This is a genomic window from Rhodococcus sp. WY5 (assembly GCF_018588185.1).
GTDB lineage: Bacteria > Actinomycetota > Actinomycetes > Mycobacteriales > Mycobacteriaceae > Rhodococcus_F > Rhodococcus_F qingshengii.
On the sequence record NZ_JAAMPR010000001.1, the window covers coordinates 2,105,928 to 2,219,666 of the forward strand.

The 113,739-nt window shown below is 61.8% G+C and carries 112 protein-coding genes (2 of these 112 running past the window's edge); 68 read left to right on the forward strand and 44 right to left on the reverse strand.

What is annotated here, in order from left to right; translation table 11 throughout:
* Positions 1-36 carry the 5' portion of a TIGR03619 family F420-dependent LLM class oxidoreductase gene (locus tag G4D79_RS09770; RefSeq protein ID WP_099698976.1) on the reverse strand. It extends 840 nt beyond the left edge of the window, so only the first 36 of its 876 coding nucleotides appear in the window; its start codon is at positions 34-36; its stop codon lies off the left edge, out of view.
* A 138-nt stretch (positions 37-174) separates the two neighbouring features.
* Between G4D79_RS09770 and G4D79_RS09775 the strand changes: the two genes are divergently transcribed.
* The 4 genes from G4D79_RS09775 to bphC all read left to right on the forward strand — a co-directional run bounded on the left by G4D79_RS09775 (position 175) and on the right by bphC (position 4,335).
* On the forward strand, positions 175-1,083 hold the full coding sequence (locus G4D79_RS09775) for an IclR family transcriptional regulator (RefSeq protein WP_003940451.1): 909 nt from the start codon (positions 175-177) through the stop codon (positions 1,081-1,083).
* Between the two features lie 76 nt (positions 1,084-1,159).
* On the forward strand, positions 1,160-2,029 hold the full coding sequence (locus tag G4D79_RS09780) for an alpha/beta fold hydrolase (protein WP_003940235.1): 870 nt from the start codon (positions 1,160-1,162) through the stop codon (positions 2,027-2,029).
* Positions 2,030-2,200: 171 nt separating this feature from the next.
* Positions 2,201-3,379, forward strand: a complete 1,179-nt coding sequence (locus tag G4D79_RS09785; RefSeq protein ID WP_003940250.1) for an acyl-CoA dehydrogenase family protein — start codon at positions 2,201-2,203, stop codon at positions 3,377-3,379.
* A gap of 35 nt (positions 3,380-3,414) precedes the next feature.
* The gene (gene bphC, locus G4D79_RS09790) at positions 3,415-4,335 is read left to right on the forward strand and encodes a biphenyl-2,3-diol 1,2-dioxygenase (RefSeq protein WP_007732786.1); all 921 of its coding nucleotides are present in this window, start codon (positions 3,415-3,417) and stop codon (positions 4,333-4,335) included.
* A 63-nt stretch (positions 4,336-4,398) separates the two neighbouring features.
* Here bphC and G4D79_RS09795 read toward each other — a convergent pair whose 3' ends face one another.
* The 3 genes from G4D79_RS09795 to G4D79_RS09805 form a co-directional block, all read right to left on the reverse strand.
* A complete protein-coding gene (locus G4D79_RS09795) occupies positions 4,399-5,712 on the reverse strand; it encodes a bifunctional o-acetylhomoserine/o-acetylserine sulfhydrylase (RefSeq protein ID WP_003939848.1) in 1,314 nt (437 codons plus the stop codon).
* Between the two features lie 37 nt (positions 5,713-5,749).
* Positions 5,750-6,265 (reverse strand): OsmC family protein, encoded by a 516-nt coding sequence (locus G4D79_RS09800; RefSeq protein WP_007732784.1) that lies wholly within the window; start codon positions 6,263-6,265, stop codon positions 5,750-5,752.
* A gap of 241 nt (positions 6,266-6,506) precedes the next feature.
* Entirely contained in the window at positions 6,507-7,268 is a 762-nt protein-coding gene (locus G4D79_RS09805; RefSeq protein WP_064074266.1) for an enoyl-CoA hydratase-related protein, read from the reverse strand.
* 117 nt (positions 7,269-7,385) lie between these two features.
* Here G4D79_RS09805 and G4D79_RS09810 point away from each other — a divergent pair, with 117 nt between their 5' ends.
* On the forward strand, positions 7,386-7,979 hold the full coding sequence (locus tag G4D79_RS09810; protein ID WP_003940428.1) for a TetR/AcrR family transcriptional regulator: 594 nt from the start codon (positions 7,386-7,388) through the stop codon (positions 7,977-7,979).
* Here G4D79_RS09810 and G4D79_RS09815 read toward each other — a convergent pair whose 3' ends face one another.
* Positions 7,980-8,582 carry a TetR/AcrR family transcriptional regulator gene (locus tag G4D79_RS09815; protein WP_180279587.1) on the reverse strand — a complete coding sequence of 201 codons (603 nt, stop codon included), beginning with the start codon at positions 8,580-8,582 and terminating at the stop codon, positions 7,980-7,982.
* A 343-nt stretch (positions 8,583-8,925) separates the two neighbouring features.
* Here G4D79_RS09815 and G4D79_RS09820 point away from each other — a divergent pair, with 343 nt between their 5' ends.
* The 14 genes from G4D79_RS09820 to G4D79_RS09880 all read left to right on the forward strand — a co-directional run bounded on the left by G4D79_RS09820 (position 8,926) and on the right by G4D79_RS09880 (position 22,300).
* Entirely contained in the window at positions 8,926-9,729 is an 804-nt protein-coding gene (locus tag G4D79_RS09820; RefSeq protein ID WP_007732778.1) for an SDR family NAD(P)-dependent oxidoreductase, read from the forward strand.
* A 55-nt stretch (positions 9,730-9,784) separates the two neighbouring features.
* Positions 9,785-10,906 carry a DUF5938 domain-containing protein gene (locus tag G4D79_RS09825; protein WP_003940189.1) on the forward strand — a complete coding sequence of 374 codons (1,122 nt, stop codon included), beginning with the start codon at positions 9,785-9,787 and terminating at the stop codon, positions 10,904-10,906.
* A 73-nt stretch (positions 10,907-10,979) separates the two neighbouring features.
* Entirely contained in the window at positions 10,980-12,500 is a 1,521-nt protein-coding gene (locus tag G4D79_RS09830; protein ID WP_099697508.1) for an AMP-binding protein, read from the forward strand.
* Between the two features lie 205 nt (positions 12,501-12,705).
* Positions 12,706-14,085 carry an MFS transporter gene (locus tag G4D79_RS09835; RefSeq protein ID WP_007732774.1) on the forward strand — a complete coding sequence of 460 codons (1,380 nt, stop codon included), beginning with the start codon at positions 12,706-12,708 and terminating at the stop codon, positions 14,083-14,085.
* A gap of 137 nt (positions 14,086-14,222) precedes the next feature.
* Positions 14,223-14,765, forward strand: coding sequence for a VOC family protein (locus tag G4D79_RS09840; protein ID WP_042448493.1), 543 nt, complete (start codon positions 14,223-14,225; stop codon positions 14,763-14,765).
* Positions 14,766-14,767: 2 nt separating this feature from the next.
* Positions 14,768-15,532, forward strand: a complete 765-nt coding sequence (locus G4D79_RS09845; protein WP_042448491.1) for an SDR family NAD(P)-dependent oxidoreductase — start codon at positions 14,768-14,770, stop codon at positions 15,530-15,532.
* Entirely contained in the window at positions 15,522-16,442 is a 921-nt protein-coding gene (locus G4D79_RS09850) for a 3-keto-5-aminohexanoate cleavage protein (protein WP_054187476.1), read from the forward strand. The genes G4D79_RS09845 and G4D79_RS09850 overlap by 11 nt, the downstream gene beginning before the upstream one ends.
* Positions 16,443-16,500: 58 nt before the next feature.
* A complete protein-coding gene (locus G4D79_RS09855) occupies positions 16,501-16,857 on the forward strand; it encodes a hypothetical protein (RefSeq protein ID WP_007732768.1) in 357 nt (118 codons plus the stop codon).
* Positions 16,857-17,291, forward strand: a complete 435-nt coding sequence (locus tag G4D79_RS09860) for a hypothetical protein (protein ID WP_007732767.1) — start codon at positions 16,857-16,859, stop codon at positions 17,289-17,291. Before G4D79_RS09855 ends, G4D79_RS09860 begins: the two co-directional genes overlap by 1 nt.
* A complete protein-coding gene (locus G4D79_RS34480; RefSeq protein ID WP_042448479.1) occupies positions 17,288-18,283 on the forward strand; it encodes a dihydroxyacetone kinase subunit DhaK in 996 nt (331 codons plus the stop codon). The genes G4D79_RS09860 and G4D79_RS34480 overlap by 4 nt, the downstream gene beginning before the upstream one ends.
* A 32-nt stretch (positions 18,284-18,315) precedes the next feature.
* The gene (gene dhaL / locus G4D79_RS34485) at positions 18,316-18,945 is read left to right on the forward strand and encodes a dihydroxyacetone kinase subunit DhaL (RefSeq protein WP_099697570.1); all 630 of its coding nucleotides are present in this window, start codon (positions 18,316-18,318) and stop codon (positions 18,943-18,945) included.
* Positions 18,942-19,835: a 3-keto-5-aminohexanoate cleavage protein gene (locus G4D79_RS09870; protein WP_007732764.1), complete on the forward strand. Its 894-nt coding sequence runs from the start codon at positions 18,942-18,944 to the stop codon at positions 19,833-19,835. Before dhaL ends, G4D79_RS09870 begins: the two co-directional genes overlap by 4 nt.
* Positions 19,828-21,558 carry an IlvD/Edd family dehydratase gene (locus tag G4D79_RS09875; protein ID WP_042448473.1) on the forward strand — a complete coding sequence of 577 codons (1,731 nt, stop codon included), beginning with the start codon at positions 19,828-19,830 and terminating at the stop codon, positions 21,556-21,558. The genes G4D79_RS09870 and G4D79_RS09875 overlap by 8 nt, the downstream gene beginning before the upstream one ends.
* Positions 21,545-22,300 carry an SDR family oxidoreductase gene (locus G4D79_RS09880; protein ID WP_007732761.1) on the forward strand — a complete coding sequence of 252 codons (756 nt, stop codon included), beginning with the start codon at positions 21,545-21,547 and terminating at the stop codon, positions 22,298-22,300. Before G4D79_RS09875 ends, G4D79_RS09880 begins: the two co-directional genes overlap by 14 nt.
* A gap of 103 nt (positions 22,301-22,403) precedes the next feature.
* On the opposite strand, the gene G4D79_RS09885 is transcribed toward G4D79_RS09880, so the two are convergent.
* The 3 genes from G4D79_RS09885 to G4D79_RS09895 all read right to left on the reverse strand — a co-directional run bounded on the left by G4D79_RS09885 (position 22,404) and on the right by G4D79_RS09895 (position 25,585).
* Positions 22,404-23,090, reverse strand: coding sequence for an IclR family transcriptional regulator (locus G4D79_RS09885; RefSeq protein ID WP_235867790.1), 687 nt, complete (start codon positions 23,088-23,090; stop codon positions 22,404-22,406).
* A gap of 92 nt (positions 23,091-23,182) precedes the next feature.
* Positions 23,183-24,739, reverse strand: a complete 1,557-nt coding sequence (locus G4D79_RS09890; RefSeq protein WP_099697571.1) for an alpha/beta fold hydrolase — start codon at positions 24,737-24,739, stop codon at positions 23,183-23,185.
* 78 nt (positions 24,740-24,817) lie between these two features.
* Positions 24,818-25,585 carry a MerR family transcriptional regulator gene (locus G4D79_RS09895; protein WP_042448467.1) on the reverse strand — a complete coding sequence of 256 codons (768 nt, stop codon included), beginning with the start codon at positions 25,583-25,585 and terminating at the stop codon, positions 24,818-24,820.
* 175 nt (positions 25,586-25,760) lie between these two features.
* On the opposite strand from G4D79_RS09895, the gene G4D79_RS09900 reads away from it, so the two are divergent.
* The 4 genes from G4D79_RS09900 to G4D79_RS09915 all read left to right on the forward strand — a co-directional run bounded on the left by G4D79_RS09900 (position 25,761) and on the right by G4D79_RS09915 (position 29,246).
* A complete protein-coding gene (locus G4D79_RS09900) occupies positions 25,761-26,711 on the forward strand; it encodes a TauD/TfdA family dioxygenase (protein ID WP_099697509.1) in 951 nt (316 codons plus the stop codon).
* 142 nt (positions 26,712-26,853) lie between these two features.
* Positions 26,854-27,984, forward strand: a complete 1,131-nt coding sequence (locus G4D79_RS09905; RefSeq protein WP_030536958.1) for an ABC transporter permease — start codon at positions 26,854-26,856, stop codon at positions 27,982-27,984.
* The gene (locus tag G4D79_RS09910) at positions 27,981-28,667 is read left to right on the forward strand and encodes an ABC transporter ATP-binding protein (protein WP_003939803.1); all 687 of its coding nucleotides are present in this window, start codon (positions 27,981-27,983) and stop codon (positions 28,665-28,667) included. The genes G4D79_RS09905 and G4D79_RS09910 overlap by 4 nt, the downstream gene beginning before the upstream one ends.
* A gap of 27 nt (positions 28,668-28,694) precedes the next feature.
* Positions 28,695-29,246, forward strand: coding sequence for a TetR/AcrR family transcriptional regulator (locus G4D79_RS09915; RefSeq protein ID WP_054781557.1), 552 nt, complete (start codon positions 28,695-28,697; stop codon positions 29,244-29,246).
* Positions 29,247-29,255: 9 nt separating this feature from the next.
* On the opposite strand, the gene G4D79_RS09920 is transcribed toward G4D79_RS09915, so the two are convergent.
* Positions 29,256-29,630, reverse strand: a complete 375-nt coding sequence (locus G4D79_RS09920) for a nitroreductase family deazaflavin-dependent oxidoreductase (RefSeq protein WP_058037648.1) — start codon at positions 29,628-29,630, stop codon at positions 29,256-29,258.
* Between the two features lie 110 nt (positions 29,631-29,740).
* Between G4D79_RS09920 and G4D79_RS09925 the strand changes: the two genes are divergently transcribed.
* The 6 genes from G4D79_RS09925 to G4D79_RS09950 all read left to right on the forward strand — a co-directional run bounded on the left by G4D79_RS09925 (position 29,741) and on the right by G4D79_RS09950 (position 35,603).
* The gene (locus tag G4D79_RS09925) at positions 29,741-30,415 is read left to right on the forward strand and encodes a TetR/AcrR family transcriptional regulator (protein WP_054187473.1); all 675 of its coding nucleotides are present in this window, start codon (positions 29,741-29,743) and stop codon (positions 30,413-30,415) included.
* 196 nt (positions 30,416-30,611) lie between these two features.
* Positions 30,612-32,084 carry an aromatic amino acid ammonia-lyase gene (locus G4D79_RS09930; RefSeq protein ID WP_003940419.1) on the forward strand — a complete coding sequence of 491 codons (1,473 nt, stop codon included), beginning with the start codon at positions 30,612-30,614 and terminating at the stop codon, positions 32,082-32,084.
* A 99-nt stretch (positions 32,085-32,183) separates the two neighbouring features.
* Positions 32,184-33,299 carry an ABC transporter ATP-binding protein gene (locus G4D79_RS09935; RefSeq protein ID WP_099697510.1) on the forward strand — a complete coding sequence of 372 codons (1,116 nt, stop codon included), beginning with the start codon at positions 32,184-32,186 and terminating at the stop codon, positions 33,297-33,299.
* Entirely contained in the window at positions 33,296-33,946 is a 651-nt protein-coding gene (locus G4D79_RS09940) for an ABC transporter permease (protein ID WP_003940005.1), read from the forward strand. The genes G4D79_RS09935 and G4D79_RS09940 overlap by 4 nt, the downstream gene beginning before the upstream one ends.
* Complete coding sequence (locus G4D79_RS09945; RefSeq protein ID WP_030536962.1) at positions 33,943-34,683, forward strand: ABC transporter permease; 741 nt, start codon at positions 33,943-33,945, stop codon at positions 34,681-34,683. Before G4D79_RS09940 ends, G4D79_RS09945 begins: the two co-directional genes overlap by 4 nt.
* Before the next feature lie 11 nt (positions 34,684-34,694).
* A complete protein-coding gene (locus G4D79_RS09950) occupies positions 34,695-35,603 on the forward strand; it encodes an ABC transporter substrate-binding protein (protein ID WP_030536963.1) in 909 nt (302 codons plus the stop codon).
* A gap of 522 nt (positions 35,604-36,125) precedes the next feature.
* Here G4D79_RS09950 and G4D79_RS09955 read toward each other — a convergent pair.
* The 12 genes from G4D79_RS09955 to G4D79_RS10010 form a co-directional block, all read right to left on the reverse strand.
* Positions 36,126-36,284, reverse strand: a complete 159-nt coding sequence (locus tag G4D79_RS09955) for a hypothetical protein (RefSeq protein WP_180279583.1) — start codon at positions 36,282-36,284, stop codon at positions 36,126-36,128.
* Positions 36,285-36,405: 121 nt separating this feature from the next.
* Positions 36,406-37,374, reverse strand: coding sequence for a formimidoylglutamase (gene hutG, locus G4D79_RS09960; RefSeq protein WP_099697511.1), 969 nt, complete (start codon positions 37,372-37,374; stop codon positions 36,406-36,408).
* A gap of 23 nt (positions 37,375-37,397) precedes the next feature.
* The gene (gene hutI, locus G4D79_RS09965) at positions 37,398-38,588 is read right to left on the reverse strand and encodes an imidazolonepropionase (protein ID WP_029256288.1); all 1,191 of its coding nucleotides are present in this window, start codon (positions 38,586-38,588) and stop codon (positions 37,398-37,400) included.
* Positions 38,589-38,625: 37 nt separating this feature from the next.
* Positions 38,626-40,299: a urocanate hydratase gene (hutU, locus tag G4D79_RS09970; RefSeq protein WP_099697512.1), complete on the reverse strand. Its 1,674-nt coding sequence runs from the start codon at positions 40,297-40,299 to the stop codon at positions 38,626-38,628.
* A 42-nt stretch (positions 40,300-40,341) separates the two neighbouring features.
* Positions 40,342-41,778: a cytosine permease gene (locus tag G4D79_RS09975; RefSeq protein ID WP_003940251.1), complete on the reverse strand. Its 1,437-nt coding sequence runs from the start codon at positions 41,776-41,778 to the stop codon at positions 40,342-40,344.
* Between the two features lie 203 nt (positions 41,779-41,981).
* Positions 41,982-43,346 (reverse strand): FAD-binding oxidoreductase, encoded by a 1,365-nt coding sequence (locus tag G4D79_RS09980; protein WP_054187470.1) that lies wholly within the window; start codon positions 43,344-43,346, stop codon positions 41,982-41,984.
* Positions 43,347-43,362: 16 nt separating this feature from the next.
* Positions 43,363-44,436 (reverse strand): histidinol-phosphate transaminase, encoded by a 1,074-nt coding sequence (locus tag G4D79_RS09985; protein ID WP_054187469.1) that lies wholly within the window; start codon positions 44,434-44,436, stop codon positions 43,363-43,365.
* On the reverse strand, positions 44,433-46,001 hold the full coding sequence (gene hutH / locus G4D79_RS09990; RefSeq protein WP_099697513.1) for a histidine ammonia-lyase: 1,569 nt from the start codon (positions 45,999-46,001) through the stop codon (positions 44,433-44,435). The genes G4D79_RS09985 and hutH overlap by 4 nt, the downstream gene beginning before the upstream one ends.
* Positions 46,002-46,110: 109 nt before the next feature.
* Entirely contained in the window at positions 46,111-46,902 is a 792-nt protein-coding gene (locus G4D79_RS09995; protein ID WP_007732728.1) for an IclR family transcriptional regulator, read from the reverse strand.
* A gap of 91 nt (positions 46,903-46,993) precedes the next feature.
* Complete coding sequence (locus G4D79_RS10000; protein ID WP_003939923.1) at positions 46,994-47,656, reverse strand: IclR family transcriptional regulator; 663 nt, start codon at positions 47,654-47,656, stop codon at positions 46,994-46,996.
* Between the two features lie 37 nt (positions 47,657-47,693).
* The gene (locus tag G4D79_RS10005; RefSeq protein WP_054187466.1) at positions 47,694-48,836 is read right to left on the reverse strand and encodes a CaiB/BaiF CoA-transferase family protein; all 1,143 of its coding nucleotides are present in this window, start codon (positions 48,834-48,836) and stop codon (positions 47,694-47,696) included.
* Positions 48,837-48,847: 11 nt separating this feature from the next.
* Positions 48,848-50,017 (reverse strand): acyl-CoA dehydrogenase family protein, encoded by a 1,170-nt coding sequence (locus tag G4D79_RS10010; protein WP_099697514.1) that lies wholly within the window; start codon positions 50,015-50,017, stop codon positions 48,848-48,850.
* Between the two features lie 234 nt (positions 50,018-50,251).
* On the opposite strand from G4D79_RS10010, the gene G4D79_RS10015 reads away from it, so the two are divergent.
* The 6 genes from G4D79_RS10015 (at position 50,252) to G4D79_RS10040 (ending at position 60,114) form a co-directional block, all read left to right on the forward strand.
* Positions 50,252-54,898 (forward strand): NAD-glutamate dehydrogenase domain-containing protein, encoded by a 4,647-nt coding sequence (locus G4D79_RS10015; protein WP_235867791.1) that lies wholly within the window; start codon positions 50,252-50,254, stop codon positions 54,896-54,898.
* A 109-nt stretch (positions 54,899-55,007) separates the two neighbouring features.
* On the forward strand, positions 55,008-55,763 hold the full coding sequence (gene hutC, locus G4D79_RS10020; protein WP_180279588.1) for a histidine utilization repressor: 756 nt from the start codon (positions 55,008-55,010) through the stop codon (positions 55,761-55,763).
* 217 nt (positions 55,764-55,980) lie between these two features.
* Positions 55,981-57,375, forward strand: coding sequence for a serine hydrolase (locus G4D79_RS10025; RefSeq protein WP_003940270.1), 1,395 nt, complete (start codon positions 55,981-55,983; stop codon positions 57,373-57,375).
* Between the two features lie 97 nt (positions 57,376-57,472).
* A complete protein-coding gene (locus tag G4D79_RS10030; protein WP_007732718.1) occupies positions 57,473-58,552 on the forward strand; it encodes a dipeptidase in 1,080 nt (359 codons plus the stop codon).
* Positions 58,553-58,584: 32 nt separating this feature from the next.
* Entirely contained in the window at positions 58,585-59,520 is a 936-nt protein-coding gene (locus tag G4D79_RS10035) for an alpha/beta fold hydrolase (RefSeq protein ID WP_214514237.1), read from the forward strand.
* 87 nt (positions 59,521-59,607) lie between these two features.
* Positions 59,608-60,114, forward strand: a complete 507-nt coding sequence (locus G4D79_RS10040) for a ClbS/DfsB family four-helix bundle protein (RefSeq protein WP_003939682.1) — start codon at positions 59,608-59,610, stop codon at positions 60,112-60,114.
* Here the strand turns inward: G4D79_RS10040 and G4D79_RS10045 are convergent.
* Positions 60,105-60,683: a GNAT family N-acetyltransferase gene (locus G4D79_RS10045; protein ID WP_003940097.1), complete on the reverse strand. Its 579-nt coding sequence runs from the start codon at positions 60,681-60,683 to the stop codon at positions 60,105-60,107. The two genes, G4D79_RS10040 and G4D79_RS10045, sit on opposite strands and share 10 nt — an antisense overlap.
* A gap of 214 nt (positions 60,684-60,897) precedes the next feature.
* On the opposite strand from G4D79_RS10045, the gene G4D79_RS10050 reads away from it, so the two are divergent.
* On the forward strand, positions 60,898-61,692 hold the full coding sequence (locus G4D79_RS10050; RefSeq protein ID WP_003940521.1) for an SDR family NAD(P)-dependent oxidoreductase: 795 nt from the start codon (positions 60,898-60,900) through the stop codon (positions 61,690-61,692).
* Between the two features lies 1 nt (position 61,693).
* Here G4D79_RS10050 and G4D79_RS10055 read toward each other — a convergent pair whose 3' ends face one another.
* The 4 genes from G4D79_RS10055 to G4D79_RS10070 are packed head-to-tail and all read right to left on the reverse strand — an operon-like array spanning position 61,694 to position 64,460.
* Positions 61,694-62,152, reverse strand: coding sequence for a nuclear transport factor 2 family protein (locus G4D79_RS10055; RefSeq protein ID WP_054187461.1), 459 nt, complete (start codon positions 62,150-62,152; stop codon positions 61,694-61,696).
* A gap of 51 nt (positions 62,153-62,203) precedes the next feature.
* Positions 62,204-62,992 carry an SDR family oxidoreductase gene (locus G4D79_RS10060; RefSeq protein ID WP_020909164.1) on the reverse strand — a complete coding sequence of 263 codons (789 nt, stop codon included), beginning with the start codon at positions 62,990-62,992 and terminating at the stop codon, positions 62,204-62,206.
* Between the two features lie 30 nt (positions 62,993-63,022).
* Entirely contained in the window at positions 63,023-63,319 is a 297-nt protein-coding gene (locus G4D79_RS10065; protein WP_003940353.1) for a hypothetical protein, read from the reverse strand.
* Positions 63,297-64,460: a Rieske 2Fe-2S domain-containing protein gene (locus tag G4D79_RS10070; protein WP_003940257.1), complete on the reverse strand. Its 1,164-nt coding sequence runs from the start codon at positions 64,458-64,460 to the stop codon at positions 63,297-63,299. The genes G4D79_RS10065 and G4D79_RS10070 overlap by 23 nt, the downstream gene beginning before the upstream one ends.
* Positions 64,461-64,697: 237 nt before the next feature.
* Here G4D79_RS10070 and hsaA point away from each other — a divergent pair, with 237 nt between their 5' ends.
* From hsaA to G4D79_RS10110, 8 genes are all read left to right on the forward strand, one after another.
* The gene (gene hsaA / locus G4D79_RS10075; protein ID WP_042448427.1) at positions 64,698-65,864 is read left to right on the forward strand and encodes a 3-hydroxy-9,10-secoandrosta-1,3,5(10)-triene-9,17-dione monooxygenase oxygenase subunit; all 1,167 of its coding nucleotides are present in this window, start codon (positions 64,698-64,700) and stop codon (positions 65,862-65,864) included.
* A 38-nt stretch (positions 65,865-65,902) separates the two neighbouring features.
* Entirely contained in the window at positions 65,903-67,195 is a 1,293-nt protein-coding gene (locus G4D79_RS10080) for a glutamine synthetase family protein (protein WP_099697518.1), read from the forward strand.
* 66 nt (positions 67,196-67,261) lie between these two features.
* Entirely contained in the window at positions 67,262-67,621 is a 360-nt protein-coding gene (locus tag G4D79_RS10085; protein WP_058037663.1) for a helix-turn-helix transcriptional regulator, read from the forward strand.
* Complete coding sequence (locus G4D79_RS10090) at positions 67,614-68,075, forward strand: SRPBCC domain-containing protein (protein WP_030536982.1); 462 nt, start codon at positions 67,614-67,616, stop codon at positions 68,073-68,075. Before G4D79_RS10085 ends, G4D79_RS10090 begins: the two co-directional genes overlap by 8 nt.
* 81 nt (positions 68,076-68,156) lie before the next feature.
* The gene (locus G4D79_RS10095; protein WP_099697519.1) at positions 68,157-69,038 is read left to right on the forward strand and encodes an SMP-30/gluconolactonase/LRE family protein; all 882 of its coding nucleotides are present in this window, start codon (positions 68,157-68,159) and stop codon (positions 69,036-69,038) included.
* A 1-nt stretch (position 69,039) separates the two neighbouring features.
* Positions 69,040-70,056: a TIGR03617 family F420-dependent LLM class oxidoreductase gene (locus tag G4D79_RS10100; protein WP_042924836.1), complete on the forward strand. Its 1,017-nt coding sequence runs from the start codon at positions 69,040-69,042 to the stop codon at positions 70,054-70,056.
* A 30-nt stretch (positions 70,057-70,086) separates the two neighbouring features.
* Positions 70,087-70,638 (forward strand): pyridoxamine 5'-phosphate oxidase family protein, encoded by a 552-nt coding sequence (locus G4D79_RS10105; protein ID WP_099697520.1) that lies wholly within the window; start codon positions 70,087-70,089, stop codon positions 70,636-70,638.
* Positions 70,639-70,801: 163 nt separating this feature from the next.
* Positions 70,802-72,712: an alkyl/aryl-sulfatase gene (locus G4D79_RS10110; RefSeq protein ID WP_099697521.1), complete on the forward strand. Its 1,911-nt coding sequence runs from the start codon at positions 70,802-70,804 to the stop codon at positions 72,710-72,712.
* 82 nt (positions 72,713-72,794) lie between these two features.
* Here the strand turns inward: G4D79_RS10110 and G4D79_RS10115 are convergent, their stop codons facing one another.
* Positions 72,795-74,327, reverse strand: coding sequence for an FAD-dependent oxidoreductase (locus G4D79_RS10115; protein WP_180279589.1), 1,533 nt, complete (start codon positions 74,325-74,327; stop codon positions 72,795-72,797).
* 153 nt (positions 74,328-74,480) lie between these two features.
* On the opposite strand from G4D79_RS10115, the gene G4D79_RS10120 reads away from it, so the two are divergent.
* The 7 genes from G4D79_RS10120 (at position 74,481) to G4D79_RS10150 (ending at position 82,274) form a co-directional block, all read left to right on the forward strand.
* Positions 74,481-75,107 (forward strand): TetR family transcriptional regulator, encoded by a 627-nt coding sequence (locus G4D79_RS10120; RefSeq protein WP_030536987.1) that lies wholly within the window; start codon positions 74,481-74,483, stop codon positions 75,105-75,107.
* Positions 75,108-75,299: 192 nt separating this feature from the next.
* Entirely contained in the window at positions 75,300-76,463 is a 1,164-nt protein-coding gene (locus G4D79_RS10125) for a steroid 3-ketoacyl-CoA thiolase (RefSeq protein WP_064688117.1), read from the forward strand.
* A gap of 34 nt (positions 76,464-76,497) precedes the next feature.
* Positions 76,498-78,678, forward strand: a complete 2,181-nt coding sequence (locus tag G4D79_RS10130) for an acyl-CoA dehydrogenase (RefSeq protein WP_007732680.1) — start codon at positions 76,498-76,500, stop codon at positions 78,676-78,678.
* 7 nt (positions 78,679-78,685) lie between these two features.
* Positions 78,686-79,888: a lipid-transfer protein gene (locus tag G4D79_RS10135; RefSeq protein ID WP_003940027.1), complete on the forward strand. Its 1,203-nt coding sequence runs from the start codon at positions 78,686-78,688 to the stop codon at positions 79,886-79,888.
* Positions 79,888-80,757, forward strand: coding sequence for a MaoC/PaaZ C-terminal domain-containing protein (locus G4D79_RS10140; protein ID WP_042448411.1), 870 nt, complete (start codon positions 79,888-79,890; stop codon positions 80,755-80,757). The genes G4D79_RS10135 and G4D79_RS10140 overlap by 1 nt, the downstream gene beginning before the upstream one ends.
* Positions 80,757-81,407 (forward strand): PaaI family thioesterase, encoded by a 651-nt coding sequence (locus G4D79_RS10145; protein ID WP_003940283.1) that lies wholly within the window; start codon positions 80,757-80,759, stop codon positions 81,405-81,407. Before G4D79_RS10140 ends, G4D79_RS10145 begins: the two co-directional genes overlap by 1 nt.
* Positions 81,408-81,485: 78 nt before the next feature.
* Entirely contained in the window at positions 81,486-82,274 is a 789-nt protein-coding gene (locus tag G4D79_RS10150; RefSeq protein ID WP_007732675.1) for an SDR family NAD(P)-dependent oxidoreductase, read from the forward strand.
* A 31-nt stretch (positions 82,275-82,305) separates the two neighbouring features.
* Here G4D79_RS10150 and G4D79_RS10155 read toward each other — a convergent pair whose 3' ends face one another.
* On the reverse strand, positions 82,306-83,130 hold the full coding sequence (locus G4D79_RS10155; protein ID WP_003940537.1) for a mycofactocin-coupled SDR family oxidoreductase: 825 nt from the start codon (positions 83,128-83,130) through the stop codon (positions 82,306-82,308).
* A 135-nt stretch (positions 83,131-83,265) separates the two neighbouring features.
* Between G4D79_RS10155 and G4D79_RS10160 the strand changes: the two genes are divergently transcribed.
* Complete coding sequence (locus G4D79_RS10160) at positions 83,266-83,421, forward strand: hypothetical protein (RefSeq protein WP_003940615.1); 156 nt, start codon at positions 83,266-83,268, stop codon at positions 83,419-83,421.
* Between the two features lie 40 nt (positions 83,422-83,461).
* Here the strand turns inward: G4D79_RS10160 and G4D79_RS10165 are convergent, their stop codons facing one another.
* Entirely contained in the window at positions 83,462-84,958 is a 1,497-nt protein-coding gene (locus G4D79_RS10165) for a DUF222 domain-containing protein (RefSeq protein ID WP_064074284.1), read from the reverse strand.
* A gap of 157 nt (positions 84,959-85,115) precedes the next feature.
* On the opposite strand from G4D79_RS10165, the gene G4D79_RS10170 reads away from it, so the two are divergent.
* Complete coding sequence (locus tag G4D79_RS10170) at positions 85,116-86,306, forward strand: hypothetical protein (protein ID WP_180279584.1); 1,191 nt, start codon at positions 85,116-85,118, stop codon at positions 86,304-86,306.
* Between the two features lie 8 nt (positions 86,307-86,314).
* Here the strand turns inward: G4D79_RS10170 and G4D79_RS10175 are convergent, their stop codons facing one another.
* The 4 genes from G4D79_RS10175 to G4D79_RS10190 are packed head-to-tail and all read right to left on the reverse strand — an operon-like array spanning position 86,315 to position 89,864.
* The gene (locus G4D79_RS10175) at positions 86,315-86,824 is read right to left on the reverse strand and encodes a nuclear transport factor 2 family protein (protein WP_042924821.1); all 510 of its coding nucleotides are present in this window, start codon (positions 86,822-86,824) and stop codon (positions 86,315-86,317) included.
* Between the two features lies 1 nt (position 86,825).
* The gene (locus G4D79_RS10180) at positions 86,826-87,722 is read right to left on the reverse strand and encodes a TIGR03619 family F420-dependent LLM class oxidoreductase (protein WP_042924820.1); all 897 of its coding nucleotides are present in this window, start codon (positions 87,720-87,722) and stop codon (positions 86,826-86,828) included.
* 13 nt (positions 87,723-87,735) lie between these two features.
* A complete protein-coding gene (locus tag G4D79_RS10185; protein ID WP_054827056.1) occupies positions 87,736-88,206 on the reverse strand; it encodes a nuclear transport factor 2 family protein in 471 nt (156 codons plus the stop codon).
* Positions 88,203-89,864: a class I adenylate-forming enzyme family protein gene (locus tag G4D79_RS10190; protein WP_007732670.1), complete on the reverse strand. Its 1,662-nt coding sequence runs from the start codon at positions 89,862-89,864 to the stop codon at positions 88,203-88,205. Before G4D79_RS10190 ends, G4D79_RS10185 begins: the two co-directional genes overlap by 4 nt.
* A 254-nt stretch (positions 89,865-90,118) precedes the next feature.
* Between G4D79_RS10190 and G4D79_RS10195 the strand changes: the two genes are divergently transcribed.
* From G4D79_RS10195 to G4D79_RS10205, 3 genes are read left to right on the forward strand one after another with little or no spacing between them, the layout of a single operon-like run.
* Positions 90,119-91,750, forward strand: a complete 1,632-nt coding sequence (locus tag G4D79_RS10195) for an AMP-binding protein (RefSeq protein WP_037128859.1) — start codon at positions 90,119-90,121, stop codon at positions 91,748-91,750.
* Positions 91,747-92,577 (forward strand): SDR family NAD(P)-dependent oxidoreductase, encoded by an 831-nt coding sequence (locus tag G4D79_RS10200; protein WP_099697524.1) that lies wholly within the window; start codon positions 91,747-91,749, stop codon positions 92,575-92,577. The genes G4D79_RS10195 and G4D79_RS10200 overlap by 4 nt, the downstream gene beginning before the upstream one ends.
* Positions 92,574-93,455: an LLM class F420-dependent oxidoreductase gene (locus G4D79_RS10205; RefSeq protein WP_099697525.1), complete on the forward strand. Its 882-nt coding sequence runs from the start codon at positions 92,574-92,576 to the stop codon at positions 93,453-93,455. The genes G4D79_RS10200 and G4D79_RS10205 overlap by 4 nt, the downstream gene beginning before the upstream one ends.
* Before the next feature lie 65 nt (positions 93,456-93,520).
* Here G4D79_RS10205 and G4D79_RS10210 read toward each other — a convergent pair whose 3' ends face one another.
* The 4 genes from G4D79_RS10210 to G4D79_RS10230 all read right to left on the reverse strand — a co-directional run bounded on the left by G4D79_RS10210 (position 93,521) and on the right by G4D79_RS10230 (position 96,728).
* The gene (locus G4D79_RS10210) at positions 93,521-94,009 is read right to left on the reverse strand and encodes a tyrosine-protein phosphatase (RefSeq protein ID WP_099697526.1); all 489 of its coding nucleotides are present in this window, start codon (positions 94,007-94,009) and stop codon (positions 93,521-93,523) included.
* A complete protein-coding gene (locus G4D79_RS10215; protein WP_099697527.1) occupies positions 93,969-94,643 on the reverse strand; it encodes a tyrosine-protein phosphatase in 675 nt (224 codons plus the stop codon). Before G4D79_RS10215 ends, G4D79_RS10210 begins: the two co-directional genes overlap by 41 nt.
* A gap of 250 nt (positions 94,644-94,893) precedes the next feature.
* Entirely contained in the window at positions 94,894-95,457 is a 564-nt protein-coding gene (locus G4D79_RS10225) for a GtrA family protein (RefSeq protein ID WP_003939753.1), read from the reverse strand.
* Between the two features lie 65 nt (positions 95,458-95,522).
* Positions 95,523-96,728, reverse strand: coding sequence for an enhanced intracellular survival protein Eis (locus tag G4D79_RS10230; RefSeq protein WP_042924862.1), 1,206 nt, complete (start codon positions 96,726-96,728; stop codon positions 95,523-95,525).
* 133 nt (positions 96,729-96,861) lie between these two features.
* Here G4D79_RS10230 and G4D79_RS10235 point away from each other — a divergent pair, with 133 nt between their 5' ends.
* Complete coding sequence (locus G4D79_RS10235; RefSeq protein WP_007732653.1) at positions 96,862-98,082, forward strand: fatty acid desaturase; 1,221 nt, start codon at positions 96,862-96,864, stop codon at positions 98,080-98,082.
* A gap of 4 nt (positions 98,083-98,086) precedes the next feature.
* On the opposite strand, the gene G4D79_RS10240 is transcribed toward G4D79_RS10235, so the two are convergent.
* The 4 genes from G4D79_RS10240 to G4D79_RS10255 all read right to left on the reverse strand — a co-directional run bounded on the left by G4D79_RS10240 (position 98,087) and on the right by G4D79_RS10255 (position 101,196).
* On the reverse strand, positions 98,087-98,755 hold the full coding sequence (locus G4D79_RS10240) for a methionine ABC transporter permease (protein ID WP_007732650.1): 669 nt from the start codon (positions 98,753-98,755) through the stop codon (positions 98,087-98,089).
* Positions 98,752-99,753, reverse strand: a complete 1,002-nt coding sequence (locus G4D79_RS10245; RefSeq protein ID WP_099697528.1) for a methionine ABC transporter ATP-binding protein — start codon at positions 99,751-99,753, stop codon at positions 98,752-98,754. Before G4D79_RS10245 ends, G4D79_RS10240 begins: the two co-directional genes overlap by 4 nt.
* Positions 99,754-99,765: 12 nt before the next feature.
* Positions 99,766-100,623, reverse strand: a complete 858-nt coding sequence (locus G4D79_RS10250) for a MetQ/NlpA family ABC transporter substrate-binding protein (protein WP_099697529.1) — start codon at positions 100,621-100,623, stop codon at positions 99,766-99,768.
* Positions 100,624-100,737: 114 nt separating this feature from the next.
* On the reverse strand, positions 100,738-101,196 hold the full coding sequence (locus G4D79_RS10255) for a nuclear transport factor 2 family protein (RefSeq protein ID WP_030537000.1): 459 nt from the start codon (positions 101,194-101,196) through the stop codon (positions 100,738-100,740).
* 130 nt (positions 101,197-101,326) lie between these two features.
* Here G4D79_RS10255 and G4D79_RS10260 point away from each other — a divergent pair, with 130 nt between their 5' ends.
* The 6 genes from G4D79_RS10260 to G4D79_RS10285 are packed head-to-tail and all read left to right on the forward strand — an operon-like array spanning position 101,327 to position 106,991.
* Positions 101,327-102,493 carry an acyl-CoA dehydrogenase family protein gene (locus G4D79_RS10260; RefSeq protein WP_003940442.1) on the forward strand — a complete coding sequence of 389 codons (1,167 nt, stop codon included), beginning with the start codon at positions 101,327-101,329 and terminating at the stop codon, positions 102,491-102,493.
* Positions 102,490-103,437, forward strand: a complete 948-nt coding sequence (locus G4D79_RS10265; protein WP_099697530.1) for a bifunctional MaoC family dehydratase N-terminal/OB-fold nucleic acid binding domain-containing protein — start codon at positions 102,490-102,492, stop codon at positions 103,435-103,437. The genes G4D79_RS10260 and G4D79_RS10265 overlap by 4 nt, the downstream gene beginning before the upstream one ends.
* Entirely contained in the window at positions 103,437-104,552 is a 1,116-nt protein-coding gene (locus G4D79_RS10270; protein ID WP_099697531.1) for an acyl-CoA dehydrogenase family protein, read from the forward strand. The genes G4D79_RS10265 and G4D79_RS10270 overlap by 1 nt, the downstream gene beginning before the upstream one ends.
* Positions 104,549-104,977 (forward strand): MaoC family dehydratase, encoded by a 429-nt coding sequence (locus tag G4D79_RS10275; RefSeq protein ID WP_003940399.1) that lies wholly within the window; start codon positions 104,549-104,551, stop codon positions 104,975-104,977. The genes G4D79_RS10270 and G4D79_RS10275 overlap by 4 nt, the downstream gene beginning before the upstream one ends.
* Entirely contained in the window at positions 104,977-106,155 is a 1,179-nt protein-coding gene (locus tag G4D79_RS10280; RefSeq protein WP_003940050.1) for a lipid-transfer protein, read from the forward strand. The genes G4D79_RS10275 and G4D79_RS10280 overlap by 1 nt, the downstream gene beginning before the upstream one ends.
* Before the next feature lie 14 nt (positions 106,156-106,169).
* The gene (locus tag G4D79_RS10285) at positions 106,170-106,991 is read left to right on the forward strand and encodes a MaoC/PaaZ C-terminal domain-containing protein (protein ID WP_075834402.1); all 822 of its coding nucleotides are present in this window, start codon (positions 106,170-106,172) and stop codon (positions 106,989-106,991) included.
* Positions 106,992-107,101: 110 nt separating this feature from the next.
* Here G4D79_RS10285 and G4D79_RS10290 read toward each other — a convergent pair whose 3' ends face one another.
* On the reverse strand, positions 107,102-107,878 hold the full coding sequence (locus G4D79_RS10290; RefSeq protein WP_003940546.1) for an SDR family oxidoreductase: 777 nt from the start codon (positions 107,876-107,878) through the stop codon (positions 107,102-107,104).
* Between the two features lie 198 nt (positions 107,879-108,076).
* Between G4D79_RS10290 and G4D79_RS10295 the strand changes: the two genes are divergently transcribed.
* Entirely contained in the window at positions 108,077-108,838 is a 762-nt protein-coding gene (locus G4D79_RS10295; protein WP_007732643.1) for an SDR family NAD(P)-dependent oxidoreductase, read from the forward strand.
* A gap of 15 nt (positions 108,839-108,853) precedes the next feature.
* On the opposite strand, the gene G4D79_RS10300 is transcribed toward G4D79_RS10295, so the two are convergent.
* Both G4D79_RS10300 and G4D79_RS10305 read right to left on the reverse strand, forming a co-directional pair.
* Positions 108,854-109,630 (reverse strand): SDR family NAD(P)-dependent oxidoreductase, encoded by a 777-nt coding sequence (locus tag G4D79_RS10300; protein ID WP_007732641.1) that lies wholly within the window; start codon positions 109,628-109,630, stop codon positions 108,854-108,856.
* Entirely contained in the window at positions 109,627-110,265 is a 639-nt protein-coding gene (locus tag G4D79_RS10305) for a hypothetical protein (RefSeq protein ID WP_007732640.1), read from the reverse strand. Before G4D79_RS10305 ends, G4D79_RS10300 begins: the two co-directional genes overlap by 4 nt.
* A gap of 188 nt (positions 110,266-110,453) precedes the next feature.
* Here G4D79_RS10305 and G4D79_RS10310 point away from each other — a divergent pair, with 188 nt between their 5' ends.
* The 4 genes from G4D79_RS10310 to G4D79_RS10325 form a co-directional block, all read left to right on the forward strand.
* The gene (locus G4D79_RS10310) at positions 110,454-111,353 is read left to right on the forward strand and encodes a LysR family transcriptional regulator (RefSeq protein ID WP_083056689.1); all 900 of its coding nucleotides are present in this window, start codon (positions 110,454-110,456) and stop codon (positions 111,351-111,353) included.
* 84 nt (positions 111,354-111,437) lie between these two features.
* Complete coding sequence (locus G4D79_RS10315; RefSeq protein ID WP_099697532.1) at positions 111,438-112,469, forward strand: hypothetical protein; 1,032 nt, start codon at positions 111,438-111,440, stop codon at positions 112,467-112,469.
* 5 nt (positions 112,470-112,474) lie between these two features.
* Positions 112,475-113,461: a hypothetical protein gene (locus G4D79_RS10320; RefSeq protein WP_030537005.1), complete on the forward strand. Its 987-nt coding sequence runs from the start codon at positions 112,475-112,477 to the stop codon at positions 113,459-113,461.
* A gap of 9 nt (positions 113,462-113,470) precedes the next feature.
* Positions 113,471-113,739, forward strand: partial view of an adenylosuccinate synthetase gene (locus G4D79_RS10325; protein WP_058037676.1) — the 5' end (the start) only. 1,021 nt of this gene lie beyond the right edge of the window; the window shows 269 of its 1,290 coding nt (coding positions 1-269); it begins with the start codon at positions 113,471-113,473; its stop codon lies off the right edge, out of view.

The window sequence follows — 113,739 nt, forward strand, 5'->3', positions numbered from 1 at the left end:
CTGAATCAGGACCGGTGTGACGATTCCCAGGTGCATCGGGCGTTTATAGCGTCCCCACTCGCCCGGTGGCAGGTGAATTACCGCTGATCGGGATCGAAAAGATCGATTCACTTTCCAGAAACTGTGACCTGGGTTATAGTCGGTAGAATCAATTCCAGTTTTCGGGAGGCGTCCATGACCATTGTTGACATGAACGACACACTGTCCACCGTCCAGACTGCCGGTGGGCAACCCAAGAAGGATCTGCCGCCGTCGATGGTCGAGCGGATGACACTGATTCTCGACGCCTTCGACGGCCGCGCCGCGCGGCTGACGCTGGAAGAGGTCGCGTGCCGTACTCAGTTGCCGCGCTCCACGGTCCACCGCATTCTCGATCAGCTGGTCAAGCTGGACTGGGTCGATCACGCATCGTTCGGCTACTGCCTCGGGCGTCGCGCGCTCGGCCTCGGTGGTGGCGACGGCGGCCACAGCCAGATCCGCGAAGCCGCTGCACCGCTTCTGCACGAACTGCACCTGCAGACCGGCATGGTCGTTCACCTGTCGGTGCTCGACGGACGCGAGAGCGTCTATCTCGACAAGGTCGGCGGACGATTCGCCGCGGCGCTCCCGTCCCGCGTCGGCGGCAGAGTGCTCGCTCATTCGACGGCTGGTGGCAAGGCGATGCTGGCGTGGATCGACCCCGAGCGCGTCGACGCTCTGTTCGGGTCTTCTCTTCCCCGCTGTACCGAGAACACGATCACCGACGTCGCTGTGCTCCACCAGGAACTGAACCGCATCCGTCAGCGTCGGGGACTGGCCTTCGAACGCGGGGAGTCGGCGCGTGGAGTCGCTTGTGTGGCTTCGGCAATTCGCGGACACGAGGGTCCCGTCGGCAGCATCGCGTTGTGTGGTGACATGCGGACCGCTCAGCTCGAGCGAGTTGCTCCGCTGGTCGTCGACGCGGCTCGCGAGGTCTCACGGACGCTGTACCCCGAACTGGGTGCTCCTCGCCGCGGCCGCAAAACGCCTCCCGTTCCGACCAATACGTTCTCGGCGGAGACGATGGATCGCCTGCTGGCAGCGTCGTCCGACCACTGGATCTGACGTATTTTGATCGACTTGTCTCGCTGATCGGGACGAGTCATAGCAGCTCAGCGGTACTGATGGCACCGTTCGGACCATGACGACTGAACTGAGCTACGAGGGAACTCTGAAGGAACTGCAGACCGATCTCGGTGTGCTCCGGTACCACGAAGCCGGCGACGGCCCGCCGCTCCTGCTGCTGCACGGATCGGGCCCCGGCGTCACCGGTTGGCGTAACTACCGCGGCGTTCTCGCGGACTTCGCGAAGCACTTCCACTGCTACGTTCTCGAGTTCCCCGGATTCGGCGTCAGCGATCCCGGCCCCGACCATCCGATGATGATGGCGCAGGCGTCGGTCGGGATGTTCCTCGACGGCCTCGGCCTCGGCCCGGTCCACATGATCGGTAACTCCATGGGCGGCATCGTCGCCACCAAGGTCGCGATCGACGAGCCGCACCGGGTGAGCAAGCTCGTCACCATCGGCGGCATGGGAAAGAACACCTTCTCGCCAGGCCCCGGTGAAGGCATCAAACTCCTCATGGAGTTCACCGACAACCCCACCCGCGAAGCTCTGGTCCGCTGGTTGCATTCGATGGTCTTCGACCGCGCCGTCGTCACCGAGCAGCTCATCGAAGAGCGTTGGGCCCTGGCCACCGAGCCGACGACGCTCGAGATCGCCCGTCGTATGTACAGCAGCAAGGCCATGGCCGCCATGGGCGCGGCTGCCGCTGCGTCGACCGCCGTGCCGTACTGGGCGCAGCTGAACAAGATCAAGGCGCCAACGCTGTTGACCTGGGGACGCGACGACCGCGTCAGCCCCGTGGACATGGCGATTCTGCCGATGCGCGACATCCCCAACGGCGAAGTTCACATCTTCCCCAACTGCGGACACTGGACGATGATCGAAGCTCGCGACGCCTGGGTCGCGTCCGTTCTGGCATTTCTGACGCGTCCAGAAGGCAAGTAAGGCCCGTGCGCCTTTTTGGTAGCCCCCACTACCAAAAAGGCGCACAGGGGTGCTCCCACTCACCGGGAAGCGTTTCTGCACTTCGGTGGGCTACCTGCCACCGTTTCACCAACAGATTTTCATTCTGCCCAGGCACTCGCCGGGTAGCGAAACCAGAAAGCCGGAAAAATCATGGGTCAGGTTCTGGACAACATCTCACAGTTCGCCGACGAGATCCGCGCCGACGGGGTCGAGGGCGACAAGCTGATGCGCTTGACGGACGGCAGCGCGAAGCGCTTGCGCGACTCCGGCGTCATCCGGATGTTCCAGCCGAAGGAGTTCGGAGGCCTCGAGGCGCATCCGCGTGAATTCGCCGAGACGGCAATGGCTATCGGCGCGATGGACGGTGCCACGGGCTGGGTCAGCGGCATCGTCGGTGTTCATCCGTGGGAGCTTGCGTTCTTCGACCGCAAGGCTCAGGAAGAGGTGTGGGGAACCGATCCCGATACGTGGATGGCGTCACCGTATGCGCCGATGGGCGTGGCGAGGCCGGTCGAGGGTGGGTACATCCTCAACGGTCGTTGGTCGTTCTCGTCCGGCACCGATCACTGTGACTGGATCATGATCGGCGCGATGGTCGGTGACGAGTCCGGCAAGCCGTTGATGCCGCCGAAGCACCTGCACGTACTGCTGCCGCGCTCCGATTACGACATCGACCAGGACAGCTGGAATGTCGTGGGCCTGCGCGGAACCGGGTCGAAGGACCTGATCGTCAAGGACGCATTCCTGCCGACGTACCGCACGATCGACGCCGGAAAGGTGTACGACGGGACGGCGTGGAAGGAAGCGGGCCGTACGGAGACGTTGTACAAGTTCCCGTTCTCGTGCATTTTCCCGTTGGGGATCACCTCGTCGTTGATCGGTATCGCCGAAGGTGCGTTGGCGTGCAACATGGCGGCGCAGCGTGAGCGTGTGACGGTCAGTGGTGTTCCGATCAAGGAAGATCCGTACGTGCTGTTCGCGATCGGTGAGGCGGCGGCCGAGATCGCTGCTTCTCGGGCTGCGATCTTGGAGACGGTGGATCGTTTCTGGGACATGACGGAGAAGGGGCAGGAAGTTTCGTTCGAGCTTCGTGCGATCGGTCGGCGTACGCAGACTGCTGCTGCGTGGCGGGCGGTGCGTGCGGTGGACGAGATCTTTGCTCGTTCCGGTGGTGGGGCTTTGCAGTTGAACACGCCGATGCAGCGGTTCTGGCGTGATGCTCATGCCGGTCTCGCGCACGCGATCCATGTGCCTGGCTCCATCTTCCATGCGTCGACGCTCTCGCAGCTCGGCGGCGAACCGCAGGGTATCCACCGCTCGATGATCTAGTCCCACAAATACTTTCGAAGCAAGGACGGTTAGGCATGACTGAAATTCGGGGCCTGGGGTATCTCAGGATCCAAACGCAGGACGTGGCTCGCTGGCGCGAGCTCGTGGTCGACGGACTCGGCCTCGCGGTCGGTAGTGGCCCGGAAGCCGACGGCCTCTACTTGCGTCTGGACGAGCGTCGTGCGCGACTGATCGTCCTGCCCGGTGAGACGGACAAGGCTCTCGCAGTGGGCTGGGAAGTGCGAGATCAGTTCGCGCTCCAGCGTGTTCGTGAAGCAGTGGAGAAGGCCGGAGTCGAGGTCGAGGTTCTTTCCGAGGTCGACGCCAGCTACCGCGATGCCGAGCAGGTCATCGCATTCGACGATCCCAACGGCAACCGAGTCGAGGTCTTCTTCGGACCGGTACTCGACCACAGCCCGTTGGTCACCCCGCACGGCGGCCGTTTCGTCACCGGCGATCAGGGCCTCGGCCATGTGGTGCTTCCGGTTACGCGTTTCGACGAGGCATACACCTTCTACACCGAGGTGCTCGGATTCCTCCCGCGCGGTTCCATCCGTCTCGGCGGTATCGATGCGCCGCCGCCGGCTCGCCGCGTTCGCTTCATGGGTGTCAACCAGCGCCACCACAGCCTGGCGTTGTGCCCGGCGCCGCCGGTTGACGAGCCCGGTCTCGTGCACCTGATGATGGAAGCCGAGACTCTCGACGCCGTCGGTCAGGCTCTCGATCGTGTTGCCAAGCTCGGCTTCTCGATCTCCTCGACGTTGGGTCGCCACACGAACGACAAGATGGTGTCGTTCTACGTGCGCGCACCGGGTGGATGGGATCTGGAGTTCGGTTGCGAAGGCATGCTTGTCGACGAAGCCTTCTACACCGCTGAGGAAATCACGGCGGACAGCTACTGGGGCCACGACTGGTCCGACAGTGAACCGCTGGCTGCGTTCACTCCCAAGAGCTAGCTCTTCGCAACGAAAAAGCTCGGTCCCAATGCATATCGGGGCCGAGCTTTTTCGTGTGTTCGATCAGGAAGCTGCTGCTGCCAAACCGGTTTCGAGGTCGGCGAGGATGTCGTCGATTCCTTCGATGCCGACCGCGAGGCGGACGAGCCCGGGCGTGACGCCCGAAGCGAGCTGCTCTTCGGGGGTGAGCTGCGAGTGCGTCGTCGACGCGGGGTGGATGACGAGTGAGCGAACGTCACCGATGTTGGCGACGTGGCTGTGCAGCGTCAGGGCGTTGACGAACTTCTTGCCTGCGTCGACTCCACCGGCGAGCTCGAACGCGACGATGGCGCCGGTTCCCTTGGGAGCCAGCTGCTTTCCGCGCTCGTGCCAGGGCGAGGATTCCAGTCCGGCGTACGCGACCGACGTGACCTCGGCGCGGCCCTCGAGGAATTCCGCGACCTTCTGGGCGTTGGACACGTGGCGCTCGATGCGCAGGCTCAGTGTCTCGATACCCTGCGAGATGAGGAAGGCGTTGAACGGTGCGATGGCCGAGCCGAGGTCGCGCAGAAGCTGAACGCGTGCCTTGAGGGCGTAGGCGGGTGCACCGAGATCGGCAAAGGTGACGCCGTGGTAGCTGGGGTCGGGGGTCGTGAAGTTGGTGTGGCGTCCCTGGGTCCAGTCGAAGGTGCCACCGTCGACGATGACGCCGGCGATCGCGGTGCCGTGTCCGCCAAGGTATTTGGTGGCGGAGTGGACGACGATGTCGGCGCCGTGCTTCAGCGGCTGAATGAGATACGGAGTTGCGACCGTGTTGTCCACGATCAGTGGGATGCCGTGCTCATGGGCGACTGCGCTGATGCCGGGGATGTCGAACACGTCGTTCTTGGGGTTGGAGATGGTTTCGCCGTAGAACGCCTTGGTGTTCGGACGGATTGCCTCACGCCAGTGATCGAGGTTGTCCGGGTCCTCGACGAAGTCGACGGTGATACCGAGCTTGGGCAGCGTGTAGTGGAAGAGGTTGTACGTGCCGCCGTACAGGCGAGGGCTTGAGACGATGTGGTCCCCGGCCTCGGCGAGGTTGAGGATCGCGAAGGATTCGGCGGCCTGACCGGACGCAACCAGCAGAGCCGCGACTCCGCCTTCGAGGGCGGCGATGCGCTGCTCGACGGCGTCCTGCGTCGGGTTCATGATGCGGGTGTAGATGTTGCCCGGCTCGGCGAGGCCGAAGAGCGCCGCCGCATGGTCGGTGTTGTCGAAGACGTAGCTGGTGGTCTGGTAGATCGGAAGCGCCCGAGCGTTGGTGGCGCTGTCCGGGCCCTGTCCGGCGTGGACCTGCTTGGTTTCGAACGACCAATCGGCGGTCGGATCGGTATCGACGGGGGTGTTCTCGCTCATGAATTCATACTCCGTGGTGAAGGTGGGTTGGTGCGGGTCAGGCGGTTTCGACGACTGTATGCACTGGGACGGGATTGCGGGTGAGATCGAGTACGGGGCAGTGTGCGTCGACCGTTTCCTGCAGTTCCAGGTAGCGCTCGCGGGTTTCGGGGCCGGTCAGGGTGACGACCACGCGGACCTCGGAGAATCCCGGACGGACGGCGTCGTCGAAGCCGAAGAATCCACGAACGTCGAGGTCACCTTCGGCTCTGGCCGAGATGTCGTCGAGAGCGATACCGAGTTTGTCCGCCCAGACGCGGTAGGTGACCACCTGGCAGGAGAGCAGGGAAGCAAGGTAGTACTCGACAGGATTGGCTGCGGTGTTCTCGCCGCCGAGGGCCGGTGGCTCGTCGACCTCGACGCTGTACTTACCGAGAGAAATGGTGCTGGCAACGGCGTCGTGCGCCTGGGCGGAAGCCTTGAATACGACGTGCGCTTTGCTGGCGTCTTTGTCGATGGCGTCGGCGTTGGCTGCTACGACGGAACTCAGGTGTGAGATGGAGGCGGTGGTCATGACAGAAATGTCCCCTGATCTGGGTGTACATACGAGTATCGACGTGAGCGGCGCTCACGTCGTAGGTCCGATCAGTAGATCGGACACCCGGATGTACAGACATGCGCAAAGTCGACATGGCGCCGCCGCGTCAGCAGCGTGCCCGTCTCGTATGCGCCGATTCCCGTCACAGGAGAGACTGTAACCGGTTCATACCCTTTCCGACCAGACGTATAGGAAATCTGTCTCGGATTGTGGTCTGTCATGCGGGCGGCAGTCCGCTCCATCGGGGTGTCCGACGAGTGGCGAAAGCGTCGAGTCCTTCGGCGATGTCCGGAGAGCGCAACACTGCGTCCTTGGCGTCGTCGGTGACCTTCCATCCGTCGGCGTCGGCGTCGGCGTAGAGAGCCTCGATGGCCTTCAGACTCAGACTCACGGAGGTGGGGGAGGACTCGCAGATCTCCGCTGCCATCACCAGTGCCTCGTCGAGTGCCTTACCAGGGGCAGTGACTGCATTGACGACGCCGAGGTCCTTTGCCCGTTCGGGATCGAGTGTGCGGCCGGTGATCAAGAGTTCGCGGGCGACGTTGATCGGAAGCGCGCGAGGCGCCCGAAAGAGTGCTCCGGACGTCGCAACCAGACCGCGTTTGGTTTCGGGAAGGCCGAATTGCGCTGTGGCGGAAGCGACGATCAGATCGCAGGCCAGTGCGATTTCGAAACCGCCACCAAGCGCGTAGCCCTCGACTGCAGCGATCAGGGGCTTGTTCCGCCGGCGCCGGATGACGCCGTACTCTCCGCCGCGAGGCATGCGGAGGTCGGCCCGCTCTCGGATATCGGTTCCGGCGCAAAAGATGTTGGGGGTTCCGGTGATGATGCCGACCCACAGATCAGGGTCGTCGTCGAGAATATTCAGCGCGGCTTCGATTCCCTCGGCAGTCTCACGGTTGATCGCGTTACGGCGTTCTTCGCGTTCGATCCTGACGATGAGAACGCGGTCATGGCGTTCGGTGGAAACAGTCGACATAATTGGACTGTAGTCCACCTATCGGAGGCGGAGGTGCGTCACCTGACGGGACGGACATTGGACACATTCCGGACTGTGGCGAAGACTGTGTTCTGAGGCGGAGAAGGGCAGGTCGACGTGATTTCCAAACGAGAACAGAACAAGCGCGATACCAACGACAGGTTGCTCTCGGCTGCTCGAATTCTGTTCTCGGCGCAGGGTTTCGCCAGCACGACCGTCGACGACATCGCCGAGCGAGCCGAGGTGTCGCGAGCCACCTTCTTCAATTACTTCCAGGGCAAGGACTCGGTTCTCGAGGCGCTGCACAGTGATCATCTCGATCAGCTTGCGGCACTGGTGGATCAGCTCATGGAATCGCCGATGCCGACTTCTGATCGGATCTCCCGGATTTTTCAGGACTTTGCGCAGCAAGCGATCATGCATCCGCGCTATCTGCGCATGGTGACTGCAGAACTCGAGCGCGACTTCGCCTCCTCCGGAGCGGGGGCGGCCCACGATCATCGGTTCCACGTGGAACTTCTCCGGATCGTCACTGCCGGTATCGAAGCCGGCGAAGTGAGATCGGACTACCCGCCGCTCTTTCTCGCACAGATGATCGGTGGTACGTACGGAGCGTTGGTCCGCTTCTGGCGGCAAGACGCCGATTACGACGTGGTCGGAGAATTCGATCGCGGAGCCAGGTACGTCGCGGAAGGCATCGCTGCTCGCTGATCAGGAAGTGGGCACTACCAGAGGCAGCATCTGCTGGACGCTCACCGAAAGATAGTTTGCGGCAGTCTGATCGCCGGACAGATGGCGCAGCAGGCTCTGCTGGAACAGGCCGTCGAAGATTGCGTACATCGCCGCCGAGGTGACCGATGCCTCTACGTCGAGAAGCTCGGCGTAGCGAGAAACAATGCGCCAGATCATGTTTTCGAGACTCTCGTCGATCGCGGCGACGTCGGCTCGGAACGACTCCTCGAACATCGACTGCGCGCGCAGGTCGTACCAGAGGCGGTGCATCGTGGGTTGTTCGATCATGGTCTCGGCGAGCAGTGCGCCGAAACCGGTTTTCAGTTCCTCCGGTGTCTTCGCGGTGGCGACGATGCCGTCGTAGCGGGTGACGCAGCGTGCCTTGTAGTGGCGCACGCAGTGGGTGATGAGATCGACCTTGTCGCTGAAGTAGTAGTGCAGGACGCCGTGGGAGAACTCCGAATTCTGGGCGATTTCGCGCAGGCTCGTGCGTGCGTAGCCCAATTCGGCCAGGGTTTGCAGTGCGGCCTCGGCGAGTTGATCACGTCGCTCGGAGAATTTGTCGACCTGGCGACGCGACACCTTGTCTGCGTTGGACCGCTTGGCGGAGTCGGACCGCTTCGCGGAGTCGGACTGCTGGTCCGGGGAGCTAGGTGCAGCCTTTTTCCCTGCCTCACTAGGCTTCTCGACTGTCGTGGTCACGATGGCACGTCCTGTTCCCTGCGGTTTCCACAGCGGCACGATCACCGCGTCCGAATCAGTGTAACCCCTGGTCTTTGACGAGCGTGTAACAAAATCTTGACAGTCGTCAAGATTTCTCTTGACACTCGTCCAAAGTTGAATACTCTGTGACTCACACCACTTGGCAGCGTCGCTGTGAACGGTGGCATCGCGAGAGTCGTTTCAGTCATGGAGGCAGTCGAAAATGAGCGTGTTTGATCTCGAGGGACGAAAAGCACTGGTCACAGGTGGTGCCAAGGGGCTCGGAGCCGGAATGGCTGAGGCGTTGGCGAAGGCGGGGGCGTCAGTGATGATCGGCGACGTTCTCGAAGACGAGGGTCGTGCCACCGCAGAGGCTGTTGGTTCGGGCGGAGTCAAAACCGGCTTCGTAAAGCTGGACGTCACCGACGACGCCAACTGGGAAGAGGCAGTCGCCGCCACCGCGGAGACCCTCGGCGGCTTCGACATCCTCGTCAACAACGCAGGCATCGAGATTTCCTCGCTGGTGGTCGACCTCGATCCGAACGACATCCGCCGTATGTGTGAGGTCAACATCCTCGGAACAGCGCTCGGAACCAAACACGGACTGCGCAGCATGCGTCCGGGTGGCGTAGCCGGAACCGGCGGTTCCGTCATCAACATCTCTTCAGTGGCCGCAACCATTCCGTTTCCCGGGATCAGTGGATACTCCGCGACCAAGTCCGCGGTCGATCGCTTCACCAGAGTTGCCGCAGCCGAGTCGGGCAAGCTCGGCTACGGAGTCCGCGTCAACTGCATCTACCCGGGTCTTGTCGCCACGGAGATGGGTCTCGGACTCGCGGCGGACATGGAGAAGCTCGGTCTCTGGCCCAGCGCCGAAGCAGCAGTCGGAGACGTCATCGGCCTCACCCCGCTCGGCCGCCTCGGTGAAGTGAACGACATGGCTGACGCCGTTGTGTTCTTGTCCTCCGACGCCGCGCGATTCATCACCGGAATCGGCCTACCGGTCGACGGTGGCATGGGCATGTAACTCGCCCTTCATTCGTACGTACACCCTTCTCACGTCTTCGAAAGGTTCCACGAACATGTCCGAAAAGAAGCCCGTCATCGTCTACGGCGTCTCCGGGTACACCGGCCGTCTGGTGTGTGAATACCTGCGCGAGTTCAACATCCCGTTCATCGCAGCCGGCCGCGACGCCGCTCGCATCCAAGAGGTCCTCGACAAGATCCCTGGTTTGGACACCGTCGATCACGAAGTCGTCGAGGTCGAGCACACGGTCGAGGCTCTCACCGAATTGTTCACCGGCGCACAGGTTGTCAGTAATATGGTCGGCCCGTTCATCAAGCTCGGCGGCACCGTCGTCGAGGCCGCGTTGAATGCCGGTTGCCACTACATGGATACCACCGGTGAGCAGGACTGGGTACTCGACGTCCAGGAGAAGTTCAGCGACAAGTATCAGGAGAAGGGCCTGCTTCTCTCGCCCGGTATCGCGCAGATGTACACCACCGGTGAGATCGCGGCCAATATCGCACTGGAAACGCCGGGGCTCGATACGCTCGACATCCTCGTGCTGTGGAAGGGATTTCCCACCTACGCGTCCACTCAGACGATCTTCACCATCCTCAAGGCAAACTGGTACTACCTCGAGCAGAACAAGTACGTGCAGTGGGCGCCCGGCCAGACTTTCGACGTCGTCGTTCCCGGCCAGCACGAAACTGCGCTTGCATTGCCGTGGGGCGGAACATGCCACCCGGTGTGGTTCAAGAACGATCCGCGAGTTTCCAACGTCAAGGCTGCGGGCGGAGTGTTCGACCGCACCGTGATGGAAGGCGTTGTCGCGACGCAGAAGATCGTGGAGGAGCAGATCAAGACCCTGCCCGCCGACGAGCAGGAAGCCGCCTTGGCCGAGATCGCCGGATCGGTTCAGGCCGGTATGCCCCCTCGTGAGAATCCGCGCATCAACACCTCACTCGACTCCGTCTACGCGTCGGGCCCGCTGGGTCGCTCGCACGTCGTGATCCACGGAAACTGTAACTACAAGCAGACGGGCCTCCTGCACGCCTATGCAGCGCATTCTCTGCTCCAGCAGGCGCCGAAGCGGACCGGGCTTGCCTCGGCTTGCCAGGCGTTCGGCCATCGCGAACTGCTCGGCGCGCTACGTAGTTTCGGGCTGGCTCTGGAGCCGGAAGTAACCATCAACGCCTAACTCGTCGCCCTCGTCATCATGTTCACGGCTCCCGGCGTGTAGCGCGCCGGGAGCCCCGCCCTGGAGGCTCCCCATGCGTTTGACCGACTATCTCGACAAGGGAGCCTCTCTTGGTTCCACCGCACCGTGTTTGACGATGGGGGAGCGCACTCTCTCCTACGGCGAGGTGCAACAGTTCAGCCGACGCTTCGCAGCTTCGCTCGCGGCTTCGGGCATCGCGCCGGGCGAAAAGGTCGCGATTCTGTCCGGCAATGATCCGATCTCGTTCTCGTGCGTATTCGGAATAAGCCGGGCCGGCGGCGTCTGGTGCCCGATCAACCCTCGCAACGAAGCTGCGGAAAACCGAGACCTGTTGGATTTGTTCGATTGTCGCGCTCTGTTCTTCCAGAAGTCCTATGCGCCGCTAGTCGACCAGATCAAGGATGCGCTTCCCCAGTTGGTGACGCTCGTCTGCATCGACGGCGAATGGGACTCGGCACAGTCCCTCGAAATCTGGCTCGGGGAAGAAGAACTCGACGCCGCGGCGCCCGACGACGTCACCATGCTGGTCGGCACCGGTGGTACAACTGGACGGCCAAAGGGAGTGATGTTGACCGGGCACAACATCGAGACGATGACCGCAATCACTTTGATGAGTTATCCGTTCGAGGGGCGCCCGGTGTATCTGGCGCTGGCACCGTTGACTCACGCCGCCGGTGTTCTGTGCTTCCCGATCATGGCCCTCGGCGGCGAAGTGGTGATCATGCCGAAGCCCGATCTCGGGTACTTCCTCGCGAACGTTCAGAAGCACAAGGTGACTCACACCTTCCTGCCGCCGACGCTCATCTACATGCTGCTCGAGCACGAGGCCCTGTCTGCCACGGATCTCAGCTCGCTGCAATGCTTCTGGTACGGAGCGGCGCCGATCTCCCCGACCAGACTCGCGGAGGCGATCGACAAGATCGGCCCGGTCATGGCTCAGCTGTTCGGGCAGAGTGAAGCCCCCATGATGATCTCGACGATGTCACCGAAGGAGCACTTCGGCTCGGACGGCACTGTCGCAACGTCACGACTTTCGTCGGCGGGTCGACCGTCGCCGCTGGTGACCGTCGGGATCATGGATGACAAAGGCGCGCTGCTCGGACGTGGCGAGCGTGGTGAGGTGGTGATTCGCAGTTCGTTGGTGATGGCGGGTTATTACAAGAACCCCGACGCAACCGCGGAAGCGTCAGCCCACGGCTGGCATCACACCGGCGATATCGGGTACCTGGACGACGACAATTTCCTGTTCATCGTCGACCGTGCGAAGGACATGATCATCACCGGCGGTTTCAACGTCTATTCGGTCGAGGTGGAGCAGGCACTCATGGCGTATCCGGGGATTCAGGACTGCGGAGTGATCGGGTTGCCGGATGACAAGTGGGGCGAACGCGTTGTGGCAGTGGTGCAACCGCACCTCGGCGCCGACATCGACGGCGCCGAGGTGATGGCTTTCGTGAAGGCTCGCATCGGAAGTGTGAAGACTCCGAAGCAAGTGATCGTCTGGGACGATCTACCTCGCTCCAAGGTCGGCAAAGTTCTCAAGAACGAGATCAAGAGCGAGCTGACTGGCTGAATACCCTCGGGACGCCTATGTTTCACCGCACGGAGTGCCTGTCGAAACCGACAGGCACTCCGCTTTCTTGTCACCCCGGCTGGTCGATTGCTCACGAATCGAGTACCGATCATCGGGAATCGTGTCTGTGAAGTTCGAATCGCGACCCGCATCGTCTCTGTGTCAGCCATCACAATGATGTGTTCGAATGAGTACGAGGTGAATCATGCGTCACGAAAGAACAGTCACCGAGCAACTTCCCCTTCCGGCCAGGACCGTCCGGAAGGTCATGCTCCGCTTCATGCCGGTCATCGGATTGGCATACATCGTCCTGTATCTCGACCGATTGAACATCGGCGTTGCAGCATTGACGATGAACAAAGAACTCGGAATATCGGCCTCGATGTTCGGGTTTGCGGCCGGAATCTATTTCTGGAGTTACACGATCTGCGAACCCCCGAGCAACTACATCCTCACAAAGGTCGGTGCGCGGCGCTGGATCACACGAATCATGATCACGTGGGGCGTGGTCACCATCGGAACCGCGTTCGTTCAGGGTGCCAGCGGATTGGTGGCAGCACGATTCCTGTTGGGTATTGCCGAAGCCGGCTTTTCGCCCGGCATGCTGTTCTTCGTCTCGAAGTGGTTCCCGAATCGGGATCGAGGCAAAGCAATGGCGTGGATCGTGACCTTCATCTGTATCTCCGGCCTGGGTACTCCGATCACCACACACCTGATGGCTATCGACGGCTTTCTCGGGCTTTCCGGATGGCGATGGGTTTTCATTCTCACCGGCGTCCCCGCTGTGGTCATGGCGTTTGTGATCTACAAGGTTCTGCGGGACAAGCCTTCGGAGGCGGAGTTCCTCTCCGAGGAAGAACGCGGTTGGCTCACCGATACGCTCGAGTCCGAGGCGCAAGAGCGCGAAGCGGTCGTCGGTAAGCACAGCTTCCTCCAGGGACTCGTGCACCCACGAGTACTGGTGTTGATCTCCGTGTTCATTTGTTTCACCTTCAGCCTCAACGGTTTCCAGATTTGGATGCCGCAGATTTACGCGCAATTCGGGATGAGCACCAATCAGATCGGATGGGTTGCCGCACTACCTGCACTGATTGCGATCGGACCGATGATCTGGTGGACGCGCCATTCGGACCGCGCCGGAGAGCGCCCCGTGCACTTCGCCATCGCCGCATCGGTCGCAGCACTCGGATTTGCTATTGCTGCGCTGTTCTTCACCACACCGGTTGTCGCTATCTTCGGATTCTGCATCGCCGGGATCGGTCTCTACAGTTCGATGAGCATCTTCATCACCATGCCTTCGAGCTTCCTTACCGGCGCTGCCTTGGCGGCAGGTTTCGGTGTCATCAACGGAATGGGTAACCTCGGAGGCTATTTCGGTCCACAGGTCACCGGCTGGATCAAGGACGCGACCAACAGTTTCACACCGGCAATCGGGGTGTACTCCGCGGTGCTGGCGACGGCAGCATTGATCGTGCTGCTGCTCAAGGTGATCACCAGAAAGGCCGACAAGGCCAACGACCAACTGACACTGGATTACCGGGCGGAGCGCGACGCCGGAACCTTGGTTGCACCTGAACAGGCTTGAGCCGAGTCTCGGCCCCGGAAGATTCCCGATCAACGGGAATTCTTCATTCTTCAGGCGAGCATGCGCAGGACATCATCACTTATCAGGATCACAGTCGTCGACCGTGGTTTCGTCGGCAACGAACAAACGAGGACTTCGTGAGTAGATACTTCGGGCCTTTGCGCCAATTGGGTTTTGTGGTCAACGACATCGACAGCGCGCTGAAGCATTGGATCGACGTTGTCGGCGTTGGCCCCTTCTTCTTCGTGGAGGACCAACCGTTGAACGACTTCGTCTTCCGTGGCAAGTCGAGTGCGCCTCGATTCAGTGTGGCGCTCGCGCACAGCGGAAGCGCGCAGATCGAGCTGATTCAACAACACAACGATGAGCCGTCGGCATTTCGCGAGTTCGCCGATCGAGGGCTCGAAGGACTTCAACATGTTGCCTACTGGACAACGGATTTCGATCGATATGTGGAGGAATCCAAGAACCGAGGGCTCGTCGAATTGCAGAGTGGTAGATCCGGTAGTGGCGCACCGGACGAGCGATTCGTGTACTACGAGGACGGCCCGTATCCGGGAACAGTCATCGAAGTCTCGGAGGTCAGCGGAAGGAAGGGCGATTTGTTTCGCGCAGTCGAGGCTGCATCGAAGGAGTGGGACGGGTCGAATCCCATTCGCGATATGAGGAAGGTGCTGTAGTCGTGAGTAGGAAGGTAGCGATCGTCACTGGTGGCGCATCCGGGATCGGCCTGGCAACGTGCAAACGATTCGCCGACTTGGGTTGGCATGTCATCTCTGCCGACCTGTCGCATACATCCGGAGACACTGCGCCAGAACCAGATACACGGACGGTCGGCGTTCGAGTGGATGTCACCGATGAGGGAGACATCCGACGGCTTCGCGACGTCGCCGAAGAGCTGTTCGGTCGTGTCGACACGGTTGTGACCTCGGCGGGAACCGCGGACAACGCGCCGATCCGGCACACCACACCCGATCGATTCAGGCGAACCCTCGAGCTGAACCTCGTTTCCACGTTTGCGGTGGTCAGGGAGTTCGTGGATCTGCTCGCCGCAGATGGCGGCGGATCCGTGGTGACAATTGCCTCGGTTTCCGGCCTACGCGGCAGCGTAGACCGTGCTGCGTATTCCGCATCGAAAGGTGGCGTGGTCGCGTTGACCACACAACTCGCGATCGAGCTCGCCGGCGAGGGGATCCGAGTCAATTGTGTTGCACCGGGTTCGACGCGGACACCGCTTGCAAGTCGGGCCCAGAGCCCTGAAATGCAGAGCGCCATCTTGCAATCGATCCCGTTGAGCCGTTACGCGGAGCCGGCTGAGATTGCCGAAGTCGTGACCTTTGTCGCTGGTCCCGGCGCCGGTTTCGTGACGGGTCAGACGTGGACAGTCGACGGAGGTCAGTCGATGACAGCCGGTTGGAATCTTCCGAAGGAGCGACATGACTCTTGAGGCAACGTCCAGTACAACGGAGAAACCGGTAATCATCGGAGTGCACGTCAACGAGAACACCATGCGCGCACCCAATCCCCACATTCCGTGGACGCCCAGCGAAATAGCCGACACTGCCCTCGCTTGTGAGGATGCGGGGGCGTCGTTGATGCATTTTCACGGTCGAGCCGTGGACGGCGGCGTGGATCACTCGGCGGCGACCTACGGAGAGATCGTCGAGCGGGTTCGGGCGGTATCGAATCTGCTGCTTGCGCCGTCGATGGCCAATGTTCCCGGCTACACGATAGACGAGCGGCTGTCGAATCTTGCCCCGAACCAAAGTGATCCGAAACGACGTTCGGACTTCTTGGTCGTCGACATGGGCTGTGCGGCGATGGACTTGATCGATGCGACGACAGGCTTGTTCGCAACCGATTCCAGGGTCTTCGTCAACGACACTCGAACACAGATCGAATTACTCTCGCGCGCTAGTGAATTGGGTCTGGTGCCGTATCAGACGTCATTCAACGTGAGTTGGACGCGCGCGATCTTCGCCCACGCAAGGGTGCGGAATCCGTCGTCACCATTGGTGATCGCTTTCATTCTCGGTGGTGACGAGTTTCCGGCTGCACATCCGGCGACAGCAGCAGGGCTACGTGCGCAACTGGACCTCCTGCCGGCTGATCTTCCAGTGGAGTGGATCGTCTCGGCCTACCGAGGCAATGTTCTTGCAGCAGCGGAGGAGTCGATCAAGCGCGGGGGCCATGTAGCAATCGGTGCCGGTGACTACCACTACGAAGAACTGGGATACCCCTCCACACCTGATCTGGTCGCCGAAGTTGTTTCGATCGCTCGGCGGTACGGGCGTGAACCCGCAACTCCTGATCAGGCACGTCGAATTCTAGGGGTGGATGTCCATGCGAGTAGTTGAAACCGAAGGTGCCGAACCTACTTTGGTTCATTCCTCTAACGGAACGAGAGTGTGGATCATGGATTCGATTGCGTTTGCTTCCTCGGCTCAGGCCGGTGATGTGATCGTGACCGGATCACACGGAGGGACGAGTGCTGGAGAGTACGCCGTCGGGTTCGGGGTTCGTGTTGTGGTGTGCAATGACGCCGGCATAGGGAAGAACAAGGCCGGAATCGCAGGTTTGGCTGCGATCGACGCCCAGAAGATCGTCGGCATTGCAGTCGGACACGAGAGTTCGCGTATTGGAGATGGCAACGACGTGTGGGAGTGCGGCATCGTGACGTATGCCAATCCGACTGCAGTCGCAGCGGGTGTGCGTGTGGGCAGCCGCGTTTCCGAAGAAGTGCTGGCACTGATAGAGAGGAGCGTCGACTGATGTTTCGGAACATTGTCGGTGTGGAGAACGGTAGACAGATTGTCGTCATGGACAGTATGTCGCAGATCGAACGGACGGACCGCGACCGCATCGTCGTTGCGGCATCCAACGGCGGTCAAGAGTCAGGGCGGATGGCGATTGCGACGGGCTGTGCGTTGGCGGTGCTGAACGATGCCGGAATCGGCAAGGACAACGCGGGGATCATCGGAATCGTCCGCATGGGAGATTCGGGACTTGCCGGCGTAGCGGTCAGTCACGACTCTGCCGAGATCAGCAATGGAATGGATATGTGGCACAACGGAACTGTTTCGTATGTCAACGAGCCTGCAGCGGAGGCTGGGATACGGGTCGGTGACAACGTTCGCACGTGTGTGAGTGCGTTTGCGGTTCGCTTCCCTGTCGGCCCAATGTCGGCGTCCGAGAGTTCGTCATGATCGGCCATGTGGTCAACCGGCCCGAGGATGTAGTCCGCGAAGCGCTCGAAGGACTTCAGATCCTGCACCCGGAAATGCTCTCCTACCACCGAGATCCGTTGTTTGTGACTCGCGCGGGTGTCGCCCGAGACAAAGTTGTGTTGGTCTCAGGTGGCGGGGCCGGGCATGAGCCGTTACACGCGGAGTTCGTCGGATCCGGCATGTTGGACGCCGCAGTTCCTGGGTCGGTCTTCGCCAGTCCCACAGCCTTTCAGATCCGCGCTGCGGTCAATGCTGTCGAGACCGGACGGGGTGCACTTCTCATCGTGAAGAACTACACCGGAGACAAACTGAATTTCTCGATCGCGGCCGAGTTACTCGGAACTGAGCGGCAAGTGGAGATCGTGATGGTCGACGACGACCTCGCGACGACGACTGCAGACGAGGGTGGACCTGGACGTCGTGGTACCGCTGCGGTAATTGCCGTGGAGAAGATTTGTGGGGCGGCCGCGGAACGGCACTGGGCGCTTTCCGAGATCGCTGACCTGGGGCGCCGGGTGGTGGCGGCGTCGGCGACGTTGGGTGCAGCTTTCCGCTCGTGCACGGCTCCCGGACAGGATCGTCCGTCCTTCGAACTGGCGCCGGGGGAGATGGAGTTCGGCATCGGAATCCATGGCGAGCGTGGACGTGAGACGCGTCCGACGGTTCCTGCCGCCGAACTCGTGGCGCAGTTGTCGGAGCCGATCCTCGATGCTGTCGGGGTTGAGCGCGGGGACGGTGTGATAGCGATAGTGAATGGGCTAGGGGCAACCCATGGACTCGAATTATCCATTGCCACTGCAGAATTAAAGTCTTTCCTCGAGGATGCCGGTATCGGTTTGGATCGTGTGATTGCAGGTTCTTTCGTCACTGCATTGGATATGCACGGGCTCTCTATCACCCTTCTCCGTTCGACCGAGGAGTTTCTGGATCTCTGGGATGCAACGGTACGCACTCCCGCACTCGCTTGGTAACTCGAATATGCACTACTGAAAAGAGTTTCATGATGACAATGTTGAGCGTCGGGGACACTCGGGCGTGGATCGATCGATTTGCCGATGCCGCCGAAGATCAATTCGATTCCCTCACAGATTTGGACCGGCTTGTCGGAGACGGCGATTTCGGAATGAATCTGCGGACGGGCCTGCGAAGTGCGGTGCAACGACTTCGTTCCGACCCGCCGACCAGTCCTGGTGAAGTGTTCGCCCGTACGTCGGATGCGTTTCTCGACATCGGTGGGACAAGCGGACCACTTCTCGGTCTGTGGTTCGGCCGGATCGGAGCAGTCTCTGGAGTTGAAGTGACCGCAACAGACTTGGCTTCTGCCTTGGGTACGGCGACAGCTGCGGTGCAGCGTCTCGGCAATGCCCAGGTGGGTCACAAGACCATGGTCGACGCCATGGTCCCCGCAACCAGCGCATTGACCGAGGCGGCAGTCAGCGGGGCAACCTTGTCCGCTGCCTTGAACTCTGCGGCCACGGCTGCGAGGCTCGGCGCCGAATCGACTCGCGCGATGCTCGCCCGCCGCGGACGCGCGACCTACGTGGGAGAACACGCCAGGGGCGCCGAGGACCCGGGGGCATCGGCGATTGCCATGTTCTTCGCCGCATCCAGCTACAGGAGCGTTCCGGCATGAGCGATCTGCGAGACAAGGTCATCGTCACAGTTGCCCCGACGGGTGGCTTCCTCACTGTTGCCGACAATCCGTTCATTCCGACTCAGCCTGAGCAGATTGCGGCGGATGTGGCACGCTGCCACAGCGCTGGAGCCAGCGTGGCAGCACTTCATGCTCGACGACCGGACGATCAAGCGACCTGTGATGCCGCAATCTATCGGCAGATGAATACGCTTGTCCGCCAAAGCTGCGACATCGTGATCAACAACTCGACCGGCGGCGGAGTCAACGGTGACATGGTGAGTGTTCGCAGTGACGGTGCGCGCATCGTGGACTGGGACGCGAGGCTCCAGGGCCTGCATGGCGGCGCAGACACATGCACGCTCGATGCCATCACGGCCTATGTGACCTCACCGGTCGGTGAGGTACTGATGGACACGCCGCCCAGTCGTGCCGCCGAACTGGCAGCGTCAATGCGCAAACTAGGAATCAAACCTGAGTGGGAGGCCTTCAGCCCGTCACATCTGCTCCAGGAGATACGTACGTTGACCGAAGGGCAGCCTGGCCCGCACCTCGTCAATCTTGTACTGGGACTTGATCGAACTTTTCAGAATGCGATGCCGTACTCCCCGCAGATCTTGCAGCAGATGGTGGAACACCTACCGGAGAAATCGGTCTTCTCCGTGAGCATCAGCGGGCCAGATCAACTGCGTGGTCTGACTCATGCACTCCTGCTCGGAGGGCACGTGCGTGTGGGAATCGAAGACTATCCGTTTCTCGCGAATGGAGAGCCGGCCGAGAACGTTCGTTTGGTGGAGAACATCATCGACATCGTCCAGCGACTCGGAATGCAGCCTGCAACACCTGGGGAGGCAAGGGCAATCCTTGGTTTGGAGGGTTCGGATGAGTAGAACACCGACGAGTAGAACACTTCGCTCGCAGGATTGGTTCGGAGGCAATGATCTCAATGCATTCATCCACCGCTCGTGGATGAAGAACCAGGGTATCCCTGATCGGATGTTCGACGGCCGACCGGTTATCGGTATCTGTAACACGTATTCCGAGCTCGCGCCGTGCAACGCTCATTTCAGAGATCTGGCCGAGCAGGTGCGACTGGGAGTCATCGAAGCAGGCGGATTTCCAGTTGAGTTTCCGGTGATGTCATTGGGTGAGACGATCATCCGCCCCACCACGATGCTCTATCGGAACCTCGTCAGCATGGATGTGGAGGAGTCGATTCGAGCCAATCCGATCGACGGCGTCGTACTGCTCTGCGGCTGCGACAAAACCACCCCGGCGCTGGTGATGGGCGCAGCCAGTTGTGACCTTCCCACCATTGTCGTATCCGGTGGGCCCATGTTGAACGGCCGCCATCAAGGTAAGACTGTCGGATCTGGAACCTCGGTGTTCGAGATGAGTGAAGCAGTGCGAGCCGGATGCATGAGTGAATGTGAGTTCAGAGCAGCGGAATCGGCTATGTCTCGATCGCCCGGTCACTGCAACACTATGGGCACCGCGTCGACGATGGCGTCGCTTGTCGAGACTTTGGGCCTCACGCTCCCCGGTAACGCTGCGATCCCGGCAGTGGATTCACGGCGACGTGTACTTGCACGCGACAGCGGCGTGAGAATCGTGGAGATGGTGGCCGAGAACCTGACGATGTCTTCGGTCGTCGACCGAAATTCATTCGAGAATGCGATCAAGGTGAACACGGCTATCGGTGGGTCGACCAACGCTGTGGTGCACTTGCTTGCCATCGCCGGAAGGCTGGAAATTCCCCTCGAGCTCAGCGATTTCGGGGAGCAGAGTCGTGACGTTCCCCTGCTGGTCAACCTCATGCCTTCGGGTACCTATTTGATGGAGGATTTCTTCTACGCAGGCGGACTGCCTGCGGTGATCGCCGAGCTCGGAGACATCCTCCATCTGGATGCCGCCACGGTTACCGGAAAGACTCTCGGTGAGAACAACTCCGGCGAAACAATTTGGGACGACGACGTAATTCGTAGCACGGCGGCACCGTTGCTGGAGCAAGCTGGCATAGCGGTATTGACCGGCAATCTCGCGCCGAACGGTGCAGTGATCAAGCCATCTGCGGCGTCGCCGGAGTTGCTCAGCCACGTGGGCCGTGCGGTCGTGTTTCACGGAATGGACGACTTCACGGCGCGCGTCGACTCGCCGGATCTCGACATCGAGGCCGACGACGTCATCGTCCTCACCGGCGCTGGACCGAAGGGGTTTCCGGGTATGCCAGAAGTAGGTAATCTGCCACTCCCTCGAAGGCTGCTCGAGCGGGGTGTACGAGACATGGTCAGGATCTCTGATGCGCGAATGAGCGGAACAGCCTTCGGCACAGTCGTTTTGCACGTTGCGCCCGAAGCGGATGCCGGTGGGCCTCTCGGCGCGGTCAGGGATGGTGATTTGATCGAGTTGGATGTTGCTCGTGGGGTCTTGCGTGTACTCGTCGACGACGACGAGCTGGCCAGGCGTCTCGAGGCGTTGCCGCCACGCGTACAAAAGAGTACGAGTGGGTATCAACGACTGTTCGTGGATCATGTGATGCAGGCCGACCGCGGAGTCGATTTCGATTTCCTGGTGGGCAGGCGTGGAACGGAGGTACACGGTGACAATCACTGAGCGTGTCGGCCGAGTCGTGGTCGTGACCGGTGCAGGGTCGGGACTCGGCCGCGCAATGGCCAGAGGTCTACTCGATGCAGGACACCACGTTGTATTGGCTGGTCGAAACAGCGTGAGCTTGGAAGCGACAGGTGGGGGTCACGAGCGCGCAGTGGTAATTCCCGCTGATGTGTCCTCGCCCGAATCGGTTCACCGGTTGTTCACATCCGTGACTGAGCGTTTCGGCAGACTCGATGTGCTTGTCAACAACGCAGGGACATTCGGGCCGTCGGGGAGTGTGGACGAGATCGATCCTGAAGCGTGGAACGCGACAGTCGCAGCCAATCTCACCGGCGTATTCCTTTGTGCGCGTGAAGCGATTCGTATCATGAAAACACAGGATCCGAGAGGAGGCCGGATCATCAACAACGGGTCGCTCTCCGCTCACACGCCCCGGCCCGACAGTGCCGCCTACACGGCGACCAAACACGGTGTGTCAGGTTTGACGAAGTCGATCTCTCTCGACGGCCGAGAGTTCGACATCTGTTGCAGTCAAATCGACATCGGCAATGCGGCAACTGACATGACAGCCGGAATCGGCCACTCGGCAAGACAAGCTGACGGCACCACCAGGCCCGAGCCGACATTCGATCCTCGTCATGTCGCGAACACCGTTGTGCAACTGATAGATCTACCACTCGACGTGAATGTCCCGACTCTGACGATCATGGCAAACCGGATGCCGTACGTCGGGCGCGGTTGACGGCATCAGCGTCGTTGTAGGACAGGGCGGACGACGGACTGGGCACTCGAGAGATCACGTGAGATGGCGATTGCCGTCGTCCGCACCGCCGCGTCGATACGGGTCAGATTATTCGGCCTGCCATACCGGAAATGGAGATTGCGCCGAGGACGCCTTCGTCCGGGCCGAATATTGGTGCTGCGGCGCCGACGATCCGGGGAAATGCTTCCTGGCGGTCGAAGGCGACACCACGCTTGCGAACACGATCCAGTTCTCGGTGGAAGAGTTCGGGATCGGTGATGGTGTTCTCGGTGTGTGCTTCGAGGACAGTGGGCATCGTGAAATCCCCAGAGTTGGTGAACGCCAATACTGCTTTGCCGGAACAACTTGCGTGTGCAGGCCACCGACCACCGATTTGCTGCGGAAGGCGTGGTCCGTCGTCGCCACGGAAGACATCAAGGTAAACCACGTCGAAACCGTCCAATACAGCGAGTCCCACGTTGTGTCCCGTTGCTTCACGCAAGGCCGAAAGGTGGCGCCGCGCTGCTTCGCGGAGGTTTCGCTGCCGTGGAACAGATTCGCCGATCTCGAACAGGAGGAGACCCAAGCGGTAGTTGGTTCCTTGCCGTTCGAGCAACCCGACTCGGACGAGATCGTCGACCATTCGATACACCGTTGTTTTGGCCATGCCTGTCCGTCGAACAAGCGCTGCTGCGCTGAGAACGCCTGAGCTGTCACGAAAAGTCTTCAGTATCTCGGTGGAACGACCAATTGCGGAAACCTCGCCATCGGCCCGATGAATGGGACTCACCGAACTATTCTGTCTGCCTGATGCGAGATTGTCGAGGGGCAATCGCGCATCAGATCACGCAGGTCTTCCGGTGATGGGATCGCCGGAAATCGTCACGACTCGCACACCACGTCTTCTGCCGGCAGTGAGCCGTCGAGCAGGTACGAGTTGACGGCGGCGTTCGCGCAAGTATTCGCGTAGCCGGGGAACACCGCATGAGTGCGGCCTGGAACTGTCACGAGCCGTGAGCCTTTCATCGTTTCATGCATGCCGAGGCCTTCGTCGTACGTCGTGCGGGTGTCACCGGTTGCCTGGATCTGCAATGCCGGAACGTTGTTGTCGATGTCGATCCGCGTAGGGGCCTCACTGCGCCAGAACGCGCACGGCATGATCGTGTTGTGTGTGCCGGCAAAGATCGGCTGATCATCACGGTGCTCCTCCAACTTGTTGCGGTACCACTGGGGATCGCTCGGCATCGATACGTCTCCGCAGACGATGGCGATTGTCCCGGCATAGTCAGGACCGGTTCCCAGTTCGGTCTGGAACCATGCCTGCATCAATCCCGTCAGCTGGGGATGGATGTTCTCGACGGTCTTGCCTGCGGCGAGATCGCGCAACTGAACCAATACCTGTGCGAATGCCTCACTTTCCTTCTCGGTGTCGCCGGTTCCGTTGACGTACATCAGGAATGGAAGGACGTGATCGTCGACGGCATGATCACCGATCTGTATCGGAGTGGTGGCCGCGTCCGAGATCAGCTTCTCGATGAGGGCGCGAACTTCGGCGGGCGTCGATCCGAGTGCATAGGTGGAGTTGTGTTCTGCTGCCCACTGCGAGAATCCGTCGATCGCTTTCTCGTTGGCCGGGCCCATGTCCTGGAACATCTCGTATCCGTATTTCTTCGGATCCGGTGCACTGTCGAGAACGACACGGTCGATCCTGTCCGGGAACATTTGAGCATAGGTTGCACCAAGGTATGTGCCGTACGACCACCCGAAGTACGACGCCTTCTCCTGGTCGAGGGCGCCACGAATCACGTCGAGGTCTCGGGCGATGTTTTGAGTATTGATGTGTGGCAGATAGTCCGGGTACTTGTCCCAGCACGTGTCAGCGGCCTCGCGTGCGAGCGCAACACTCTCGTTCCATCCCTCGTCCGTGGTGCCCGGCGACCGCATCCATGTCATCTGTTCGACGCCGCAGTCGATCGGTGTGCTCTTGCCGAGTCCTCGGGTATCCATGCCGATGACGTCGTATGCCGCTGCGACTTCCGGTGTCATTCCCGCATTCAGAATCTCGGGCAATCCCAGTCCTCGGCCACCCGGCCCACCAGGGTTGGTGAGCAGGATCCCGCGTCGCTGTGCGGGGTCGGTGGACGCGACCCGCGAGATCGCCACTTCGATCGTTTTGCCGTCAGGGACGGAATAGTCCAAAGGTACTGTGAACATGGCGCATTCACTTGCGGTCGACGTTCCGGTGTCTGTGGCGCATGGCCCCCACTCGAGATCCTGTTCGTAGAACGCGCTGAGATTCGATTGTGGATCTTCCTGCGGAGTAGCAGGATCCGAGCACGCCGCCAATGCAGGTACGGCGAGCGCGGCAGCGGCGATTGTGGTAGCCAGCCACCTTCGTGGTCGAGGCATGCGTGATCTGGGCATGGTGAATCCAGTCATTGTCGTGTCCTTGCGTTGAGCCCATTTTCGGGCAGTGTTGGTCACCCCACTTCGAATGTGGGGGTTGATCAGGGTTTTTCAGAGGCGGGATTGACGGGCGGCGAACTCCGCGGCCACAGCCTTCGCGAATCTTTCCTGGGTGACGGTTCGTCGATCCGCTTGGTGTTCGCGCAGTACCGCTACCAGCCGGGTGGGGGAAGCGTCCTCCGGTGCAGCCTGTTCGGGTAGCACGCTCTCGGTGAAGTCGCAGAACTGAATGGCAAGGGCCGCAATCGTGTCCGCGTCAGCCGGTGCGTCGGCGAGGGCATACATGCGAGTTATCAATTCGATGGCCTGCTCGCGGTTCGGCTCGGCCAATACCCGGCGATGGGCGGACAGGAGTGAATCGCAGACCTCGGGATCGCCCCCGGAGACCGTGAGTGCGAGGATCAGAAGTTCACGCTCGTTGTCGATCCACGCTGTCGGCGCACCGGCAACGACGTACTGTGCGAGCACTTCCGAAAACGCGTCGGGTAGTTCAGGATCGGCATTGCGGCGTAGCGACTCGATGTGCGCACGCTGAACAGCGATCTGTTCGGCCTTCGTCGCCAATTCCTTGTCGAGGGCATCGAGTGCAGACCGAGTGTCGTGAGCGTCGCCGTCGAGTAGTTCGGCGATCTTGGCAACAGGAATCCCCAGATCGCGCAGGCGGCGGATGCGACTCAGTCGTGCCAGGTCCACCGCCCGGTACGTGCGGTAGCCGTTGGGTTGGCGTTGTGGTTCTTCGAGAAGGCCGTTCGAGTGGTAGTAGCGCACGGACCTGACGGTGGTGCCGGCCAATTTGGCCAGCTCGCCGATGGTCATCATCGCCCTGCCCTCCCGTGATCGAATCGGATTCCGTCTGTGAAAACCATTCTCCAACCTTGACGCGGCGTCAGGGTCAAGATTCGCGCCGGAGAACGTGACCGTTGACACTTTAAGGAGGCGGACTTAATCTGACTTTTGTCCTTTACGACATCGTCGATTTCGAGGAAGTGCCCTGATGGCTACCCTTTTTCCTGCGGCAACAATCTTTCCGATCCCCACCGACCCGCTTGCTGCGTACGGTCCACTCGTTGCTCGCCGGAATCCCGAGTCGGTAGTTCCGGCACCGTACGAACACTTTGCGGTCAAGGCGGTCGCGCCGACGATCGGAGCGGAAATCTCCGGTATTCGACTCGGCGGGGGCCTGTCTGATGCCGTGATTGCGGAACTCCGCCGAGCTCTCCTCGAATGGAAAGTCCTCTTCTTCCACGATCAGGACCTCGACCGAGCGGAACATCGAGCTTTTGCCGAGCGTTGGGGCGATCTCGAACAGCATCCGTTCTTCAAGTACACGCAGCCCGGGCAGACGGACGTCGATGTCACGACACTGGCGAAGGATGCGATGGTCGGCGGAGTCGAGAACAACTGGCACAACGACGTTACGTGGCACGAGTTTCCTTCGTTCGCAGCAGTTCTTCGTGCGGTCGAGGTGCCAGAGGTGGGTGGTGACACTTTGTGGGCCGATACTGCAGCTGCCTACGATCTGCTTCCTGAAGACATCAAGAAGCGTATCGACCCGCTTGTTGCAGAACACGATTGGATCAACTCGTTCGGCAGGTCGATGCCGGTGGATGCGGTCGAGATGTTGCGTCCGAAGTTCCCCGCTGTGCAGCATCCGGTGGTTCGGATCATTCCGGAAAGTGGCAGGCGGGTGTTGTTCGTCAACATGACCTTCACGCAACGGATCTTGGGTGTGTCAGAAGAAGAATCGAACGAACTTCTCACGATGCTGTATCGCCACGTCAATCGTCCGGAATTTCAGGTCCGTTTGAAGTGGGAGCCGAATACTGTTGCCTTCTGGGACAATCGGACCTGCCAGCACTACGCGGCCAGTGACTACTTCCCGGCTCGTCGTGTGATGGATCGAATCTCGATTGTCGGGGATCGACCGGTGGGCGTCGGGGGCTGATACGACGCTCAGTCCCTCGAGTGTCTACTACGGGTAGTAGTAACGCACCTCACATAGTTTTTCGACGCCATGTCGATATGATTTCGACATGGCGTCGATAAAAGTCGGCGTGACTCGCACCGACGACTTTGGAGCTTCCCGAATGTTCCTCGCCCTGCGTGAACTGTGGTTTGCGCGAAATCGATTCCTCTTGATGGGTGCCGTGGTTGCCCTCATCTCGATCCTGATGGTGATTCTGTCCGGCCTCTCGTCCGGCCTGGTAAACGACGGTGTCTCCGCTTTGCAGCGGACGCCGATTCAGGCGTTTGCCTTCGCGCCGGACACCAAAGCCGACTCGGCGTTTTCGCGCTCGGTCGTCACCGAGGAGCAGGCGCAGGCATGGCGTATGCAACCCGATGTCCAAGACGCCGAGCTCTTCGGCAACATGATCGTCAATGCAAAAACTCGCAGTGGCACGCCTGTCGATCTCACGCTCTTCGGCATCGAACCTGGCTCCTTCCTCGAGCCCGTCTCCGCCGACGGGAGGGGGCTGCAAGCCGACACGGACATCATCGTCAGCTCTACCTTCCGTGACGACGGTGTTGCGATCGGTGACACCGTGATACTCGATCGACTCGGTACGGAGCTGACAGTTGTCGGATTCACCGAAGACAAGCGCACTTTCGGTCACGTCGACGTCGCCTACCTGCCCCTGCGTACTTGGCAGGAGGTTCACGCCGGTGCCAAGATCGGCGAAACCGCCAATGCCAGTGCCTATTCCGAAGCAAGTGTTGTTGCGATTCGGGGCATTGGTGGCGCGTTACCGGATCTCGTGTCGGGCGATGCGGCGGCGGGAACGTCCGCAAAGACGCTCGAGGAATCTTTCGACTCCTCACCAGGGTTCTCCGCGGAAATGATGACTATGTCGATGATCAAGGCGTTTCTGTACGCGATTTCGGCCCTGGTGGTCGGTGCATTCTTCAGTATCTGGACGGTTCAGCGCGGTCGTGAACTCGCAGTGTTGCGCGCGATGGGAGCCTCTACCGGCTTCCTGCTTCGTGACGGCATGGCGCAGGCACTGGTAGTGCTGCTTGGTTCCATCGGCCTCGGTGTGTTGCTGGGCTTGGGGCTCGGTTCGGGGCTCGAAGGCGGGGGGATGCCGTTCGCCCTCGAGTCCGGCCCAGTCGTCAACGGCGCAGTGCTCTTGGCGGTACTCGGGCTGGTCGGCGCAGCCGTTGCCATCGTCCGTGTTACCCGTGTCAACCCGCTCACCGCATTGGGAGAAAACCGATGACCACAGTCGAAAAGACCACAACCGGATTGGTATTGACCGCTGTCAGTCTTCGATTCGGTGACGGTGACTCCACCGTGCTCGCCCTCGACAACGTGAACCTGGAGGTCTCGTGCGGCGAACTTGTCGCGATCGTCGGACCGTCAGGCGCTGGAAAGTCGAGCTTGCTCGCTGTGGCAGGCGGACTCGGTCGGCCGTCGAGTGGAACGATTGTCATCGACGGCGTGGACGTGTCGGCGATGCCGGCCCGTGCTCTCGCCAAACTTCGACGAGACAAGGTCGGCTTCGTCTTTCAGTCCGGCAACCTGATTCCAGCGCTGACGGCGCGCGATCAGCTTCGGCTGATTCCCAAGCTCACGGGGCGGCCGGGTCGCGATCCCGAGGAGTTGCTCGACTCGGTCGGTATGAGTCACCGTGCAGATCGTCGACCCGGTCAACTCTCCGGCGGTGAACGCCAGCGCGTCGGTATCGCTCGGGCATTGATGAGCAATCCCTCGCTACTGCTCGTCGACGAGCCGACGGCTGCTCTCGACCGCAAACGCAGCCATGAGGTGGTCGAACTGCTCTCGCGCGAAACTCACGAGGCAGGCGTCGCTACGATCATGGTGACCCACGATCACGACGTGCTCGGGCACTGCGACCGCATCCTCGAAATGGTTGACGGTCGGTTGCGTCAGAGCGAGTAAGCCCGCGAGGGGACTGGAGGAGATTCGGTGCCGAGGATCGATGCGCCCACTGTGGTCGAGCATCGTGCTGCTCAGCGCCGTGCCCTCCTCGACGCTGCACACGCTCTTCTGTCCGAGGCCCCGGACCGGCCCCCGGGGCTCGGTGAGGTGGCAGCGAAGGCCGGGCTCGCCAGGTCGAGTGCCTACCACTACTTCCGGTCCCGGGAAGATCTCCTCAGTGCCGTCGTCGAAGACATGTTCCCGCGCTGGAACGACAAGATCGTCGAGGCGATGGCAGGCGCAGACGATCCGGTATGGGCGTACGTCGAGGCAAACCTCCAACTGGTTGCCGACGGGGAGCATGCGATAGTCGGAGCGCTGGCGACGCTGACCCCACAAACGTTTCGAGATTCGCGGATCATGGAAATGCACGACAGTCTTGTGCTTCCGCTGGTCGAGGCCCTCCGCCTCCGTGGCGTGTCGGACCCGAAGCTCACCGCCAAGTTGATCAACTCGCTGGTGCATACGGGTACCGAACTGATCGAATCCGGTTGCAGCATGGAGGAAGTCAGGTCCGCCGTGCGTGAGGTCCTCGCGTGACGGGCACCCTCAGGCCGTAATCAGATCCATCCGAAGGTACTCGGTGATGCGGAGCAGCCTCGGGGGTTGGGACACGTCTGAGGAAAGTGCTTGAAATGCTTCGTCTTTCGCGACGAGGCGTGGGGTGCCGAGGCTCACCTCCGTCTCGTCGACCGACAGTCGAGCGCTTCCCGCTCTCAAGACGTTCTGCACCCAGTCCGAGCCTGATCCGTACACCAGAATGAAGACGTAGCCACCCTCGACCGGATAGGCGTCGAGGGGCGTCCGGTAGGTCGTGCCGGATGTGCGTCCGACGTGAGTCAGTACCGGCCATTTACCGCTCGAAATTGCACGCGGGTTGAACACTCGTTTGTTGACATGTCCCCACCATCTCGGCATCGGCATTGTGATCTCCTCTCTCGATCGCCTTACGAGCGTAAGGCGGGCTTACACCTGTAAGGGTGACTTACGCATGTAAGGTTGTCAACGTATTCGTTCCTCGGAGGGGAGTCTGTGTGTCACGGCAACCGCGACAGTCGCTGAACAGAACTCGCGTGATCGAGGGTGCGATCCGCGTTGCCGACGCGGGTGGTGTCGAGGCCGTCACGATGCGACGGGTGGCCCAGGAGCTGGGCATCGAGGCGATGTCGCTCTACCACCACGTGCCCAACAAAGATGCGATTCTCGACGGCCTCGTCGATGCGGTCTTCGAGGCGATCGACCTGCCCGACAGTGAGTGTGCGGATTGGCGAGATGCAATCCGTGGACGCGCCTTTTCCGCTCGCGCAGTCCTGTCGCAGCACCGTTGGGCTCTCGGTCTGCTGGATTCGCGACGCAGCCCTGGCTCGGCGACCCTGCGTCATCTCGACGCTGTGCTCGGAGTGCTCCGGAAGGCCGGGTTCACACTCCCGATGGCCGCCCACGGAGCCTCGCTGATCGACAGCTACATCGGCGGATATGTTCTCCAGGAGGCGAATCTGCCGATCAGCGGGCCCGTCGACGTCGAAGAAGTTGCGAGTGACATCCTCGAGCGCCTTCCGGCTGAAGAGTTGCCCTTCCTTCACGAGATGATCGTCGATCACGGTCTGAGTCCGGCTTACGACCACACGAGTGAGTTCGCCTACGGTCTCGATCTCATCCTCGATGCGCTCGAGGCGCGTCGCGCATCGGCGGCACCGGTCCTCGAATAGCGACGATTCGTGTCCAGTTGCTCACCCTTACTGAGGTGACGCAAGGTTGTGTGCACGCGGGTGAGCTGCAGTGTCCCTATTGACAGGTGGCTGTATATACAGGACTATACATTCATCAAAAGTGACCCAAGGCACATTGCGTAGATGATGTGATGCACGCCCGCGGTGGCCGAGTCCTTCGATCGATGGAGTTCTGATGACTGAACGTCTTCCTGGAGAAGACCGGACGGAAGACGACAATGTCCTGCTCGACGGGAAAGGGTTGTCGGTTCACCGGGTGAACGAAATCGCGCGAGAGCCGGCCGTGATTCGACCTGCCGACGCGGCTCTCGAGCTCACACGGCGGTCATGGGAGACCGCGGTTCGGGTTTCCTCCCGTCAAGCGGTGTACGGGCGCACTACCGGGGTAGGCGGGAATCGCGAAACATCCGTCTCCGACGGTGTGCAGCAGGATCTGAGGCTTCTGAGAAGTCACGCAACGGGATCGGGCCCCAGGCTCCCTGACCGGTTGGTGCGCGCCGCGATCGTCATCCGCACCAACCAGATCCTCAACGGCGGCTCAGGTATGCATCCCGACATCATCGACGGTCTGGTTGCTGCTGTTGCTTCGCAGAACCTGCCGACAGTGCACGCACGCGGTGCGATCGGAACGGGTGACCTGAGTGCGTTCTCCGAAATCGCCATGGGGCTGATCGGTGAGAGCCCGCTTCGCGACGGACGCACCGGAATCGGTTGGACTCCGCACCACGGTGATGCACTTCCGTTCATCTCCACCAACGCGATGACGGTGGCGATCGCCGGCGACACCAGTATCGAAGTCGCGGGGTGGCTTCAGCACTGCTTGGTTGTCAGTGTTCTTTCCGTGCTTGCGTCGCGTAGTTCTGTCGAACCGTTTGCTGCACAAGTACAGTCGGCAAGAATGCACTTCGGTCAAGCGGAAGTCGCAGAGCGGGTTCGCGATCTGCTGGCACCACACGACATCACACCCGTGAGAGTTCAGGACTCGTTCGGGTTTCGCGCCCTACCGCAAATCTTGGGTGCCACCTGGCAAGCGGTGCATCGACTGCAGAACACGCTGAGTATCGAGATGAATTCGTCTTCGGAGAATCCGCTGGTGTCGGTCGAAGACGACATGGTGTTCCACAACGGAAATTTCCACGCAATGCCAATAGCCCTTGCAGTCGACGAGGCGAAGTTGGCGGTCGCCAGTGCTGCCCTGCTCTCGCAATGTCGGCTCGCCAACCTCTCCGACCCCGCAGTCACCGGCCTTCGTGCGTTCCTTGCAGACGGTCCCGACGGCAGCAGCGGAACCATGCTTCTCGAATACACGACTTCTGCTGCCATTGCCGAGATCCGCTCGTCGGCGGCACCGGGGTCGTTGGGCCACACGGTAATTTCGCGCGGCACCGAGGATCACGCAAGTTTCGCATCCCAAGCTGCAACTCAATTGGCGGACATTCTTGCCCAATCTCGATTGGTGCTGGCGTGTGAACTGATCTCGGCAGTTCGCGCACTCTCGCAACAACAGCGTGAGCTGGATCCGGCGACCGAGCTCGGCGCGTACCTCGCGCGTGCGCGTTTGGTGCTGGACACGAGGACCGAAGACCGGCCACTCAGTGCAGATCTGAGTGCCGCCGTGAACTTTCTTTCTCAACCGCTCGACCAGTAAGCAGGTGGACCGAATCACAAGTAGGTGTGTGCTCGAACGGAACTCGACCATTTCTCCTGGGTGCGTCTGGACTCAGGTCGACACGAAAGTAGTTCGTAGATGATCAAATTCGACAAGGTCACCAAGGCGTATCCAGACGGAACCATTGCCGTCGATGCTCTCGATCTGGAGTGCCCGACGGGAAAGATCACCGCGTTGGTGGGTCCTTCCGGCTGCGGCAAGACGACCTCACTCCGCATGATCAACAGGCTGATCGAACCGACGTCAGGCACGATTTCGCTCGACGGCGAGTCCACGGCGGGAATGGATCCGGCCCTTCTGCGTCGACGCATCGGGTACGTGATCCAGCACGCGGGTCTCTTTCCCCATCGCACCATCGTCGACAACATAGCGACCATGCCTCGATTGCTCGGTGCGAGTAAAAAGGAATCTCGCACTCGCGCTATGGAATTGCTCGAAACGGTTGGTCTGACGACCAACTTCGCCGACCGCTATCCGTGGCAGCTCTCCGGAGGGCAGCAGCAACGAGTCGGTGTTGCGCGAGCATTGGCTGCGGATCCGTCATTCATGCTGATGGACGAACCGTTCAGCGCCGTTGATCCGGTTGTTCGCGGCCAGCTGCAAGACGAGTTTCTCCGTCTGCAGAAGGAAATCGGAAAAACGATCATCATCGTCACCCACGACATCGACGAAGCGCTGAAACTCGGGGATCAAGTGGTGGTTCTGCGTACCGGCGGCATTCTTGCGCAGGCGGCGACGCCCCTCGAATTGCTGACTCAACCTGCCGACGAATTTGTTGCCGACTTCGTCGGACGTGACCGTGGGTACCGATCGTTGGGGTTCACGACATTGGACGGCGACCTACCGACGGTGTCAGAACCCGTTGCGCATCTAGCCGATTCCGCTGCGGCGGCCCGCGCACTCACCGGCGATACGTGGCTGTTGGTAGTGGATCCCGCGAACAAGCCGCTCGGGTGGGTGAGGCCGGACGCGCTCACGGATTGTATTCGCCCGGATGACTTGAATCTCAGTGGAACACTTGCTGATTCCACCGGGACGATGCGCGCTCTGCTGGATGCGGCGCTGTCAGCGCCGAGCAAGCGGGGCGTTGTCGTGGACGACGCCGGACGCCTGGTGGGAACCGTCACTGCGCATGCTGCAGTGGAAGCCATCGAGGCTGCCGATCTGGCTGACGCGGGGAGGGCACTCCGATGAACTTCGAATGGCTCGGACGTCAGTCCGACCGGATCATGGACTTGGTGGGATGGCATGTTCTGCTGTCGTTGATCCCCTTGGTGATCGGCTTGGTGGTCGCGTTGCCGATCGGCTGGGTCGCCTATCGCAGTCGTCGGTTGCATCCCTACGTGGTGGGGACGGCCGGATTGCTCTACACGATCCCTTCGCTCGCGCTCTTCGTGCTCCTGCCTCCAATTCTGGGTACCAAGATTCTGGATCCGATGAACATCATCGTGGCGCTCACCGTGTACACCGTTGCTCTGCTCGTGCGGGTAGTGGCCGACGCGCTCGATTCGGTTCCGCCGGAGACGGTTCTGGCAGCGACGGCGATGGGTTACCGGCCGTATCAGACGCTGTTGAAAGTGCAGTTGCCAGTAGGAGTTCCGGTGATCTGTGCAGGTTTGCGCGTCGCAGTCGTCTCGAACGTCAGTCTTGTCTCACTCGGCGCACTCCTGGGTATTCCGCAGATAGGTTCCTTGTTCACCCAGGGATTTCAGTTGCGTTTCTACACGCCCATCATCGCGGGTATCGCTCTGTGTCTGGTGCTGGCGTTGATCCTTGATCTCCTCATCATGTTGGCGAATCGGCTGTTGACGCCGTGGACCCCGAAAGTGACTACATCATGATCAGCTTCCTTCTCGACGGATCCCACTGGACCGGGCCGGACGGCATCCCCACCCTTCTCGTTCAGCATTTGATGTACACATTCGCCGCGCTGGCGGTGGCTGCGGTTATCGCGATCCCGCTCGGTCTCTACATCGGACATACGGGCCGTGGCTCCGTTGTTGTTGCTGGACTGGCCAACTCGCTACGAGCGCTGCCGACCATCGGTCTGCTGATCCTACTGGTTCTCATCATCGCGCCGTCATTCCCGAACAAACTCGCGTATCTGATCCCCAGCCTCATCGTCCTGGTGCTTCTCGCGATCCCTCCCATTCTCACCAACACGTACGCCGGAGTTCGAGCGGTCGATCAGGCTGCAGTCGACGCCGCGCGGGGGATGGGATTTCGGTCGATGCGGATCTTGACCGAGGTCGAGATTCCATGTGCCCTACCACTCATGTTGTCCGGCATCAGAAGTGCCGTGCTTCAGATCGTCTCCACTGCGACTGTCGCCGCTTACATTTCTTTGGGCGGACTCGGCCGGTTGTTGATCGACGGAAAAGCTCAGAGCGATTACGGCCAGATGGCGGCCGGAGCCGTACTGGTATCGCTGATTGCCCTGGTTTTCGATCTCGGAATCGGAGCACTGACTGCGCGGGTCGTTTCGCCTGGCCTGACCAGGCGCGATCGGAAGAAGAAGACCGAGAAAACCGCCGCCCCCTCACAGCGCACCGCTGTGCCTGAGCCCGCACCGATCTGAGGACGTTCGACATGAAGAAGGTATTGATCGCCGCGTTGGTCGGCGTGACAGCGGTTGCGTTGTCCAGCTGCGGAATCGGCAAGGACCCCTTGGCTACGGACGGCGGCGGTAGTGCTGAGGGCGCCATCGTGATCGGTTCCGCCGATTTTCCCGAGAGCCAACTGATTGCGACCATTTACGCCGAAGCGCTTCGTGCCAACGGTATCGACGTTACCGAGAAGTTGAACATCGGTAGCCGAGAACTCTATGTACCGGCACTGCGCGACGGTTCCATCGATCTGATCCCCGAGTATTCCGGCGCCTTGTTGCAATATCTGGACAGCAAGACAACGGCGACGGCTTCAGATGAAGTATCCGCTGAAATCGATGCGAAATTGCCCAAGGGTCTGGTGGCTCTCGAGCCCTCGCCCGCAGAGGACAAGGATGTACTTGCCGTCAAACAGGAGACGGCGGAAAAGTATTCGCTGGAGACCGTCGAGGATCTGGTGCAGCATGCCGACGAGTTGACTCTCGGCGGACCGCCGGAATGGAAGACGCGCGAAAACGGCGTCGCCGGCTTGAAGACCAAATACGGCCTGACATTCCGGGAGTTCCTGGCACTCGATGCAGGTGGACCCCTCACGCTCAATGCGCTTCTGAGCGGGCAGATACAGGTTGCCGATGTCTTCAGTACCGATCCTGCGATGCGCTCGGAGAACTTGGTTGCACTCGAGGATACGAAGCACCTGTTCCTCGCGGAGAACATCACGCCGATCATCAACGAGTTGAAGGCTCGCGATGACGTCCGATCCGTGCTCGCGGGGGTTTCGGCGGCGCTGACCACCGAAGATCTCATCGAGATGAACCAGCGCGTTGCCGATCTCGACGACATGAGTGACATCGCTCAGGACTGGTTGCAGGAGAACTCCCTGGTGCCATGATCGAAGGCCGGGGTGGCGTCCTTGTCGTCGGTCGAACAGACGATATCGATACGACCCCGCTCGGGGTAACGTCGCGAAGTCAGGCATGCCTCGACCTCGCGGCGAGCCGTTCCGACCAAGGATGCCGACATGCCGAGAAGCCGACCGCGCACACCCATTGGACGAGTTCGGAACGGCGCAGCCACTACAACCACGGTTGTAGTGGCCGGCCTGTGTCTGGCATCAGGCTGGAACGCCCATGCAGTTTCCGAGTTGCGCTGTAGTTCCGCTCACGACGCCTAGTGGCACCGGACGGGCAATTCTCACCAGCGAGGGCGTCACCGTCATCGAATCACCGCCGGGAACGCTGACCGACCGCGGCGTCGGTGACGGCTCCACCGTCGCTCAGATCGAATCGGTTTACGGCAACGATCATTCGACACGGACGATTCAGACTGAGTCAGGCCAATCGATCTTCGTCACCACCGGTGATCCGGGGCAAGTCGGTAATGGCGACCCCGGAGGGTTGATCGGCTTTTCGATTCACGGCGGCACGGTCGGGCCTCCTGTGATCGGTGGTGTCCCCGGCTTCGAGTACTGCTCGGGCAATTCGTCGACTTCGACTTCACGATTGCCGACGGCATCCACATCCGAGGGGTGCGGAACGATCACGTACCCCGAGACAGGCGTTGTCGCCTCCATCGACAATCTGCAAGGCGGCATCACTTGTGAGGTGGCAAAGGACATAGTTTCGAGTGCTCGGACAGAACTCGTGGAATCAGTTTTCAGGCAGTCCCGTAGATCTGCTGGAGGCGCGCCGAGGCTAGCGCTGAACCGGCACGTGCTTCGTGACTATCCGGTGGATCAGACGAGCAGCCGTTCGGGCGGTGCGATTGTCGACGTCGAGGCTCGGGTTCAGTTCGGCGACATCGAGAACCGCGAGTTTTCCGCTGGACGTGACTCGGTCACATACGTATTGGATGGTTTCGAGGCTGACTCCGTAGGCCGCAGGTGCGCTGACGCCCGGCGCCACAGCTGCAGGCAGGACGTCGAGGTCGATGGTCAGGTAGACCAGATCGACGTCGTCGAGGAAGTCTGCGAGGAACTGATCCACGACGCCTCGGCCGATCGCTCCGCATTCTTCGTCGAGCAGATAGCGAACACCGAGGCGGTGAGCCGTGTCGAACAGCGCCGTGGTGTTGCTCGGTTGGCTGATTCCGATCACGCTGTACTGATGCGAGGTGCCTGCCGCGGCTTCGTCCTCGGCGATCTGACGAAAGGGTGTGCCGGAGCTGGGTATCGGATCGCCCCGCAGGTCGAAATGCGCATCCAAGTTGAGGATTCCGAGTTTGGCTCCGGCGGTTCGCAACTCGGAGCCCGCGACGCCGAGGTATGTACCGTAGGCGATTTCGTGTCCTCCCCCGAGAACCACGGGGAAGTGTCCCGAATCAAGCGCAGCGCTGACGGCGTTCCCGAGTGCGGCTTGACCGGCCTCGAGTTCTTCACCCGACACGGCAACGGTTCCGGCGTCCTGAATCAGCAGTGGTTCGGCCAGTGCCATGGAAGCCAACCCGGCTCGCAAAGCGTCGGGGCCATCCGCGGCGCCGCGGCGGCCCTTGTTGCGGCGGACTCCTTCGTCGCTGGAGAATCCGATCAGAACACAGTCGCCGGGAGCTGTTTCGGCTGAATACGGTTGCACGGCATGATGCCACCGCAGATGCTCGGCAGTGGTGCCGTCGGAGCGCCCGGTCCACGGCTTGGGTTCGATGTCGACTGCGATCTGATGAGCCACGACGGCCTCCCGGTGAGTGTATTTCAGTAGCTTGTGGCGAGTGCGCCGTTTTTCCAGACCTCGCGCACCAGAGGGACGCCCGGGCGGTAGGCGAGGTGGAGGTACGACGGTGCATCGAGCGCGATGGCGTCGGCACGTGTTCCGAGAGAAAGGGTTCCGACGTCGGTGCGCTGCAGCGCCCGGGCGCCTCCTGCAGTGGCTGCCCAGACTGCCTCGGCGGGTGTCATGTGCATGTCTCGCACCGCAATTGCTATGCAGAACGGGAGGCTGGTGGTGTAGCAGGTGCCGGGATTGCAGTCGGCGCCGAGAGCTACGGTGACGCCGGCGTCCAGCAGTGCGCGGGCGTCGGGGTACTTGTTGCGGGTGGAGAAGTCGGCACCTGGCAACAGTGTTGCGACGGTGGAACTCTGAGCCAGGGCGTCGATGTCCTCGGCGGTGACGTAGGTGACGTGATCGACGGACGCGGCTCCCATCTCGACGGCGAGCTGAACTCCTGGCCCTTCGCCGAGTTGATTGCCGTGGACGCGGGGGATCAGTCCAGCGGCGACGCCTGCGCTGAGGACTGCATGTGCCTGTTCGCGGTTGAACGCCCCTCGTTCGCAGAAGACGTCGATCCACTTCGCGTGTGGCGCACAGGCAGGGATCATCTCGTCGCACGCCATGGCGACGTAGTCATCGGCGCGGCCGGCATATTCGGGTGGTGGAACGTGGGCGGCCAGCAGTGTGACCTCGTCGGTGAACTGTCCGGCGATCAGTGCGCTGCGTAGTTCGCTCTCGGTGTTCTGCCCGTATCCGGTCTTGCATTCGACGGTTGTGCTGCCGGAGCGCAGGGATTCGTCGAGTAGGCGTCGAACATTGGCCTGCAATTGTTCGTCGGTGGCCGAGCGCGTCGCTTCGATGGTGTTGCGAATACCGCCCGCCGCGTACTTCTCGCCCGCCATGCGAGCTGCGAATTCCTCGGCCCGCTCGCCACCGAACACCAGGTGCGAGTGACTCTCCACGAAACCGGGGAGCAGGGCCCGACCGCCGATATCCTGACCGATATCGGCAGCCGGGGCGTCGGCGGAATCACCGACCCAAGCAACAACGCCGTCGTCGAAAACGATTGCCGCGTCGTGTCGTACGCCGAGCTTGCCCTCACCCAGAGTCGGGTCATTGGTGACGAGGGTTCCGATGTTGGTCAGAACAGTGGTTCGAGAACCATTCGTGGTCAATGTAATTCCTAACTCAGGGTGAGGTGGTGAAGCTGTTTCAGTTCTCGGTCATCGGGATGCGGACGCCGCGGGTGGCTGCCGTGTCGATGGCGTGGTCGTATCCTGCATCCGCATGCCGGATGACACCCATCCCGGGATCGTTGGTGAGAACTGCTTCGAGCTTCTTGGCTGCGAGTTCGGTGCCGTCGGCGATGCACACCTGTCCCGCGTGGATGGAGCGTCCCATACCGACGCCGCCGCCTTGGTGGAGTGAAACCCACGAAGCGCCGGACGCGGTGTTGACCAGGGCGTTGAGCAGCGGCCAGTCGGCGATCGCGTCGGACCCGTCGATCATCGATTCGGTTTCGCGGTACGGCGAGGCGACCGATCCGGAGTCGAGGTGATCGCGGCCGATGGCGATCGGTGCGGAGAGCTCGCCCGAGGCCACCATCTCGTTGAACTTGAGTCCGGCGAGGTGGCGCTCACCGTATCCGAGCCAGCAGATGCGAGCCGGAAGGCCTTCGAAGGCAACCTTTTCGCCGGCCATGGTGATCCAGCGGCGCAGGTGCTCGTTCTCGGGGAAGAGTTCGAGGATGGCCTTGTCGGTGGCCTCGATGTCCTTGGGATCACCCGAGAGCGCCGCCCAGCGGAAGGGGCCGAGGCCTTCTTCGAAGAGCGGACGGATGTAGGCGGGAACGAATCCGGGGAAGTCGAATGCACGGTCGTAGCCGGCCTTGCGGGCCTCGTCGCGGATGGAGTTGCCGTAGTCGAATACCTCGGCGCCGGCGTCCATGAATCCGACCATGGCCTTGACGTGTGCGGCCATCGCGTTGCGGGAATCTTCGGTGAACTTCTGCGGATCCTTCTCCGACATGGTCTTCATGTCGCCGAAGTCGATGCCGATCGGCAGGTAGGCGAGGGGATCGTGCGCCGAGGTCTGGTCGGTCACGATGTCGATGGGGGCCTTCATCTCCAGCAGCGCCGGGAAGATCTCTGCCGCATTGCCTTCGAGGCCGATGGAGAGCGGCTTCTTGGCATCGCGTGCCGCGGTCGCCAGTTCGAGCGCGTGCTCGATGCTGTCTGCCTTGGTGTCGAGGTACTTGTGGGCGATACGACGGTCGATGCGGGTGATGTCGCAGTCGACGCAGATCGCGACGCCGTCGTTCATAGTGACGGCGAGAGGCTGAGCGCCGCCCATGCCGCCGAGACCCGCAGTGAGGGTGATCGTTCCGGCGAGTGAGCCGTTGTAGCGCTTCTTCGCGATGGCGCCGAAGGTCTCGTACGTACCCTGCAGGATTCCCTGGGTGCCGATGTAAATCCAGGAGCCTGCGGTCATCTGGCCGTACATGGTCAGGCCGAGGTCTTCGAGACGGCGGAACTCTTCCCAGTTCGCCCAGTCACCGACCAGGTTGGAGTTGGCGATCAGCACTCGCGGTGCCCACTCGTTGGTGCGGAAGACACCGACCGGCTTGCCGGACTGCACCAGCATGGTCTCGTCGTTCTTCAGCGTCTTCAGCGTGGCGACCATGGCGTCGAAGGCAGCCCAACTACGCGCTGCGCGACCGGTTCCGCCGTAGACGACGAGGCTGTCCGGGTGCTCGGCAACATCGGGGTCGAGGTTGTTCATGAGCATGCGCAGGGCACCCTCCTGCTGCCAACCGAGCGTCGTGAGCTCGGGGCCGCGGGGAGCACTGACGGGGCGCGGCTCGTGGCCGGGGGTGCTGATTTCCATTGTGTTCTCCTAGCTTGCTGAAGTTCGAAAGACGTTGGGGGATCAGACGCGAGAGTCGGTCATCGCGGTGTGATCGGGGTAGATCATCGACGAAGGGGGATTGCTCGTGCGCTTGGCGAGTGGGTAATAGATCAGCCCGGTGAACACGATGCCGACCAGCCACGAGATGTCGGCGCCGCCGAGCATGTCCGTGACGGGGCCGGTGTACATCTTCTGGGCGAGGAACGGGATCTGGGCGAGAACGCCGGCGGCGTAGCAAGCCAATGCGGTGAAGTTCCATGCTCCGTATCGACCGTTGACGTCGTACAGCGCCGGAATGTCGATGCGTTCCTTGGAGATCAGGTAGTAGTCGATCAGATTGATCGCACTCCACGGCGTGAACACCATCAGCAACACCAGGACGAAGTTCTTGAAGTTGTCCAGGAAGTCGGCGCTGGCGGCGATGGCGATCAAGACCGAGACCGCAGTGAAACCGAGGATGTAGAGGGTGCGCGCGGTGCTCGAGATTCGCGACTGTCCGTTGAAGGCGGTGACGGTGGTCAGGATCGACATGAATCCGCCGTAGGCGTTGAGCACGTTCACCGTCAGCTTGCCGACCAGGATGACGAAGTAGATCAGGAAGGCGATGGCAGCGGGTCCGGCCAGATCTCCCATGAAGCCGACCTGGTTACCCAGGAACGCGTCGCCGGCGCAGGCCGCGACGAGAGCGCCGAAGGTCATGGACCACTGCGATCCGATGACACTACCGAGGAACGTCGACCAGAACGTGGTGCTCTCGGAAGTGCTGCGCGGCAGGTAACGCGAGTAGTCGGCGACGTACGGGCCGAAGGTGAGCTGCCAACCGGCACCCAGCGAGATCGCGAGCAGGAAGGTGACTATGTCGAAGCCCTTGATGCCGACGTACGAGGCGACGTCGTACTCGAGGAACAGTCGAACGGCCAGGTAGGAGAATCCGACGATGCCCACGACGGTGGCGATCCTGCCGACGATGTGGATCAGCTTGTAGCCGGTGACCGCGACGAATGCGGTGAGGAGACCGAAGACGACGATGCCGACGGTGGGGCTGTCGATGTGCAGGATCTTGTTGACGGCCTGTCCGGCCAACACGGTGCCGGTGGCAGCGAAGCCGAGGTACATCAGGATGACGAGAACAAGCGGTACGACTGCTCCCTTGACGCCGAACTGGGCGCGACTCGAGATCATCTGGGGGAGACCCATACGCGGGCCCTGTGCGGAGTGAAGCGCCATGACAGCGCCACCGAAGATGTTGCCGATCAGAAGTCCGACGATCGCCCAGATGGCGTCCGCGCCGAATACGACGGCGAGAGCGCCGTCGACGATTGCAGTGATCTGCATGTTGGCGCCGAACCAGAGAGTGAACTGGCTGCGCGGGGTGCCGTGTCGTTCTGCATCCGGGACGACGTCGATAGTGCGTCGTTCCGGAGTGAGGATGACCTCGGCCGGTCCATCGTGAGTCATAGGCCTGTCTTTCTGCTGCGAGCCCGTCGAGCGACGGAATCGACGTCGGGGTATTGCCCACCTTCTTCGTGCTTGGTGCTTTGCGCCTTGTGCTTTGTGCGCTGGGTCACTGTCACTGCGGATAAATGTATATGCCTGTATATACAGGCGTCAATACCCAGGACCCGTTTTCGCGTAAATGCTGTGTAACACCGCGCGAGAAATCAGAAACCCTTACCCGGGTTGAGGATTCCGAGCGGGTCGAAGGCAGCCTTGATCGATCGGTGCAGTTGCATGCTGTCCTCGCCGAGCTCGAGAGAGAGCCAGCGACGCTTCAGAACGCCGACGCCGTGCTCTCCGGTCAGAGTTCCGCCGAGTTCGAGAGCACGCCGGAAGACCTCGTCCGCGGCGGTCCACACGGCTTCGGGGACCGAGCCGTCGGCAGTGCGGTCGAAGACGAAGGTCGGATGGACGTTGCCGTCACCAGCATGCGCGACGGTCATGATCTTGACCATGTGCTCGGCGGCGGCTCGGTCGATACTCTCGAGCATGTCGGGCAGTTTCGACCGCGGGACCCCGACGTCTTCCACGAGACATTGCCCGAGTCGTTCGGAAGCCGGATAGGCGAGTCGGCGAATCTCGAGTAGCTGTGCGGCTTCTGCCGCGTCCTGCGAGACGGCGACAAAATCTGCGCCCGCCCTCTCGAAGTGTTTCTGCATCGCCGCGGCTGCTGCGTCGGCATCGACCCCGTCGGCCTGTGCGATCAGCATCGCGGCGGTGTTGTCTTCCAACCCGATTCGTTTCCAGTCGTCGACTGCGCGCAGCGTTGCTCGATCGATCAGCTCCAGCAGGCTCGGTCCGATCCCGTCGCGAACGACCGCGGTAACTGCGTCCGCTGCGGAGCGGAGAGAATCGAAACTGCCGACGACGGTGACCGGTGCTCTCTTGGGCTTGGGCTGCAACTTCAGCGTGGCACTCGTGACGACTCCGAGTGTTCCCTCCGAACCGACGAGAAGACTGGTCAAGTCGTATCCCGCAACACCTTTGACGGTCCTTCGGCCTGTCCGCACGATCCGACCGTCGGCGAGCACAACCTCGAGACCCAGGACTGAATCGCGGGTGACGCCGTACTTCACGCAACGCAGTCCACCGGCGTTGGTGGCGATGTTTCCGCCGATCGTGGAGATCTCGAAACTGCTCGGATCAGGGGCGTACATCAGCCCGTACTCGTCTGCTGCTCGACTGATGTCGGCGTTGATCACCCCGGCTTCCACGACAGCGAGTTGATCGTCCGGATTGACCTCGAGAATCGAGCGCATGCGAGTGGTCGAGATGACCAGGCAGCCCTCGACGGCTGCCCCGCCGCCCGCCAAACCGGTTCCCGCACCGCGGGTTACCACCGGGACACGGTGAGCAGTAGCCCATTTCAGCGCCTCGGAAATGTCGGCCGCAGTTTCGGCGAGCATGACGGCTGCCGGATGGCCGGGTTCGGCGAGATGGGCCTCGTCACGGCGGTACGAGTCCATTACCGCAGGGTCGGTGATCAGGCGACTCGAACCGATCGACCGAGCAAGTTCGTGGACGGACATTCTTTTCTCCAGTCGGTCAAAGGTTGTATGCGAGTGCATCCACAGCGGAGATCACGGCGTCTTCTGCTGCCCGCTCACCTACGGTCACCCGCACTCCCTCGCCGGGGAACATCCGGACCGAGACACCCTGCGCGACGCAGGCCGCTTCGAGTGCAGAAGCTCTCTTGCCGAGAGGGATCCACACGAAGTTGGCACCGCTCGGGACCGTCTCGACGCCGCGCAGAGCCAATTGCTCACGTAGGTGAGAACGACCCTCGGTCACCGTTTCGACTATCGAATCGGTGTGTGCCGGATCGGTCAGGGCCGCGCAGGCCGCGGCCTCGGCAACGGCGCTGAGCCCGAAGGGCGGTGCAGCGCTGCGAAGATCCGCTGCGATCGCCGAGTTGGTGACGGCATAGCCGGCACGAAGTCCGGCCAATCCGTAAGCCTTGGAGAAGGTTCGGAAGACGACGATGTTGGGAAAGGCTCGAAGCAGGTCGACGCCGTCGACGTCGCTGGTCGCGAACTCCCGGTAGGCCTCGTCCAGGAGGATGAGGACGTCGCTCGGGATTGCACGGGCGAACGCGACGAACTCGGCGGTCGAGAACTCGCTACCGGTCGGATTGTTGGGGTTGCAGACGAGTACCGCGCGGGTTTGCGGGGTCACCGCCGCCGCCATTGCACTCAGATCGTGCCGATGTTCGGAATCGAGTGCGACGGGGACACCGCTCGCCCCGGCGATTCCGATCAGTATCGGGTACGCCTCGTAGCTGCGCCACGGGTAGACGACCTCGGTGCCCGGACCCGTGTACGCAGTCAATACCTGCTGGAGCAGTGCCAACGAACCGGCGCCGACCAATACCTGGTCGTCGCCGACGCCCAGGCGGCCGCTCAACCGAGCGATCAGCGTGTCGCCGAACAGCGACGGATACAAGTGCGAGTGTGAGGCCGCGAGATTGACGGCCTCGAGAATGGCCGCCGAGGGTGCAACCGTCGACTCGTTGCTCGACGCCCGCCACCGAACCTGCTCGAGGCCGGCGGCTTTGGAGTATCGAGGGAGTGCTTCGATTTCGGGTCGGGGGCGAGGCCTCAGCGCACCGGGCGCGCTCATGCCAGGGCGCCGATCGCGTTCTCCGCGGCCGCAACAAGTGCACCCGATGCCGCCAAGTCCACCGCGGCCTCGATCTCGGGGGACAGGAAGCGATCGGTACCCGGCCCCTGCACCTTCTCGCGCAGGGTCCGAAGGACGGCTCCGGTGGCGGGGGAGGGCTCGAGTGGGGAGCGCAAATCGATTCCTCGTGCTGCAGTCAGTATCTCGATCGCGAGAACTCGGGTGAGACCGTCGATGGACCGGCGGAGCTTGCGTGCACCCGACCATCCCATGGAGACGTGATCTTCCTGCATGGCCGAGGAGGGAATCGAATCGACACTGGCCGGGCTCGCGAGTCGCTTGAGTTCGGACACGATGGCAGCTTGTGTGTACTGCGCGATCATCAGTCCGCTGTCGACACCGGGGTCGTCGGCGAGGAAGGGGGTCAGACCGTGATTGCGTGCTACGTCGAGGAAGCGGTCGGTTCGGCGTTCGCTGATCCCCGCGACATCCGCGGTCACGATGGCGAGAAAGTCCAAGACGTAGGCCACGGGAGCTCCGTGGAAGTTACCGTTCGACCGAACCCTTCCGTCGAGAGTGACGACGGGATTGTCGACAGCACTGGCCAATTCGCGCCCGGCAACCAGTCGGGCGTGATCGACGGTGTCGCGTGCGCCGCCGGCAACCTGCGGTGCGCACCGCAGTGAGTACGCGTCCTGAACTCTGGTGCAGTCAGGGCCCGCATGGCTGGCGACGATCGGGGAGTCGGCAAGCAAGCGCACCATGTTCGAGGCGGCCGCGCCCTGTCCGGGGTGGGGGCGAAGCGCCTGAAGATCGGCGGCGAACACTTGATCGGTGCCGAGCAAGCCCTCGACGCTCATAGCGGCAGCGATGTCGGCCAACTTGAGCAGATGATCGAGATCGGTGATCGCAAGGGCCAGTTGACCGAGCATCCCGTCGGTACCGTTGATCAGTGCGAGGCCTTCCTTCTCGGCCAGAACCACCGGTTCGAGACCATGGGCAGCCAATGCCGTTGCCGCATCGGTGAGTTCACCGTCGGCGGTGCGGACGAAACCTTCACCGATGATTGCCATCGCCACATGCGCCAGTGGTGCCAGATCTCCCGAGCATCCGAGGCTGCCGTATTCGTGCACCACCGGGGTGATGCCTGCGGTGAGTAGGTCGGCGTACGCCTGTGCGACTACAGGGCGCACTCCGGTCCGCCCGGTGGCGAGCGTCGACAGACGCAGAAGCATCAAGGCCCGGATCACTTCGCGTTCGACTTCCGGTCCCGAACCTGCCGCATGTGAGCGGATCAGGCTGCGCTGCAACTGTGTCCGCAGATGCGCCGGAATGTGCCGGGTGGCAAGTGCGCCGAATCCGGTGGAAACTCCGTAGATCGGTGTGGGGTCTGCGGCCAGGGCTTCGATGCGTGCACGACTTTCGGCGATCGCGGCCAGTGATTCCGCGGTCAATGCAACGCCGTATCCGTTGCGCGCGACGTCGACGACGTCGGCGATGGTGACAGCGCCGATTCCGACCTCGATGGTTCGGGTGGCTGTCTGGGTGGCAGGGGTGGCGTTCATGGGACTCCAATGATGATGCGTGGCTATCTAACAAAGTCTTGTATACGAGACTCTAGTCTTGAATATGAGACGAAAACAAGGCCCGCAAAGTACGGAACGGAGAAGTTGGCTACATGTCTGCGGTCGGGGTCTCCACCATTCGATCTCCGAGATCGGCGGAGAACTCGGCGCTGACGGCGCGCACTCGGTCGGCGATCAGGGCACTCTCCTCGGCCGATTTGGAGCCGGAGAGGAAGGTGACGCCGAGAGCTGCGACCGGACGACCGTCCCGTGTGATCACGGGGCTGGCGATGCAATTGATCCCGGATGTCGTCGCATTCTCTTCGACCGCATATCCGCTCTCACGTGCTGCGGCGAGCAGTTCTCGCAGTTCGGCGAGCGTCGACGGACCCGTTCCGGTCCGCGTCGGCCAGGTGTACCCCTCGTAGAGCGCGCTGATCTGTTCCGCATCCAGACGGCTCAGAATCGCCCGCCCGACTGCGGTGAGATGCGCCGGAAGGCGGGTCCCGATCTCGGTCACCAACCGAACGCCGGGCTTCAGAGGTTCACGTTTGTCGAGGTAGATGACGTCAGAACCCTGAAGTACCGCCAGATGGGAGGTCTCGTCGGTCGACTGAGTGAGTGCCAGCATGAATCGTTGGCCCTCACGGTGAAGTGGGCCGGACCGCATGTACGACGCACCGACTTCGAACGCCGAGACACCCAGGGTCCAGGCGCGTTGATCAGCCCAGTACGAGACGAACCGTCGATCCCGCATGACATTGAGGAGGTGATGCGTCGTACTCTTCGGCAGCTCGAGGGCGCTGGAGATTTCTGCCGTCGCCAGCGGCACACCCCGGCGGGCCAGGAGATCGAGCACGTCGAGCACGCGCTCAGCAGATTTCACGCGGCTCGTCGTCATGTGGGGTGTGTCCTTACGGGTAGGGCTGAGGTGGGAGCGGGGAACCACATTGTCTCGGATACGAGACTGAATCGCCAAGTGCTCGGGGTGGTCAGGGTGTCTGGCTGCCGAGTTCCGCGGACAACCGGGCGCAGTGCTCCACCAAGACACGACCGTGGCTGGCGCAGACCTCGTCCGTCAGACGGAATGTCGGGCCGACGACGCTGAGCGCTCCGGCTATCTGACCGACCGCGTTGTAGATCGGCGCGGCAACTCCGGTCGAGTGATCCTCGATGGTGTCGTGCGCAATGGCGTACCCGCTCTCGCCTACCTTGCCGCTCAACGCTGCGCCGACGGCGGTGCCGTCCAGGGGAACGCTCTGGCCCACCCACCCCATGTGGCGGATCGCGTGCGTGCCCTCGATCTGATCGAGATACAGCGCAGTGTCTTTCGGTCCCTTCGTCGACAGGTAGGTCGACTCTCTCGTGGTTTCGGCGATGGCCTTCATCGCGGGCCGCGCTCTCGGCAACAGTTGATTGTCACCGAGAGCGCGAGCCCCGATCTGTAGTAGCCGCGGGCCGACGCGATAGACGTTGTCCTCGCCGCGGACGACGAACTCGGTTTGTTCGAGGCTTCTGATCAGGCGAAGCGCGGTACTGGTTGCCAGATCGGTTGCCTTGGCGGCGTCGCCGAGCGTCAACCCGCCGTGCTCGACGATCGCACCGAGAAGTTCGAACGTGCGATTCGCGCTGCGGGTCACGTCGCCGGGGGCCATGTCCTACTCCAAGTGCCGAGGGATGTCTGCGCTGAATCTATCGCGAGCCCGGCAGTACCTCACCGTGGTGCTCGTCCAGCAGGGGACTGCGGCGGACATCGGGGCGTCGGCTATCACCGAACACGACGGGTTGTCGTACGTAGGAGATTTTTCCTGCTACCGGGTGCTCGAACGATTCGACGACTCCGCGATACTCGGCCTGCGCGGAGGTGAGTGCCTGCTGGACGTCCCAGATTTCCGAGCCGGCGAGGCCCGCGTCGCCGAGAATACCGACCACGTCGGTGACGGTCTTTCCGGCAGCCCAGTTTTCGATCTCCTTGCGCAGTGCCGGTTCGTTCTCGGTCCGGGCGGTGTCGTCGGCAAATCGGGGATCTGCGATCAGGTCGACGCGATTCATCGTCTGCGCCAGCTTCTCGAAACCCGACTGGCTCGCAACTGCGAGGACGAAGAGTCCGTCGTCGGCCTTGTAGGTGTCGAACGGTGTTGACACCGGATGACGGTTGCCGACGCGTGGGGGAGTGAGCCCGGTGGATTGCAGTTGGCTGTGTGCTGTCGGCAGCATGGCGAGCATGCTGTCGAACATCGCGACGTCAAGGTGCTGCCCGAGTCCGCTCGCCCGTGCACTCAGCAGGGCGGTACTGATTCCCCAGGCGGCGAACAGCCCGGCGACCAGGTCTCCGAACGACTCACCCAACCGTGTCGGCCCGGATTCCTCCGAACCGGTGATGCTCATGATTCCCGAAAGAGCCTGGACTACAAGGTCGTAGGCGGCGGCTCCGGACATGGGCCCGTCCTGTCCGAAACCGGAGATGGACGCGTACACGATGCGCGGATTGCGAGCCCGCGCAGCCTCGTAGTCGATTCCCAGGCGCTTGGTGACGCCGGGGCGAAAGTTTTCGACGACGACGTCGGCGGTCTCGATGAGCGTCAGCAGCGCCTCACGGTCCTCGTCGTTCTTGAGGTTGAGTGCCACCGAACGCTTGCCACGATTCAGCACGTTGAAGTAGATGCTCTCGCCGTCGCGGAACGGGCCGAGGTGCCGAGAGTCTTCACCGTGTTCGGATTCGATCTTGACGACGTCCGCACCGGCGTCGGAAAGCAGTGCGGTGCAGTAGGGTCCGGCAAGGACGCGCGAGAGGTCGATGACCCGGATGCCGTCGAGTGGGGGAAGTGCAGTCATGTCCGCGCCTTTCAGAACTCGGTGGAACGCGGCGACGGAGCATTGCCGGCAATGGTGAGCAACTGGATCTGCGAGGTGCCCTCGAAGATGCGGAGAATGCGGCAATCGCGGTACAGGCGTTCGATTTCCGATTCGCGCATGAAACCTGCGCCACCGTGGATCTGTACGGTTTGATCGACGATCGAGAAGCAGGCTTCGGTGGCGACGTACTTCGAAATCGATGCGGCGCGGCGGATGTCCTGACCGGCGTCCTTGACGTCGGCGGCCCAGTCTGCGGTGACGCGTGATGCGACAAGTTGCGCGTCGCAGCCACCGAGGAGTAGCTGGATTGCCTGGAAGTCGAAGATCGGCGTGCCGAACTGCTTTCGCTCCGTTGCGTACTCGCGTCCCAGTTCCCAAGCGCGCAGAGCGATGCCGTTTGCCATTGCCGCTACGTCGATGCGTGCTCGGTTCAGGGCGGTCAAGGCAATGTTGCCGCCGCGACCTTCGGTGCCGATCACGGAGTCGAGCGGCAGAACGATGTCGTCGAGGTAGACGGTGTACGTCGGGGCCGAACGAATTCCCATCTTGTCCTGGGGCTCCGAGTAGCTGATTCCCGGAGTTCCCTTGGGGACGACGAAGGCGGTGATGCCTCGGAATCCTGCGCTCGGGTCCGTCTTGGCGAAGAGCACGACCAGGTCGGCTTCCTTGGCGTTGGAGATGTACGTCTTCGATCCGGAGAGATGCCAGCCGTCGTCCTCGCGTCGGGCGACGGTACGCATCGAGGCGATGTCGGAGCCGGCATCGGGTTCTGTGAGTGCAAAGCCGGCCAGTAGTTCGCCCGACGCGAGCTGGGGCAACCAGCGATGCTTCTGCTCTTCGGAGCCGCCGACGAGAATCGGCTCGAGGCCCAGGTAGTGGGCGGTGTAGATCGATGCCAGCGCGGCGTCGGTGCGTGCAACTTCTTCGATGGCGACCAGTTGGGTTCGTGTCGACAGACCCAGCCCGCCGAATTCCTCGGGCACGGAAATGCCCATGAGGTCCTGCTGCCCGAGGCGCTTGACCAGCTGCGCCGGGAACTCCTTGGACTCGTCGCGTGCGGCTGCTCCTGGGTGGATCTCGGCGTTGGCGAAGGCTCGGACAGTGCTGCGGAACTCTGCGAGATCGACGCTGTCGGTGTCGGGCGCGGTCTGGGTAGTCACGGGGGCTCCTTCGAGGCGGAATAGTTACGAATTTCATCTAATGAAATCTAATTGCCACTAGTTGGCATGGACTGACTATGGCCGAGGCTGGCGAATTTGTCCAGGGGTGAAGTTGTTGTGTCGCGGCTCACGTTCTGCAATGATCAACTTGTCTAAGCCTGTATAGACAAGTTGATTGCGGATCGAACCCACTACAAGTCGGAAGCAGCGTGGCTTTCGACGGAAGGTGCTGACATGAGCCTCGTTTCAGTCGACACGACACCGGACTCCGAGAATGTGAGGAGGGTGTCCAGTACGTATTTCGAGGGCTTGTCGGCGGATCGATACGCTGCGCTCGCCGAAGACCGCAAGCTGGCGATTGTCGCCGCGCACATGGACCTTTCGCGTCGACGAGGACACAACTCGTCGATCTCGCGACTCGCGCCGGCCGGGGAGTTAGGGGATGGCCCCGCGATTCAATACGTCGGCGACGACATGCCGCAGCTCGTCGAAGCGGTCTTGGCGACACTTGCCCGTGCCCGCGTGGAACCTGAATTCGTGGTGCACCCCGTGCTTCGCACAGCCGTACAACCGGCGCACAGCACCGAAGACGCCCGGGCCGGGGAGCGCACCGAATCATGGATCCACATAGGACTACCCGCACACTGTTCGGACGCGCAGGCGCAGGTGATCGCGGACGACGTCGCCGGAATCCTCGACCGTATCGCGCGTGCCTTCCGCGATTCCGTGCCCCTGCGGGACCTCGTCGACGAGGCGCGCGAGCAACTGGACTCGAACGGCTACGCCGAAGAAGCTGACTTTCTCCGGTGGTGCAGCGCCGGAAACTTCAGTGTCATCGGTGGTGCGCGAACTGTCGACAGTGACGAGCCGTACGCCATCGGCGTGCTCCCCGATCCAACCGGCTCTTCGGATTCGAAAGCGGCGCCCCTCGCGATTGCAGTGGTGTACCTCCGGCAAGGGTTCGGTGGATCCGAATACGCCACCGAGATCGACGTGTCCGTCGGCGACCGTGCGTACCGATTCGTCGGGTTCTTCACCGCGACCGGTATCGTCGCCGACGTCAGGCGAACCCCGCTCGTGCGAGGACGCGTCGCAGACATCTTCGAGGCCTCAGGATCCACCGTCGATTCGTTTGTCGGACAATCGATGCTGGCAGTGATTCAGTCGATTCCGGTCACAGTGCTCCTGGCGGCCGAGCCGGCCCGAATCGCGGACGCGCTGGACGAACTCACTTCCGTGGACGGCCGCACATCGATCCATCTGTTCTTGCAACCGGTGGGAAGTTCCCCGGTGACAGGGCGAGATCAAGAGTTGTCGGCTTTGCTCTTCGTTCCGCGCGAGAAATTCAGTACGACGATCAGAACAACGGCCGAGTCGGTACTCGCCGACGCACTCGGTGCCCACAATATCGAGTTCTCCAGTCGAGTCTCGGAATCCCCCTTGGCCGTCGTACATTTCACGGCCACAGTCGGCGGCGGCGCGAACTTCGCGTCGGCGCGACAAGCACGGGAGATTCGGGACCTCGTCGTCGACGCGTGCCTGACGTGGGACGAACGATTCGTTCTGGATGCTTCGCACTACGACGAGCGGCGCAGGCGTGCTCGGTTCGCCGAGCGCGTTCCGGTGGCATACAAGCAGGATTTCGACGCTGTCCGAGCCGCCGAGGACATGGCGGTGTTCGAGGGCCTCGCGCCCGGAGAAGTAAGTCCACGGTTGGCCCGATCTGTCGACGGACCGGGTACTCACCGTCTCGGGCTGTACGTCTCGGGTGATCCGCTCTCGCTGGGCGAGGTGCTGCCCGTATTGCAGAGCCTGGGCGTCGAAGTGGTCGACGAGCGTCCGTACGAGATCGCACCGGTGGGAACCGAACAGTCCAGGATCTACGAGTTCACGCTCGACTATCCGAGTGCTCCGGTCGAAGGCTTCGACAACTTTGCCGCGCGATTCGCGGCGACGTTTGCCGCGGTTCGAAACGGTGACGCCGAGCCGGACTCGTTCAACGAATTGGTCGCGATCGCGGGACTCGGCTGGAAACAGGTAGTGGTGCTGCGGGCATACGCGGAGTTCTTGCAGCAAGCGGGATTTCCTTACAGCACCGGTCGCGTCGCCGAGGTACTTGCCGATCATCCCGAGATCGCCGGCAGATTGTGCGAATTGTTCGAGAGCCGTTTCGATCCTGGCGTCGTCGACGGAGATCGAGGTGCACGTGCAGCAGCGGACGTGGAAACGGCCGTGGCGCAGGTGCAAGGACTCGACGCCGATCGGATCCTGCGCGCATTGTCCGAACTGGTCCGTAACACGTTGCGTACCAACTATTTCGTGTATCCCACTGAATCGCTCGGCGCGCTCTCGTTGAAGTTCGATTCGGAGAAGCTGTCCGTATTGCCTTTCCCTCGACCGAAGTTCGAGATATTCGTGTACTCACCCGATGTAGCAGGTGTGCACCTTCGTTTCGGTACGGTGGCTCGCGGCGGCTTGCGCTGGTCGGATCGGAAAGAGGACTTTCGCACCGAGGTACTGGGATTGGTGAAGGCGCAGGCAGTCAAGAACGCAGTCATCGTGCCTGTCGGAGCGAAGGGCGGATTTGTCGTCAAACGCCCACCGGTTCCAGGGCTGGGCGCAGACGCAGACCGAGAAGCTGCGTTGGCGGCCGGGATCGATTGCTACCGATCCTTCATTCGCGGACTACTCGATCTGACCGACAACGTCGACAAGCAGAGCGGGGCCGTTGTCGCGGCGCGGCGGGTCGTTCGCCACGACGGAGACGACACGTATCTTGTTGTCGCCGCGGACAAGGGAACTGCGAAGTTCTCCGACATCGCGAACGAGGTTGCCGCGGAGTACGGATTCTGGCTCGGCGACGCCTTCGCGTCCGGCGGGTCGGTCGGCTACGACCACAAAGCCATGGGTATCACGGCGAAGGGCGCCTGGGAAAGTGTCAAGCGGCACTTCCGTGAGCTCGGCGTCGATACCCAGCACGATGACTTCACCGCGGTGGGGATCGGAGACATGAGTGGCGATGTCTTCGGCAACGGTATGTTGTGCAGCAAGCACATTCGCCTGATCGCGGCGTTCGATCATCGGCACGTGTTCGTCGATCCGAACCCGTCGCCTGAGCGCTCGTACGGCGAGCGATCACGTCTCTTTGCGCTCCCACGATCCTCGTGGGCCGACTACGACCCGACCTTGATCAGTGCGGGCGGCGGAGTGTGGGAACGCTCGGCGAAGCGCGTTCCGATCAGTGACGAGATGCGAGAAACCCTGGGCCTCGAGGGCGACGTCACTGAACTGACTCCACCGCAACTGGTTCGGGCGATTCTGCGGTCCCCGGCAGATCTGTTGTGGAACGGCGGCATCGGAACGTACGTCAAGGCCTCCGGTGAGTCCGACCTCGAAGTCGGCGACAAGAGCAACGACGCCGTTCGGGTGAACGGCAACGAAGTGCGTGCCCGAGTGATCGGTGAAGGAGGCAATCTCGGCCTCACCCAGGCCGGACGGATCGAATACGCACGCGGCGGTGGACGGATCAACACAGACGCCCTCGACAATTCGGCCGGAGTCGATTGTTCCGACCACGAGGTGAACATCAAAATCCTTCTCGACTCCCTGATCAGCTCAGGCGTCGTCACGGACTCACGTCGTGACGCACTACTCGAATCGCTGACCGACCAGGTCGCAGAACTCGTTCTCGCAGACAACCGTTCGCAGAACGAACTGATGGGTACCACGCGGGCGGATGCGGGGGCGATGATCGGTGTGCACGGCAGAGTGATTTCCAACCTCGAATCGCGCGGGATCGTCGACCGTGTCATCGAAGGGTTTCCGACCAAGAAGCAGTTCGCCGCGGCCGAGAAGTCGGGAACGGGGCTGACGTCGCCGGAACTCGCCACACTGATGGCCCACGTCAAGCTCGATCTGAAATCCACGCTGTTGGCGGGAAGCTCGATCGACAACCAGATCTACCGCCAGGTGCTGGCGAACTATTTTCCGGAGGGCGTTCGAGTTGCAGGGGGTGACGCCCTCGACCGGCACCCACTTCGTCGCGAGATCGTCGCGACAGTGCTGACGAACAACGTCATCGATCGAGGCGGCATCACCTATGTGTATCGGCTCGGTGAAGAAGTCGGCGCTGATCCGGAAGACGCAGTACGTGCCTTCACTGTGGTCTCCGAGGTGTTCGGACTGTGGAAGTTGTGGCACGACATCAGCGAAGCCTCGATCTCGACCGCAGTGTCCGACGAGTTGATCCTGCTCACCAGGCGACTGCTCGACCGGGCGTCACGGTGGATGCTGACACGTCGTCCGCAACCGCTGGCCGTCGGGGCCGAGATCAGCAGATTCGGTGATCGCATCGCGGAGGCGTCGGCAGAGCTCGATGACTGGCTGGTAGGCGCAGATCAGCGGAACCTGGCTGCGCGAACGGTCCTCATCACGGACAAGGGCGCGCCGGAGAACCTGGTCAGGCGAGTGGAGATATTGCTCGATCAGTTCGGACTGCTCGACGTGGTGGAGATCGCGGACCTTGCCGATCGGACGATCTCGGAGACCGGCGAACTCTATTTCCGGCTCGGTGAGCATGTTGGGCTCGTCCCGATGCTCAATCGAGTGTCGGCATTGAGCAAGGACGGAAAATGGAACGCGTTGGCGAGGTTGTCGTTGCGGGACGAGTTGTACTCGACGGTGCGGGCCCTGACCCTCGACGTCTTGGCCGACGCGGAAGCGGGTGACACGACAGCGGAAAAACTCTCGAGGTGGGAAGAAAGGAATGCGTCGAGAATCGAGAGGTCCACTCTCGCGCTCGCAGAGATCGAGGCGTCCGGGCAACACGATCTTGCTGCGCTTTCGGTTGCGACGAGCCAATTGCGGCGCATGGTGGGTTAGGTCCGGCGCGGACGCTCGCGGATGGATCGGAAAGGTGCACGAGGCGGATAGACTTCGGAGGCCGAACGGGAGAACCGACTCGGTGGTTTTCGACGAACGGGTGGTGGCGATGGCGATTGCCGAAGTGGACGCAGAACTCGCCGTGCTGTTCAACGAGGTAGGCGGCGAGTCCGCCCCTGCCTACGAACGGGTCAAGAACCTCGTGGTCTCGCAGATCAACTCGGGTCGGTGGACCGAAGGCGATCAGCTGCCTTCGGAGAATCAACTGGTCAGTGCGCTGGGGTTGTCACGAATGACGATCAATCGAGCGCTTCGCGAACTCACCAGCGACGGTCTGATCGTGCGGATGATGGGGGTCGGTACTTTTGTCGCCGCCACGAAGACCGCGTCCCCGCTGTTCGAAGTCAAGAACATCGCCGACGAGATTCAGCGCCGCGGCCACCGTCATCGAACCGAGGTCGTCTTCGTTCGTGAGGAAGAAACCGACCACGGGCAGACGTTCCTTCGTGAATCGGTGGGCAAACGGGTGTTCCATTCGCTGATGGTGCACTTCGAGGACGAAACTCCGATTCAGGTGGAAGACCGATTCGTGAATCCGAACGAGGCGCCAGACTATCTGCGCCAGGACTTCACCGCGATCACCCCCAACAACTACTTGAGTGACGTTGCGCCTCTGGTTCGCGGCGAGCATGTCGTGGAAGCGGTGCTGGGTAGCCCGGACGAATGCGAGCTGTTACGCATCGATCGCGGGGAACCGTGCCTGCTGATTCGCCGCCGCACGTGGTCGGCTAACGGATTGGTCAGCGCGGCGCGCTTGATCCATCCGGGTTCACGCAATCGCTTGGAAGGAACCTTCGAGCGCTGATCGTTTCGAATGGCGAATCCTGAACACTCGCTCGTCGGATTGCACCATTTTCGGGGTCGACTTCGGTGCAATCGACCAGGACGTGACTGCGAGCACACTGAGATCATGGGTGGACGGTTATTGCTTCCGCAACCTCACTTCCCGACGAGTGAGACCTGAGCGGATCCCAGCAACGCCGTCTACGCCGCTCGCTTCCATGATCGAAGGAGTTCGACCTGTGACCGACTTGCCCAAGGACCTACTTGTCGCCCCGAAGTGGCAGGAACGCCTCGACGAACTGGCAGCCAAGCATTCGGTACCGGGCGCGCAGGTCGGTGTGATCGCGCTGGGCGAAGACGGCGCAGCGGACATCCGTGTCATCACCACCGGAGTGACGAGCCTGAACACGCGCGTTGACGTCGACGCAGACACCCTGTTCCAGTACGGATCCGCGAGCAAGATCTGGACGACGACGCTGATCATGCAGCTCGTCGACGAGGGCAAGCTGACGCTGGACACCCTGGTGGTGGAGGTGCTTCCGGAGTTCACGATCGCGGATCCTTCCAACACGAAGGAAATCACGATCCGCCAGTTGCTCACGCACACAAGCGGTATCGACGGAGACCTGTTCAACGACACCGGTGACGGTGACGACTGCGTCGAGAAGTACGTCGACGAACTCGCGACCGCGATCAGCGTCACCGAGCCCGGCGGGCATCTGAGTTACAGCAACGCGGGTTTTGCCGTTGCCGGCCGCATCGTCGAGGTCCTTCGTGAGATGACGTGGGACGAGGCGTTGGTCGAATATCTCTGGAAGCCACTCGGATTGACGCACATCATCACCAAGGCCAAGGACGCGCCGCTGTTCCGCACGGCCGTCGGCCACGTGGCCAACCCGGATCGGACGTCGCCGGACAAGGTGATTCCGACCAAGCAGTGGCTGCTTCCGCGCGGTATCGGTCCGGCCGGGATCATCACCGGATCGGTCAGCTCGCTCCTGACCTTCGGTGCTGCACACATGCGTGACGGACTCGCATTGACGGGTGAACGCATTCTGTCCGAAGAATCCGCGCGCCTGATGCGCACTCCGCAATTCGACCTGACCGCGGTCTCGAGCGTCGATCAGGCCTGGGGCCTCGGCTGGATCCTGTCCGACTGGGGCGGCGTGACGTCCGCGCAGCACGGTGGTGCGACGATCGGCCAGATCACTCGTTTTCACACCTTCCCCGAGCTCGGTCTCGCCATGGCCGTGGTGACCAACTCGCGTGGCGGCGGCGCCCTGGCCCACGACATCGAGAAGGAGATCGCCCAGGAGCTCGATCTCGTTCTGCCGGAACCGAAGTCCGAGCCGAATGCGGAAGACATCGACCTGTCGCACATTCTCGGAACCTATGAATCGACAACCGTGCGAATCGAACTCACGCGCGGCGAGGACGGCGGATTCCAGGTGCAGAACTTCGCCAAGGTCGAGATCGACGGCGAGCCGCCGGCTCCGCCCACCAAGGTCGTACCTCTGTCCGCCTCCAGGTTCTTGATCAGTAACGAGAGCGCTTCGGGTGAGATGGCTCATCTCACGATCGATGGCGAGCAATATCTCTACATGACAAGGCTTTTCAAGAAGATTTCCGACTAGTCGCGGCGAGATGATTCTCTCCGCTGAATGAAATCTCGGGCAGGTCGAAGGCGATGAGGGCCCTCGACCTGCCCGCACTACTTTTCGAGGAAAACTCATGATGAAACCTCTCGCTCCTTTTCCGGACGTGAATCACCCCGCGGCACTGGATGCTTACGGCCTTGCGCCGGTCATCGACGGTCACAACGATCTGGCCTGGACGGCTCGCGAAACTGCCGCATACTCGGTGGAGAATCTCGAGAAGGATTCCATCTTCCAAACCGACATCGACAAACTCGGTCGCGGCGGCGTCGGTGCGCAGTTCTGGTCGGTTTACACCCCGTGTGACAGGACGGAGCCAGAGGCGGTTCAGTACACACTCGAACAGATCGACTACGTGTACCGGATGATCGAGCGATATCCGGATACTTTCGAATTCGCGCGTACAGGTGACGACGTGCGTCGCATCTGGAGCGAGGGCAAGGTCGCGTCCTTGTTGGGCGCGGAGGGCGGTCACAGCATCGGCAGCTCGCTCGGTGTCCTGAGAATGATGGCGCGCCTTGGTCTTCGGTACATGACGCTGACGCACAACGACAACACCGGGTGGGCGGACTCCGCGACGGACACTCGAGTACACGGCGGGCTGACCGACTTCGGTCGCGAGATCGTGCGCGAAATGAATCGGCTCGGCGTACTCGTCGACCTGTCGCACGTCTCGGTGGAAACGATGAGAGATGCCATCGAGACGTCGTCGGCGCCGGTGATTTTCAGCCATTCGTCGTGCTCTCAGCTATGCGGTCACCCCCGTAATGTTCCCGACGACGTCATGCGACTGCTCGCGGACAACGGCGGGGTCATCATGATCGCCTTTGTACCCATGTTCCTTTCTGCCGAGTACAACGAGTGGTTCAAAGGCGGGCGAGTCGGCCCACGACCGGCGATGACAGTGGACCATCTCGCCGACCACGTCGAGCATGCCCGAGACGTCGCGGGCATCGACCACATCGGTTTGGGCAGTGACTACGATGGGTTCGACGACTTTCCGGACGGTATGCAGGACGTATCCGGTTTCGCGGTGTTGATAGACCGTCTGGCGGAACGCGGTTGGTCCGCGGAGGACTTGGCAAAGCTGATGGGCAACAACGTGTTGCGTGTGCTCGACGAGACCAGTGCGGCCTCGATGTCGAGCCTTTCCTAGCCGTATCGACGCCCGAGAAGATGAGGATGAGAATGAAGAAGATTCGTACCGTTGCACTGAAGCTGGTTGCTTCGGTGTCCGTAGTTCTGGTTGTGCCGGTATCGATAGCGCTCGTATTCAATGTCGGCTCCAGCAAAGCGAGCGTTCCGGCCGGGGAGACGGGCAACCAGTTCGTGTCCGTCGACGGAAAGAACATGAGCTACTCGATCCGCGGCAACGGCGATCAGACCATAGTGCTGTTACCCGGGTTCGGAACGTCCGCACCGATTCTCGACTTCACACCGCTTGTCAACGAGCTCGCACCCGACTACCGCGTCGTCACGATCGAGCCCTTCGGTTACGGCTACAGTGACGGAACGGACAAGGACCGCACGACTGCGAACATCGTCGAAGAGATTCATACGGCAGTACAGTCGCTGGGAATTGACGAATACATCCTCATGGGGCACTCGATCACTGGTCTCTATGCGCTGGACTACACCGCGAAGTACCGTGACGAGGTCACCGCATTCGTGGGTATCGACAGCAGTGTTCCAGGGCAGCCGAACATGGATACCAAATTCCCGATCGACGCACTCCGAGTTGGAAGGCAATTGGGCTTGGCGGAATTGCTGTCCAAGGTCGTCGGTGGTGAAGCCTCGGACGAGTACCTCGATCCCGCCGCAAAGGACGAGATGCGACAGTTGACTGCGAAGAACAACTTCAGCGATACCTATCTCAACGAGATGGATCATCTTTCCAGTAACTTCGCTGAAGCAATCGGCAAGACGTTCCCAGCCGATCTTCCGATTCTGTTGTTCGCCGTGAACAATTCAGAAGTTCAGGGCTGGACAGAGCTGCACGAGGGGCAGGCAGCCTCCGTCGATCACGGAGAGGTGATCTTGCTGGACGGAGACCACTACCTGCACCACACCAGGTCGAAGGAAATCGCCGAGAACCTCGGGAGGTTCTTGGGTGAGCTGAACTGAATCCGGGAGGACGTTAAAGTTGGAGGCGGGGCCATCGAGTCGAGATGGTCCCGCTTCTTTCTTCTCCACTGATCGTTCGGAGGCATTGTGGCGCAGACCTGGTCACGCGAAGAACTGGTGAGCGAGCTGGACTCGGCGTATTCGAAACTCGAAGCGTTACTCGACGGCGTCGCCGAGGCCGATGCGTTCGACGCCGTTGCCGTCGACGCGTGGACGGTGCACGACGTACTCGCTGTGCGTGTCTGGTGGGCAGAGGCCGTCGCAGAGTGGATAGGTGCCGGGCTGCGAGACGAGGCTCCGCAGACGCCGGCGGCGGGTTACAAGTGGACGCAAACACCCGCACTGAACCAGTCGGTTGTCGACGCGAGCATCGACATTCCGGCTCAGGAGCTTCGTGACCGCTTGGGAGCTGCTGTTGCGATGTTGCGCAACTACATCGAGACCCTTGACGACGATCACCTGCTGTCGGTCGGGGTTTTCTCGTGGACCCGGACGTGGCCGGTCTCGAGGTGGATCGCCGTCAACACGATCACCCAATACGCGTCGTTGTCGAAAATGATTCGGCGAGTGCTGAAGTCGAACAATCAGCCCTGAAGTCGATGCATCCGCCATACGTCCGGTCCGTCGGGGAGCGAGGTCTGGCCGACGATCGTGAAACCGAACCGTTGGTACAGCGGTAGATTTCGTTCGGTCGACGTATCGAGCCAGCAATTCTGTTCGGTTCGATCCAGTTCCGCCAAAGCATGTTTCAGTAGCGCAGAACCCAATCCGGTTCCGCGTGAGCGCGGCGTCGTACCGATCGTTGCCAACGACCACGCGTTGTCGGGGACGGGAAGCGCAGACAGTTGTTCGTCAGCCTGAAGAACGCGCTCGAACCGATCTCCGTGCAGTTCGACGATCTTCTCGACGGTCGTTTCATCAGGCTCTGGAGTGTCCGGCGGCAGGACTGCGATGACGCCGTTGCCGGAATCGTCGATGTAGGAACGCCCGAACGGTAGTGCCAGGTGTTCGAGGTAGATCCGTTGCAGAGTCGCGACGCGTTCCACGTGGGAGTCTTCGGCGACGCACCAGTTCGTCCAGGGGTAGTCGGCAAACGCCTCGCCGAGAACCTCGGCGGCACGGTCGAGGTCGTCGATGGACAGCGGTCGAACAGAATTCTGCATAGTGCCACTTCAGCACAGTGAGGTCCTCCGTCGCCACTCGATTTCGGCGGTGTAGCAGGTGCGCGGGTCGTGGTCACGTACTTGTGAGTTCATTCAAGAAAGTTGGACGAGGCTGTCGATCCTGCGTTGACTGGTAGTGATCGGGCAATCGCCGAGCTGTCAACTCCGGGCACGTGAGATCCGGGTACGGCGATTCTCCGCGAAAGGAACAGATATGAACAGGCTCGAAGGCAAGAATGTAGTGATCACAGGCGCCGCCAGTGGAATCGGGCGTGCAGCAGCACAACTCATGGCGGCAGAGGGCGCCAAGGTGCTGGTCGCCGACCTCGATCCTGCGCGTGCAGAGGAAGCGGCGGTGGCGATTCGCGAGACCGGTGGCAATGCAATGGGTTTCGGCGTCGATGTCATGAACGAGGACTCTCTGGCAGCGATGATCGAAAAGGCGGTCGCCGAATTCGGCGGCATCAACGTCCTGTGTAATCACGTGGGCGGTAGTAACCCGCGCAAGGATCTCGACCTGCTCCGGATGGACTTGGACGAGTGGGATCGCGTGATGTCGCTCAACGTCCGCAGCACTGTCGTCGCTTCACGACTTGCCATTCCGCACATGAACAGTGCCGGTGGAGGATCGATCGTCAACACGGCCTCGGTAGGTGGATTGATCGGGGATTCCCTGCAGTCTGCCTACGGATCCGCCAAAGCGGCAGTCATTCGTCTGACGCAGTACATCGCAGTCCAGTACGGAGCAAACGGCGTTCGGTGCAATGCCGTAGCGCCGGGCGCGATCATGACACCCGCTCTCGTGGACAACATCCCCGCTGATGTCATCGACGGCATGAAGCAGGCAAACGCCCTGCCTTACCTCGGCGAACCCGAAGACATCGCGCATGCCATGGTCTACCTGGCTTCGGACGAATCTCGCTACATGACGGGGCAGACCCTGGTGGTCGACGGCGGACTCACCAGCAAGAGTCCGCTCGCGACCGGCCGTTCGTCGATGTTGAGCTGAATCAGCTCCGCCAACCGCTGGGGCCGGCGCCCAGAACCTCGATGGATCCCTGACTGGCGTGTGAATGCTTGGTGCGGTGCGTCATTCGCCACTTTCCGTCGATCCGCGCCCATGAGTCGTGGTAGTCGCCGAGGGTGAAGAAGTTCAGGTGAGCCTTGCTCCCGGTGCCCACATGCATGTCGCTGACATAGGAGCGGCTGGTGGCGAGATCGCCGACCACCTCGACCAGCACGTTACCGATCAGATGTTGGGTGGGACCGCACTCGTCGAGGAACGAGCGGATGGACGCCACTACCTCGGCGGGTCCGCGCAGAGTTCCGGTGCCCAATTCTGCCGTAGCGTCCGGCGTCATGATCCGGTGGAGTTCATCCCACGCTCGCGCATCCATGGCTCGGGCGAACTCGAAGATGGAGCGGGTGATCTCGCGTTCGTCGAGAAGAGTGGTGATGTCGATGCTCATGCTGTGCGCCTTTCTTAACGTCGGGGGGTTAATAAAGGCGCACAGCAGATGTCAGCGGTTGAGCAGCTTGCGCATCGCTTCGGCAGCACCCTTGACCATCTTGTCTCGGGGGAAGCCACTGCGCTTCTTGGCGCCTTCGTAGTTTCCTGCAGCCACCCAGATCGGGCCGTCGGCAAGGTGTTCGAGACCTTCACGTGCAACATCTTCGGGCTCTGCGACGTTCATGCCCGGGATGTCGAAGTTCAGTCCCGCGCGAATCATAGCGGGTGTGCGAGTGACACCGAGAATGAACTCGACGACGTGAACGCCGTACGGCTGGAGTTCGAGCCACAGGCTTTCGGCGAAGATGCGCCCGAATGCCTTGGACGCCGCGTAGATGCTCTGGTGCTCGGAGCCCATGAATCCGGCCAGCGAACCAAGCAGCATGATGCCGCCGCGTCCGCGATCCTTCATCAATCCGCCGAAGTGGTGCGAGAGTTCGAGCTGCTTGTTGATGTTCAGCTCGATGACTCCGGCAAATCCCGTCAGATCACCGGTCACGAACTCGTGGCCGTAGCTGTTGGCGCCGGCGTTGAAGATGAGCAGGCCGACCTCGACGTCGTCGGTGACCGCCTTGATCTGATCGAGTGCGTCCGGAACGAGCAGATCCAATGCGAGAGTGCGTACTTCGACGCCGTTGGCGCGTGCCTTGGCTGCGGTCTCCTCGAGCGGGCCCGGCTTGCGGGCGATGAGAACGAGGTTGATGCCGATCTTGCTGAGCTCGTCGGCGAACCCTGCGCCGACACCTTCTGAACCGCCGGCGATGACTGCCCACGGGCCGTAGTACTGAGGATCGATCATTACTACCTTCTTCGAAAGATGTTGGCTTGACTAGTGAAACGGAGTCGGTACGGGTTCGCTGTCGTCGACGATCGGCTGAGGCACCGGCTCGTCGTTGAGGATCTCGAGTTCGCCCGCTGTTGCAGCGTTCACGATGGACGCGATCAAGGCGCCGCACTGCTTGCGAGGGGCACCGGGTCGTCCCTCTCGCTGCCCGAATTCACGGTCGTCGGCGATTTCGAGGCACTGGGCGCGGGCCTGGTCACTCCACTGAACGGTGGTGTGTTCCCAACTGTTCTTCTGGACCAGGACCTGAGCCTTGCACTCAGCGCACTGAAGAGGCTGCATCTTCGTCTGCCTTCTTGGCAGCGAGGTTGTCTTCGACTTCCTTCTGCCAGGCTGCGACAGGTCGCGCGGTGTCGAGTTCGAATTCGAAGCGCTCGGTCATCTCGGGAGCGATGTCCGCGACGTCGACGTAGAACTGCTCGTACCAGCGGCGGAGCTGGTAGACCGGGCCATCCTCTTCGCACAGGAGCGGGTTCTCGATGCGAGTCTTGTTCTTCCAGATCTCGACGTCCTGCTCGAAGCCCTTGGCGATGAACGTGCCGAAGTTCGCGGCCATCGCATCGGCGGCTTCACCCTGGAAGCGATCCGACTTCTTGACGATGATGCCGTACTGGAGCACGAACTTGTCAGCGCTGACCGGGTAGTGGCAGTTGATGAGCACAGAGTCGACGTTGTAGTCCTCGTACTCGTAGGTCAGGTCGTCGACCATGAAGGAGGGGCCGAAGTACGTGGCAACCGAGTTGCTGCCGACCATCTTCGGGGTGCCTGCTGCGTGGGGACGCATATCGGAGCGAGCGACGCCGCGCATGTACTGCGTTGCGGCGTGGCCTTCGAAGACGTTCTTGAAGTACGTCGGGAAGGAGTAGTGCACGTAGAAGAAGTGCGCCATGTCGACGATGTTGTCGACGATTTCACGACAGTTGGTGTCGACGGTCGTGGTGTACCAGACCCAGTCGCTCCACTCGTCGCTGAGCGCGCCTTCGATACGGGGGATGGCTACGTCGTCGGTCGGCGGGTTGCCCTCGGGGTCGTGCCAGACGAAGAGCATGCCGTCCTGGTCGAGGGTCTGCCAGGCGCGCGTCTTGGCCAGCGGGGGAACGCGGCGTGCATACGGAATCTTCTGGCACTTGCCGTTGCCGCCCCAGCGCCAATCGTGGAACGGACAGGCAATGGCGTCGCCCTTGATGGTGCCCTGGCTCAGGTCGCCACCCATGTGGCGGCAGTACGCGTCGAGGATCTTGACGTTGCCTTCACTGTCGGCGAAGACGACGAGCTTGGTGCCGAACGCCTCGATGGAGTGCGGCTGGCCGTCCTTGAAGGACTCCGTGAGCCCAATGCAGTGCCATCCACGCGCAAAGCGTGTAGGCGCGGTTCCAGCTTGGATCTCGCGAACCTCGTCGTTGTCGGACTGAGTGATCGTCACGATGAGTCCCGTCCTTTCCAGGGGCAGTGTCGACGCCCGACGCTAGGGGAGCGTGAATTGCCTCTGGGGTCTCGTCTCACTGGCCGGGACCAGCGGCGAGCGCGAGGATCCGGCGGCTGATCCCGGCCTCCGGGACTTCCGATCACCGGAACGCGTGACCGACATATCGTGACGGGGCAGCCGTTATGTCTATCTGCCGATCCGCTCCCTCACGGTTCGGTGCGAGGAGTGTCTCCCATGGTCAACAAGGTTCTGAGTTCAGTCCGTGATCTGCTTCCGAAGATCGCGGCCCGCGCTCAGAAGGTCGACGATTCGCGCAAGATCTCCGAACGGACCATCCGGGAGCTGTCCGAAGCCGGCGTCTTCTCCATGCTGGCGCCGAAAAGATACGGAGGTGCCGAGAGCGACCCGGTTCAGTTCTACGAAGTGGTCCGGGCCATCTCGGCTGCCTGCGGCTCGACCGGTTGGGTCGCGTCGGTGGTGGGGGTGCACCCGTGGCATCTTGCACTTTTCGACGACCGAGCGCAGGCCGACGTGTGGGGAGAGGATCAGACGACGCTCATTTCGTCCGCCTATGCGCCGGTCGGTCGACTGACGGCGGTGGACGGAGGCTACGAGCTATCGGGCCAGTGGGGTTTCTCCTCCGGTTGCGACCACGCGAGTTGGGCGTTGCTGGGAGCGATGGTGGTCGGCATGGATGGTCGTCCCGTCGATTTCATGACGGTGTTGGTGCCGCGCACCGATTACGAAATCCGTGACGTGTGGGATGTCGTGGGTATGCGGGGCACCGCGAGCAACGAGATCGTGGTCGACAAGGCCTTCGTTCCCGAGCACCGATTGAAGCGCAACTACGAGACCGCACAACTGCGTGGTCCTGGCCAAGCGGTCAATCCTGGCCCGCTGTACAAACTTCCGTTCGGGAGCATCTTCACCTCGACGGTTGCCGCTCCGTGTGTGGGCATCGTCGCCGGTTGTTACGAGGGGTACCTGGACGTGATGCGTGAGCGCGTCCGTCTGAGTTTGGGTGGTGGACGGTTCAGTGAGGATCAGTTCGCTCAGGTCGCCGTCGCACGTGCGTCGTCGGAGATCGATGCTGCGATTCTGCAGATGGATCGCAATATCCGGGAGATGTACGAACTTGCTGTGGCCGGTCAGGAGCTCCCACTCTCGATGAGGCTGCGTGCGCGTCGTGATCAGGTTCGTGCGACGGAACGCTCGGTGGAAGCGATCGACATGCTTTTCAAGACGGCAGGCGGAAACTCCCTCTCTCGCGGAAACCCGATCGAGCGTGCGTGGCGTGACGTTCATGCGGGCAGCGTTCACGTTGCCAACGAACCCGAGCGCGCGTTGGCGCTCTACGGCCGGGCGGCGTTCGGACTGCCGGTGGAGGACAACCTGATCTGACGGGTTGGCGCGTCACCGGGTGGGGTATTTGCCTTTGGATGAGGGAAGTACCGGCTCTGACCATCGGCTCGATCGTCGACATGGCGGGTGTCGCGCGCGCGAAGGTGATGCCGGCCGGCCGAACCGGTGCCTTCGAGAAAGCCGGTGCGGGAGTCTCACCGAGCTGGAACGTCTTCTGTAGCGACGATCGGATTGCCTTCACCGATTCCTTTTCCGTCGTGGGTGATCTCCGGTTGCGTATCGACCGCTCCGACCTCCGTGATCTCGGCGGGGGCGTGTCGTGGGCGCCGGCGACGTTGCACGAGCAAGACGGTGCGACGGCTGCCGTGTGTACTCGGTCCGCACTCACTGCCGTCGTGGCGCGGCTTGCCGCCGACGGACTGGAAGCTCGGGTGGGTCACGAGATCGAGTTCACTCTTTTCGGTGATGCGTGCGACGGAGCGTGGTCGGCGTACGGGTTAGGTGCAGTCCTGCGCCGCGAAGACTTCCTCAAGGACCTTCTGCGCAATGCCGAACGCGCACAACTTCATATCGAGCAAGTTCATGCAGAGTACGGACCGGATCAATTCGAGATCTCCATCGCTCCGGCAACTCCTGTTCAGGCTGCCGACCTGGTGATACTGGCCCGGATCTTGATCACCCGCACTGCCAGAGCCCACGGATTGGCGGCCTCGTTTTCACCGATACCTACGGTCGGAGGTGCAGGGAACGGTGCACACCAGCACTTTTCGTTGAACTCAGGTGGGCGGCCCGTCTTCTCCGGTGGCGGGCAGGAGTACGGGATGACCGACAAAGGATCATCAGCTTTGGGTGGAATCCTCTCTCACCTCACGGAATTCACGGCCGTCTTTGCGTCCTCACCGCTCTCCGGGGTCAGGCTGCGACCGGACAACTGGTCGGGGGCCTACGTCTGTTGGGGGCTCGAGAACCGGGAAGCGGCACTGAGGTTCTGCGCAGAGTCACCGTCGAATCCACACGGCGCCAACGCCGAAGTGAAAATCGTCGATCCATCGGCCAACCCGTATCTGGCGACCGCTGCGATACTTGGCCTTTCGCATATCGGTATCGGCAATGCCTCGCCATTGGCGCCGGAAATTGTGGTGAACCCGTCGACTCTCACGGAGGCGGAACGTGATGAGCGCGGGGTGACCCGAGTCCCCACCGATCTGCGCGAGATAGTGCAGAAGTTCAACTCCTCCTCGGTGGCGAAGGAAATCTTCGGGGAGTCGATCATCGAAGCGATGGTGTCAGTGAAGGGAGTTGAACGCGAGACTTTCTCCCAGATGGACGAGGCGACAACCGTCGAGCGGCTTCGATATACCTGGAGCTGAAAGGGTTGACGCGCAAGATGTCGAGGTCCTATGTTTAAGCTATTCCTTAATTAAGGAGTTGCTTACATGGACGAGCGAAGTGGCCGACTCGATGCAGTGTTCAGCGCATTGGCCGACCCGACGAGGCGTGAAATGCTCTCTCGCCTCACTGATGGTTCGATGACCGTCGGTGAGTTGGCGGAGCCGTTCGACATGAGTCGACCCGCCATCTCTCAGCATCTGAAGGTGCTCGAGCGAGCCGGTCTCATCGAACGAACCGCCACCGCGCAATGGCGCACGTGCACCCTTCGCGCAGAGGGTCTCGACGACGCCAGCGCCTGGGTCGACGAACACCGGCGAGGCTGGAACGAACGCTTCGACCTCCTCGACGAGCGTCTACGTGAGCTGAAGCAACGTCGACCGAAGAAGGAGAAGGACAATGAGTGACCGGAATGCCGATGCCACTGCAGAATTCACCATCACCCGGATCTTCGACGCGCCGCGCGACCTTGTCTGGCAGGCGTGGACCGACCCCGACGAGGCGGCGCGCTGGTGGCATCCGAAGGGTGTCAGCAGTCCCCGTGAGCATGTCACGATCGATCCCAGAGTTGGCGGAACGTACCGCTACCTGATGATCAACGACGAGAACGGAGCCGAGTACCCCACCGGCGGAACCTATCTCGAGGTCGACGAGCCGAAGAGGCTGGTCTTCACCTGGGGAAATCCGAGTGATCCGGTGGATGCCGCACCTCGGATAACGGTCACGCTCGCAGAACGGGGTGACAAAACCGAAATGACCTTCCACCTGGTAGGAATTCCGGGATTCAAGGGTGACGGGAATGTGTACGACGGATGGGAATCCGCTTTCGACGTGTTGGACGAAGTTCGCGCCGGCGACTAGTCGGGAATCGGACACCGCGACAGCGGTGCCGGTGATTGAATGGGGCTGATAGTCCATTCTTCACCGACGCAGGAGAGCCTGATGGCACCAGAAGTTGCGGTAGTTCTCGAGGGATACACCTACTTCGAATGCCCGCGCTGGCACGAGAACCGGATCTGGGTATCGGACTTCTACACCTACCAGGTGATTTCGGCCTGCGAGGACGGGACCGACATACGCGTCGAGGCGGAGGTTCCAGGGCAGCCGTCCGGACTGGGGTGGCTTCCGGACGGCAGACTACTGGTCGTCTCCATGCGGGACCAGAAGATTCTGCGGCGAGAATCCGATGGCGAGTTGGTGGTGCACGCAGACTTGTCCGGGTACGTCAGTGCCAACGTCAACGACATGCTGGTCGACGCACAGGGACGAGCGTACGTGGGCAACTTCGGGTTCGACCTGATGAACCTGGCCCCCGTCGAGACGGCAGATCTCCTCCGCGTCGACCCCGACGGATCGGTGCACGTCGTCGCGCGAGATCTCCACTTCCCCAACGGAATGGCTCTGACGTCGACCGGAGATCTGCTCGTGGACGAAACGCTGGGAAATCGAATCAGTGCGTTTGCCGTCCAGGCCGACGGCTCTCTGGGTGAACGCCGCGACTGGGCGTCGTTCGGGCCGGTGCCTGGTGGACCCGAGATGGAGACCACCCTCGCTCAGATCGTCGTTGCGGCGGACGGGTGTTGTATCGACGGAGACGATTCGATGTGGGTGGCCGATGCCCTCGGAAGCCGTGTTCTTCATGTGGGCGCCAGCGGGGAGATAGTCGACGAAATTGCCTTCGACAGCGGTGTCTTCGCTTGCGGGCTCGGCGGTTCCGACGGTCGTACCCTGTTCGTTTGTGCCGCCCCGGATTTCAATGAACACGCTCGCAAGGTGGCTACCGAGGGAAAGCTGCTGTCGATTCGCCTGGAGCCTCTGGGCTGATATGGAATTGGTGACCTCGCTACCTGCCGACACTCCGCTGCGGCAGGTAGCTCAGCACGTCCGACGCATCGAGAACCTTGGTTTCGACACGGTGCACATCTCCGAAACCATTCGTGATCCGTTTGCGGTGGCGGCCCTGGCCGTCGAGCACAGCAGTACTCTCACTGTCCGGACGTCGATGGTTGTCGCGTTTGCGCGCAGTCCCATGGTGACGGCTTTGGCTGCCTGGGATCTTGCGGGTTTCTCAGGTGGGCGATTTCAACTGGGGCTTGCGACGCAGGTTCGGGGGAACATCGTCGGGCGGTACTCGATGCCGTGGACGGATCCTGTTGCGCAACTGCGTGATTACGTCAGCGCTGTACGCGAGATCTTCCGAGTGTTTCAGGAGGGCGGTGAACTCGACCATGCCGGAACGCACTACACCTTCGACCGGCTGCAGCCCTACTTCAATCCGGGGCCGCTCGATGTTCCGGCTCCGGAGATCTGGACCGGGGGAGTGAACTCACGCATGTGCTCACTGGCGGGAGCCGTCGCCGACGGTTTTGTTTCTCACCCCACCAGCTCCCATCCGAAGGTGCTCGCGGAGAGGATCATTCCATCGTTGACGGCAGGAGGAAGGAAGCCGCGACTGATTGCCGTTCCGAAGATGATCACCGGCAAAGATCCTGCCGCGATACTTGCTCAACGAGAAGCGGTGCGCAGTGAACTTGCCTTTCTCTACTCCACTCCGGCGTACCGAGTCGCGCTGGAGGTCCTCGGATTATCCGAGGTCGGGGAAGAACTGACAGTGATGGCGCGGGCAGGTGATTGGGCTCGACTACCTGACGTCCTCACCGACGATGTTCTCGACAGGCTGGTCACGCAATGCACCTACGCCGAACTCCCCGAGGTGCTGAGTTCGAAATACGCGAGTCTCTGCGACGGCATTGCACTGGCGGTGCCGGCGAATCCCGCCGACGACCGCGTCTTCGCAGCGATGTGTGAGGAGATTCGAGCCGCCGCAGCGTCTGCCCCGTGACGTCCAGTCGGCGCGAACTACACTCTCGACATGGGGCGCGTCTACGAAGGCATCGATGAAAAGCTCACCACGTGGTTGCAGGCTCAACCGCTGTTCGTCGTTGCCACCGCACCGTTGTCTGCTGACGGGTTGGTCAATTGCTCACCCAAAGGGGGAGTCGGATCGTTTGTGGTGCTGACATCCAACCGGGTGGCGTACCTCGACCTCACCGGCAGCGGTGTGGAAACCATCGCGCACGTGCGCGAGAACTCCCGAATAACACTGATGTTCATGGCGTTTGACGGACCACCGAAGATCGTACGACTGCACGGTCACGGACACGTTCTGCTTGCAGGGTCGGAACCGTTCAACGAGCTTGTCGGTAGGTTCCCCGAGCATCCGGGGCTGCGGTCGATCGTCGTGGTCGATCTGACGCGCATTTCGGATTCGTGCGGATTCGCAGTACCGCTGATGGACTACCAATCCGATCGTGACGTGCTCGACCGCGTAGCGGAGAAGAGGGGGCCGGAGCGGCTCATCGCCTATCGCGCCGAGAAGAACGCGAAGAGTGTGGACGGGTTGCCCGGTCTCGACCCGGAGTGACGCTCTGGTCCTGTCCGTTGTTCAGTCGCCGTCTCACCTGCGATGGGTGATGCGCGAATTCCGCGTGGCCACCAGATTGGTTGCAGAGGGTTCCGCGTGAGGTCACGTCGATGGCATCGCGTTCTTGCGTGGACGAGGACACAAGGACCGGAGGAGAGTGCTCATGGGTGCTGAGACCAAGCCTGCAACACCGTTCACCGTCGAGGTCAATCGCGCGGCAGTCGACGACTATCCCATGTCTGACCGGGAGGATTTCGGCGACGCGGACCGCGGGTTCATCGCCGGGTGGGAGAACGATCAGGTCTTCAACGACGAGGGCGATCTGATTCACGACGGTCAACCTCTGGAGTACATCACCGATGACAAGCAAGCGCCTGACTCTGTGAACCCCAGTCTGTGGCGGCAGTCGCAGTTGGTGAGGCGCTGCGGGCTCTACAAGGTTGTCGACGGGCTGTACCAAGTCAGGTTCGCGGTTAACCTGACCATTGTCGATGCGCCGGACGGACTGGTCATCATCGACACCACCACCAGCGCTGATCTAGCCAAAGCAGGCCTGGAACTCTTCCGCCGTGAACTCGGCAACAACAAGCCGATCGTCGCGATCATCTATACCCACACGCATTTCGACCACTACGCCGGCGTCAAGGGCCTCGTCGACGAAGCAGACGTGGTGTCCGGCAAGATTCCGATCGTCGCGCCTGGAACCATCGAGTCTTTCAACAAGTTTGCGATCGGCGAGAACGTCATCACCGGCAATGCGATGTCGCGGCGGATGGGGTACACCTTCGGTTTGATTCTGCCCCAATGTGATTGTGGTCTGGTGACCGTCGGTCTGGGATCAGGCGCCGACGGGATGAACATCCACATGACCTACATTCCGCCCACCGACGGCATCACCAAGACCGGTGAGGTACGCAATCTCGGCGGGTGGGACTTCGAGTTCCTCTACGCTCCCGACACCGAAGCGCCGGAGGAGATGCATATCTGGATCCCGGCCATCAAAGCGCTCACCTGTGCCGAGAACGCCAATCACTCGATGCACAACATCCAGACGATCCGAGGCGCACGCACCCGCGATGCGCGCAACTTCGCCAGATACCTGGATGAGACTTTGGTGCGGTGGGGCGACGAGGTCGAAGTTCACCACGGTCCGCACACGTGGCCGGTGTGGGGGAACGCCACGGTGGTGGAATTCCTTGAATCACAACGGGATATGTACAAGTTCATTCACGACCAGGCGCTAAGGTTCGCGAACCAGGGCTACACGCCGCTCGAAGCTGCGGAGGTCGTCCGGCTACCGGAAGCCATCGGACAGAAGTGGTACAACCGCTACTACCACGGCGGACTGCACCACAACGTGCGCGCTGTGTTCCACAAGGAGCTCGGCTTCTGGGACGGTGACCCTGCGACGATCCTGCCGTTGCTGCCCGAGGATCACGCCAAGCGGCACGTCGACTTGATCGGGCGGGAGAAGATACTCGCCGAGGGCCGCAATGCTTTTGATGCAGGCGATTATCGGTGGGCGGTGCAGCTTCTTCATCACTTGGTATTCGCCGATTCTGACGACGAGGAAGCGAAGAATCTACAGGCGGATGCCTACGAACAGCTCGGGTATCAACAGGAAGTGCCGCAGTATCGGTCGATTTTCCTCGCCACCGCAATGGAACTGAGAAACGGGGTGACCGGTGCCGGCCAGGTCAACACCGACAGCACGGACACGATTCTGTCGATGCCGATAGATCTGCTCTTCGACTACGCCGGTGTGCATCTCGTTGCGGAGAAGGCGAACGACGTCGACATTTCCATCAACTTCAGTTTTGCCGATACCAAGCAGGATTGGAACATGTGGGTGCGTCGGGCGGTGCTGAACGCACGCTCCGGACGTGCACCCGACGCGCAGCTGACGGTCACGGGCCCGAAGCCGTTACTTGCCGGAATCCTGCTCCAACCGGGCAAGGCATCCGCCATTCTCGAAAGCGGGAAGGTCACGCACGACGGCGACGTCTCGACACTGTCGCGCTTTGCCGACATCATGGACGTGTTCGACCCGAATTTCAACATCGCGACGCCGTGAGACAGAGTGTGGGGCAGCCGATTGCGATATCGGCTGCCCCACGATCTGTTGCCACACAGTGCGATTGAACTGTGTTACTTCGTTACTTCGCCATGTCCTGGGCTGCTCGGTACGAGAAGACCATGGCCGTGCCGAGCGGAACGCCAGGACCGGGGTAGAAGCGGCCGCTCAGTGACGCGCTCGTATTGCCGGCGGCGTACAGGCCGTCGATGGCGCTGCCGTCGGCACGCAGGACTCGACCGTTGACGTCGGTGACCAATCCGCCCTTGGTGCCGAGGTCACTGAGGACGATGCGGGCCGCGTAGAACGGACCGTTCTCGATCGCCGTCAGTGCCGCATTCGCGCCGCCGTTGGGTGGGCAGAAGAATGCGTCGTACGGGTCTTCGCCGCGATGGAACTCTTCGTCGACTCCCAGCTTTGCGGCATCGTTGAACTTTTCGACAGTGCTGCGCAATGCGTCGGCCGGCAGTCCGGTCTTGGCGGCGAGTTCTTCGAGAGTGTCGGCGGCGACCCAGGTTCCGGCCTCGAGGTGCTTGGCGGGCGCCGTGTTCGGGATGCAGATGGCAGGTAGTCCGCCACCCTCGCGCGAGTCGAAGATCATGAACGACGGCACTGCAGAACCGTTGTCGTCGTGCGCATCCATGGCCCGGCCGAACTGGTCGTACGGGAGAGACTCGTTGAGGTAACGCTCGCCCGCGTTGTCGACGACGAGTCCGCCGCGAACGCCGACCATGAATGCGGCGCTGCCGTCCGGCTGCTCGACGCCGGGGCAGAACCACGCCTGATCGAGCAAAGCGGTTGCGCCACCGACAGCAATTCCGGCGGAGATCGCGTCACCGGTGTTGGCGCCGAAGGGACCCATACTCCAGATCGCTTTGCCGGGGGTGCCGGCCTGCTCACGCATCTCGGCGTTGCCTTCGATGCCGCCCGCTGCCATCAGCACACCGCGGTTCGCCTTGATTCGCTGGGTTTCGCCGCCGGATTCGACCTCGGCGCCGACAACCCGACCGTCTTCCACGATCAGGGAGGTGAGGATGGATTCGGTATGAAGTTCTGCGTTACCGGTGCTCTGGACTGCGGCCAGCAGTCGGCCGATCAGTGCGCGCCCACCGATCATCGGGCCGGGAGCATGATCCTGACCGGTGCGGTCTTGGTCGAGTTCCGGACGCACCTTGCCGGCGAGGTCACCGATGTCGGCGGGATCGAGATCGAGAGGGTTGATGGAGCGTCCCGTGTCCATCCGGCCTTCGGCCTTGTAGTAGTCGGGGAACGCACGGAACTCGAATTCGATGTGCGGGTTCTGCTCGAGTAGTGCGACGACATCGGGAGCGGTCTCGACATAGGCATCCTGGCGCTCGGACTCGGCGTCGCCGAGCAATGCGCGCAGATAGGTGCGTGCGTTCTCCGTTGAGTCGGGGAGTCCCGCACGTTCCTGTACTTGGGTTCCCGGCAGCCAGATGGATGCGCCCGAGTACGCGGAAGTTCCGCCGAAGCGATCGGTTTTCTCGAGGACGATCGTCGTCAATCCTCGAGCTGCCGCGGTGTATGCGCCGGTCAGCGCGCCGCCGCCGGAGCCGACTACCAACACGTCGCACTCGGTGGTCCAGTCCTGCATCATTGCGTCCTAACTCCAAGAGGGTGGGGTGTCCACGGAATACCGCACGGGGAGAGAAGGCCATGCCAGGTCCCACTGAGCGGGCAATATGCCGAGATGGGTGGTCGAGATGAGAGAATTGGCGAAATCGTTCGCGACCGGGACACAGAATCGATGATGGGGGCGACGTTGCCGAGAATTGCCGAGGTCAGGGACGCTGCAGAGCCCAGTTCGGACGAGCAGCGGGCGCGCCATGTGCGGATGCTGGAAGCGGCGGCCGAATTGGGGACCGAGAAGGAACTCTCACGGGTACAGATGCACGAGGTCGCCAAGCGGGCGGGCGTGGCCATCGGCACTCTTTATCGCTATTTCCCCTCGAAGACGCACCTCTTCGTCGCTGTGATGGTCGAGCAGATCGACCAGATCGGTGCCAGCTTTGTCAGGCATCAGGTTCAGTCGGACAATCCGCAGGATGCGGTGTACGAGGTATTGGTTCGCGCGACTCGCGGGTTACTGCGTCGGCCGGCTCTCTCGACTGCGATGCTGCAGTCGTCCAGTACCGCCAACGTCGCGACGGTGCCGGACGTGGGAAAGATCGATCGCGGCTTCCGGCAGATCATTCTCGATGCGGCCGGGATCGAGAACCCCACCGAGGAAGACAACACCGGGTTGCGTCTGCTGATGCAGTTGTGGTTCGGGGTCATCCAATCGTGCCTCAACGGTCGAATCTCCATCCCCGATGCGGAGTACGACATCCGCAAGGGATGCGACCTGCTTCTGGTGAATCTCTCACGGCACTGACGTGACTTCGCCCCTCTCTGGGGTGGGTTCGTCATGTTCGCAAAATTGAAATCAATTCTATTTTTGAATCCGCATCAGTTGAGAGTTGATGTCAATCCGGACATTGCCCTGACATCATTAATAGAATAAATTACAGAAAATTAGACGGTGAGCCAGCTCACCGACCGAAAACTCCACGAAGGAGCGAACATCATGGGTCATGCAGTCATCGTCGAGGCCGCTCGGACACCGATCGGCCGTCGTCGCGGCGCCCTGGCGGGACTGCACCCCGCCGAGATTCTGGGAGCAGCGCAGCTCGGCGTTCTCGAACGGGCAGGCGTCGCACCGGAAGACATCGGACAGATCATCGGCGGCTGTGTCACCCAGGCAGGTGAGCAGTCCAACAACGTCACGCGGCAGGCGTGGCTGCACGCCGGATTGCCGTACAGCACCGCGGCAACCACTATCGACTGCGCCTGTGGATCCGCCCAGCAGGCAGTGCATTTGATTTCCGGCCTGATTTCGTCTGGTCAGATCTCGGCCGGTATCGGCTGCGGCGTCGAGGCTATGAGCCGTGTGTTCCTGGGTCAGGCAAACGCACCGGGAACGGGAAACCCGTACCCGGACGACTGGACCATCGACATGGGTGACCAGTTCACCTCCGCGCAGCGAATTGCCGAGAAGCGTGGGATCACGCGCGCCGACGTCGACGCGTTCGGTCTGGAATCGCAGCGCCGCGCAGCTAAGGCTTGGGCAGAAGGACGCTTCGACCGCGAGATCGTGCCCGTCAAGGCTCCCGTGGTGGACAAGGAAGGCGTGCCTACCGGTGAGATCGCCACTGTCACTCGCGACGGGGGACTGCGTGAGACGACGGCAGAAGCGCTGGCTGGGCTCAAGCCGGTCATCGAAGGCCATATCCACACCGCCGGCAACTCGTCGCAGATCAGTGATGGCGCGGCTGCGGTACTGCTGATGAGCGAAGAGCGCGCACAGGAACTGGGATTGAAGCCCCGCGCGCGGATCGTCGCGTCCGGCATGGTCGGATCCGATCCCTTCTATCACCTGGACGGGCCGATCGAGTCCACCCAGATGGTGCTCGACAAGGCCAAAATGACCTTGGACGACATCGATCTCGTCGAAATCAACGAAGCCTTTGCCTCGGTCGTGCTCTCCTGGGCGCAGGTTCACGGCGCAGACCTGTCCAAGGTCAACGTCAACGGTGGTGCGATCGCGCTCGGACATCCCGTCGGTTCCACGGGCGCTCGTCTGATCACCACTGCGCTGCACGAACTCGAGCGCTCGAACAAGTCGACGGCTCTGGTCACGATGTGCGCCGGTGGCGCTCTCTCGACCGCCACCATTATCGAACGCATCTGACCCGTACTGACACTGTCGAATTGACGAGGTAGACATGACTATTGGATTGAGTGAAGAAGATCGTGACCTCCGCGACTCCGTACGGGGCTGGGCGGCGCGTCACGCAACACCCACCGTCGTCCGTGAAGCCGTCGAGGCGAAGGTCGAAACTCGCCCCCAACTCTGGAACGGGCTTGCCGAGCAGGGGCTTCTCGGACTACACGTAGCCGAGGAATTCGGCGGCGCAGGATACGGATTGGTCGAACTCGCCATCGTCGTCGAGGAACTTGGACGCTCGATGGTTCCCGGACCGTTCCTGCCGACGGTAGTGGTCAGCGCTGTTCTCAGCGATGCCGGAGAAACGGACAGACTGCCGACGCTCGTGGATGGCAGCACGCTCGGAGCTGTTGCACTGCAGCCGGGTTCGCTGAAGATCACCCGCGACGGCGACAACACCACCCTCAGCGGAACGTCCAGCCTTATTCTCGGCGGCCATGTCGCTGACCTGTTCCTCCTCGCGACGGACAGCGGATTCGTTCTGCTCGGACGTGACCGCCTCGAGGTCACGGACTTGGCCAGCTACGACGTCGTGCGTCGTAACTCCGAGGTCACCGTCGACGGTTTGGTGCTCACCGATTCCGAGATCCTCACCATCGATACCCAGCGTGTACTGGACATTGCCGCAACACTGTTCGCGGCCGAGGCATCAGGCTTGGCCGACTGGGCAGTCACGACGTCGGCCGACTACGCGAAGGTGCGTCAGCAGTTCGGTCGCCCGATCGGCCAGTTCCAGGGTGTCAAGCACAAGGCTGCACGTATGCTCGCGCTTGCCGAGCAGGCACGCGTCTGCGCTTGGGACGCTGCGCGTGCGCTGACTCCCGCCAACGGCGTCGGTGCCGAAGAGGCTTCTCTCGCAGCAGCCGTCGCCGGAGCCACGGCCCTCGAGGCTGGCTTCTCCGTCACGCGTGACTGCATCCAGGTGCTCGGCGGAATCGGCTACACGTGGGAGCACGACGCGCACCTGTACCTGCGCCGCGCGCAGTCCCTGCGAATTCTGCTGGGTTCCACGGCATCCTGGCGTCGTCGCGTTGCCGAGCTGACCATTGCCGGAACCCGTCGCGTGCTCAGCGTCGAGCTGCCGCCCGAGGCCGAGGCGATCCGAGCCGACGTCCGAGCCGAGCTCGCTCCTGCACTCGAACTCGAAGGCGCCGCCCAGAAAACGTATCTCGCGGAAAAGGGCTACACCGCACCGCACTTCACGGCTCCGTGGGGCAAATCCGCCGATGCCGTCAGCCAGCTGGTCATCGCCGAAGAGCTGCGCGCTGCGAAGATCAAGCCGCACGACATGATCATCGGCAACTGGGTCATCCCGACGCTCATCGCGCACGGCAACGAAGAGCAACTTGCCAAGTTTGTCCCGCCGTCACTGCGCGGCGACATCGTCTGGTGCCAGCTCTTCTCCGAGCCCGGCGCAGGTTCCGACCTCGCGGCGCTGAGCACCAAGGCCACCAAGGTTGATGGTGGCTGGAAGTTGCAGGGCCAGAAGGTGTGGACGTCGATGGCACGCGACGCGCACTGGGGAATCTGCCTCGCGCGCACCGACGCCGACGCCCCCAAGCACAAGGGTCTGTCCTACTTCCTGATCGACATCAAGAACAGCGGCCTCGACATTCGCCCGCTTCGCGAGATCACCGGTGAAGCACTGTTCAACGAAGTCTTCTTCGACGACGTCTTCGTTCCCGACGAGTGCCTGGTCGGCGAGCCAGGCGACGGCTGGAAGCTCGCTCGCACCACGCTGGCCAACGAGCGTGTCTCGCTGTCCAACGACTCGTCGCTCGGATCGGGTGGCGAGGCTCTTCTGAGCCTGGTCGACGGACTGCCCGGTGGCATCGACGACGAGCAGCTGACCGTGCTCGGAAAGGTGCTGTGCGACGCGCAATCCGGTGGTCTGCTCGGTCTGCGCACCACGCTGCGCTCGCTCACCGGCGCGCAGCCGGGTGCCGAATCCTCGGTGGCGAAGCTGATCGGTGTCGAGCACATCCAGCAGGTCTGGGACGTGGCAATGGAGTGGGCCGGACCGAGTTCACTTCTGGGCGAACAGCATCGGATGTCTGCAACCCAGATGTTCTTGAACTCGCAGTGCATGTCCATCGCGGGTGGTACAACCAATGTTCAGCTCAACATCATCGGTGAGCGAATCCTGGGTCTGCCTCGCGACCCTGAACCGGGAAAGTGACCTGCACATGAGCAATCGCACCTTCGTCATCGGCGTCGGCATGACCAAGTTCGAGAAGATCGAGACCCGCGACTGGGAATACCCGGACATGGTGACCGAAGCCGTCTCGAATGCCCTGACCGATGCCGGGATCGGCTACGGCCAGATTCAGCGTGCTGCGGTCGGTTACGTGTTCAACGCGTCGACAGCAGGACAGCGAGCTCTCTACGAGACCGGTCTGACCGGCATTCCGATCTTCAACGTCAACAACAACTGCGCGACCGGCTCGACGGCGCTGATGATGGCGCGCGAGTGGGTCCAGGCCGGACAAGCCGAGTGCGCCTTGGCCGTCGGCTTCGAGAAGATGACCAAAACGGCGTTGACCGGTAACGGTGAGATGCCCAAGGTCACGACCTTGGACTCTCAGCTGAAGATCATGGTCGAGGATTACGGGTTCGCCCGATCGCCGATGACAGCTCAGCTGTTCGGTAACGCTGCCGTCGAGCACATGAAGAAGTACGGCACCACGGTCGAGCAGATCGCAGCGGTGGCGGTCAAGAATCACAAGCATTCGGTGAACAATCCGTACGCACAGTTCCGTGACGAGTACACCCTCGAACAGGTACTCGGCGACAAGATGATTCACGAGCCGCTGACACGCTCGCAGTGCTCGCCGACCTCGGACGGCGCCGGAGCCGCGATCGTCGTGAGCGAGAAGTTCGTGCGTGAGCACGGCCTCGAAGACCGGGCGATCGAAATCGTCGCACAGGCGTTGACCACTGACACCGAGGCAGCGTTCGCCGAGAAGTCGATGATCGACGTGGTCGGCGCGCCGATGACGGCAGCTGCGGCAGAGCAGGTCTTTGCGCAGGCCGGGATCACCATCGATGACGTCGACGTCATCGAACTGCACGACTGCTTCGCGATCAACGAGATCATCACCTACGAGGGCCTGGGGATGTGCGCGGTCGGAGAAGGCGGAAAGCTCGTCGAATCCGGCGCGACCACGTACGGCGGCCAGTGGGTCGTCAACCCGTCGGGTGGTTTGATCTCGAAGGGACACCCGCTGGGCGCGACGGGCTTGGCGCAGTGCGCCGAACTCACGTGGCAGCTCCGCGGGACCGCGGATGCGCGGCAGGTCGAAGGCGCTCGTATTGGCTTGCAACACAACCTCGGACTGGGCGGCGCGTGCGTCGTGACGGTCTACCGAGCCGGAACTTTGGAGAACTGATGGCTATCGATCTCGAGGTGGCGTTGGCCGCCGAACCGACTGTGCGCGAGGCGTCGTGGACCGATCGCGACGTCATGCTCTACCAATTGGGACTCGGGGCAGGGGTGAATGCTCTCGATCCCGCTGAACTGACCTGGGTGTACGAAAAGGGGCTGAAGGTACTCCCGACGTTTGCAATGGTTGCAGGCCAGGGAGTTTCGGCGGGTGTACTGCCCGCACCGTCGATGAGTATGCCGGGAATCGACATCGATCTGCGAAAGATCCTGCACGGTGGGCAGTCGCTGGCACTTCACGCGCCCATCCCGTCGACGGGTGCTGCCCGTATTTCCTCTCGGGTCGCCGATGTCTGGGACAAGGGAAAGGCAGCTGTGATCGTTCTCGAGACGGCGGCCGAGGACCTGGACGGGAATCCGTTATGGACCACCGGAATGCAGATCTGGGCGCGCGGCGAAGGTGGATTCGGCGGCAACGCCGGACCCGAAGTTGTTGCCGGGGTGCCTGATCGAGCGCCCGACAAGGTACTGACGTCGAGCACGAGTCCCTCACAGGCGCTGGTGTACCGACTCAGTGGAGACATGAACCCGCTGCACGCTGATCCCTCCTTCGCGAAGATGGCGGGCTTCGATGCACCGATTCTGCACGGCCTCGCGTCGTACGGCATCGTCTGCAAGGCCGTGGTAGACGGGATTCTCGACGGAGATCCGACGCGGGTGAAGAACTACTCGGTGCGGTTTGCCGGTTCGCTCTTCCCCGGCGAATCCATCACCACCTCGGTATGGCAGGACGGCAACACACTGACGTTGGCGGCGACGTGCCCCGAACGCGAGAACTCCCCGGTTCTCACGCACGCAACAATGGAGATCAACTGATGGACCTCGGTTCGCACCCCACAGCAGCGACACATCCGGGCGGCACGATTCTGACGTCGCCGCCGCAGGACGCCCCGGTCGACCGGGCCACGGCAGCAGCGCGTCGCGTTGTCGACGCGATGCTGCGCACCGACCGCGGAAACGCCAATTTGGACCGGGTTGCGGAGGAGCTCAACAGCATTGCAGAGCATCTCGAACAGCACTCACCCGAGGTGGCCGAGCGGTTGATCGACATGTGGAACGGTGAGGGCGTGACTCGTCACGACCCCGTGACCGGCCCCGAGAACGCCATTGCGCCGCCGCTCGTACTGGAAGGGCTCGCTGACGGGTCGGTGCAGGGAGTGGTCACGTTGACGCTGCCGTACCAGGGCCCTCCCGGCCATGTGCACGGCGGTGTTTCGGCGCTGCTGCTCGATCACGTTCTCGGCGTCGCGAACGCCTGGGGTGGAACTTCCGGCATGACAGCACAATTGAGCACTCGGTACCATCGCCCGACTCCGCTGTTCGAGCCCCTCACGATCAGCGGCAAATTCCTGTCCAAGGACGGCCGCAAGATTCACACCGTCGGTGAGATCAAAACTGCGGACGGCGAATTGTGTGTGTCGGTAGAGGGACTGTTCATCGACAAGACCGTGCCGCGCCCCAGGTAGGGGCTTCGCCCCCGTGCGCCTTTTTGGTAGTGGGAACTACCAAAAAGGCGCACAGGGGTTCTGACGAAGGAGGGCCCAGTGGGCAAGCTCGACGGACGTGTAGCAGTGGTCACCGGTGCCGGTATGGGCATCGGGCGCGGAGTGGCGGGCGCGTTCGCGCGTGAAGGCGCGTCGGTGTTGGTTGCCGAGATCGACGAGGCAGCGGGCCTCGAAACCACCCAGTGGTTGCGGGACGAATGGGGCGCGGAGGCGGAATTCGTCCGGACCGACGTCACTGACAAAGCTCAGGTTGTTGCCATGGTCGACAAGTCCGTCGAGCGGTTCGGACGCCTCGACATCCTGGTCAACAATGCTTGGCGGACTTTCGGTTTCGCTCGGCTCGAGAAGATGACCGACGAGCAATTGCGCGGCGGTTTCGACATGGCAGTGATGGCGGCATTCTGGGCGATGCAGGCTGCCCTGCCGGAACTGGAGCGTCACGGCACGGGCCGCGTGATCAACATGTGCAGCCTCAACGGCGTGAATGCTCACATGTACTCGGTGCAGTACAACGCGGCGAAGGAAGCATTGCGAACCCTGACTCGCACTGCTGCCCGCGAGTGGGCTCCCAAGCAGGTGAACTGCAACGTCATCTGTCCCGGTGCGCAGAGTGCGGCGTACAAGCGAGTCGCCGAAGCCAATCCGGAGAACGTGGCAGTGATGGCCGCACAGAACCCGATGGGGCGGATCGGCGATCCCCTCGACGACATCGGCCCCGTTGCGGCCTTCCTGGCAAGTGACGACAGCCGTTACGTCACCGGCAACACCCTCTTCGTCGACGGTGGTGGGCACATCAACGGCGTGCAGTGGGCGCCGACCGTCGACTGATCGACGGCGACGCAGCCGGTGTATCCGGCGTCTATTTGGCCGTGAACCCGGCGTCGACCGGCAACGCGATACCTGTGACGTATCGAGCCTGATCCGAAACCAGCCAGGCTATCGCGTTGCTGACGTCGGCAGCTTCGATCAATTCGACGTTCAAGAGGTTGCCCACGTCGGCTCCGCTCGATGTCGGGGAGTCCGCAAACAGCTTCGCGACCGCGTCGTTGACGACCATCGGTGTATTCGCGCCAGTCGGGTGCACGGAGTTGACACGAATATTGTGGGGAGCAAGCCAGTGCGACCACGTGCGCCCAAGCCCCACGATGGCGTGTTTACTCGCGCAGTAGCCGTCGGATCCGCCGGTGCCGTCACCTCCACGACCGACAAGTCCCAGAGTTGATCCGGTAAGGACTATTGCGCCACCTGTACCTTGTTCGATCATCGCGGGCGCTGCGGCCTGGACGGTATTCCAGACGCCGAATAGATTGACCTCCATCTGGTCGCGGAAGGCGCGAGCATCGTCGATATCCGGGGACATCATGCCGATACCGGCGTTGGCCAGGACGATGTCGACGCTGCCCAGCTCCGCAATTCCTTCGGATACCGCAGTTCGCAGTGCGGACAGATCGCGAACATCCACTTCTCGCGCGACGATACTTCGTCCCAGGTTCTCGACCGCTGCTGTTGTCTGCCGCAAATCGTCGGCGGTTCCCATCGGGTAGGCCACCGATTCGATCTGACGGCAGATGTCGAGCGCAATGATGTTCGCGCCCTCCTGCGCCAATCGCACGGCGTGGCTCCTGCCCTGACCTCGGGCGGCCCCGGTGATCAGTGCGGTTTTGCCTTCCAACTGTCCGGGCATGCGTGCTCCGTCCGTCGTGAATCATGACTACTCGGTCATGAGTACTGACCCGAGGGGACGGCGAAATTCGTCGCCGGCGACGTAGTCTGAATTCAGTTACAGCGGGAACTCGCTTCGGAAGAGAAGAGGCTCGGGATGTCCGATTGGGTGAAGAAGGTCGAAGCTGAAGCCAAAGGGCTCCTCGCCGAGGCGGAAGAAGAGCTGACCGTCCTCGAAGGTGTCGACACCATAGATCCGCTTGCCGACGACGATCCGGCACCAGAAGACGGCACCAAGCCGACGTCAGACTGACCCTGCGACCCGTCGGCGCGCCTCGACACCGCTCGGTATCTCAGAACGGTGGCGGGTCGTCCCCGTAGTCGTTGGGTTCTCGGCGGGCTCGCGGTGATTTCCGCCGCTTGTATTGAACGTGCTCCTCTGCTCGTTTCTGTATCCGTCGGCGCTGGCGATTGCGTTCACTCTGGATACGGGCAGCTTTGTTCTCCGCCTGGGTCCGCCGATTTCGACCGCCCTGGGGCGGTGTCGGTTCGTGCGATCCAGCCATCAATCCTGCGGGTCGCGTTCGGTAACAATGCCCGGTCGGCGACGTCAGCGACATGGTCCGATCCTCGTTCGACGTGAACCGCCACCGGTCGGAATGCTTGAGGCGATGATGGTTGCGGCAGAACGCACTCATATTCGACGCGACCGTTTTACCGCCGCATTCGGGGTCGCCGTGATGGAACGGTTCATTGTGGTCCAGATCGGAATTCCAGGCCGGGACATCACAATGCAGCCATTGGCAGCTGCCCGCGATGATCCGTAACCAGGTATCGAGAACGGCGCCCGGTCGGTAGACGCGCGCCGAAGCAGGCACCGGCTCTGCGACGTCATCAGCAGGTGCTCGGACGTTTCGAATTACGGCGCCACGGGCGATATCGCGAGCATGCTCAGCGCTGATCACCCCGTACCCGTCGAGGTGGGCGGGCTCGCCGCCACCGTGCAGAGTGGAATCAGTCATCACGACGTGAACCACGGGCCGACGAACGACAACACCACCGCTACGATCCTGCGGGCAATCAGCTCGGCCACAGTTGCACGGCAAGAATTGTGATCCGTTGGTCAACTCGAAGAGCGCGTCGGCTCGTCGCTGCTCGTACGTTCGAGAGTCGTTTCGGCATACCGACACTGCCAACTCGCGTAGTCGGCCGTCGAATGCCCGAGCCTGCTCTGCCGGAACGCTTCCCAAGATCTTTGCCATCCCGTCCTCGGCAGCGCTGACCCCGACGAAGCGATCGGTGAGAGCACGGCGTCGGCGTTCTCGCATACCTTCCGGGTCCACCATCGCCACGATCCGATCGATCGCCGCTGTCAGTCGTCTTCCCGTCAAGCCCGTTCCGCCTGCTACTGGTGGGGCGAGAACCTGCTCGAGCAGTAGTCGTTCCACCTCGTCGATCAATTCGTCTTTCACGTTCGCGGTCGCGGAATCGATCAAACCAACTCGGTACAGATCCAACTCGCCACGCGCCATCGCCGCTCGAGTGCGATGCAGACGAGTCCTTAACGAGAACCCCAACCCGATCAGCTTGCCGGCAGCGGCGCGACCCATCGTCAGTGACGCACCGACTTCCGACTCCGCCAACTCGTGTGCGGTCGACGACCACGCACCACTGGCGACATGCTCCGAGCTTCGCCGCGAAAAGAACTCGGCAATCACAGCGAGCTTGCGTTCGACCAGCATCGCCTCGCATGCGTGCAGATCGGTCATGAGATCAACCAGCGCACAATCAGTTTCGGTACCGGTCAGCTGTGCTGAGATACCGAAGAGCTCTGTTGTGGGGTTGACCATGCATCCATTCTATTCGAATGTGTGTTCGATGCGAACCGAATTCTCAAATCAGTCGGAATAGTCCGAATCGGCCGAAGTGCTTATTGTGCTTGCGTTTTGGATCCTGTTCATTCGAAACTCGAACGTGATTGTCGTGCCACTGTGTAAGTATCGGCTTGTGGCAGACAACGCGGTGAAACTCAGTGAACAGTCGCTTGTGCTCTTCATGGACTATGGACAGTTTTACTTATACGGCGACGATGACGGTTTCGGGAGGGAAACGGACCTGCTCGAACTCGCGATGGCTTCGCGCCCTGCGTACAGTGACGGCACAGTTGTGATTGTCCTGAGCCCGCACCAGAACAACTTCAACATGCATACAACGGTCGAAGTCTGGTCCTCCCGACCCACATCCGATCGCGAGAAATGGCAGCAGGTCAGTGAGTCGTTTCTGACGGTTGGTCCGCAGGGGTCAATCAGCTTTGATTCACCTCCGGGTGGGGAGTTCATTGTCTGTGATGTACCCGAGGGGTCATATCTGGTCGAGATTGCCGGCCGCGGTTTTGTAAACTACGGCTGGCCCGGATCGACGGAACCCGGAGATGTTTGGCGGGTGCGTATGTGGCCTGCAGGTGGTGACGAGGTGCGGCCATCGCTGCAGTGGGACATGCCGGGATATGGCGTTCCTGTGGACGAACCGATACCTGAACCGATTCCTCGTCCACAACGGGACATCGAGTCGAAATGGATAACGATTTACGGCGAGAACGGCGAGCTGTCCAGGGTTGTGCAAATCAGTGACCTCCGCGCCGAAGCTGCTGAACGAGAGCGGCAGGAGTGGGGAGGAGATCCGATGCCTGAACTCGAACGATTCCAGTCCGGCAAAGAACTAGCTCGTATGGACCGACCACTTGCCGAAGCGGTCGTCCGCATGAACGTCGCGACTCTTCGTCGACTCGCGTTTTGGGCCGCTGTGCAGGCGTATGAGCATGCGGGATTAGCCGACAGGGATTGGGTTCGTCCGGCCCTCAACGCTATGCATGTGGGACAACAACTTCCGGAACCCTTCGGAAATCGCACAACGGCATTCGAGCACCTACACGAGGAGGAATTCGGTGCGGGGACCGACAATGTGGAGTTGGAAGTCAAGATCGAGATAGTGGACCATTCGCCGCAACCGGAGTCCAATCCGTTCGATCACGGGAATATTCATGTCCCGTCCTACGCTCTCAATGCGATTTTCGACGCGATCGAATCGGACCCGTTGACCGCAGCGGTCAATGCATTGGGAACGGCAGCAGTCACGTTCGGGAAGGATATCCGCATGTTGTTCGCGAGAGCGCGAGTTGAATTCGACCTCGAAGACTGAACCCCAAGTTATTCAAGGGACCTTCGTAGTGCGGTGAGCGGATCCGAGGCATCTCGACGCCCACGCGGACCAGGCCCTTCGGGGTTGACGAAGCGGCCCTCGTCCGAGCGAGTCCACTCGCGTACGGCCCATCTCTCCTTGATCGCCCAACGGCCGTCGCGCCGCTCCATGTGGTCGATGAACCGCGCACCACTGGTGAAGTTGATCATTCCGATGTCTTCGGGCCCGCCCCAGTGTGTGGACATCGAATATGCCTCGCTGATCGCGTGGTCGCCGTGCAGTTCGACCAGGTGGTTGCCGATGTGGTGCATCGTGCCGCCGATCGCGGAGAGTTTTGTTGTGGCCCAGGCGATGTACTCGTCGATGGTGCCGTCGAATCCGGTGTGATGGTCGATCGCGTCCGGGTGGTAGGCGCTGCGGACGAGATCGAAGTCGAGGCGATCGATGCCGCGGCAGTACGTCAGAACCACCTCACGAATTGCCTGCTTGTCGATGAGATCCTGCAGTGCCTGGTCCATGTCACGCCTCCTTGATGCTGGTCATCCAGTCGAGTAATTCCGGTAGTTCTTCGGCAGCGCAATCGAATACGGCAGGCCGAAGCACCACGGCAGACGCGCCGCGGTCGGACCAGTCCAGGACCTTGTCAGCGGTTGCCGAGAGGTCGACGGACCGATTGTCGCGCCGAACCGGCGCCGCAGACACTTGCACACGTGCGGTATCCGGCTCGCGGTCGTGGGCTTCGAACGTGTTGCGCAGCAATGTGACACTGTCGGTGAACGTTCCCAGGTCGGTCGGGTTCACGGTCCAACCGTCGGCGACGCGTGCTATGCGGTCGAAGTTCCGCCGGCTTGGTCCGAAACCGAAGAGCACCGGTACGCGATTTTGGATCGGCAGCGGGAGGCTGTGGTAGTTCTCGAAGGCGAAGTCGCGTCCCTTGAAGGTGGCCGGAGCATTGGTCCACAGTTCGCGACACGCTGCGACAGCCTCCTCCATGCGCCCGAATCGCGCGTCGAAAGGCATGTTGGTAGCGGTGTATTCGGCTTCTTGCCAACCGACGCCGAAACCCATGACGGCTCGACCTTCGGACAATGAGTCGAGAGTTGCAACCTGTTTGGCAAGCAGGGCGGCTGGGCGAACAGTGGCGATCAGAACCGATACTCCGAGGCGAGCGCGTTCGGTCACTGCGGCGATCGAGGAAAGAAGTGAAATCGGTTCGTACCAAGGGTGATCCAACGGGAACAAGAAGTTGTGTTCGGCTACCCGCTGAGCGTGTGCTTCGGCATTGAACCCGAGATGATCGCCGGTGCAGATCAGATCGATCCCGGCACGGTCAGCACGCGCGGCGAAGTCCAGAACCGGGCGAATCTTGCCGTCGAACAGGGCCTCGAGGCCCAAGATGTTGACGCCGATTTCCACAGTCGTCGTTCCTCTACAGTGCCCGCTTGGCATGCGCGGACATCTCGCCCATGTTGTCCAGACAGAAGAGTCTCGAGCTGAACTGCCACGACCCGTCGACGCAGGTGAAGCGATCGAAGTAGCGCCCCGCCAGAATAGGTTGCAGGGCAAGATCTTCGGTACCTTGGATGACCGTGACGTACGAGAGTGCCGTCGCTGATTCACCGTCGACTGCGATTCGCGTGTTGGTCAGCAGATGTTTGGTTCGTGGAACCGGCGGATCACCGTACATTCGAATGAAGCCGCTGCAGGCTGCGAACACTGCGTCGGCGTCGGACGAAATGAGCGTGATGGCAACCCCGTCCGGCCCGCACTGCCCGTAGTCGGACGAGGCGAACAATGCAGCGACTTCACGCAATCGGCCCTGATCGATCAGATGCGTGTACTCGCAGAGCAGGTCACGGATCGCCGACTCGGCGACGATCCGTGACAGCTCCGTAGTCATACGGTGATCTCGCGCCGAACCATCTTGCCGGTTGCATTGCGAGGCAACAGATCGCTGGTGATGCGCCACTTCGACGGCACCTTGAAGTAGGACAGTCGCTCGGCGGCGTAATCACGCAGCTCCGCCTCCGTTGTGGCGGCTCCGGGACGCAGGACGACCACGGCGGACACTTCCTGGCCGAGGTCGGGGTGCGGCATGCCGATGACAGCGCACTCGATCACGTCGGGGTGTTCGTCGAGCGTCTGCTCGATCTCGGTGGGGTAGACGTTCTCGCCGCCGCGCAGGATCAGGTCGGAACGGCGACCGGTGAGACGGAGACGCCCGTTCTCGATGACGCCGAAATCGCCGGTGCGGAGCCAGCGTCCGGGGGCAATTGCCGACTCGGTCGCCTCGTCGTTCTCCCAGTATCCGAGCATGACGAAGGGGCTGCGTACGCACACTTCACCTTCGATGCCGTCCGGCAGCCATTCGCCGAAGGGATCGCGAATCTCCATCGAGACGGTGATGATCGGACGCCCGAGAGTGCCTGGGAACTCTTCGAGTTCGGCGCCGACGGCGACCGCAATGGCGGTGCTGCATTCGGTGAGGCCGTAGCTGTCGACCAGAGCATTGCGTGCGAACGGCACCTGCTCCTTGAGGCGTTCTTTGAACGCGGGCGACGACGGCGCGGATGCCAGCGAGAATGCAGTCAGCGAAGAGACGTCGTACTTGGCGATGTTGCCGTGCTCGAGTAGCCGCGATGCCATCGTGGGGACAGCACCCCAGTTGGTGACACGCTCGCGTTCGACCAACCCGAGCACCTTGTCGACGTCGAATCCGCCCTCGGTCAGGATGACGGCACTGCCCGTCGCGAGACGGGGAACCACCAGATTGTGAAGGCTGGCGATGTGGAAGAGCGGGGAGGTGAGTAGATAACGCAGTGGGCTCGGCTTGGAAGCGTCGTACTCACGGCCGGTGAATGCGGCGCCGATCGCGTCGCTGTACTTGTGGTAGTCGACGACGGCCATCACGTTGCGGTGCGAATGGAGTGCGCCCTTGGGGCGGCCGCTGGTACCACTGGTGAACAGGATGACGGCGGGGTCGTCCTCGTCGATGTCGGTGCTCGGCACGTCGGAGCCTGCATACTCCGCGATGAGCGCGGGCAGATCCTCTTCCATGGTGAGGACCGTGATGTCTGCCGGCAGTTCGGGGAGGGCGGCGCCGCGCTTGGCATCCACGACCAGAACCTTCGGACGTGAGAGCTCGATCCCGTGGGTGACCTCGCGCGGAACCCACCAACCGTTGAGACCGACAGCGATCGCGCCGAGCGCCTGCGTCGCGAAGAACGTCATGACCCATTCGGGAGTGTTGGCAGCGAGGATGCCCACACGGTCGCCCTTGCGGACTCCGTACTTGTCCCGCAGAGCAGTTGCCAGCGCGGCAACGGAATCGGCATGCTCGGTGAACGAGATTCGACGATCGCTGGTGACGAGATAGTCGCCGTCGCCCCAGGCGCGAGATGCCGAGATGAGTTCACCGATGGCGTGACCGCGGTTCTTCATCACAGGCATGACGGTACCGAGAACCTCTTCTTCGACGATCTCGAATGGCCCACCTGGACCGGTGAGGCGTGAGACCGCCTGGTCCAGAAGCAACTGCGGATCTGCGGGGGCAGTCATGGAATGGCCTTTCGTATTGTGGCGCTTTTCACGTCACAAAATCTCACGAGAAAATCATATCTGTGGCGGCGGTTACCACTGAGCGAGACTGGGACGGTTCCGGCTCTGAGGCGTCGATACGTTCGAGTCGTATCGCAGTTGGAGTAATCGACATTCCGATATCGACTAGGACACAGGACACGATGACGAACACCGCCACCGAAGCATCTTCGAATGCAGCTCTTGCAGCTCCTCAGCGCGAGGACGTCGCGCAGATGTTGATCGACCGTCTCGGTGATCAGCACCTGGGTCTGCGGACGCGGACGCAGGACTGGAGCTGGGACGAGGTGGTGCGCGAGAGCGCAGCGCGCGGCTCGCTGGCGAAGTCGCTTCGCGCGCCCGGACCGTTTCACATCGGCGTACTTCTCGAGAACGATCCGGAGTTCCTGTTCTGGCTCGGCGGCGCGGCCCTGACCGGGGCCACGATCGTCGGCATCAATCCGACCAGGCGTGGAGCTGAACTCGAGGCTGAGGTCCGGTACGTCGACTGCCAGCTGATCGTCACCGACAAAGCAGGCTACGAGAAGCTTGCCGGCCTGGACCTCGGGCTGACCGAAGATCGTTTCGTCCTCGTCGACGACGCGTCGTACCCGGACAGGATTGCAGCACATCACGTCGAGTCGCCTCAGATCGACCTCGGTGTCGACGCGTCGACGCTGTTCTTGCTTCTCTTCACCTCGGGCACCACCGGAATGTCCAAGGCAGTGCGGTGCAGCCAGGGGCGTCTGACGCGGTTGGCCTACGCGAACTGCGCCAAGTACGACATCGACCGCGACGACGTCTGCTACTGCTGCATGCCGCTCTTCCACGGCAACGCGTTGATGGCTCTGTGGGCGCCGGCCCTTTCGCAGGGAGCTACGGTCTGCCTCGTTCGTAAGTTCACGGCCTCGGGATTCATGCCGGACGTTCGGTTCTACGGCGCAACATATTTCACCTACGTCGGTAAGGCCTTGGGGTATCTCATGGCGACGCCGGAACTGCCCGACGACATCGAGAACACCCTCACCCACGGCTTCGGGACCGAGGCGTCGCCGGGGGACAAGGCAGAGTTCATCCGTCGTTTCGGTGCACAACTTTTCGAGGGATACGGTTCGAGTGAAGGTGCCGGTTCAGTAGTGCTCGATCCGAACCAACCTGCCGGAGCGCTGGGCCGTCCCGCGAGCGAGAACATCGTCATCGTCGATCCCGATACGCGCGAAGAGCGACCCCGCGCAATTCTCGACGAGCACGGTCACGTGCTGAACCCCGACGAATCCATCGGCGAGATGGTCGACAAGGCCGGATCGAAGAAGTTCGAGGGGTACTACAAGAACGAAGACGCGATCGCCGAGAAGATTCGCCACGGTTGGTACTGGACAGGCGATCTCGGCTACGTCGACGAGGCCGGCTTCATCTACTTCGCGGGACGCAAGGGCGACTGGATCCGCGTCGACGGTGAGAACACCTCGGCTTTGATGATCGAGCACATCCTGCGTCGGCACCCCAAAGTGATTGCCACGGGTGTCTTCGCGGTACCGGATCCGCGTTCGGGTGATCAGGTCATGGCTGCGATCGAGGTCGCCGATCTCGCCGATTTCGATCCGGTCGAGTTCGCCGACTACCTTGCCGCGCAGGCGGATCTGGGTACCAAGGCAGCGCCACGATTTGTTCGCGTTTCGACCGACCTGCCCGTCACGGGCTCCAACAAGGTACTCAAACGTGAACTTCAAGCCGATCGCTGGCGGACCGACGAACCAGTGTTCCACTGGGTGGGCCGAGGCACTCCCGAATACACGTTGATGACCGAAGCTGACGTGGTGAACCTGGAGAAGGAGTTCGAGACGCACGGCCGCACGCGGTTCCTGTGAGTGAAGTTGCGCTGGTGACCGGCGCTTCCCGGGGGATCGGCCGAGAGTGCGCGCTGGCATTCGCGCGCGCCGGATTCGACGTTGCAATCACTGCTCGCACCGTTCGTGAAGGAGAGGGGCGGGCAGCCCCGCGAACGAGGCAAGGCGAGCAAGTGATTCCGGTGCCCGGCAGCCTGGAGACGACGGTTGCCGAGATCGAGTCCTTCGGTGTGCGCGCATTGGCCGTTCCGATGAACCTGCTCGATCTGGCATCCGTCCGCGGCGCCGGTGAACGGGTGCTGGCCGAGTGGGGACGCGTCGACGTGCTGGTGAACAACGCCTATGCGCAGACGGTCGGAAACATGGACCGGGTGCTCGACATCGAGATCGACGACGCTCAGGCGATGGCGATCGGGAATTATCTGCACCAACTCGCTCTGGTCCAGGTGATACTCCCGTCGATGATCAAGAGCGGCAACGGCGTAGTGGTCAATCTGGCATCGGGCTCGGCGACCATGGATCCGCCTGCGCCTCCCGGCGAGGGTGGTTGGGGTCTGTCGTATGCCGCGTCGAAGGCGTCGTTCGGACGTATTGCCGGAGCGATCAACTCCGAGTACCGAGACGCCGGAATCAAAGCGTTCAACCTGAGTCCGGGATTTGTCATCACGGAATCAGGGAAAGCCCGTGGTGGCGCGGACGCAATCGTGGAAGCCGGATTTGCGGCCACACCGGCATCCGTACCCGCTGCAGCGGCGGTGTGGCTTGCAACAGATCCCGATGCGGACCGGTACCTCGGTCGCGTCGTGGATGGTCCGAAATTGATGGCGACACTGGAGGAAACGGTATGAAGCTCGGCGTGGTCGTTCCGGTCGAACTGGGTCGAAGCGGAGACCCTGATTGGATTCTGCAATTCGCCCGTGCGGCCGAGTCGCTGGGTTTCGACGAGATCTCGGCAGTGGAGCACTCGGTGGTCATCGCCGACACCGCGAGCGAGTACCCCTATTCTCCGACCGGCAAATCGCATCTTCCCGATGACTGCGACATCCCGGATCCGCTCGAACTGCTTTCGTTCGTGGCGGGTGCCACAACCACCTTGGGCTTGTCCACTGGAGTTCTGGTGCTGCCCAATCACAATCCGGTAGTGCTCGCCAAAAGATTGGCGACGCTCGATCGCCTTTCCAGTGGGCGATTGCGCATCTGCCTCGGCCTGGGGTGGATGAAGGAAGAGATCGAGGCGTGCGGCGGTGACTTCGAGCGCCGCGGCAAGGTAGCCGATGAGGCCATCGCGGTGATGCGCTCACTCTGGGCGGGCAAGGAAGCGGTCGATTTCGACGGCGATTACTTCTCGTTCAAGGGTGCATACAGCTGGCCGAAGCCGCACCGCGAGTCGGGAGTTCCGCTCTACATCGGTGGACACAGTCTCGCGGCCGCGGGGCGAGCAGGCCGATTGGGTGACGGTTTCCAGCCGCTGGGACTGGCCGGTGAGGATCTCGACAAGGCCGTAGCAGCGATGAAAGCTGCTGCGGTGAAGGCAGATCGAGATCCTGCTGACGTCTCGCTGGTGCTCGGTGCGACACTGCCCAGGCTCGACGAAGCGAAACTCGAGTGGGCACGCGGGTTGGGAGCCGATCGAATCGTGCTGTCCGCCAGTCGTCGTGGCACGTCGCTGGAACTGATCATCGACGAAATGGCCGAATGCTCGAAGCGGCTGGGGCTGAGTAACTAGGAGTGCGGGCGTGACCGGCAGCCATCGGAGCGGCTGCTGGTCATTGCTGTCGGAACGTCGATCAGTTATTGCTTGGTCAGCAATTTGCTCCGGAGCTTTGCGATCGTGTCGGCGTCAAGTTTCAGCACGTCCTGCGAAAACTTCTCCCACCCACCGAACTGGTCGCGAATCTTGTCGAGTACTGGCTGAATCTGGCTGGGACGCTGCTCCATCAACGGTTTCAACAGATCGACATCGATTCCTTTCGAAGACAGAAACGTGTAGGTCTGTTCGTTCTTGGCTTTGTTGTAGGTGTTCGACAGGACGAAGTCGTCGACGATGGTCTTGTCAGGAACACCCAGAATGCCGAGAAGTAGAGCTGTCATCAGTCCAGTGCGGTCTTTGCCTGCCGTGCAGTGGTAAGCGACTGCGGACTCGGAATCGGCGATGGTCCGTAGGGCTTGGGAATACCCGGCCATTCCGTCAGGCTTGGACAGTTGGTCGACGGCGCCGGTGTCGCTGATCCGGACGGCTTCACCGCCCCCCGAGCACCTGCTCCACGATTGCAGGGTCACCAGATTTCAGGGCACTCGTAATCGCTGTGGCAAGAGCCTGAGTGCCGGCATCCAGGACTGCCGTGTTGACCACTTTCACGTTCGCGGGAACCTTGTCTGCTCCGTCCTTTGCGATCTCGCTGTCACCTCGGAAATCGACAACGGTCCGGATGCCTGCGTTCTCGATCGTTTGTTGATCGTCAGCAGTCAGATCGCTCAAGCGGTCGCCACGAAAAACCAGGCCCCACTTGACTGATCGGCCGTCGGCTGTCTCGTATCCGCCGACATCACGCACGTTGGCTGCGCCCTGCAGCGTCACGTGGCGGGTTGACGCGATGGTGGAAGTGCCGTCCTCGTCTATGACCTCGAAGTACCAGCGTGACAGTGGGTCGAGGCCGTCGACCTCAGTGGAGAAGCCGTCGACCGTGCCAATTTCCTTTCCTCCTGCGGCTGGGTTTTTCGGGTCGGTGGCGGCGAATACACGCACCTTTTCCGAGCCGCCGTGTTCCCAGACCAGTGAGTAGTGTCCGGCGGACGCTGATGTCACGTCGAGGTCGGTCGGCGTTTTCGCCGACTCGGCCTTGCTGCATGCGCCGAGTACGAGCATGAGTCCTGCCGCCGACAGCGCAAGAACTCGAGTTTTGCAAGTAGCCATGGGTCCTCCGAATCCAATTGGAAATCGGAGGCTACGCACCGGTGATCACTGTGTCGTGACCGTGTTGTGCAGAGCGGGAAAACTACAGGCTGGAGTGCTTGTCGCCGATGATGATCAGGGATGGGCCAGCCCGTTCAGGAGCATCGCGCCGACAAAGATGGCACTGCTTGCGCGGGCGCTGCAGGACGGGTTGATCGCAATCGACGAACTCTGATCGAAGCGCGAGCGATCGGGTGCGTCGATCCGGGAGTCAGTCGAGGGCGGTGGCGTCGGTTGTCGGCGTCTTGGTGCCGGGAGTCGCTTCGATGTCGAGAACGACCTGGCTGTCGGTGGCTTCTTCGGGGAAGACGTACCGACGCATGGCCCACCAGCGGAAGGCCGTCGCCAGCAGGGTCCCGATGATCGATCCGCTGATGAAGTCCGCGAAGTTTTCCATCAACACCGACACCTCGGGTTGACGCAGATGGAACACGTACCGGGAGGTCCAGAGTGGTACCTGGTTGATGGCCAAACCGATACCCGCGACGATGAAGAACAGAGCGGCCTCGTGATGGCGCTGTCGACCACCGCGCTGCGCAAACGACCATTCGCGGTTGAGGACGTAGGACAGAACCGTCGCGATCAGGACCGCAAGGATGTTGGCCGTCACCGGGTGCTGAGGCAGAACCGTCCACTTGATGCCGAAGAACAGCACCGTGGTGACGATGAAGGCGATGCCGCCGACCACCAGGAACTTGAGCATTTCTGCGTGCGGCAGGACGCGCACGAGAACCCGCTCAGGAAGCCTATTGACCATCTTTTCGACAAACGCCATTGTTCGAGGCTAACCCTGAATACGACCGAGGGCACAAATCGTCGATGCCCGTGTCGGCAAGATCATCAGAATCCGTACCCGAGAATTGCGGGCTTCTGCGCGTTGAAAGCGAAGTCGAAATTCAGGATCTCCTGCGGATCGGACGCGTGGAGTCGGTGCGCCGCCGCGAAGGTCTTGGCCTGGTGCTCGCCCAGGTACAAGCTGCTCAGGACATCAGAGGGCATCGTGATCGCAGGCACCGCGTCAGTGGCCGTACAGGTGGCCTTGCCGTCCTTGACCTGAAGTGCGAAGGTTCCGCCGGCCTTCAGGAACGGATCTTCGACCTTGATGACTGTGTCCAGGTCAGCAGCATATTCACGAGCCTCGAGAGCCGCGGGAACGTCCATGATGCGCAGCCACAGTCGATCGGAGCGCGTCGTCGTCCGGGCAAGGCGGTAGTCCGTGAGCATCAGCCGGAGTGGATCGGCAGGATGCTGGCGTGTCTCGATCCGGGTGACGAGGTCGAGGCCGCAGATCGTGCGCCACAGCGCCGCGTGCGCATCTTCGGTGATCGTCACGAACTCGTCGATCCGGGCGATGCTGTCGCGGCCCTCGCTCGTGTGCCGGTAAGCGATGTATCCGTCCGCGTGTGTCAGAAAGAACAGTCCGGAGGCGCCGTCACGATCCTCGGACGGGTCGGCGAACATATGGTCCCAGAGCGGTTGCGGACGGACCTGAGCGCCGGGTGTCTGCAGCCGCCAGCGGTCGTAGATCTCGGGAAGAAGCGTCGAGGCAGCTTTGATGTCGACGATGGACACGCCACCATTGTCGGGCACCTCGGGGCGGAATCGTGCGAAGCGGCGATCGAGGGTGATGCCTTCGCTGAAGGTGGCCGGGCCGTATCCGAAGCGGTTGTAGATGCCGGCCTCGCTTGCCGTCAGGGCGGCAAGTGGTGCTCCGGTCGACTCGATGTGGGCGTGAAGTGCAGTGAACATCGAGCGTAGGACACCACGTCGACGGTGAGTCGGGGCGACGGATACCCAGGTGATTCCGCGCGTGGGGAGTTGGCGTCCGCCGGGCACGGTGAATTCCATGTCGATTTCGATGGCCACGCCGACGGGTAGGTCACCGTCGACGGCGAGGATGATGTCCTCGGGCTTGTAGAGCGCCTTCGTCAGTTCGCTGACCGCGGGAGACGGGTGAAAACCGAACCCCACCGAGTCGAGTAGTTGGAGAGCCGGCCAGTCGCTCTCGGTAGCGGTGCGGATGGTGATCTTGTTTTCGGGGCTCACGTATATCGACTCTGGCATAGATTGCGTGAAGACGCACATGAATATCGGGGCTGACGTTTCCGCACCGGCTCCCAGGGGTACCGCCCGACGGACCAGTCCTGCGGCACGGAGAAAACCGATACGGAGAAACACTGTGGCGATCACCGACATCAAGGAATATGCCCATCTGACCGAGGAAGACGTCGAGGCACTCGGGCGCGAGCTGGATGCCATTCGGCTCGACATCGAGGAGAAGCGCGGCGCGCACGACGCTCGATACATCCAGCGGACGATCGCGTTTCAGCGCTCTCTGATGGTGGCCGGCCGCATCGTCTTGTTCGCCAGCAAGAAGAAGCCTGCCTGGATTCTGGGGACTGCGCTGCTGGGGGTCGGCAAGATCATCGAGAACATGGAACTCGGCCACAACATCATCCACGGCCAGTGGGACTGGATGAACGATCCCGAGATTCACTCGAGCAACTGGGAGTGGGACAACACCTGCCCGTCCTCGGGATGGAAGCACTCGCACAACTTCACCCATCACAAGTTCACCAACATCGTCGGACTGGACAACGACGTGGGCTACGGAATCATGCGCGTCACGCGCGATCAAAAGTGGCACGCCGACTACCTCTTTCAACCGATCACGAATTTTGTGCTCGCGACCCTCTTCGAGTGGGGAGTGGCACTGCATCACCTCGAAACGGACAAACTCCGCAAGGGTGAGGTGAAGTGGTCCGAGAAATCGGAGATGGCCAAGGACGTCGGTAAGAAGATCGCGCGTCAGGTGGCGAAAGATTACATCCTGTTCCCCGCCCTGACCGGCCCCGCGTGGAAGACCACGTTGACGGCGAACGTCGTTGCGAACCTCATCCGAAACTACTGGAGTTACGCCGTCATCTTCTGCGGGCACTTTCCCGACGGTGCCGAGAAGTTCACGCTCGAGGAATTCGAGAACGAATCGCGCGCTCAGTGGTACCTACGACAGATGCTGGGCTCTGCCAACTTTCATGCCGGTCCCGTCATGGCCTTCATGAGCGGCAACCTCTGCTACCAGATCGAGCATCACTGCTTCCCGGATCTGCCGAGCAATCGGTACTCGGAAATCGCGGTGCCGCTGCGGGACCTGTGTGACAAGTACGACCTCCCGTACACGACCGGGCCGCTGTGGAAGCAGTACGGATTGACTCTGCGCACCATCTGGAAGTTGTCGCTGCCCAACAGGTTTCTCTCGGCTTCCCAGGACGACGCTCCGGAGACGCACTCGGAGTTGAAGTTCCGCATCCGAGGCGGAATCAAGGAAGTGTTCGGCGTCGATCCGCAGACGGGTAAGCGGCGCGGACTGCGAACAGCGATCGCGATGGTCTCGAGCTGATCAGTTACCGCTTGTGCGCCATTGAACGAACCACGAGATCGCCGGTCGACTGGATTGCCTGCACCAGCACGATCAAGATCACGACTGCGACGAACAGCACCGGTGTGTTGAATCGTTGGTAGCCGTACTTGATTGCGAAGTCGCCGAGTCCACCGGCGCCGATGGCACCTGCCATGGCCGAGAAACCGATCAGCATCACCGCCGTCAGGGTTGCTCCTGCTACCAATCCCGGTACGGATTCGGGCAGCAGCACCTTGGTGATGATGTCTTTGTCGGTGGCGCCCATGGACCGCGCTGCTTCGACGCGTCCGGAATCGACCTCACGTAGCGCGTTCTCGACGACGCGAGCGAAGAAGGGCACCGAACCGATGGTCAGCGGGACGATCGCTGCCGTCGCCCCGAGCGCTGTTCCGACGATCGCCCTCGTTGCCGGGATGAGGAGCACCAACAAGATGACGAACGGCAGCGAACGGCCGATGTTCACCACGGTGCCCAGAACCGAATTGAGGACGCGGTTGGGACGGATTCCGTCGGGCGCGCTCGCGTGCAACAGAACACCGAGAGCGATACCGATGATCACGGTGAGCACGAACGAGACACCGACCATGTAGAGCGTGTCGAGTAGGGCTTCCCATGCTTCGCCCAGGGAATCCTGCCAGGACGTCTTGTTCATGAGAACGTCACCTTCACTCCGCGCTGCGAAAGATGTTCTTCGACAGACTTTCTTGTCTCTTCGTTGCTGACGAGTCCCGTGTGCGAGGCGAACTCCACGCGAAGGCGACCGACCTGATGGGATCCGATGTCCTCGACACCGCCGGAGATCACGGTGACGTCGACGTCGAGATCTCGTGAGAGTTGGGAAATCACGGGTGAGGTGGACAGTGAATCGACAAAGGTGAGGAGCGCCGGAATTCCGGTCGTGGACGTTCGTACCGTTCCGGTCGGCAGTAGCGCCTCTCCGAGGGGTGAGTCCGGGTCTGCGACCAGTTCGGTGAGCGTTCCCTCGTCGACGATGCGGCCCTGATCGATCAGCGCAGCGCGATGGCAGATCCGTCGAACCACGTTGAGCTCGTGGGTGATCAGAACAATGGTCACACCGAGTCGTCGATTGAGATCGGCGAGCAGGTCGAGGATCGAATCGGTTGTGTCCGAGTCGAGGGCGCTCGTGGCCTCGTCGCACAGGAGGACGTCGGGTGAAGCCGCCAAGGCTCTCGCGATGCCGACGCGTTGTTTCTGGCCGCCGGACAGTTGCGAGGGGAAGGCGTCACGTCGGTCTTCCAAGCCCACCAACTCGATCAGCTCGTCGACGCGGGCACGTCGATCTGCCCGAGAGTATCCCGCCACTTCGAGAGGGAAGGCGATGTTGGCGGCGACCGAACGGGAATGCAGCAGGTTGAAATGCTGGAACACGACACCGATCCGCTTGCGTGTGTCGCGCAGTTGCGCTGGACTCAGCGCGGTCAGATCGTTGTCGCCCAACAGAATCCGGCCACTGGTCGGGCGTTCGAGCAGGTTGAGGCAGCGCAGCAAAGTCGACTTGCCGGCGCCGCTCTTGCCGATGATGCCGAAGATTTCGCCGTCTTCGATTTTCAGGGATACGGAATCGAGCACATGCAGAACCTTTGTGCCGCTGCGGTATTCCTTGGAGACCGATTCGATCGAGAAGACCATGACGGGTCTCGATCAGGTAGCGCTGGCCGGAATGACCGAGCCCTGATAGGTCTGCTCGATGAACGTCGCGACGTCGGCGGACGTCAATGCCTCGGCCAACTTCTGTACTCGCGCATCGTTTTCGAGCGAGGTGCGTACGGTCAGGACATTGGCGTACGGGTTGCCCTCGGCCTTCTCGAGCACCAGGGCGTCCTTGGCCGGGTTGAGGCCACCTTCGATTGCGTAGTTGCCGTTGATGATTGCGAGATCGACATTTCCGTCGTCGAGCGTGCGCGGCAGCTGCGGGGGATCGACCTGGGTGAACGTGAGTCCCTTGGGGTTGTCGATGATGTTCTTCTCGCTGATCTGCGTGATGTCGGTGCCGGGGGCGCCCAACTGCTGATCGAGCTTGATCAAACCGGCCTGCTGCAGCAGGTACAGCCCACGGGCGAAGTTCGTCACGTTGTTGGACAAAGCGACCGTTGCGCCCTGGCGCAGGTCGGCCACGTTGGTGACCTTCTTGGAATATGCACCGAGGGGCTCGACGTGGACCTTCGCCACGGCGACCAGGTCGTCGACACCCTTTTCCTTCGACCACGATTCCTGGTACGGCACGTGCTGGAAGAAGTTGGCGTCGGTGTCTCCGGCTTCGAGCACCTCGTTGGCGTCGAGATCGCCGGTGATCTCGCTGACCTCGATCTTGGTGTCACCGAGCAGGCCCTTTTCTTCGACGAACTTCAGGATCTCGGCGTGCGGAACCGAAGAAGCGACGATGCGAAGAGGTGCGTTCTCGTCGGAGGAGTTGTCGCTCGAGCACGCGGCTACGGTTCCGACTGCGACGGCGGCCACTGCGAAGGTAGCGAGGAATCTTCTGGTGCGCGAGCGTGACATGTGAATCTCCAAGACATAGCCGAACGCACGCCGAGATGGCGTGACAGTTGCTGAACGCTAGCCCGGTAAACCTCCCGTGAGGAGATACAGAATCACCGCGATTTTTTCATGTACCTATTGTCCGAGCAGGATGACCGGAACGTCCTCGGCAAAATCGACTACCAGTTCGCGACGCGAGAACAGCCAGGTGCCGTCGATCTTTTCGAAGCTGTCCTGGTAACGAATCTCGATCCGGTTGTCCCGGTGGCCCTCGCCCCGCGGATAGATGTGGTGGGCGGAGCAGTAGGCCTCACCGTGCGCAGTGGTGGGGCCGTCGAGGTCGAGGATCTGCTGCTCGACGATGTGCCGGGTCGAGTGCAGATGTGAGACGGCATCGACAACCGAACTGCTGACGACGGAATTCCCACGTATCTCCGTCGGCGCACCCGTTCCGTTCAGTGCCGGCGGCAAGACGAATGCCACGTCGTCAGTGAAGAGAGCCGCAAGTGCAGTGGTGTTTCGGCGGTCGACGGCCTGTGCATACCTGGCGGCCAAGTCGGTGAGAGCGACGCGATCCGAGGAGTCCATGCGCATATCTCACCCTATGTGACGCCGCTCATGTTTCGGCTTCCCGCTCAACGAGACATTCACAGCGCCCACCTGGGCATCTGGTTAGCGTCCAGGCCAAGAGTTGCCAGCCATGAATGCCATAGGAGAAACAGCGATGGATCTGAGGGAATCGCCCGAGCAGCAGGAGCTCCGCAAGGAGTTGCGCGCGTACTTCGCGGCGCTGCTGCCGGAAGAGAAGCGTCGCGCGGCCGGCGAGCAAGGTGTGGGTGGCGAGTACTTCCGCGAGATCGTGAAGTTGCTGGGTAAGGACGGCTGGCTCGGCATCGGCTGGCCCAAGGAATTCGGTGGACAGGGACGCTCCATCGAAGAGCAGTTCGTGTTCTTCGACGAGGTTCAGCGCGCAGGTCTGCCGTTCCCCTTCGTGACGGTCAATACCGTCGGACCGACGTTGATGAAGTACGGCACCGAAGAACAGAAGGAACGTTTCCTGCCCGGCATCCTGGCCGGCGACATCGTCTTCGCAATCGGGTACACCGAGCCCGAGGCCGGCACCGACCTCGCGTCACTCAAGACTCGTGCGGTTCTCGACGGTGACGAGTGGATCGTCGACGGCAACAAGATCTTCACCAGTGGCGCCAACACTGCCGACTACGTGTGGCTGGCCTGCCGCACCGACGCGGATGCCCCCAAGCACAAGGGAATCTCGATCCTGATCGTCCCCACCGAGGATGCAGGCTTCGAGTGGTCACCGATCAACACCGTCGGCGGCTTGATGGTGACGTCCACGTACTACTCCGGCATTCGAGTTCCGTCGAAGGACGTTGTCGGCGAGGTCAACGGCGGCTGGCAGCTCATCACGGCTCAGCTCAACCACGAGCGAATCGGCCTGGCGGCCATCGGTGGTCGCACGTACGGTCTGTGGAACCTGGTCCTGGACTGGGCCAAGGAAAACGGCGCCATCGACATCCCGTGGGTGCAACAGGACTTCGCTCGCACACACGCCAAGCTCGAGGCCATGCGACTGCTGAACTGGAAGATGACGGCAGCCGTCGCACAGGACACGCTCTCCGGAGCCGACGCCGGTGCCACCAAGACGTACGGGACCGAGACTCACGTCGACGTCTACCGCACCCTGCTCGGAATTCTCGGCTCCGCCGGACGCATTCGCCCCGAGTCTCCGGGCGCTCTGCTTGCCGGTCAGATCGAGCAGATCTCGCGTCAGGGTGTCGTGAATACCTTCGGCGGCGGCGTCAACGAAGTTCTGCGGGACATGGTCGGCACCATCGGGCTCGGCTTGGTTCGCGAAAAGAGGGTCAAGTGAGCGACATTTCGGCGCAACTCGACGCTTTTGTCGGCCAGACGCTTGTTCCCACCACCTGGGGACCCGACGAGGTCAACATCCCCATGATCCGGCATTGGGCCGAGACCATGGGCGATACCAACCCCGTCTACCTCGACGACGACGCTGCCCGCGCCACCGGCCGTGACGGCGTCGTCGCTCCGGCTCAGATGCTCCAGGTCTGGATCATGCGGACGTTCACCGACAAGATGGCGGGCAACGACCCGTCACAGGTGTGGACCGATCTGATCGCCACCCTCGACGCTGCGGGCTACAGTTCCGTCGTCGCCACCGATTCCGATCAGGAGTTCTTCGCCGAACTGCGCCCAGGCGATCGTGTGAACTACACCGAGGTCATCGAGTCGATTTCCCCTGAAAAGAAGACCGGACTCGGCGTCGGACACTTCGTGACGACGCTCAAGACGTACCGCAACGGCGACGACGAAGTTGTCGGCACGCAGCGGTGGCGGACACTGCGGTTCAAGCCGCAGGAAGCCAAGGCTCCGGAGGCTCCGCGCGCATTGCGTCCGCGTCCGGCTCTCAACGCGGACAATGCTTTCTGGTTCGAAGCGGCCAAGGAGCACCGTCTGGTGATCCAGCGCTGCACGTCCTGCAAGACGTTGCGTCATCCCACCGGCCCGATGTGCGGCGAGTGCCGGTCACTCGAGTGGGACACGATCGACGCGTCGGGGCGAGGCACGGTGTACAGCTTCGTGGTCAATCATCACCCCAAGATCGACGCGTTCGACTACCCGCTCATCGTTGCGGTAATCGAACTCGAAGAGGGAACCCGATTGATCGCCAACATGGTGGGTATCGCGCCCGAAGATGTCGTGGTCGACATGCCCGTGGAACTTGACTGGATCGACGCCGACCCGGATCTGACGCTTCCCGCGTTCCGGCCGGCCGTACGCGAGGAGCACTGATGGACTTCAATTTCAGCGAAGAGCAGGACGCGATTCGCTCACTGGCCGACGAGGTCTTCACCAGCAAGGCAACGATCGAGCGCACCAAGGAGATCGAACTCTCCGCCGAGCGTGTCGACCGCGAACTGTGGCGAGAACTCGCGAGTACCGGCCTGCTCGGTATCGCCCTGCCCGAGGAGTTCGGCGGCGGCGGACTCGGCTTGTCCGAGCTGTACGCACTGCTGGAAGAGCAGGGCCGTCACGTTGCGGCCGTGCCGATCTGGGAAACGACCCTTGCGGCATTGGCTGTCAACGAGTTCGGTTCCGATTCCCTTCGTGCCGAGCTCCTTCCGAGTGTTGCCGACGGCAGTCGATTCCTGACCGTCGGGCTCGAGGAATTCGGGCCGTACACGGGCGGCGACCCGCTGACCACGGCTGAGCAGGACGCCGACGGCAACTGGACCGTGACGGGTGAGAAGGCAGTAGTGCCGATGACTCACGTCGCGAACCTTGCTCTCGTTTCGGCAACCGCTTCCACCGGTACGGCACTGCTGCTGGTCGACCTGAGTGCCGAGGGAGTGACGCTCGAACAGACGCAGTCCACCAACTGGGAGATCTGTGCCAACGTCACCTTTGCCGGTGCCCCCGCGCAGCTGATCGGTGCGGCTGACGGCACCACGGTTCCGTGGCTGATCGACCGCGTTCAGCTGGCATTGGCCGCAATCCAATGGGGCGTCGGGTCGGGTGCAGTCGCGCAGGCCGTCACGTACCTGAACGGCCGCAAGCAGTTCGGCCGTCCGCTGGCGACCTTCCAGGCCGTCAATCATCAACTCGCTGACTGCTACATCGATCTCGAAGCGATGCGCGTGACACTGTGGCAGGCCGCCTGGCGCATCTCCGAGGGACTGGATCTCGGCACCTCGGTACTGGTCGCCAAGTGGTGGGCTACCGACGGCGGACAGCGCGTCGTGCATCGCACCACGCATGTTCACGGCGGCATGGGCGTCGACACCGACTACCCGGTTCACCGTCACCTGTTGTGGGGCAAGCAGATTGCTGCCACCCTCGGTGGTTCCAGCTCCGATCTAGCGCGTCTGGGTGCGCAGCTCGCATCCGGTGTGGAGGTGCTCGCATGACCGTACTTGCCGGTCGCAGTTACGCAGACGTCGTTGTCGGAGAGGCATTGCCCGAGTTGGCGATCCCGCTGACCCGCACGTTGATCGTCGCCACGGCAATCGCCACTCGCGATTTTCAGGACGTGCACCACGATCCGAGCCTGGCCCAGGAGCGTGGCTCGAAGGATGTCTTCATGAACATCCTCACGAGCAACGGTCTTGTCGGTCGATACGTCACGGACTGGGCCGGATCTGCATCGACCCTGCGCCGCATCGCCATTCGTCTCGGGGCGCCCAACTACCCGGGTGACACCATGACGATGACCGGTGAGGTCGTGTCCAAGGAAGACGGAGTGGTCGTGGTCAAGGTGCAGGGTGCAAACAGCCTCGGCAACCATGCATCCGGCACCGTCGCAGTCGCTTTCAAGGAAGAGGAGAGGCCCTGATGGCGATCAGCCCACTCTCGGGAGCCGCCGCCATCGTCGGCATCGGATCCACCGAGTTCTCCAAGAACTCCGGCCGCACCGAACTGCAGTTGGCGTGTGAGGCCATCGTCGCGGCACTCGCTGACGCCGGTATCGATCCGTCCGAGGTCGACGGTCTGTCCACCTACACGTCGGAGACGAACGGCGAAGCGATCGTGGCTCGCAACTGTGGTCTCGGCGAGCTGAAGTTCTTCTCGCGCATTCACTACGGCGGCGGCGCTGCGTGTGCCACCGTGCAGCAGGCGGCCATGGCAGTTGCGACGGGTGTTGCCGACGTCGTGGTTTGTTACCGCGCCTTCAACGAGCGCTCCGGTGTGCGCTACGGCCTAGGGCAGCACGATCGCCCCATGGACAGCACCGCGGATCGCGCGGCATATGCGTGGATGACTCCGCAGGGATTGTCGACTCCCGCTCAGTGGGTCGCCATGTTCGCCCGCCGCTACATGCACCAGTACGGTGCGACGAGTGAGGACTTCGGACGAGTTGCAGTGGTGGCGCGCAAGCATGCCGCCAACAACCCGGCTGCTTGGTTCTACGAGCGTCCGATCACGCTCGAGGACCATCAGAACTCGCGCTGGATCGCCGAGCCGCTGCACCTGCTCGACTGCTGCCAGGAAACCGACGGCGGCCAGGCATTGGTCATCGTCTCTGCCGAGCGCGCAAAGGATCTGGCCAACAAGCCCGTCGTCATCAAGGGCGCCGCTCAGGGCAGTAGCAAGGATCAGCACATGATGACCAGCTACTACCGGCCCGACATATCGGGTATCCCGGAGATGGGCTTGGTTGCTCGTCAGCTGTACGGCCAGAGCGGCCTGACACCGGACGACATCAACGCCGCGATCCTGTACGACCACTTCACTCCGTTGGTGCTTCCCCAGCTCGAAGAACTGGGCTTCTGCAAGCCAGGCGAAGCCAAGGACTTCATCCGCGAAGGCAACCTCGAGATCGGTGGACGCCTGCCGTCCAACACTCACGGTGGTCAGGTCGGCGAGGCGTACCTGCACGGTGTCAACGGAATTGCCGAAGGTGTGCGACTGGTGCGAGGCACGTCGACCAACCAGCCCGAGGGCGTCGAAAACGTATTGGTCACAGCCGGAACAGCAGTACCCACCAGCGGTCTCGTTCTCGGCGCTGTTTGAGAGAGGAAAAGACAGTGACAACTTCGGAAGCTGCGAAGACCGCCGGCGATTGGCGTGGAGCCGATCTCGGGACCCGCACCGTGTCGTACACCGAGCGCGACGCGATCCTGTACGCACTTGCCGTGGGCGCCAAGGCGACCGAGCTGGACCTCGTCTTCGAGGATCAGCTTCGGGTACTGCCGACCTTTGCTCTGACGCTGGCGCAGTGGGCTCCCGACGCTCTGGGTTCGGCGGGCGCCTTCGACACCTCGACGGCACTGCACGGCTCGCAAGAGCTGAAAGTGCTTGCTCCGCTTCCGCGTAGCGGTGACGTGACCTTGAAGGCTTCGGTCGGCGAGGTGTGGGACAAGGGCGCAGCGGCCGTGTTCGAAGTGAAGGTGGAGTGCGAATACTTCGTCGCGACCTGGTCACTTTTTGCCCCCGGTGCCGGTGGATTCGGCGGAGAACGTGGACCCTCACGTCCGGCGGAACCGACCGGCGAGCCTTCGTTGACCGGTGTGTTGACCACAGCGGAGAACCAGACGGCGATGTACCGGCTCCTGGGCGACAAGCACCACATCCACATCGATCCCGAGGCTGCGGCGCGGATCAACCAGCCGCGTCCGATCATGCACGGCCTGTGCACGTTGGCCGCGAGCACGCTCGAGCTTGCCCGGGTCGCCGGAGTGCATCCGGCGCACCTCGTGAGCCTCGAGGGTCGATTCGCTGCGGCGATCCATCCGGGTGAAGCGCCGTCCATCGTTGCGTGGGGAACTCCCGACGACCTGGCCTTCCAGGTCACCAAGGGTGATCAGGTAGCGATTTCCGGTGCACGAGTGAGCTTCTCCGCTCGCTAGTCCCTCCAGACTCAACTGCGGGGTGCTTGACCCCTCGTCGCGCCCCGCAGTTGTTCACACGAAGAAGCAGCCCCCGAGCGAATCCGCTCAGGGGCTGCTTCGTATTTGTTTCAATCCTGGTGGGTCGCCATGTAGCGAGCCGGGTACTCACCGCCGCCGTGAACGGCGATGTCGGCGCCGTTCACGTACGAGGAGAGCGGGCTCGCCAGGAACAGGCAGGAGTTGGCGATATCGGCCGGCACGGCCATGCGCTCCATCGGAATGGTCCTGGTGACCGCAGCGCCGCCGTCGGCGCCGTAGACCTCGGCGGCAGCCTCGGTACGGATCAGGCCGGTGGTGATGTGGTTGATCCGGACCTTCGGCGCCCATTCGAGGGCCAATGCCTTGGTCAGAACGAGGAGGCCTGCCTTGGCTGCGCTGTACGCCGCGGTTCCGGGCTGCGGGTCGATCGCCGAGACACTGCCGATGTTGATGATGGCACCGCCGTCGTCCTGAGTCTGCATCACTGCATTTGCGGCCTGGGCAACGTTGAAGGGTGCCAACAGGTTCAGGGCCACGATCTTCTCGACGAAGCGGGGTGACACCGTCGCAGCATCGGCATCGGGGGAGCCGCCGGCGTTGTTGACCAGGACGTCCAGACGGCCGAAGCGCTCGACGGCATCCTGGACGAGGGCTGCGGCGTCGGCGGGATCGCGGACGTCAGTGGCGCGAAAGGCTGCGCTACGGCCGTCGGCGGTGGGTAGGTTTTCGGGCTCGTTACGGCCACAGACCAGCACGTTCGCACCCGCGGCGAGGAAGGTTTCGGCGATGACGTAGCCGATGCCTTTGGTGCCGCCGGTGACGATCACCGAGCGTCCGCTGAAATCGACGGGGTTGGGCAGTGTCACGGTGGAGCCTTCCTGGTGCGGTGCCGAGCTGAATTGCCGCCCAATGTGATTGACGCGACGTGGTCGCACACCTTAGGGTCAAGCAAGTGCTTGGTTGTTTTGTAGGTCGAGTGTAGACGACAAACGGCGGCAGTCACCAGAATCGACCGGTCCCTCCCGCAAAGGGACCTCTGCGTCGACAGACATTGGAGTAGTCACATGGGCAAGCTCGAAGGCAAAGTTGCACTCATCACGGGTGCGGGTCAGGGAATCGGGCAGGGGATTGCCCTGGCCTTGGCCAAAGAGGGCGCCGTGATCGCCGTTGCCGGCCGCACCGAATCCAAGTTGCACACCACGTGCGGACTACTGGCTGACATCGGTGCGCGCGGTGAGGCGGTGGTCTGCGACGTCAGCAAGAAGGACGACATCACCGACGCCGTGGACCGTACCGTCGAACTGTTCGGCGGAATCGACATCCTGGTCAACAACGCCAACGACTGCAAGCCCGGCCCACTCTTGAGCGTGCTCGACGAAGACTTCGAGCGTTCCTTCGCGACGGGGCCGCTCGCCACCCTGCGCATGATGCAGGCGTCGTACCCCCACATGAACAGTCGTGGCGGTGGCGTCATCATCAACATGGTCACCTCGGCGGCGGTGCGCTGGGATGCCAGTAACTACGGCGCTTACGGTTCCATCAAAGAAGGCATGCGCTCGTTGACCCGCGCTGCGGCCTGTGAATGGGGCAAGGACAACATTCGCGTTCTCAATGTTGCCCCGCACGCCAAGACTCCCGCGTTGCAGTGGTGGATGGACAAGAATCCCGAAGAGGCAGCGGCATTTGTCGCAGGTATTCCGCTGGGACGCGTCGGAGACCCCGAGACCGACATCGGTCGTGCCGTCGTCTTCCTCGTCAGCGAAGACGCCGGGTACCTCACGGGTGCCACGATCCCGCTCGACGGCGGCCAGTCGCGCTGGGGCTGACCGCCATCGACCCGATCAGGTCATCACGGCGCCGCCGTCGACGGCAATCGTCTGGCCGGTGACGTTGCGAGCCTTGTCACTGAGCAAAAAGGCGACCATCTCGGCGATGTCTCCGGGCGTCTGAGCTCGACCCATCGGAACCATCTGTGCGACAAAAGAATCGAAGACGTCAGCATCGGAAACATCTGTGAGCGAGGGATCGCGTCGACGCAGTTCCTTGATGGTTCGAAGCCACATGTCGGTGAGGATCAGGCCGGGCATGACCGTATTCGAGCGAAGTCCTCGAGTCGCACCGATTCGGGCGACGCTGTGACTCATCTCGATCACGGCGGCCTTCGATGGTCCGTAGTGCGCGAGCATGTCACCGCCCAAGCGGGCACCGATCGACGCGATGTTGACGATCGCTGCCGGACCCTCGGTTCTGCTCACGAATTCGCGGCACATCAGGAAGCTGCCCTTGGTGTTCACCGCAAAGGTGTTGTCCCACTGGTCTTCGGTGATCTCGAGGAACGGAGTGAAGACGCCGATTCCGGCGCCGTTGACGAGTGCAGTCGGGCTTCCGGCCGATGCAGCCACGTCGAAGGCGTTCTTGACGTCACCTTCACGTCGAACATCGCATCGTGCCGTGTGGACTGCTACGCCAAGGCTTTCCAGGCGTGCTGCGGTGTCGGCGAGTGCGGCCTCTTCGATGTCGAGGAGAAGCAGGGTGCCGAAGTCCTCCGCAAGGCGCTCGGCAATAGCGGCGCCCAACCCGGCAGCTGCGCCGGTGACAATGGCTACGGGCGCGCTCACGGCAGGTGCGTTTCGAGCAGTGGGGCAAGCAGTTCGGCTGCGCGCGCCGCAGTGATGACCTCGCTCGGGTCCACCTTGGTCACGACTTTCGAAGCAGAATCTTCGTAGACATGCTCACCGATGAGTCGCCCCTGCTCGTCGTACGGCCAGACAAATGCCAAGGTCCGACGCACGAGATACCAACCGTCGGGGTCGATGTCCGACGACTGTTCGGGGGCTGCGGGGGTGGATCCACCCGATTCGTGCACCGCGCCGAACACCCCGTCTCCCAGAATCGATCCTGGGACGAATTGACTGAAGAGAGTCTCACCCGAGAATCCGCTGTCGGAGACCGCGAAGTCGGACTGTCCGGTCCACATGACAAGGGTGTCCGTCTCGGCGAGTGACTGGTAGAAGTTGGTGACGGCGTCCATGCCGTCCAGAACAATCGACTGCCCGTCTTCGAACAACCGGTAGACGGGTTCTTCGACGGTCATGTCGGGCGAGAGGATTTCCTTGTAACGACCGGAGACCTCGAGCAATGCGTGGCGCCGGTAGTTTCGGAGGATCTTCTGGTGCCGCGGATTGTCGATGGTTTCCAATTGCTTTTCGACGCCATCCATCATGTGGACGAATTCGTGCTCGTACTTGCTCATCACATCTCCTGGTTTCGCGGATTCGGCGGGCTGTCCGGATCTGCGACAACTGTGACCTGACGTGGCATTCGCTGTACATGTAGAACTTCGTTCGACAATTGCCGGTTTGCTTAACTCCGCTGTTCAGATACCGTGATGGTCATCACTTTGCTGGCGAACAGCGGCCTAAGACAACCGAATGGACGGTAATGAAAAAGGCGAGAAGAGGTGAAGATCTGAATCTGCGGTTGGTGTCCTCGTTGCTCGTCGTCGTGGCGGAAGGGCACTTCGGTCGAGCGGCAGACCGGTTGTTCGTCACGGCGCCTGCTCTCAGTCAGCAGATTCGTCGACTCGAGGAACAGGTGGGTGTCGAGTTGGTTGATCGCAGTTCGCACCCGGTGGTGCTCACCGCCGCGGGTGAGGTGTTCGTCGCGGATGCGCGGCCCGCTCTCGAGTTCGCCGTTCGCGCGATGAACGGGCTCGACGCACTCGAGCGTCGGCGGGCCAGGCGGTTGCGGATCGGATTCATCAACGGGGCGGCCGGAAGTTTGGGACGTGCGGTGATCGATTCGTTGCATGCGGAGGTGGAGCTGGTCCAATTGGACTGGTCCCAACAGGTTTCCGCGGTGGCGAGCGCGACCGTCGACGCGGCCTTCGTGCGACCGCCACTGCCGGTGCTCGACGGTGTGGTGCTCGAACGGATAGGCGTCGAACCGCGGGTGGTGGCTCTGCCTCGAGGACACCGACTGGCGGGTCGCGCGAGCATCGAGATTTCTGAAATAGATGGGACTGTGCAGGTTTCGAGTGACGGCGCACCACCCGAATGGGTGAAATGGTGGTCGGTGGACCCGCGCCCGAGTGGTGTACCCGTCCGGTACGGTCCCTCTGTCCGCACGATGGACGAAGCGCTCGAGGTTGTCGCCAACGGTCGGGCGGTGGTGATAACGGCAGCAACCATTGCCGAGTACTACACCCGCTCGGATATCAGTTTCGTGCGCATTTCCGATATCGAGCAGTGTTCGATCGATCTGTGTACCCGTGAGGGCGACAGCAGTCCGGCAGTGATCGAGCTACGCAAAGCTGTTTCAGCCCTCGGTGCCGACAGGTGATTGCCGTGTCCTGATGTGATGCGCATGTACTCGGATGAAATACGCATGCTTGCCGTCTTCGTTTTAGTCAGATAGACTAAAACCATGAAAACGATCAGCACGGCACTTGAAATCGTCGAGGCAGCACGAGTTTCGGCCGATGTGTTCGGGGGAGACTCCAGCGATCTCGACACCCGTCGCGCTGCGAAGCGTCGTTTTCATCGGCTCGCCTCCGCCATTCATCCGGACCGGGCGAAGCCCAAAGATCGGGTGCGATACTCGGCCGCAACATCTCGGTTGAACGAGCTATACCGCAGTTGGACAGCGGAGTTCGAGCCGGCAGATTCTCGGCCCGTTTATGTCGGCGAGCGGGGCGAGTACACGTTGGGTGGACTGGTAGCGCGCGGCTCGGTCGCTAACCTGTACCGGTCCGATGCCGGTGTCGTACTGAAGATTCCGCGAGACCCTCGGGCGAACTCGATGATCGAGGCCGAACGGAATGTGTTGACGGACATCGAGAATTCGTGCGAAGCCGGTTGGGCAGTCTCGTACTTCCCGCGATTGATCGATCAAATCACCCATGTGGGCAGCGGCACGAGACGTCAGATCGATGTGTTGGACGATCTGACCGAAGGTTTTGTGAGTCTCGCCGACGTCCGTGAGGCGTATCCAGGTGGCCTCGATCCACGGGACTGGGCGTGGATGCACCGACGGCTACTTCGGGCTCTGGCAGCAGCGCATGCGACTGGTTGGGTGCACACGGCGATTACCGCGGAGAACGTGCTGATCGAGCCTGATCGGCACGGGGTGGTGCTGGTCGGCTGGTCCTTTGCCACCCGTACGGGCAGCCGCCCGGTGGCGACGATCGGTTCCGATCGTGATTCGTACCCACCGGAACTCGGCGAAGGAGCGTCTCCGGCCTGGGACGTCTACATGGCTCATCATTTGATGCTCCGAATGCTGGGCGAGCAGACCCACGAACGGATGAAGGCGTTTGCCGACGGCTGCATGCAGGACAACCCGAGATTGCGTCCCGACGCGGTCGACCTACTGGGTGAGTTCGACGAACTCCTCGATCTTCTCTATGGCCAGCGGACATTTCGTCCGTTCGCCGTTCCATCCACGAAAGGACAGTGATTGTCATGGGCTACGGATACTGGGACGACAACACCTATTTGGCGGGCAAGACTTTTCGTGCCGCACGCGGTGTCGACGATTTCGGTTACACCGATTCGCTTCGGTCGCGTCCGCGAAGCAGTTGGAAAGCGGACCCGACCCTCGACCCCTTCGGCGTCGACAAGCGTGAATGCCGAGACTCGGCCGGGCACCCCGATTCTCTCCCGATAGCAGTGCTTTTCGATGTCACCGGCTCGATGGGCGCTGTTCCGCGAATCATGCAGGACAAGCTCGGAAAGCTGCACGGGCTGCTGCAACGCAAGGGATACGCGGATGATCCGCAGATTCTGTTCGGTGGTATCGGCGACGCCGATTCCGATCAGGTGCCACTACAAGTCGGCCAGTTCGAGTCGGGTAACGCGATGGACGAGCAGCTTCGGACCATCTTCCTCGAGGGCAACGGTGGTGGACAGAAGTCGGAAAGCTATGAATTGGCAGCATATTTCATGGCGCGCCACACCAGTACGGATGCCTGGGAGAAGCGTGGAAGGAAAGGCTACCTCTTCATCATCGGCGACGAGCTGAACAAGCCGCGACTCTCGGCTCGTCACATCCGTTCGGTGATCGGCGACAAGGTACGTCAGGACGTATCGGTCTCGTCGATCTACCGTGAACTCGAAGAAAGATGGAATGTCTACTTCGTTCTGCCAGATCAGTCGTCGTACTTCAACGATCCGGAAATCGCGGATCACTGGAAGAAGTTGCTCGGTGAACGCTTCGTCAAACTCGACGACCCCGCTGCGGTGTGCGAACTGATCGCGCTGACGGTCGGAATCGGCGAGGACCGCATCGACCTGCGTGACGGACTGGCGGATCTCCGCGACATCGGTTCAAGAGCTGAAGCCGAGACCGTCGGCAAGGCTCTCGCTCTAATTCCAGGGCGCAGCACCGCGACGGTGGCCGGGTTGCCCCACGATCTCGGAACCGATACGGACGATGTCGATTTCGCATAGAAGGAGAGCATGATGGAGCCGTTCGAAGACCGCGATATCGTCGTCGTAGACCTCGGGTTCGGAGATGCGGGGAAGGGAGCAACCGTCGATTGGCTTTGCTCCGACCAAGCCGATTTGGGTGTGGCCGCAGTGGTCCGGTTCAACGGTGGGGCACAGGCAGCGCACAACGTGACGGTCGGCGAGCGCCACCACACGTTTTCGCAGTTCGGTTCGGGAACGCTGTCCGGCGTCCCGACGTTTCTCTCGAGATTCGTGTTGGTCGAGCCCATCGCGCTCGC

Bases quoted from the DNA above. Each gene is read 5' to 3' on its own strand.
- G4D79_RS09935 (WP_099697510.1), top strand. From the start codon at position 32,184: ATGATCAAATTCGACAAGGTCACCAAGGCGTATCCAGACGGAACCATT.
- G4D79_RS10270 (WP_099697531.1), top strand. From the start codon at position 103,437: ATGGACTTCAATTTCAGCGAAGAGCAGGACGCGATTCGCTCACTGGCC.
- G4D79_RS09800 (WP_007732784.1), bottom strand. From the start codon at position 6,265: ATGACCACCGCCTCCATCTCACACCTGAGTTCCGTCGTAGCAGCCAAC.
- G4D79_RS10090 (WP_030536982.1), top strand. From the start codon at position 67,614: ATGAGTGACCGGAATGCCGATGCCACTGCAGAATTCACCATCACCCGG.
- G4D79_RS09780 (WP_003940235.1), top strand. From the start codon at position 1,160: ATGACGACTGAACTGAGCTACGAGGGAACTCTGAAGGAACTGCAGACC.
- G4D79_RS10045 (WP_003940097.1), bottom strand. From the start codon at position 60,683: ATGCAGAATTCTGTTCGACCGCTGTCCATCGACGACCTCGACCGTGCC.
- G4D79_RS10015 (WP_235867791.1), top strand. From the start codon at position 50,252: ATGAGCCTCGTTTCAGTCGACACGACACCGGACTCCGAGAATGTGAGG.
- G4D79_RS10030 (WP_007732718.1), top strand. From the start codon at position 57,473: ATGATGAAACCTCTCGCTCCTTTTCCGGACGTGAATCACCCCGCGGCA.
- G4D79_RS10145 (WP_003940283.1), top strand. From the start codon at position 80,757: ATGGACCTCGGTTCGCACCCCACAGCAGCGACACATCCGGGCGGCACG.
- G4D79_RS10110 (WP_099697521.1), top strand. From the start codon at position 70,802: ATGGGTGCTGAGACCAAGCCTGCAACACCGTTCACCGTCGAGGTCAAT.
- G4D79_RS09985 (WP_054187469.1), bottom strand. From the start codon at position 44,436: ATGAGCGCGCCCGGTGCGCTGAGGCCTCGCCCCCGACCCGAAATCGAA.
- G4D79_RS09785 (WP_003940250.1), top strand. From the start codon at position 2,201: ATGGGTCAGGTTCTGGACAACATCTCACAGTTCGCCGACGAGATCCGC.
- G4D79_RS09850 (WP_054187476.1), top strand. From the start codon at position 15,522: ATGACTCTTGAGGCAACGTCCAGTACAACGGAGAAACCGGTAATCATC.
- G4D79_RS09870 (WP_007732764.1), top strand. From the start codon at position 18,942: ATGAGCGATCTGCGAGACAAGGTCATCGTCACAGTTGCCCCGACGGGT.
- G4D79_RS10140 (WP_042448411.1), top strand. From the start codon at position 79,888: ATGGCTATCGATCTCGAGGTGGCGTTGGCCGCCGAACCGACTGTGCGC.
- hutU (WP_099697512.1), bottom strand. From the start codon at position 40,299: ATGGAAATCAGCACCCCCGGCCACGAGCCGCGCCCCGTCAGTGCTCCC.
- G4D79_RS10085 (WP_058037663.1), top strand. From the start codon at position 67,262: ATGGACGAGCGAAGTGGCCGACTCGATGCAGTGTTCAGCGCATTGGCC.
- G4D79_RS10050 (WP_003940521.1), top strand. From the start codon at position 60,898: ATGAACAGGCTCGAAGGCAAGAATGTAGTGATCACAGGCGCCGCCAGT.
- G4D79_RS09860 (WP_007732767.1), top strand. From the start codon at position 16,857: ATGTTTCGGAACATTGTCGGTGTGGAGAACGGTAGACAGATTGTCGTC.
- hutH (WP_099697513.1), bottom strand. From the start codon at position 46,001: ATGAACGCCACCCCTGCCACCCAGACAGCCACCCGAACCATCGAGGTC.
- G4D79_RS09830 (WP_099697508.1), top strand. From the start codon at position 10,980: ATGCGTTTGACCGACTATCTCGACAAGGGAGCCTCTCTTGGTTCCACC.
- G4D79_RS10035 (WP_214514237.1), top strand. From the start codon at position 58,585: ATGAAGAAGATTCGTACCGTTGCACTGAAGCTGGTTGCTTCGGTGTCC.
- G4D79_RS09835 (WP_007732774.1), top strand. From the start codon at position 12,706: ATGCGTCACGAAAGAACAGTCACCGAGCAACTTCCCCTTCCGGCCAGG.
- G4D79_RS10240 (WP_007732650.1), bottom strand. From the start codon at position 98,755: ATGAACAAGACGTCCTGGCAGGATTCCCTGGGCGAAGCATGGGAAGCC.
- G4D79_RS10205 (WP_099697525.1), top strand. From the start codon at position 92,574: ATGAAGCTCGGCGTGGTCGTTCCGGTCGAACTGGGTCGAAGCGGAGAC.
- G4D79_RS09890 (WP_099697571.1), bottom strand. From the start codon at position 24,739: ATGACTGGATTCACCATGCCCAGATCACGCATGCCTCGACCACGAAGG.
- G4D79_RS10060 (WP_020909164.1), bottom strand. From the start codon at position 62,992: ATGATCGATCCTCAGTACTACGGCCCGTGGGCAGTCATCGCCGGCGGT.
- G4D79_RS10065 (WP_003940353.1), bottom strand. From the start codon at position 63,319: ATGCAGCCTCTTCAGTGCGCTGAGTGCAAGGCTCAGGTCCTGGTCCAG.
- G4D79_RS09940 (WP_003940005.1), top strand. From the start codon at position 33,296: ATGAACTTCGAATGGCTCGGACGTCAGTCCGACCGGATCATGGACTTG.
- G4D79_RS10260 (WP_003940442.1), top strand. From the start codon at position 101,327: ATGGATCTGAGGGAATCGCCCGAGCAGCAGGAGCTCCGCAAGGAGTTG.
- G4D79_RS10080 (WP_099697518.1), top strand. From the start codon at position 65,903: ATGAGGGAAGTACCGGCTCTGACCATCGGCTCGATCGTCGACATGGCG.
- G4D79_RS10055 (WP_054187461.1), bottom strand. From the start codon at position 62,152: ATGAGCATCGACATCACCACTCTTCTCGACGAACGCGAGATCACCCGC.
- G4D79_RS09875 (WP_042448473.1), top strand. From the start codon at position 19,828: ATGAGTAGAACACCGACGAGTAGAACACTTCGCTCGCAGGATTGGTTC.
- G4D79_RS09825 (WP_003940189.1), top strand. From the start codon at position 9,785: ATGTCCGAAAAGAAGCCCGTCATCGTCTACGGCGTCTCCGGGTACACC.
- G4D79_RS10305 (WP_007732640.1), bottom strand. From the start codon at position 110,265: ATGAGCAAGTACGAGCACGAATTCGTCCACATGATGGATGGCGTCGAA.
- G4D79_RS09775 (WP_003940451.1), top strand. From the start codon at position 175: ATGACCATTGTTGACATGAACGACACACTGTCCACCGTCCAGACTGCC.
- G4D79_RS09980 (WP_054187470.1), bottom strand. From the start codon at position 43,346: ATGTCCGTCCACGAACTTGCTCGGTCGATCGGTTCGAGTCGCCTGATC.
- G4D79_RS09995 (WP_007732728.1), bottom strand. From the start codon at position 46,902: ATGACGACGAGCCGCGTGAAATCTGCTGAGCGCGTGCTCGACGTGCTC.
- G4D79_RS09805 (WP_064074266.1), bottom strand. From the start codon at position 7,268: ATGTCGACTGTTTCCACCGAACGCCATGACCGCGTTCTCATCGTCAGG.
- G4D79_RS10275 (WP_003940399.1), top strand. From the start codon at position 104,549: ATGACCGTACTTGCCGGTCGCAGTTACGCAGACGTCGTTGTCGGAGAG.
- G4D79_RS10175 (WP_042924821.1), bottom strand. From the start codon at position 86,824: ATGGACCAGGCACTGCAGGATCTCATCGACAAGCAGGCAATTCGTGAG.
- G4D79_RS10185 (WP_054827056.1), bottom strand. From the start codon at position 88,206: ATGACTACGGAGCTGTCACGGATCGTCGCCGAGTCGGCGATCCGTGAC.
- G4D79_RS09795 (WP_003939848.1), bottom strand. From the start codon at position 5,712: ATGAGCGAGAACACCCCCGTCGATACCGATCCGACCGCCGATTGGTCG.
- G4D79_RS10100 (WP_042924836.1), top strand. From the start codon at position 69,040: ATGGAATTGGTGACCTCGCTACCTGCCGACACTCCGCTGCGGCAGGTA.
- G4D79_RS10135 (WP_003940027.1), top strand. From the start codon at position 78,686: ATGAGCAATCGCACCTTCGTCATCGGCGTCGGCATGACCAAGTTCGAG.
- G4D79_RS10195 (WP_037128859.1), top strand. From the start codon at position 90,119: ATGTTGATCGACCGTCTCGGTGATCAGCACCTGGGTCTGCGGACGCGG.
- hsaA (WP_042448427.1), top strand. From the start codon at position 64,698: ATGGTCAACAAGGTTCTGAGTTCAGTCCGTGATCTGCTTCCGAAGATC.
- G4D79_RS09930 (WP_003940419.1), top strand. From the start codon at position 30,612: ATGACTGAACGTCTTCCTGGAGAAGACCGGACGGAAGACGACAATGTC.
- hutC (WP_180279588.1), top strand. From the start codon at position 55,008: ATGGCGATTGCCGAAGTGGACGCAGAACTCGCCGTGCTGTTCAACGAG.
- G4D79_RS09905 (WP_030536958.1), top strand. From the start codon at position 26,854: ATGTTCCTCGCCCTGCGTGAACTGTGGTTTGCGCGAAATCGATTCCTC.
- G4D79_RS09855 (WP_007732768.1), top strand. From the start codon at position 16,501: ATGGATTCGATTGCGTTTGCTTCCTCGGCTCAGGCCGGTGATGTGATC.
- G4D79_RS10155 (WP_003940537.1), bottom strand. From the start codon at position 83,130: ATGCCCGGACAGTTGGAAGGCAAAACCGCACTGATCACCGGGGCCGCC.
- G4D79_RS10095 (WP_099697519.1), top strand. From the start codon at position 68,157: ATGGCACCAGAAGTTGCGGTAGTTCTCGAGGGATACACCTACTTCGAA.
- G4D79_RS09900 (WP_099697509.1), top strand. From the start codon at position 25,761: ATGGCTACCCTTTTTCCTGCGGCAACAATCTTTCCGATCCCCACCGAC.
- G4D79_RS10245 (WP_099697528.1), bottom strand. From the start codon at position 99,753: ATGGTCTTCTCGATCGAATCGGTCTCCAAGGAATACCGCAGCGGCACA.
- G4D79_RS10105 (WP_099697520.1), top strand. From the start codon at position 70,087: ATGGGGCGCGTCTACGAAGGCATCGATGAAAAGCTCACCACGTGGTTG.
- G4D79_RS10215 (WP_099697527.1), bottom strand. From the start codon at position 94,643: ATGGCTACTTGCAAAACTCGAGTTCTTGCGCTGTCGGCGGCAGGACTC.
- G4D79_RS10310 (WP_083056689.1), top strand. From the start codon at position 110,454: ATGAAAAAGGCGAGAAGAGGTGAAGATCTGAATCTGCGGTTGGTGTCC.
- bphC (WP_007732786.1), top strand. From the start codon at position 3,415: ATGACTGAAATTCGGGGCCTGGGGTATCTCAGGATCCAAACGCAGGAC.
- G4D79_RS10125 (WP_064688117.1), top strand. From the start codon at position 75,300: ATGGGTCATGCAGTCATCGTCGAGGCCGCTCGGACACCGATCGGCCGT.
- G4D79_RS10130 (WP_007732680.1), top strand. From the start codon at position 76,498: ATGACTATTGGATTGAGTGAAGAAGATCGTGACCTCCGCGACTCCGTA.
- G4D79_RS09975 (WP_003940251.1), bottom strand. From the start codon at position 41,778: ATGACTCACGATGGACCGGCCGAGGTCATCCTCACTCCGGAACGACGC.
- G4D79_RS10115 (WP_180279589.1), bottom strand. From the start codon at position 74,327: ATGCAGGACTGGACCACCGAGTGCGACGTGTTGGTAGTCGGCTCCGGC.
- G4D79_RS09895 (WP_042448467.1), bottom strand. From the start codon at position 25,585: ATGATGACCATCGGCGAGCTGGCCAAATTGGCCGGCACCACCGTCAGG.
- G4D79_RS10120 (WP_030536987.1), top strand. From the start codon at position 74,481: ATGATGGGGGCGACGTTGCCGAGAATTGCCGAGGTCAGGGACGCTGCA.
- G4D79_RS34480 (WP_042448479.1), top strand. From the start codon at position 17,288: ATGATCGGCCATGTGGTCAACCGGCCCGAGGATGTAGTCCGCGAAGCG.
- G4D79_RS10000 (WP_003939923.1), bottom strand. From the start codon at position 47,656: ATGGCCCCCGGCGACGTGACCCGCAGCGCGAATCGCACGTTCGAACTT.
- G4D79_RS09945 (WP_030536962.1), top strand. From the start codon at position 33,943: ATGATCAGCTTCCTTCTCGACGGATCCCACTGGACCGGGCCGGACGGC.
- G4D79_RS09920 (WP_058037648.1), bottom strand. From the start codon at position 29,630: ATGCCGATGCCGAGATGGTGGGGACATGTCAACAAACGAGTGTTCAAC.
- G4D79_RS10315 (WP_099697532.1), top strand. From the start codon at position 111,438: ATGAAAACGATCAGCACGGCACTTGAAATCGTCGAGGCAGCACGAGTT.
- G4D79_RS09820 (WP_007732778.1), top strand. From the start codon at position 8,926: ATGAGCGTGTTTGATCTCGAGGGACGAAAAGCACTGGTCACAGGTGGT.
- G4D79_RS10320 (WP_030537005.1), top strand. From the start codon at position 112,475: ATGGGCTACGGATACTGGGACGACAACACCTATTTGGCGGGCAAGACT.
- dhaL (WP_099697570.1), top strand. From the start codon at position 18,316: ATGACAATGTTGAGCGTCGGGGACACTCGGGCGTGGATCGATCGATTT.
- G4D79_RS10225 (WP_003939753.1), bottom strand. From the start codon at position 95,457: ATGGCGTTTGTCGAAAAGATGGTCAATAGGCTTCCTGAGCGGGTTCTC.
- G4D79_RS10005 (WP_054187466.1), bottom strand. From the start codon at position 48,836: ATGACTGCACTTCCCCCACTCGACGGCATCCGGGTCATCGACCTCTCG.
- G4D79_RS10165 (WP_064074284.1), bottom strand. From the start codon at position 84,958: ATGGTCAACCCCACAACAGAGCTCTTCGGTATCTCAGCACAGCTGACC.
- G4D79_RS09910 (WP_003939803.1), top strand. From the start codon at position 27,981: ATGACCACAGTCGAAAAGACCACAACCGGATTGGTATTGACCGCTGTC.
- G4D79_RS10280 (WP_003940050.1), top strand. From the start codon at position 104,977: ATGGCGATCAGCCCACTCTCGGGAGCCGCCGCCATCGTCGGCATCGGA.
- G4D79_RS09950 (WP_030536963.1), top strand. From the start codon at position 34,695: ATGAAGAAGGTATTGATCGCCGCGTTGGTCGGCGTGACAGCGGTTGCG.
- G4D79_RS10250 (WP_099697529.1), bottom strand. From the start codon at position 100,623: ATGTCACGCTCGCGCACCAGAAGATTCCTCGCTACCTTCGCAGTGGCC.
- G4D79_RS10255 (WP_030537000.1), bottom strand. From the start codon at position 101,196: ATGCGCATGGACTCCTCGGATCGCGTCGCTCTCACCGACTTGGCCGCC.
- G4D79_RS10160 (WP_003940615.1), top strand. From the start codon at position 83,266: ATGTCCGATTGGGTGAAGAAGGTCGAAGCTGAAGCCAAAGGGCTCCTC.
- G4D79_RS09955 (WP_180279583.1), bottom strand. From the start codon at position 36,284: ATGGAGGCGACAACGCCTGTCTCGGGGTACGTGATCGTTCCGCACCCC.
- G4D79_RS10295 (WP_007732643.1), top strand. From the start codon at position 108,077: ATGGGCAAGCTCGAAGGCAAAGTTGCACTCATCACGGGTGCGGGTCAG.
- G4D79_RS10190 (WP_007732670.1), bottom strand. From the start codon at position 89,864: ATGACTGCCCCCGCAGATCCGCAGTTGCTTCTGGACCAGGCGGTCTCA.